General features: G+C 42.7%; 103 protein-coding genes and 1 pseudogene (1 of these 104 running past the window's edge). 26 read left to right on the top strand and 78 right to left on the bottom strand.

The genetic code is table 11. From position 1 onward, the window contains the following. The 17 genes from ACVBDU_RS18975 to ACVBDU_RS18895 all read right to left on the bottom strand — a co-directional run. On the bottom strand, positions 1-841 hold the 5' portion of the coding sequence (locus ACVBDU_RS18975; RefSeq protein WP_447181301.1) for an IPT/TIG domain-containing protein. The gene continues 791 nt to the left of window position 1, outside the view; only the first 841 of its 1,632 coding nucleotides appear in the window; the start codon lies at positions 839-841; its stop codon lies beyond the left edge, outside the window. Between the two features lie 89 nt (positions 842-930). Next, positions 931-2,469, bottom strand: coding sequence for a beta-helix domain-containing protein (locus ACVBDU_RS18970; protein WP_447181300.1), 1,539 nt, complete (start codon positions 2,467-2,469; stop codon positions 931-933). Between the two features lie 193 nt (positions 2,470-2,662). Beyond that, the gene (locus tag ACVBDU_RS18965) at positions 2,663-5,830 is read right to left on the bottom strand and encodes a TonB-dependent receptor (RefSeq protein WP_447181299.1); all 3,168 of its coding nucleotides are present in this window, start codon (positions 5,828-5,830) and stop codon (positions 2,663-2,665) included. A gap of 140 nt (positions 5,831-5,970) precedes the next feature. Further along, positions 5,971-6,849: a FecR family protein gene (locus tag ACVBDU_RS18960; protein WP_447181298.1), complete on the bottom strand. Its 879-nt coding sequence runs from the start codon at positions 6,847-6,849 to the stop codon at positions 5,971-5,973. A gap of 109 nt (positions 6,850-6,958) precedes the next feature. Continuing rightward, the gene (locus ACVBDU_RS18955; protein ID WP_447181297.1) at positions 6,959-7,489 is read right to left on the bottom strand and encodes an RNA polymerase sigma factor; all 531 of its coding nucleotides are present in this window, start codon (positions 7,487-7,489) and stop codon (positions 6,959-6,961) included. 406 nt (positions 7,490-7,895) lie between these two features. Next, positions 7,896-9,911 (bottom strand): polyphosphate kinase 1, encoded by a 2,016-nt coding sequence (ppk1, locus tag ACVBDU_RS18950; RefSeq protein WP_447181296.1) that lies wholly within the window; start codon positions 9,909-9,911, stop codon positions 7,896-7,898. 299 nt (positions 9,912-10,210) lie between these two features. Next, positions 10,211-11,083, bottom strand: a complete 873-nt coding sequence (locus ACVBDU_RS18945) for a glycoside hydrolase family 16 protein (protein ID WP_447181295.1) — start codon at positions 11,081-11,083, stop codon at positions 10,211-10,213. Positions 11,084-11,317: 234 nt separating this feature from the next. Beyond that, the gene (locus ACVBDU_RS18940; protein ID WP_447181294.1) at positions 11,318-14,209 is read right to left on the bottom strand and encodes a glycosyl hydrolase 115 family protein; all 2,892 of its coding nucleotides are present in this window, start codon (positions 14,207-14,209) and stop codon (positions 11,318-11,320) included. A gap of 11 nt (positions 14,210-14,220) precedes the next feature. After that, positions 14,221-15,609: a family 43 glycosylhydrolase gene (locus tag ACVBDU_RS18935; RefSeq protein ID WP_447181293.1), complete on the bottom strand. Its 1,389-nt coding sequence runs from the start codon at positions 15,607-15,609 to the stop codon at positions 14,221-14,223. Between the two features lie 189 nt (positions 15,610-15,798). After that, a complete protein-coding gene (locus ACVBDU_RS18930) occupies positions 15,799-18,165 on the bottom strand; it encodes a glycoside hydrolase family 2 TIM barrel-domain containing protein (protein ID WP_447181292.1) in 2,367 nt (788 codons plus the stop codon). Positions 18,166-18,338: 173 nt separating this feature from the next. Next, positions 18,339-19,874, bottom strand: a complete 1,536-nt coding sequence (locus tag ACVBDU_RS18925; RefSeq protein ID WP_447181291.1) for a family 43 glycosylhydrolase — start codon at positions 19,872-19,874, stop codon at positions 18,339-18,341. Between the two features lie 95 nt (positions 19,875-19,969). Next, entirely contained in the window at positions 19,970-21,679 is a 1,710-nt protein-coding gene (locus ACVBDU_RS18920; protein WP_447181290.1) for a RagB/SusD family nutrient uptake outer membrane protein, read from the bottom strand. A gap of 90 nt (positions 21,680-21,769) precedes the next feature. Then, entirely contained in the window at positions 21,770-25,066 is a 3,297-nt protein-coding gene (locus ACVBDU_RS18915; protein WP_447181289.1) for a SusC/RagA family TonB-linked outer membrane protein, read from the bottom strand. A 95-nt stretch (positions 25,067-25,161) separates the two neighbouring features. Further along, entirely contained in the window at positions 25,162-26,331 is a 1,170-nt protein-coding gene (locus ACVBDU_RS18910; RefSeq protein ID WP_447181288.1) for a FecR family protein, read from the bottom strand. Between the two features lie 116 nt (positions 26,332-26,447). Beyond that, on the bottom strand, positions 26,448-26,969 hold the full coding sequence (locus tag ACVBDU_RS18905) for an RNA polymerase sigma-70 factor (protein ID WP_447181287.1): 522 nt from the start codon (positions 26,967-26,969) through the stop codon (positions 26,448-26,450). 350 nt (positions 26,970-27,319) lie between these two features. Further along, positions 27,320-28,822 (bottom strand): aldehyde dehydrogenase family protein, encoded by a 1,503-nt coding sequence (locus tag ACVBDU_RS18900; protein WP_447181286.1) that lies wholly within the window; start codon positions 28,820-28,822, stop codon positions 27,320-27,322. 120 nt (positions 28,823-28,942) lie between these two features. Next, positions 28,943-29,779, bottom strand: coding sequence for a helix-turn-helix domain-containing protein (locus ACVBDU_RS18895; RefSeq protein WP_447181285.1), 837 nt, complete (start codon positions 29,777-29,779; stop codon positions 28,943-28,945). A 313-nt stretch (positions 29,780-30,092) separates the two neighbouring features. Between ACVBDU_RS18895 and ACVBDU_RS18890 the strand changes: the two genes are divergently transcribed. Then, positions 30,093-31,154: a transporter substrate-binding domain-containing protein gene (locus ACVBDU_RS18890; protein WP_447181284.1), complete on the top strand. Its 1,062-nt coding sequence runs from the start codon at positions 30,093-30,095 to the stop codon at positions 31,152-31,154. Between the two features lie 416 nt (positions 31,155-31,570). Here ACVBDU_RS18890 and tnpA read toward each other — a convergent pair. Beyond that, a pseudogene (tnpA, locus tag ACVBDU_RS18885) lies at positions 31,571-32,012 on the bottom strand (IS200/IS605 family transposase). Between the two features lie 303 nt (positions 32,013-32,315). On the opposite strand from tnpA, the gene ACVBDU_RS18880 reads away from it, so the two are divergent. After that, positions 32,316-32,684, top strand: a complete 369-nt coding sequence (locus tag ACVBDU_RS18880) for a hypothetical protein (protein ID WP_447181283.1) — start codon at positions 32,316-32,318, stop codon at positions 32,682-32,684. A 121-nt stretch (positions 32,685-32,805) separates the two neighbouring features. Here the strand turns inward: ACVBDU_RS18880 and ACVBDU_RS18875 are convergent, their stop codons facing one another. After that, positions 32,806-34,323, bottom strand: coding sequence for a choice-of-anchor I family protein (locus ACVBDU_RS18875; protein ID WP_447181282.1), 1,518 nt, complete (start codon positions 34,321-34,323; stop codon positions 32,806-32,808). 196 nt (positions 34,324-34,519) lie between these two features. On the opposite strand from ACVBDU_RS18875, the gene ACVBDU_RS18870 reads away from it, so the two are divergent. From ACVBDU_RS18870 to ACVBDU_RS18845, 6 genes are read left to right on the top strand one after another with little or no spacing between them, the layout of a single operon-like run. Next, on the top strand, positions 34,520-35,125 hold the full coding sequence (locus ACVBDU_RS18870) for an SRPBCC family protein (protein ID WP_447181281.1): 606 nt from the start codon (positions 34,520-34,522) through the stop codon (positions 35,123-35,125). A 14-nt stretch (positions 35,126-35,139) separates the two neighbouring features. Continuing rightward, positions 35,140-35,580: a DUF2062 domain-containing protein gene (locus ACVBDU_RS18865; protein ID WP_447181280.1), complete on the top strand. Its 441-nt coding sequence runs from the start codon at positions 35,140-35,142 to the stop codon at positions 35,578-35,580. Next, positions 35,580-36,371, top strand: coding sequence for an SDR family NAD(P)-dependent oxidoreductase (locus tag ACVBDU_RS18860; RefSeq protein ID WP_447181279.1), 792 nt, complete (start codon positions 35,580-35,582; stop codon positions 36,369-36,371). The genes ACVBDU_RS18865 and ACVBDU_RS18860 overlap by 1 nt, the downstream gene beginning before the upstream one ends. 4 nt (positions 36,372-36,375) lie before the next feature. Further along, positions 36,376-37,362 carry an NAD-dependent epimerase/dehydratase family protein gene (locus ACVBDU_RS18855; RefSeq protein ID WP_447181278.1) on the top strand — a complete coding sequence of 329 codons (987 nt, stop codon included), beginning with the start codon at positions 36,376-36,378 and terminating at the stop codon, positions 37,360-37,362. Positions 37,363-37,394: 32 nt separating this feature from the next. Continuing rightward, positions 37,395-38,444, top strand: a complete 1,050-nt coding sequence (locus ACVBDU_RS18850; RefSeq protein WP_447181277.1) for a sensor histidine kinase — start codon at positions 37,395-37,397, stop codon at positions 38,442-38,444. Further along, positions 38,425-39,174, top strand: a complete 750-nt coding sequence (locus tag ACVBDU_RS18845; protein ID WP_447181276.1) for a LytR/AlgR family response regulator transcription factor — start codon at positions 38,425-38,427, stop codon at positions 39,172-39,174. The genes ACVBDU_RS18850 and ACVBDU_RS18845 overlap by 20 nt, the downstream gene beginning before the upstream one ends. Positions 39,175-39,180: 6 nt before the next feature. Here ACVBDU_RS18845 and sigZ read toward each other — a convergent pair whose 3' ends face one another. Then, the gene (gene sigZ / locus ACVBDU_RS18840; protein ID WP_447181275.1) at positions 39,181-39,891 is read right to left on the bottom strand and encodes an RNA polymerase sigma factor SigZ; all 711 of its coding nucleotides are present in this window, start codon (positions 39,889-39,891) and stop codon (positions 39,181-39,183) included. 231 nt (positions 39,892-40,122) lie between these two features. Here sigZ and ACVBDU_RS18835 point away from each other — a divergent pair, with 231 nt between their 5' ends. From ACVBDU_RS18835 to ACVBDU_RS18825, 3 genes are all read left to right on the top strand, one after another. Beyond that, positions 40,123-40,686: an RNA polymerase sigma factor gene (locus ACVBDU_RS18835; RefSeq protein ID WP_447181274.1), complete on the top strand. Its 564-nt coding sequence runs from the start codon at positions 40,123-40,125 to the stop codon at positions 40,684-40,686. 92 nt (positions 40,687-40,778) lie between these two features. Next, positions 40,779-41,084: a hypothetical protein gene (locus ACVBDU_RS18830; RefSeq protein ID WP_447181273.1), complete on the top strand. Its 306-nt coding sequence runs from the start codon at positions 40,779-40,781 to the stop codon at positions 41,082-41,084. Then, the gene (locus ACVBDU_RS18825) at positions 41,074-41,307 is read left to right on the top strand and encodes a hypothetical protein (protein ID WP_447181272.1); all 234 of its coding nucleotides are present in this window, start codon (positions 41,074-41,076) and stop codon (positions 41,305-41,307) included. The genes ACVBDU_RS18830 and ACVBDU_RS18825 overlap by 11 nt, the downstream gene beginning before the upstream one ends. Before the next feature lie 89 nt (positions 41,308-41,396). On the opposite strand, the gene ACVBDU_RS18820 is transcribed toward ACVBDU_RS18825, so the two are convergent. Further along, complete coding sequence (locus ACVBDU_RS18820) at positions 41,397-42,287, bottom strand: bifunctional 5,10-methylenetetrahydrofolate dehydrogenase/5,10-methenyltetrahydrofolate cyclohydrolase (RefSeq protein ID WP_447181271.1); 891 nt, start codon at positions 42,285-42,287, stop codon at positions 41,397-41,399. A 112-nt stretch (positions 42,288-42,399) separates the two neighbouring features. After that, a complete protein-coding gene (gene ffh / locus ACVBDU_RS18815; RefSeq protein WP_447181270.1) occupies positions 42,400-43,737 on the bottom strand; it encodes a signal recognition particle protein in 1,338 nt (445 codons plus the stop codon). A 246-nt stretch (positions 43,738-43,983) separates the two neighbouring features. On the opposite strand from ffh, the gene ACVBDU_RS18810 reads away from it, so the two are divergent. Then, a complete protein-coding gene (locus ACVBDU_RS18810; protein ID WP_447181269.1) occupies positions 43,984-45,273 on the top strand; it encodes a beta/gamma crystallin family protein in 1,290 nt (429 codons plus the stop codon). A 487-nt stretch (positions 45,274-45,760) separates the two neighbouring features. Here the strand turns inward: ACVBDU_RS18810 and ACVBDU_RS18805 are convergent, their stop codons facing one another. Then, positions 45,761-46,498, bottom strand: coding sequence for a hypothetical protein (locus tag ACVBDU_RS18805; RefSeq protein ID WP_447181268.1), 738 nt, complete (start codon positions 46,496-46,498; stop codon positions 45,761-45,763). Between the two features lie 248 nt (positions 46,499-46,746). Between ACVBDU_RS18805 and ACVBDU_RS18800 the strand changes: the two genes are divergently transcribed. The 3 genes from ACVBDU_RS18800 (at position 46,747) to ACVBDU_RS18790 (ending at position 50,849) form a co-directional block, all read left to right on the top strand. Continuing rightward, positions 46,747-47,259 carry an RNA polymerase sigma factor gene (locus tag ACVBDU_RS18800; protein WP_447181267.1) on the top strand — a complete coding sequence of 171 codons (513 nt, stop codon included), beginning with the start codon at positions 46,747-46,749 and terminating at the stop codon, positions 47,257-47,259. Between the two features lie 151 nt (positions 47,260-47,410). Next, the gene (locus ACVBDU_RS18795) at positions 47,411-48,325 is read left to right on the top strand and encodes a FecR family protein (RefSeq protein WP_447181266.1); all 915 of its coding nucleotides are present in this window, start codon (positions 47,411-47,413) and stop codon (positions 48,323-48,325) included. Continuing rightward, the gene (locus ACVBDU_RS18790) at positions 48,282-50,849 is read left to right on the top strand and encodes a TonB-dependent receptor (RefSeq protein WP_447181265.1); all 2,568 of its coding nucleotides are present in this window, start codon (positions 48,282-48,284) and stop codon (positions 50,847-50,849) included. Before ACVBDU_RS18795 ends, ACVBDU_RS18790 begins: the two co-directional genes overlap by 44 nt. Positions 50,850-50,958: 109 nt before the next feature. Here the strand turns inward: ACVBDU_RS18790 and ACVBDU_RS18785 are convergent, their stop codons facing one another. Genes ACVBDU_RS18785 through ACVBDU_RS18775 form a run of 3 tightly spaced genes read right to left on the bottom strand, consistent with a single transcriptional unit; the run spans position 50,959 to position 54,817 of the window. Next, on the bottom strand, positions 50,959-52,173 hold the full coding sequence (locus ACVBDU_RS18785) for an HmuY family protein (protein ID WP_447181264.1): 1,215 nt from the start codon (positions 52,171-52,173) through the stop codon (positions 50,959-50,961). 7 nt (positions 52,174-52,180) lie between these two features. Beyond that, complete coding sequence (locus tag ACVBDU_RS18780; protein ID WP_447181263.1) at positions 52,181-54,337, bottom strand: TonB-dependent receptor plug domain-containing protein; 2,157 nt, start codon at positions 54,335-54,337, stop codon at positions 52,181-52,183. 33 nt (positions 54,338-54,370) lie between these two features. Continuing rightward, positions 54,371-54,817 (bottom strand): DoxX family membrane protein, encoded by a 447-nt coding sequence (locus ACVBDU_RS18775; protein WP_447181262.1) that lies wholly within the window; start codon positions 54,815-54,817, stop codon positions 54,371-54,373. 155 nt (positions 54,818-54,972) lie between these two features. On the opposite strand from ACVBDU_RS18775, the gene ACVBDU_RS18770 reads away from it, so the two are divergent. Further along, complete coding sequence (locus tag ACVBDU_RS18770) at positions 54,973-55,884, top strand: DUF6607 family protein (protein WP_447181326.1); 912 nt, start codon at positions 54,973-54,975, stop codon at positions 55,882-55,884. A 218-nt stretch (positions 55,885-56,102) separates the two neighbouring features. Here the strand turns inward: ACVBDU_RS18770 and argS are convergent, their stop codons facing one another. Further along, complete coding sequence (gene argS / locus ACVBDU_RS18765; RefSeq protein ID WP_447181261.1) at positions 56,103-57,884, bottom strand: arginine--tRNA ligase; 1,782 nt, start codon at positions 57,882-57,884, stop codon at positions 56,103-56,105. Positions 57,885-58,091: 207 nt separating this feature from the next. On the opposite strand from argS, the gene ACVBDU_RS18760 reads away from it, so the two are divergent. Beyond that, positions 58,092-58,520, top strand: a complete 429-nt coding sequence (locus ACVBDU_RS18760) for a hypothetical protein (protein ID WP_447181260.1) — start codon at positions 58,092-58,094, stop codon at positions 58,518-58,520. Positions 58,521-58,536: 16 nt separating this feature from the next. Here ACVBDU_RS18760 and ACVBDU_RS18755 read toward each other — a convergent pair whose 3' ends face one another. Continuing rightward, positions 58,537-59,646 carry a family 20 glycosylhydrolase gene (locus ACVBDU_RS18755; RefSeq protein ID WP_447181259.1) on the bottom strand — a complete coding sequence of 370 codons (1,110 nt, stop codon included), beginning with the start codon at positions 59,644-59,646 and terminating at the stop codon, positions 58,537-58,539. A gap of 135 nt (positions 59,647-59,781) precedes the next feature. Between ACVBDU_RS18755 and ACVBDU_RS18750 the strand changes: the two genes are divergently transcribed. The 7 genes from ACVBDU_RS18750 to ACVBDU_RS18720 all read left to right on the top strand — a co-directional run bounded on the left by ACVBDU_RS18750 (position 59,782) and on the right by ACVBDU_RS18720 (position 69,250). After that, complete coding sequence (locus ACVBDU_RS18750; RefSeq protein WP_447181258.1) at positions 59,782-60,351, top strand: RNA polymerase sigma-70 factor; 570 nt, start codon at positions 59,782-59,784, stop codon at positions 60,349-60,351. A gap of 162 nt (positions 60,352-60,513) precedes the next feature. Further along, positions 60,514-61,674 (top strand): FecR family protein, encoded by a 1,161-nt coding sequence (locus tag ACVBDU_RS18745; protein ID WP_447181257.1) that lies wholly within the window; start codon positions 60,514-60,516, stop codon positions 61,672-61,674. A 206-nt stretch (positions 61,675-61,880) separates the two neighbouring features. Then, complete coding sequence (locus ACVBDU_RS18740; protein ID WP_447181256.1) at positions 61,881-65,219, top strand: TonB-dependent receptor; 3,339 nt, start codon at positions 61,881-61,883, stop codon at positions 65,217-65,219. A gap of 35 nt (positions 65,220-65,254) precedes the next feature. Beyond that, a complete protein-coding gene (locus ACVBDU_RS18735) occupies positions 65,255-67,048 on the top strand; it encodes a RagB/SusD family nutrient uptake outer membrane protein (protein WP_447181255.1) in 1,794 nt (597 codons plus the stop codon). A 96-nt stretch (positions 67,049-67,144) separates the two neighbouring features. Continuing rightward, positions 67,145-67,813 (top strand): basic secretory protein-like protein, encoded by a 669-nt coding sequence (locus ACVBDU_RS18730; RefSeq protein ID WP_447181254.1) that lies wholly within the window; start codon positions 67,145-67,147, stop codon positions 67,811-67,813. A 3-nt stretch (positions 67,814-67,816) separates the two neighbouring features. Beyond that, the gene (locus ACVBDU_RS18725; RefSeq protein WP_447181253.1) at positions 67,817-68,239 is read left to right on the top strand and encodes a hypothetical protein; all 423 of its coding nucleotides are present in this window, start codon (positions 67,817-67,819) and stop codon (positions 68,237-68,239) included. Positions 68,240-68,296: 57 nt separating this feature from the next. After that, positions 68,297-69,250: a hypothetical protein gene (locus tag ACVBDU_RS18720; RefSeq protein ID WP_447181252.1), complete on the top strand. Its 954-nt coding sequence runs from the start codon at positions 68,297-68,299 to the stop codon at positions 69,248-69,250. 329 nt (positions 69,251-69,579) lie between these two features. Here the strand turns inward: ACVBDU_RS18720 and ACVBDU_RS18715 are convergent, their stop codons facing one another. The 41 genes from ACVBDU_RS18715 to rpsL form a co-directional block, all read right to left on the bottom strand. Continuing rightward, entirely contained in the window at positions 69,580-71,031 is a 1,452-nt protein-coding gene (locus ACVBDU_RS18715) for an IS1182 family transposase (protein WP_447181251.1), read from the bottom strand. Between the two features lie 156 nt (positions 71,032-71,187). Next, entirely contained in the window at positions 71,188-71,817 is a 630-nt protein-coding gene (locus tag ACVBDU_RS18710) for a phosphoadenosine phosphosulfate reductase domain-containing protein (RefSeq protein ID WP_447181250.1), read from the bottom strand. 2 nt (positions 71,818-71,819) lie between these two features. Beyond that, positions 71,820-72,059, bottom strand: coding sequence for a DUF2061 domain-containing protein (locus ACVBDU_RS18705; protein ID WP_447181249.1), 240 nt, complete (start codon positions 72,057-72,059; stop codon positions 71,820-71,822). Between the two features lie 66 nt (positions 72,060-72,125). Continuing rightward, positions 72,126-72,542 carry an RrF2 family transcriptional regulator gene (locus ACVBDU_RS18700; protein ID WP_447181248.1) on the bottom strand — a complete coding sequence of 139 codons (417 nt, stop codon included), beginning with the start codon at positions 72,540-72,542 and terminating at the stop codon, positions 72,126-72,128. A gap of 69 nt (positions 72,543-72,611) precedes the next feature. After that, positions 72,612-73,562 (bottom strand): citrulline utilization hydrolase CtlX, encoded by a 951-nt coding sequence (gene ctlX / locus ACVBDU_RS18695; protein ID WP_447181247.1) that lies wholly within the window; start codon positions 73,560-73,562, stop codon positions 72,612-72,614. A 2-nt stretch (positions 73,563-73,564) separates the two neighbouring features. After that, positions 73,565-74,479 carry a dimethylarginine dimethylaminohydrolase family protein gene (locus ACVBDU_RS18690; protein WP_447181246.1) on the bottom strand — a complete coding sequence of 305 codons (915 nt, stop codon included), beginning with the start codon at positions 74,477-74,479 and terminating at the stop codon, positions 73,565-73,567. A 113-nt stretch (positions 74,480-74,592) separates the two neighbouring features. Then, entirely contained in the window at positions 74,593-75,876 is a 1,284-nt protein-coding gene (locus ACVBDU_RS18685) for a citrate synthase (RefSeq protein ID WP_447181245.1), read from the bottom strand. A gap of 338 nt (positions 75,877-76,214) precedes the next feature. Further along, a complete protein-coding gene (eno, locus tag ACVBDU_RS18680; RefSeq protein WP_447181244.1) occupies positions 76,215-77,504 on the bottom strand; it encodes a phosphopyruvate hydratase in 1,290 nt (429 codons plus the stop codon). A 57-nt stretch (positions 77,505-77,561) separates the two neighbouring features. Next, complete coding sequence (carA, locus tag ACVBDU_RS18675) at positions 77,562-78,680, bottom strand: glutamine-hydrolyzing carbamoyl-phosphate synthase small subunit (protein ID WP_447181243.1); 1,119 nt, start codon at positions 78,678-78,680, stop codon at positions 77,562-77,564. Positions 78,681-78,887: 207 nt separating this feature from the next. Next, on the bottom strand, positions 78,888-79,463 hold the full coding sequence (gene rplQ, locus ACVBDU_RS18670; protein ID WP_447181242.1) for a 50S ribosomal protein L17: 576 nt from the start codon (positions 79,461-79,463) through the stop codon (positions 78,888-78,890). A gap of 71 nt (positions 79,464-79,534) precedes the next feature. Next, positions 79,535-80,527 carry a DNA-directed RNA polymerase subunit alpha gene (locus tag ACVBDU_RS18665; RefSeq protein ID WP_447181241.1) on the bottom strand — a complete coding sequence of 331 codons (993 nt, stop codon included), beginning with the start codon at positions 80,525-80,527 and terminating at the stop codon, positions 79,535-79,537. Between the two features lie 21 nt (positions 80,528-80,548). Further along, positions 80,549-81,154 carry a 30S ribosomal protein S4 gene (rpsD, locus tag ACVBDU_RS18660; RefSeq protein ID WP_447181240.1) on the bottom strand — a complete coding sequence of 202 codons (606 nt, stop codon included), beginning with the start codon at positions 81,152-81,154 and terminating at the stop codon, positions 80,549-80,551. A gap of 186 nt (positions 81,155-81,340) precedes the next feature. Beyond that, positions 81,341-81,733: a 30S ribosomal protein S11 gene (gene rpsK / locus ACVBDU_RS18655; protein WP_447181239.1), complete on the bottom strand. Its 393-nt coding sequence runs from the start codon at positions 81,731-81,733 to the stop codon at positions 81,341-81,343. A 13-nt stretch (positions 81,734-81,746) separates the two neighbouring features. Next, positions 81,747-82,121, bottom strand: coding sequence for a 30S ribosomal protein S13 (gene rpsM / locus ACVBDU_RS18650; RefSeq protein WP_447181238.1), 375 nt, complete (start codon positions 82,119-82,121; stop codon positions 81,747-81,749). 2 nt (positions 82,122-82,123) lie between these two features. After that, a complete protein-coding gene (gene ykgO / locus ACVBDU_RS18645; RefSeq protein WP_074978891.1) occupies positions 82,124-82,240 on the bottom strand; it encodes a type B 50S ribosomal protein L36 in 117 nt (38 codons plus the stop codon). Positions 82,241-82,295: 55 nt separating this feature from the next. After that, positions 82,296-82,511, bottom strand: a complete 216-nt coding sequence (gene infA, locus ACVBDU_RS18640) for a translation initiation factor IF-1 (RefSeq protein WP_123216423.1) — start codon at positions 82,509-82,511, stop codon at positions 82,296-82,298. A gap of 92 nt (positions 82,512-82,603) precedes the next feature. After that, positions 82,604-83,947, bottom strand: coding sequence for a preprotein translocase subunit SecY (secY, locus tag ACVBDU_RS18635; RefSeq protein ID WP_447181237.1), 1,344 nt, complete (start codon positions 83,945-83,947; stop codon positions 82,604-82,606). 13 nt (positions 83,948-83,960) lie between these two features. Beyond that, positions 83,961-84,413: a 50S ribosomal protein L15 gene (gene rplO, locus ACVBDU_RS18630; protein ID WP_447181236.1), complete on the bottom strand. Its 453-nt coding sequence runs from the start codon at positions 84,411-84,413 to the stop codon at positions 83,961-83,963. Between the two features lie 14 nt (positions 84,414-84,427). Then, the gene (gene rpmD, locus ACVBDU_RS18625) at positions 84,428-84,607 is read right to left on the bottom strand and encodes a 50S ribosomal protein L30 (protein WP_447181235.1); all 180 of its coding nucleotides are present in this window, start codon (positions 84,605-84,607) and stop codon (positions 84,428-84,430) included. 13 nt (positions 84,608-84,620) lie between these two features. Next, positions 84,621-85,145 (bottom strand): 30S ribosomal protein S5, encoded by a 525-nt coding sequence (rpsE, locus tag ACVBDU_RS18620; RefSeq protein WP_447174405.1) that lies wholly within the window; start codon positions 85,143-85,145, stop codon positions 84,621-84,623. A 6-nt stretch (positions 85,146-85,151) separates the two neighbouring features. Continuing rightward, positions 85,152-85,508, bottom strand: a complete 357-nt coding sequence (gene rplR, locus ACVBDU_RS18615; protein ID WP_447181234.1) for a 50S ribosomal protein L18 — start codon at positions 85,506-85,508, stop codon at positions 85,152-85,154. An 11-nt stretch (positions 85,509-85,519) separates the two neighbouring features. Continuing rightward, positions 85,520-86,062 carry a 50S ribosomal protein L6 gene (gene rplF / locus ACVBDU_RS18610; RefSeq protein ID WP_447181233.1) on the bottom strand — a complete coding sequence of 181 codons (543 nt, stop codon included), beginning with the start codon at positions 86,060-86,062 and terminating at the stop codon, positions 85,520-85,522. Positions 86,063-86,080: 18 nt separating this feature from the next. Next, complete coding sequence (gene rpsH, locus ACVBDU_RS18605) at positions 86,081-86,479, bottom strand: 30S ribosomal protein S8 (protein ID WP_447181232.1); 399 nt, start codon at positions 86,477-86,479, stop codon at positions 86,081-86,083. A gap of 59 nt (positions 86,480-86,538) precedes the next feature. Continuing rightward, positions 86,539-86,808 (bottom strand): 30S ribosomal protein S14, encoded by a 270-nt coding sequence (gene rpsN, locus ACVBDU_RS18600; RefSeq protein ID WP_447181231.1) that lies wholly within the window; start codon positions 86,806-86,808, stop codon positions 86,539-86,541. Positions 86,809-86,810: 2 nt separating this feature from the next. Beyond that, positions 86,811-87,362, bottom strand: a complete 552-nt coding sequence (rplE, locus tag ACVBDU_RS18595) for a 50S ribosomal protein L5 (RefSeq protein WP_447181230.1) — start codon at positions 87,360-87,362, stop codon at positions 86,811-86,813. A gap of 2 nt (positions 87,363-87,364) precedes the next feature. Then, positions 87,365-87,679, bottom strand: coding sequence for a 50S ribosomal protein L24 (gene rplX / locus ACVBDU_RS18590; protein ID WP_447181229.1), 315 nt, complete (start codon positions 87,677-87,679; stop codon positions 87,365-87,367). An 11-nt stretch (positions 87,680-87,690) separates the two neighbouring features. Then, complete coding sequence (gene rplN, locus ACVBDU_RS18585) at positions 87,691-88,059, bottom strand: 50S ribosomal protein L14 (protein WP_447174398.1); 369 nt, start codon at positions 88,057-88,059, stop codon at positions 87,691-87,693. 2 nt (positions 88,060-88,061) lie between these two features. Beyond that, positions 88,062-88,322, bottom strand: a complete 261-nt coding sequence (rpsQ, locus tag ACVBDU_RS18580) for a 30S ribosomal protein S17 (protein ID WP_072318077.1) — start codon at positions 88,320-88,322, stop codon at positions 88,062-88,064. 17 nt (positions 88,323-88,339) lie between these two features. Next, complete coding sequence (gene rpmC, locus ACVBDU_RS18575) at positions 88,340-88,531, bottom strand: 50S ribosomal protein L29 (RefSeq protein ID WP_447181228.1); 192 nt, start codon at positions 88,529-88,531, stop codon at positions 88,340-88,342. A 13-nt stretch (positions 88,532-88,544) separates the two neighbouring features. After that, complete coding sequence (gene rplP, locus ACVBDU_RS18570; protein WP_447174397.1) at positions 88,545-88,964, bottom strand: 50S ribosomal protein L16; 420 nt, start codon at positions 88,962-88,964, stop codon at positions 88,545-88,547. A 19-nt stretch (positions 88,965-88,983) separates the two neighbouring features. Continuing rightward, positions 88,984-89,694: a 30S ribosomal protein S3 gene (rpsC, locus tag ACVBDU_RS18565; protein ID WP_447181227.1), complete on the bottom strand. Its 711-nt coding sequence runs from the start codon at positions 89,692-89,694 to the stop codon at positions 88,984-88,986. Between the two features lie 7 nt (positions 89,695-89,701). Beyond that, entirely contained in the window at positions 89,702-90,109 is a 408-nt protein-coding gene (rplV, locus tag ACVBDU_RS18560; RefSeq protein ID WP_447181226.1) for a 50S ribosomal protein L22, read from the bottom strand. 9 nt (positions 90,110-90,118) lie between these two features. After that, a complete protein-coding gene (rpsS, locus tag ACVBDU_RS18555) occupies positions 90,119-90,397 on the bottom strand; it encodes a 30S ribosomal protein S19 (protein WP_008613595.1) in 279 nt (92 codons plus the stop codon). A 12-nt stretch (positions 90,398-90,409) separates the two neighbouring features. Continuing rightward, a complete protein-coding gene (gene rplB / locus ACVBDU_RS18550; protein WP_447181225.1) occupies positions 90,410-91,234 on the bottom strand; it encodes a 50S ribosomal protein L2 in 825 nt (274 codons plus the stop codon). 12 nt (positions 91,235-91,246) lie between these two features. Continuing rightward, positions 91,247-91,537 carry a 50S ribosomal protein L23 gene (gene rplW, locus ACVBDU_RS18545; RefSeq protein WP_447181224.1) on the bottom strand — a complete coding sequence of 97 codons (291 nt, stop codon included), beginning with the start codon at positions 91,535-91,537 and terminating at the stop codon, positions 91,247-91,249. Positions 91,538-91,544: 7 nt separating this feature from the next. Continuing rightward, positions 91,545-92,174 (bottom strand): 50S ribosomal protein L4, encoded by a 630-nt coding sequence (gene rplD, locus ACVBDU_RS18540; RefSeq protein ID WP_447181223.1) that lies wholly within the window; start codon positions 92,172-92,174, stop codon positions 91,545-91,547. Next, complete coding sequence (gene rplC, locus ACVBDU_RS18535; protein ID WP_447181222.1) at positions 92,174-92,791, bottom strand: 50S ribosomal protein L3; 618 nt, start codon at positions 92,789-92,791, stop codon at positions 92,174-92,176. Before rplC ends, rplD begins: the two co-directional genes overlap by 1 nt. A 285-nt stretch (positions 92,792-93,076) precedes the next feature. After that, the gene (gene rpsJ, locus ACVBDU_RS18530) at positions 93,077-93,382 is read right to left on the bottom strand and encodes a 30S ribosomal protein S10 (RefSeq protein WP_072318085.1); all 306 of its coding nucleotides are present in this window, start codon (positions 93,380-93,382) and stop codon (positions 93,077-93,079) included. 11 nt (positions 93,383-93,393) lie between these two features. Beyond that, entirely contained in the window at positions 93,394-95,520 is a 2,127-nt protein-coding gene (gene fusA / locus ACVBDU_RS18525; RefSeq protein ID WP_447181221.1) for an elongation factor G, read from the bottom strand. Between the two features lie 22 nt (positions 95,521-95,542). Continuing rightward, the gene (gene rpsG / locus ACVBDU_RS18520) at positions 95,543-96,019 is read right to left on the bottom strand and encodes a 30S ribosomal protein S7 (protein ID WP_447174389.1); all 477 of its coding nucleotides are present in this window, start codon (positions 96,017-96,019) and stop codon (positions 95,543-95,545) included. Between the two features lie 97 nt (positions 96,020-96,116). Further along, positions 96,117-96,497: a 30S ribosomal protein S12 gene (gene rpsL / locus ACVBDU_RS18515; protein ID WP_072318088.1), complete on the bottom strand. Its 381-nt coding sequence runs from the start codon at positions 96,495-96,497 to the stop codon at positions 96,117-96,119. Between the two features lie 580 nt (positions 96,498-97,077). Between rpsL and ACVBDU_RS18510 the strand changes: the two genes are divergently transcribed. After that, complete coding sequence (locus ACVBDU_RS18510; protein WP_447181220.1) at positions 97,078-100,353, top strand: SusC/RagA family TonB-linked outer membrane protein; 3,276 nt, start codon at positions 97,078-97,080, stop codon at positions 100,351-100,353. Positions 100,354-100,367: 14 nt separating this feature from the next. Beyond that, a complete protein-coding gene (locus ACVBDU_RS18505; protein ID WP_447181219.1) occupies positions 100,368-101,801 on the top strand; it encodes a SusD/RagB family nutrient-binding outer membrane lipoprotein in 1,434 nt (477 codons plus the stop codon). A 1,041-nt stretch (positions 101,802-102,842) separates the two neighbouring features. Here the strand turns inward: ACVBDU_RS18505 and ACVBDU_RS18500 are convergent. The 9 genes from ACVBDU_RS18500 to ACVBDU_RS18460 all read right to left on the bottom strand — a co-directional run bounded on the left by ACVBDU_RS18500 (position 102,843) and on the right by ACVBDU_RS18460 (position 114,432). Further along, positions 102,843-103,343 carry a PsbP-related protein gene (locus tag ACVBDU_RS18500; protein ID WP_447181218.1) on the bottom strand — a complete coding sequence of 167 codons (501 nt, stop codon included), beginning with the start codon at positions 103,341-103,343 and terminating at the stop codon, positions 102,843-102,845. Between the two features lie 392 nt (positions 103,344-103,735). Then, positions 103,736-104,302, bottom strand: coding sequence for a hypothetical protein (locus ACVBDU_RS18495; RefSeq protein WP_447181217.1), 567 nt, complete (start codon positions 104,300-104,302; stop codon positions 103,736-103,738). A gap of 69 nt (positions 104,303-104,371) precedes the next feature. Next, positions 104,372-104,875 carry a macro domain-containing protein gene (locus tag ACVBDU_RS18490; RefSeq protein WP_447181216.1) on the bottom strand — a complete coding sequence of 168 codons (504 nt, stop codon included), beginning with the start codon at positions 104,873-104,875 and terminating at the stop codon, positions 104,372-104,374. After that, positions 104,868-105,140: a hypothetical protein gene (locus tag ACVBDU_RS18485; RefSeq protein ID WP_447181215.1), complete on the bottom strand. Its 273-nt coding sequence runs from the start codon at positions 105,138-105,140 to the stop codon at positions 104,868-104,870. Before ACVBDU_RS18485 ends, ACVBDU_RS18490 begins: the two co-directional genes overlap by 8 nt. Next, positions 105,118-105,306: an HYD1 signature containing ADP-ribosyltransferase family protein gene (locus ACVBDU_RS18480; RefSeq protein WP_447181214.1), complete on the bottom strand. Its 189-nt coding sequence runs from the start codon at positions 105,304-105,306 to the stop codon at positions 105,118-105,120. The genes ACVBDU_RS18485 and ACVBDU_RS18480 overlap by 23 nt, the downstream gene beginning before the upstream one ends. 85 nt (positions 105,307-105,391) lie before the next feature. Beyond that, the gene (locus ACVBDU_RS18475) at positions 105,392-105,673 is read right to left on the bottom strand and encodes a hypothetical protein (protein ID WP_447181213.1); all 282 of its coding nucleotides are present in this window, start codon (positions 105,671-105,673) and stop codon (positions 105,392-105,394) included. A gap of 379 nt (positions 105,674-106,052) precedes the next feature. Beyond that, positions 106,053-106,679, bottom strand: a complete 627-nt coding sequence (locus tag ACVBDU_RS18470; RefSeq protein WP_447181212.1) for a hypothetical protein — start codon at positions 106,677-106,679, stop codon at positions 106,053-106,055. Beyond that, complete coding sequence (locus tag ACVBDU_RS18465; protein ID WP_447181211.1) at positions 106,663-111,042, bottom strand: DUF6443 domain-containing protein; 4,380 nt, start codon at positions 111,040-111,042, stop codon at positions 106,663-106,665. Before ACVBDU_RS18465 ends, ACVBDU_RS18470 begins: the two co-directional genes overlap by 17 nt. Before the next feature lie 21 nt (positions 111,043-111,063). Continuing rightward, positions 111,064-114,432: a hypothetical protein gene (locus ACVBDU_RS18460; RefSeq protein WP_447181210.1), complete on the bottom strand. Its 3,369-nt coding sequence runs from the start codon at positions 114,430-114,432 to the stop codon at positions 111,064-111,066. Between the last annotated feature and the right edge of the window lie 911 nt (positions 114,433-115,343).

The following is a 115,343-nucleotide window of genomic DNA, read 5'->3' as shown; positions in this document are numbered from 1 at the left end:
ATATCAGCTCGCGTTGTGCGTCTATGACCAAACCATTTACTGCCGCATTATTCTCATATAGCGTTTCTATTTGTACTCCATCTTCCTGTATGATCCCCCTTTTGATATTTCCATCACTATCCGTCCAGTAGGTTTCCTTGACTTCCACAGGAATGGCATTAATGGTAAAGGCCACCTGGTTAGAGGTAAATGCCCCCCGTTGAACAGTGATCATTACTTCCCCGGGCTCTAAGCCTTCAGGAACTGTGATCGTAATTTCATCAATTCCGAATTCATCATCTTCATCTTCAATACTGTCCGGTTCCACTTCTTTATTACCTATAAATACAGTAGGCAGAATATTACCTTCCACAAAGTATTTGCCGGTAATGACAATTTCATCATTCGCAATTCCGGAATTTGGTCTTACCTCCGATATGACCGGTGCCGGCATGGAATTATCTACCACAAAATCCTGTGACGAAACTGCTTCCTGCCCTCTTACCGTAACTTTTACGGGACCATTAATTTCCGGTGAGTCAGGTACAATTACGGTCAGTTGAGTTGCTGTTGCTTTTTTTACGAGTACATCCCCTGCCGAAGCGGCGCTATCAGTAGCGGTAAAGTCTACGTCATTTCTGGAAATATATTCCGTATCAAATCCGGTACCGGTGATCACCACTTCTCCTCCTACACGGGCCGTCAGCGGTTCAATTTCCGTAATTTTTAAGTCGGGCAAAGGAGAAAGGTCAATATCATCATCGTTACAGGAGAGTGCCAGAAACACGAATACGATCCAAATCAGGGTTGGCCTAAGTCCCGCTTTAGTACCTTTGGGAAGGTTAGTTGATTTATCCATCATAGTTGTACTTGTATATCTATCGTAAAAAAGCATTTATTAAAAAATCACCGGTCCGTAACCGGACCAGTGATCTTATTGTTTAAAAAGTTTTAAAAAGTCCAGTTGGTCCAGCCGTCCATCCAGCTATCGTTGGGGCCAAAAGCTCCTCGATAGGTAACTTGCTGGAAATACCCGGGAAGCCCGGTAAAGCTGGATGAGTTCAATAATCCTGATCCGGCTTCCGGTCGTAAATCAGGTTGATTTCCAATGCTCCAGGCACCATCACGAAGTCCGACCCTGTCTCCCATAGTGAATCCGGATGTAGTACAGCTAAATGCTGTCACAATGTTATTGTTTAATGCTGGGGTCAGGAAGGTATTATTAAAGTTTAATCCTGTAGCATCATCCAGTGTTCCCAAACGGGCTCCTTGACCAGGAGCAGGAATAACAATAGTTGTGTTCCTGACATCAATCAAATTATCCGCTAATGTGGTCGATGTATTGAAATTAGCTGCACCCGCATCATTGATCCGGATACCACTCTCAAAACCTAATATTACAGTATTGTAAATGTTCTGGTCGGAATCATCCCTGAAGTAAATCCCGGAACTATAATTAGGATTCACCGTACCGCTGCAATTGTTTTGATAGGGTCCTACAAAAGTAAAGTTGCTGAAATTAGCCTGGGTAAAATTATTTGGCCTGGGCAGGTAATCATCATCATCATCTCCATTGGTTTCACTACCGTTTAAAGGTGCGGATGAAAGCCAGTTTCCGTTTTGTTCCCTTATGGAAACACCAAACTGCAGATTACCGTTATAACCCTGGTCGGTATCGAAATCATCATCCCCGTTCCTGTTGGCTACCAGGTATTTTGCATTGACTGTACCTCCGAAAAACTCAAAACCGTCATCAAGCCCGTAGGACACTTGGATATACTCCAGGGTAGTTCCGGAACCTACTCCTCCCAAGGTAAGCCCGTTCAATTCATTAGCCTCCCCGATCTCATCACCGGCATACTCAATACGTACATAGCGTATGATACCGGAATCATCATTATTAACAGGCGGATTTTGACCATATAGCCCTGTATTATTAGGAGTTGGCAGCCCTTCAATGGCTCCAACACCATCCGATGTACCAGGAATACCGGGATTAGCAATGTTTACCGATGCCCTGCCTAAAACAACAACACCTCCCCAATCACCGGGTTCTGGGCTGGTCTGATTTGAGGTAAAGACAATAGGATCAGTAACCGTTCCGTCAGCTTCTATTTTTCCACCGCGTTCAATAACCAGGGTGCCGGGAGCTATAGAACACCCATTACCAGTTTGGTTTCCCCTGATAATAACTCCTGGCTCAATGGTAATAGTTACCCCGGACTGCACCCTGAAATAGTTGTTTAAAACATAGGTATTCCCCGAGGTCAGGGTGATGTCGTGATCGACGATGACATCCCCGTTCGGGTTTACGGTAAAGTCAAAGGGGGCCGGGCTGGTAGGGCATCCCAGTTCAATAGTTGCCAATGCCGTGGCATAGTGGGCATTGAGGTTAATTTCATCCTCCGCATTGTCACGCGCGCAGGAGGCAACCACCAATATGGCGGTTATAGCCAATAAAAAATTACATGATTTTATAAGATGTTTCATTTTTCGTTTTTTAAATAAAAATTTCTTTGGTGTTATTTTACATATCGCTGTTCTGAAGAACAGTAACCATCTTTTTCGAATGGGAACCTGTAAATTCCCGTTTTTGGTTAATCGGGGCTATATACTTTGTTCATTGGCAAACATGGGTTTTGGGGTTCAACTTCTTTTTAAGGGTTATTTGAATAGTGCACTATCATAATGTCAGGGATAAACCGAATGTGATATAACTCCCTTCTTTAAATTCCCGCTCCATATAGTCACCTCTCCATGTTGTACTACCATCACCATCTGATATGGCATTCTCATACCCGGGGTCATATTTCTCATTTCGATTACCATCACGATAAAACTGGTAAGGTGCGTTTAACAGGTTCTGTACACCTGCCTTAAGCAGGAGGTTTCTGGTAAGCTGCTGTGAAAAGGTAAGATCCACCAGGTGCCGCCTGCGTTCATAGAGCGCCCCGACATCGGAATTGTTGGCGCCTTCCGCAATACGCAACCGGTGGCCGATAACATTATACATTATCGAAACTTTTGTAGGGCTGTCCTGCTGTCCGTAGTAAAGCCCTGCATTTAACAAGTAAGGAGAGGTTCCCTGTAATGGCCTGTTTCTTCCGTTAAAATCTATCCTGCTTTCCACCAGTGTTCCATTAATAATGGTGGATATGTCCTTAAAGACAGGTCCTATAAACCCCAGGTTTTTACGGATCTCCAGCTCCACTCCATATACCTCTGCCAAATCCGTATTCAATGGACGCATTAATGGTAGTGACCAGCCGGCTGAGGAGGCATCATACATTTCAATCGCGTTTTTAAGGCGTTTATAAAAAGCCCCTACAGCCAGAAATTCGGAAGGGGAAGGGTAATGCTCCACCCGGATATCGTAATTGTCTATTTCGGAGTTTAACAATAGGGGGTTACTGGATACATTAAACCCGGCTTCAAAATCAAAAAACCGGAAATTGGACTGTTCCCGGTATTGCGGGCGGTCTATGGTACGCCCGTATGCCGCCCGGATGGCCGTCTTGTCCGAAAGGTTATAGGTAATGTTTATGGACGGTAATATAAAATCTTGTATCTTATTGGGTGTTTTTTCATAAGTAAGAGGAGTATTACTTACAATTATAGAATCTAAGGATTCCCCGTTTTCATCGTAGAGCAGGCGTTTGTTCCATTCAAACCGGGCTCCGGCATGTATCTTCAGTTTTTCATGGAATAAGGGTATGGTAACCGCCGCATATCCTGCCCGGACCTTATCATCAAAACTATACCTGCCCGGGTAGGCGCTGGCAACAGGAGGATCCAACGTCACACCTCCTGGACGGAATTGCGTGTATAGGGTATCAATTATATTGATCCACGGTGCGGAGCCACTTATACTACTTGCGTCCAACCCTTGGGTTGCTTCGATTACTACCATTGAAGAATTAAAACTCCTATCCCGTTGTTCCATATACCCGCCAACCTTAAGTTCAAGGCCATTTATAAAATCTTTAGTATAATCAAGTTGGTAAATTTTGGCTTCTTCATCGGTATCAAAAGAAATACGGGTATTATAATTATCGCCCCCGGCATTCAATTGCGGTGTCCAAAGGAGGTTATTTTGATCTAACAAAAACTTGTATCTCTGTAAATCAGGCATATTGTCGTAAGCTTTGTTATACCCGGCTGCCCAATGAATATGGTGTTTTCCTATCTGGTGGTCCCCGCTTAACTGTGCCTGGAACAGATCGCGTACATTATACCGGTAGGAAAATACCTTTGATCTAAAATCGGCTGCATCTATACCTTCCCTGTTATAAAGATCATCGGTAGCCCTTCGGGTAGCAAAAGAAGTCAGGTCTATTTTGTGATTGTCGTTGATAATCAGGCCGAGGTTTTGCATAGCGCTAAGCCTGATCCGCTCCGTATAAAGGGAATCAGTATATATACCATTATTTTGACTATTAATACTGCCGTCCTCCGGACGAACAAAAAACTTCCCCGCGTCAAAGGCCAGATCGGTCTTTACAAACTGTCTTTGCTGTTCGTAATTGACATAGGTAAGATTGTTAAGGCGTGCAGAGCCGATTTTCCAGGAGTCATTATAGTTTATATATGCCCTCATGTCCATACCGTGATATTTTCGCTGTGGTGTTCTTACGCCGGGCATCTGTGCACCTATATGGGCTATCTCATCCGAATAACCGGATCTTGGTATGGTATAAGTTGGGTCCCGGAGAATACCCGGCAGTTCCCGGTCTTCTACTCCACCTCCATACCAGTCTTTGTTGCTGCCCTCATAGGTATAATAGTGGGAAAGGCTGGAACCCATGGTCCTGTATTGCTGAAGGTAATTCACTTCGAGCCGCCTGGCCACCGCGGTATTTTTGGTTTGTATTTTTACTACGCCCCCTCCGAAGTTTCCGGGAAGTTCCGGGGAAGGGGATTTATGCACCATCATTTGATCGATGACAGAAGAAGGTAGCAGGTTATAGCTAAAAGCCCGGGTATCCATTTCGGTACTGGGCGTAACCATGCCATTTATCATCGTTAAATTATAACGCGGGCTCATACCGCGGAGCACCACAAAATTATCCAACAGGCTTACCCCGGGCACCCTGCGCACCACTTCGCCGGCATCGAGATCAAAGGAACGGGAAATCTGCTCGTTTGATATTCCTGTAACCACCACCGGGCTGGACCTGATGGCGCTTACCAGGCTTTCTTCGGTAGAGTTTCCAAGCGGGGCGTATCTGACATCGACCGGGGCATATATAACCACCTCATCCAGTTCGGCGGTATTTTCCTTTAACCCTATACTGATCTCGGTAATATTGTTGGGGGTCACTTCAATGGTAATACTGCGAGGCGTATACCCCAGGAAAGATACTTCCACTATATGCTGCCCCACCGGAACCTCATCCATCCGGAAAAAACCGTCGCCATCCGCGGCAATTCCAAGATTGAGCTCCCGGATGATCAACGAGGCCCCTGCCAATGGCTCCCGGACATCATCAGTATCATACACTCTGCCACGTATACTCCCAGTAGGTGGTTTACGATTTTTGGGATCATTGGTTTCATATACTACTATGGTATAGTCCATAATATTAAAGGCCAACGATGTTTTGCGTTCAAGAATACGCAATACACTCTCTATATCTTCATTGGAAACACGGATATTCCGGATTGTCATGCTTTTTATTGGTGCCCCATAAGCAAATTGGTATGGTGTCTGGGCCTCTATGGAGGCAAACAATTGCCCGAGTACTATCCTGTCAAAATCCAGGTTAATGTCATTAGTTGCGGTAGTGGTTGGATTGGCCTGTGCAAAACAGATACAGCACGTGGTCATTAAAATAAGATCGTATATTTTCATTGAATGCTTGCTTTTTTTTATTTTATTTGCATACAAAAGCCCTCTATCCTTCGCTATCTTATAGCGTGGATGTTGAGGAATTTTATTTAAGTTTTAATGAAGGAGCTCGGATATTTGGCGATAGAGAGCTCTTTCTTTTTTTATTTATACAGCGTTATTATACCACTCTTTTTGTCTTTCATTATTTTTAATTTATGGGTTAGCGAAATGATTTCAAGTATTTTTTCCAGGGAATCGTTTTTATTGATCTTTAAAGTGATCTTTTTATCTATTACACTACTGTCCCGGGATATAATCTGAGTTTGATATCTTTTTTCCAACACCTTAAAGACTTCTTCCAATGGCGTGTCATTAAAGTACAATGATGGTATACGCCATGCGGCTACCATAAATTCATCAAATTTTGCAATTTTGGGGTTTCTTCTTTCGCCATAAAGTTGAAACTCTTCTCCGGGGCGAATGGCCCAGGAATCCGGACTGTTTTCCAATGTTACATTTACGGAACCGGTGAAAAGAGAAATCCTGGTATGACCGAGAGAATCGGAAACCACATTAAAAGAGGTTCCCAGCACCGTAGTGGTTGTCTTTCCCGCTATAACGTGAAACGGCCTATTTTTATCTTGGGTAACTTTAAAAAAGGCTTCTCCTTTTAAAACAACCTTTCGGTAAGAATCCCCAAAATGCTCGGGATACTCCAGGGTACTACCCAGACCTACAATCACCGAAGTACTATCCTCAAGGACTACTTCCATAGGCTGACCGGTAGTATTCGTTAATAACATCGTTTGTGAACCTTTATCTGTTAAATAATGAATACCAAAAGCAAATAGTATTAATCCCGCGGCCACGGATGCAACCTTGGAGTACAACGGAATTGTCCCGGACTTTTTCTTTTCACCGAAAAGCGTATCCGAGAAAGTATTCCAGGAAGCATTAACCTGCTCGGTATTCACTTCAGTATCCGCATCTTCCCAGGATTTTTCAAAATAATTCTCCAGGTCCTGATCTTTTTGTTTCATTCGGGTTATTGGCGTTAAGTATCTATAACCATAACAACCGGGAAACTAAAAATGACTAATAAACAAGTTAAACAAATTGTAAACTAAACGGAAAGAAATCTTTACGGAATTAAGAGGATGGTTCTCCGCATTCTTTTTTAAGGTGAAGTGTTGCGAGCCTTAAATGATTGGCAATTGTATTTTGCGAGATTTTCAATATTTCGGATATTTCACTATAGGAGAGCCCGTTTAATTTGTGCATCTCAAATATTTCTCTCCTGCGTTTGGGCATCTCACTGAGTTTATTGTAGACAATTTTTAACCGTTCCTTGTTCTTGTCATCGGTATTATCCTCATCATGGAATACCGGTTCATCCACAATTACCATATCATCAAGCCTTAGGATCTTATTCTCTTTTTTCAAATGATTCAGAATAGTATTTTTGCCTATGGTGTACAACTGCTTTTCAAATGGAACATCTTCCTTTAACAAGGACCTTTGTTCCCATACCTTTAAAAAGGTCTGCTGCACTATATCATCTGGAGAAACATGGGTTAGCCTGAATTTTTTGGAAAAGCCATAAAGTTTGGAATAATGCTTTTTGTACAGGTACTCTAACGCAGTTTTATTCCCTTTTTTGAGATTTTTAATCGTGTCCACAAAGCCTTGATCTGGTTAGTTAGTTAATAACGAAAATAAGGTGATTTTATCACAAAACCCAAAATCCGATTTTAAATAATGGTAAATTCCAAAGGCAATTATTTTAATCGGGGGTATAAGAAATTCTATTTCCGTTATGGAACTAATGTAGAACCATTTCTTTAATATGTTTTAGGGTTTTCCATAATATCATATAATAATCGTATAAAACCAACTACCTCTCGGCATTCCGAATTATCGGGACACCGGACATGAATCGGAAATCTCCAAAAAAATATCGGGAAACGGTTTGAGTATTTTAAATCTCACGTAGTGAGTAAAAATCACACCCTCCAAGAAAGTGGCTTTCAAGGTTATTGCTAAAAATGAATTCTTTTAAAGGTATCAGAAAAGATTAATAATGAACTTATATCATTATTGAGATGGTTTCTTCCTGGGAATCTATAGTTCTCCCCTCACCCCTGACATATAAATTGCTTTGGTTATTATCTATCACCCTTGCCTTTACATTATCCGACAATTGCAAATCAATAAACCGCAACAGGTAATTTTTGATCTGCTTGTCCAGCACAGGAATAATAACTTCTATGCGATGATCCAGGTTCCGTGTCATCCAGTCCGCAGAACCGATATACATACTACTTTGTTCTCCTTTGCCAAAGAGATAAATCCTGGAATGTTCCAGAAATCTACCCACTATACTGATAATCCTTATATTTTCACTTTGCCCCCGGATACCAGGCACTAAACAACATATTCCCCTTACAATAAGTACGATCTCCACTCCACTGTTACTTGCCCTGTACAAGGCCTCAATCATATCAGGGTCCTGCAAACTGTTCATTTTTAAAAAAATATATCCTCTTTTGCTTTCCCGGACTTTTTCCATTTCTCTTTCTATCAGTTTCATGAATTTCAGGCGCGAATTGAAAGGGGAGACCAGGGTATGTTTTACCCGTGGTATAATCAGGTTCCTGGCTAGCACCTGAAAAACCTCGTCTATTTCATCCGTAATTGCGTCATTTGCCGTAATAATCCCCAGATCTCCGTAAATACCGGAATTCTTTTCATTGAAATTGCCTGTAGCTACATAACCGTATTTTTTTATACAGCCCGGCTTATTCTCCTTTCGGATCCATAAAATTTTGGAGTGTACTTTAATCCCTGGAAAACTATAGACCACCCTGGCTCCCATTTCTTCAAAGGCCCTTCCCCAGAGAATATTGAATTCTTCATCAAAACGAGCCTGCGCTTCTATAAAAAGAAATACATTTTTTTTGTGTTCACAGCACTTCATCAGGGCATGCAGAAGCCTGGATTCCTTACCTACACGGTAAAGGGAAATCTTGATGTCCGTCACTTTTTCATCCAAAGCAGCTTCTTCGATCAGCCGGACCAAGACATCAAATGAATGATACGGAAAATGCAGCAACCGATCTTTTTCTTCGATAGCTTCGAAAATATTTATCCCATCTCCCCATGTGGAGTTTTTCCGTTCCAAAGCATCAAATTCCAGCAACCTATCCGAAGGTCTCGGAAAACCGAAAAAGTCCTTGAAATTGTGATAAGTTCCTCCCATTACCAAGTCAATATCATGAATGCCAAGAGCTGCTTTCAGTTGAACCTTGAGATACTCAGGGATGGATTTATCGACAAGTAAGCGGGTAGTCTGCCCCGTTTTTCTTTTATCCAGTGCATTGTATATCGCATCAACCAATGTTCCCGAAAACTCATCTTCCAGATACAATTCCGCATCCCTGGTCAGTTTAATGGCATACATATTCCTGATCTGCTTATTTTTATATATTTCACCCAGATTGTCCCTGAGAATATCGTCTATAAAAGTGATGAAAAACTTTTCGTCATTCGAAGGCAGTACAACAAACCTGTCTACCTCTGAGGGAAACCGGACTAATGCCGGAGCAGTATCTTGTTTAAATTCGACAACCATAGCCATGGTTTCGCTTTCCAAAGCCATCTCATCCATTGACATCTCATCAAAATAATGGGTGTCCAGCCTGCTTGCAAACGTCTTAAAACAGGTCGAGGAAAATGCCTTTTGTTCCCTGTTGAATTCACCTGAGGTAATGATATGAATATCATTTTGTTTTAACTCCGGAATAATCTGGTCTCGGTAAATTGCTCCGAACCACTGTTGCTGCTGCTCTACCTGTTTTTTTATTTCCTTAATAAGTTTGTTGGGTCTGGAGATCAGCTTTCGCCTAAAATCTTTATCCAGTTCTTTCAATTGCCTTATTGCCGATACCCGGACCTTAAAGAACTCGTCCAAATTGGAAGAAAAAATAGCCAGGAATTTTATACGTTCGTACAACGGATTCCTGGTATCCGCAGCTTCCTGTAATACCCGGTGATTAAATTGCAACCAGCTGAGATCGCGATTGTAAAACTTAAATGCTCTCAATACATACGTGATTAAACCGGAGAAAGATAAATAACTGTTTTCTTACGTTCTTAAATTTAAAGTTAATTTTCTCCCCGAAATAACAAAACGCTTGTTGCAGATAATTCGGAGATATCCGGATACTGCCAGTCCTATCCTTTCACAGAACCGAAGAAACAAAAGAAACCGTCGAAAAATATTTTTCGACGGCCTCTTTCTTCTTTCCCTATAGTCTGATCATCCCCGCTACGTACCGGGACAAACGACAGATAAAGGATAGGTTATACCAGACAGCTGTGTTTTTTCAACAGTGCTGAATGCTATGGTACCTGGGCGGGAGTAGCGGCAACATAAATATTCCGGGCCCTGTATTCGGCATATTCCGGCCCCGGGTTGCCACTGGAACCCTCCATTTGCATGTTGATGATCAACCAGAACGGTTTCCCTACAAAGTCGGCAGTATGTGTCCCTGTCTGATTTCCGTCTATATAGAGTTTGATCTCTACATCCGTTTCGGAGGTTTTATTGATGATCACCTTGTAATTGTGCCAGTTTCCGGCATCGGATACCGTGGTTTTGGTCGTCTGCCAGGAAGTGTTTTGCCAGTCAGGGCCTGTCACCGTGTTTTGCCAGTTGGTATTATTCCCTTTAAACTCCATAATGTCGATCTCCGGTGGCCAGCTCCAGGCTCCGGTGATCCAGAAAGCCGGCCAGGAGCCCCTTGCAGTCGGCACCTGGAAATCCCCGCTTATTTCCCAGGAAGGCAGCGAATCACTCACAACAATGTGGTCTTTAAAATGAATGGCCCCGGAATGGTAACGTATTTTTAACCAGGGATCGGCAGAACTGTTCCCCTCGTCTTCATAAATGCGGTTGGCTTCTATTAACAATTCACCATTTCCATCCAGCGTTACCTGTTCTTCATACATCCGGGCCGAGCCATTATGGTCGGTCCCCCACGGATAAAACATCTCCCAGTGCTCCTCAAATTTCTGAGCATTATCAAAAGTAGTTGAATCCAGTAAAACCACCGGCTGCAGGGAGTTTGCACTTTGTAGTTCCTGCAGATGAGCCTTACTTTGCGGGGCTTCCCCGAGGTCGGTTTCTCCCGGTTCACTGTCCTGCGTACACGCTATCAGAGAGCAGGCACAGAACGACATCAATAAATACTTTGATCTTTTTAGATATTCCATAATAAATAGGTTTTAAAAATTCAATTGATAAGATTTTAAGGGGTCCTTCACCGGCAGTCATGGACTCTCATCCCTACTACCAGGCGATATTCCGGTATAACCCTACGGAGGCTTTTTTTGGGGCAGCATTCGCAGAGAAAACCTTTTTTTCTTTGTATAATTACAAATCTTCCCATACGGGATTCTATGATATCGAGGTACTACCATAACAAGGGAGCAGCATTCTTCTATCTGTTATTTTACAATTCTTGTCTCCGGCAATACACTATAAGGCAAAGTTTGTCCTTCGGTTTGCAGGTAATAAAAATCAAGCGTAACTCCCGGGTCGATCATGTAAATACTCAACCTGTGCTTTCCTTTCTTCTTTAGCGTAACGGGAACGTCCACGCCTGCCAGGTTTTTCAATACATTCTCTTTCCAGCGTTCACTCCTGCCATGGGTCTGAAAGTTTACAATCCTGATCGGTCCGTCATCCCATTGCACCCCAACCCGGACCTTGTGGTCACGGGTTAGCGGGTGCGTGGGCAGGGCAAAAAGGAATAGCTTTGCATCTTCAGTTACAGTTTCCGTAATGAAGTGATAGGTCAGTTTCGGATGATCTTTTAGGTTGATCGTATCTAAAGGCATGGCATCAATGGGAAAGGCCTGTATGGCGTTTCCGCTATGTCCTAAACCCTGGAGGCCTTTCCACATATACTTTTCATCACCGGTTACGGAAGAAAAATGACCGGCATAGGCTACGGCCATACCGTTCTTTTCAAGAAAACCATCACCGGGGTTTTCTCCCATATCTCTAACACGGATATCAACCGGGAAATCTTCACCATCTAACTTTAAAACAAATTTCGATTGTGACGGTCTGCCCGATCGTTCCCAGACCTTCCCGTCCACTTCAAAATATATCCTTTGCTGAAGTTCGCCCGTACCGGAACTCAATTTTCCATCAGGCTGTGATACTTTTATCCATTCCGGAAGGTCTCTTACAGACCAGGTAATATTTCCTTCCCTTTTAAGAAAAACATCTACAAAATAACGGTCGTTCTGCCCCGCATAGAAGAAAGGGAGTTCATCTCCGTTTTGTCCCCGGTCTTCAATGCGGTATCCGTATAAATCTCCACTTTCACCGGGAGAACTCATTATTTCGGGGACTTTAAATACCGGTAAATCCCGCGGTGCCATATTCATCATATGGTTCCATTTTCCGTCTGAGATCCCGGTATTGTACTGTTTTGTGATCCCGGCAATACTATCATGGCTGGCCAGAGATAGATCCTTATATTTTTCCGCGATCAACCGGCCTTCACGATTATACTTTAAGGCCAGGTCCCTGTAGAGATATTTCATATTCATAAACATGGCCCCTTTAACAGGATAATGGACCAGTTGAAAATACGTGTCCTTCCGTTCTTTTGGCAAGCTGTTATATATACTGTCAGAGGTATCTCCTAACTTTTTATAAGCATTGAGCCTTTTCCCGACCTCGTCTCCCCATGCGAAGGGATCGTATCCGGTTTCGTGGACTTCGGTTGTGGGTTCGGTCTGGCTCCATCCCATATATTCCGGTTTTCTCTCAAAGGAGAGGTCGTAATATTTTTTCCGCAGTTCACTTATTTTATCCCCTAACGGAGAACCGAAGATACTGGTGTAGAAGTTTTTCCTGTGTATATCCAGGCTTTCGGTATCCCGAAATGCTTCCGTATCATAGGCCATGTCCATAAAGAGCTGCATAGTGTATTCGGCGGGTTTTATATCGCCCACATTCAATATCCATAGCCGGTCAGCGCCTGTTTTATAGGCTTTCCACATTTCTTCCCGTATCAATGCGGGAGGGGTGGTACTGAGCCATAGATAATCATGTGGCCGCCCCCAGTACGAAGCGTGATAGTACACCCCGGCACCTCCGGGCCGTTTTCTTTCTCCGGCATTACCCAGGCGGCGGATATAGCCGTAATTGTCATCCGGCCAAACCATGGTAACATCTTCGGGAACTTCCAGGCCGGCATCATAAATATCCAGCACTTCTTTATAGGCCGTAAACGCCTGGGGGATCTCTTCCACATCCTGATCCAGGTATTTTTTTAACAGTCCTCTCTGATCTTTGATCACTCCTTCCAAAACACTTACCGCATCTTCCTTACTTTCCACACCCTCCATACCGCTGTCGTGGATTCCCCGCATCCCAAGGGTGTAATAGGCGTCCATCCCCTTACTTTCTTTTACTCTTTCCTCCCAATAGGCATATACCTGTTCTTTATTCGTCTGGTAATTGAAGGCTCCTCTTTCACTTTTATTCCACTCATCCACGTTATTCCTGAGCATGGGCTCTGCGTGAGAAGTCCCCACTGTAATCCCATATGCTTTTGCCGTTTCCGCATTTCCGGGATAATGAAAAAACGCCCTGGTACTGGGATGCATGGCGGGCCAGATGGTATTGGCCTTTAAGCGGAGCAGAAGTTCAAACACTTTTTTATAGGTTTCGGGGCCTATATCCCCGGTTCCGGGTTCAAATGTTTTAGCCGCCCAGGGTTGCAGGCCCCAGTCTTCATCATTGATAAAAATTCCGCGAAACTTTACTTTAGGGGCTTCTTCGACAAACAGTTCACCAGAAATTTCCAGCACTTCTTTTTTTTCGGGCTGAACGTCTGCCCACCAATACCAGGGTGAAACTCCTATCCTCCTGCTCAGTTCCATTAATCCGTGTGCCGTCCCCACGGGATCACTCCCCGCAATAAAAAGAATATTCTTTTTGCCCTTTGCATCGGTTACAGCCTTGATCACATAGCCTTCCAACTTTGTCCTTAATTTATCCGTGTCGATTCCCGCTTCCTTACATGCCTTATCAAAACCCTCGCTTACACCAAGGGTGCCGGCTTTTACCTGGTATTCGGAATTACCCCTGCTTCTTAACTCTGCCTTTTGACCGCTAATACGGTATACATCATCCGCAAATAATTGCGCCGCCGTGTGCACAGGCCGACCCTCATTTTTATCACAGATTATTTGTGCCGTGGTTTCGGCCGATGAAATAATAAAAGAACGCTTTTCCTGGGCTACTACATTTGAAGAAACCGGGAAAAACGTAAGCAAGACCACTACTAAAACCCTATTAAACACTTGATTTCCCATTACTGTTATTATTAATTTTTCACTATAAATACATCTTCAATCCACACATAATCATCGGTACTACCGAAAATATTTAACCGTTTATCACTCCACTTCGGATGTTCTCCCAAAACTTCAATGCTCATTGTATATTTATCCTTTTCAAGTAAAGGACTTAAGAACTTTTGTGATGAATATTCATATTTGCTGTAAAAATCCACTATAGCATTTATGACCTCCTGGCCTTTGCTGTTTTTTATAATGACTCTTCCATAGCCACTGGTATTGTCAGAGATGGCTTTTATACCTACACGACTACCTGTGAATGAACAGGATATCACAGCTCCCTTCTCTTTTGACCCCTGTATGTCGTTGTCTGTTTCCCAATGGCCCCGGATTACCCGGCACCTGTCTTTTACGGATTCTTTTTTCCAAGGCACAGAAGACCATTCGATAGTGGTAAGATCCACCTGCCAGTCTTCCTGAAATTCGGGTATGGACATTTTATCTCCTTCTACTGTTATCGGTTGCCAGACATAGGTAGCCGAAGAACCCTGCCGGGGAAAAGACCACCGGTCGCCCATATACATAAACAAGGTGTCTTTTGTATTCGTAACCGGTAATACGAATGAACATTGGGAATTCCATGTCAGCGTGCCCTCCGGTGCAAACAACCCGCGCATGGTCCAGGGGCCTTCCGGTGAAGGGGCGGTCATGTACATATTGTCGTTCCGCTCCCAACTGGTAAGGTTGGAACTCAGCCAGTAATATATACCGTCCTTTTTAAACATCGCCGGGGATTCTCCTCCTTCCTTTTGAGAAGTGACCAGACGTTTTACTGATTTGTAATCGGATGATAACTCATAAATCAATCCGTGATGAATAAGGAGGTATCCTTTACCGTCGGTGTCCCGAAAGGTCCCCATATCCCATTTCCGTATAGGTTTTCCTTCGTGTAAAAGTGCTCCCCGGAACTCATAATCTCCGTTTATGGTCTCGCACGTGGCATAACCGATATGAGGATCGTTGTATTTCCGGTCGTCCGTGTGCATGAACATGACGAATTCCCCGGTTTCGGGACATTTCATCACTTTTACGCGTTCTCCGATCCGGTCGGGGCCCAACAGTCCGTCAGGTTGCCTGGGCAGTACTATCTTTTCGAATTTCCAGTTCTTCAGGTCCGTAGATGAATAACAGCTAAAACCCGTAAAAACATTGGTATCCGATTTGTATTCCCCAAACAAATAATACCGGCCGTTTTCCTGTACAATACAGGCTCCGTGAGCATTGACTTCATCATTGAATTGGTCAAACCATGGTATACCGCTATGTATGGCTTCGTACTTCTCCTGGCCTGTTGCATTTTGAATTATCAGGCAACTTAAACCTATTTGCAGTACGATTAAAAATCTTATTTTCATCTGCTCTTTTTTATTTATTTTTCATAGGTCAGATGGAAATCGAAGATTCACGAACTCCATCTATTAAAATATTAAAACCGTGAGTAATGCCCCAATGATCATTTCGGTTGGTATCCGAGAAATTTGGCTATGGGCATTTCATATTCTCCGATAAATCAAAAATTATTAAATTAAATTTAATGAATCTGACTATTGCACATCAATGGTCAGCACCTGATCCGGCAATCCTTCCGCACTGACTTTGATCCCTGCTTTTCCTTTTGAGCGGCCTGACTGAATGGTAAGCAGGGCTTTTCCGAAATAGGTTGAAATAGAGTTCCCGGTAAAGGGATCTCTCAGATCTCCGTTGTCCAGACCTAATAGCTTTCCTTTTCCAGATACTTCAACCGTAATTGTCCGGTCCGCATCAGGAACTACCACGCCTTTCTCATCCACAATCCTGATCGCAATGTGAGACAGATCCTGACCATCAGCGGAAATTTGTGTACGATCTGCTGACAGTAGAATTTGTGCAGGTTTTCCGGCCGTTTTCAACTCATAAGAAGCTACTTCCCGGCCTGTCATGTATCCTTTGGCTACAATTTTGCCTTTTTCATAAGGAACATGCCACTCAATGGTATTGTTTGGAAAATTAACAGTTTTTCGGGTGCCTAAAGATTCATCATTCAGGATCAGCTCAACGCTATCACAATTGGTGGTAGTTTTTACCTTGATGATGTGCCCTTCGTATTGAGGAAAAGTCCAGTGATCTGCCAGAAAAGGCCAGCTCCAGTGGGGCTTTCCCGTGTCAATATCCAATGACTGATCGGCTACTGCGATTCTTACCATGGGTTCATCATTCCAGACGGACCGGTGAAATGCAGCGGCAGGTTTTTCAAACATGCAGACATCAAAAAGACCGTTCACCCGCCCGATGCTGGGCCATCCTTTGCTTTCACCCAAATAATCAATCCCCGGCCAAATGAACTGACCAAAGACAAAATCATTGTTTGCCACATCATACCATGGATTAACAGGGTCAAAAGCTTTGAACTTATCTTTTCTTCCGCGATAATAAGAAAAGGCTTCAGATACGTAGATAATTCGATCTGAAAATTGTCTTTTTTCATCCTTCAGCCATGGCTCCTGGTAATTGTAACCAACCACGTCCAGGCTTTGCGCAAAATCATTTACATTATGCCTTCTCTCCTGATCCGGCCGAAGTGCTGCCGTAACCAATCGGCTGGGATCCAGGTTATGGACATAATCCCTTAGCATAATAGCCCGCGCTGTACCTTCCCCGCTTGTATCGTACTGCTCGTCTGTTTCATTTCCGATACTCCAAAGAACAATAGAAGGGTGATTCCGATCCCGAAGGACCATAGCGTCCATATCGCGCTGCCACCAGTCCTCAAAGTATTTCTCATAGTACATGCTTTTCCATTTATCAAATGCTTCATCAATCACGACAAAGCCCAGACTGTCGCACATATCCAGAAACTCCGAAGTGGGAGGATTATGGGAGCAACGGATAGCATTGACTCCATATTCCTTGAGTATCTGAAGCCTGCGCAAGTATGACTTGTCGGGGACTGCAGTACCCAAAGATCCGGCATCCGGGTGAAGATTCATACCCTTCATTTTGATGTTTTTTCCATTGAGGAAAAAGCCTTTATCCGGATCGAACCTTATTTCCCTGACGCCAAACGGAGTGGTGTAACTATCCACCGTTTTACCGTTTACTTTTACGGTGGTTTCCATTGTATATATGTATGGCTCTTCTATTGACCAAAGCAGGGGGTCCCGGAGATTTAAAGATTGCTGTAGCGTTTCTTGCTTTGATTTACCGATCTCAAGTTCAGATTTTTCCTCTGCAACTTTCTTTCCCTGCTTGTCAACAATCCGGTTTTCCACCAAAACTTCTGCCGGGTTTTGAGTAGTATTATTAATGGTCGTAGCTATGTTGACTTTGGCTTCCTTCTCAGAAATCTCCGGAGTGGTGATGTAAGTCCCCCATGTAGCGACGTGTACCGGATTAGTTATTTTCAGCCAAACGTGCCTGTAGAGCCCCGACCCCGAATACCAGCGTGATGAAGGGCTGTCGCTATGATCTACCCTGATGGCAATGGTATTCTCTCCTCCGTAGTTTAAGTATGGAGATAAGTCGTATTCAAATGTAGTATAACCATAAGGGTGCAACCCTAAATGCTTTCCATTGATATACACATCGCTTTGGTGATATATGCCGTCAAATTGAATGACTACTTTTCTGTTTTTATAGGTCTCGGGGACCGTAAAGCTTTTGCGGTACCACCCAATACCTCCGGGGAAAAAGCCCATTGCACCTTCCATCCAACCTTTACCGGCATTTTCCTTTGACACCTGTTGCTTAATACTCCAGTCGTGCGGCAACTGAACTTCCTGCCAATTGCTGTCATCAAAATCAGTTTTTTTGGCTTCAGTGACATCTTTAGGCGAAAATTTCCAGTCAAAATCAAAATTCTTTGTTTCTCTTTTGTTTTGTGCCAGACCCAAGACAGATATTACAAGAAAAATAATGGTGTGTATAAGTTTCATCTGTTCTTTTATATTATTTTTTATAGGTCATCCCGATGGTTATCGGGAGGAATGCCTTAAGAACATATCGGTTGGTTGGCACGAGCTGTTAATGGGCATTTCATATCCATTTGTTTTCCGGACCGATGACAGATGACCGATAGCCGATATGTGCTTCTGTCCTCCATTTATAGTCATTCATAATTTTTATCAGGTCGAATTTCCAAATACATAAAATCCCTGAAAACAACCTCCCCTTGCCCCATGGAGACCAAACCGGTCCGTAAAGAAAGGAAACCGCCGAAGTTCGTATGGTTATAACCGTCAACTACAAACGAACGCTGAATCTTGTGCCATTCTTTGCCATCGGGACTATAATAGAAAGTAACCGTATTTTCCATATTCCGGATTTTCAGATAACCTGTCCGTCCCATTGTGTTCCGGCCCGAATTCAGGGGCTCACCTCTCCTGTATATGGTGAATTTTCCCTGATCTGCTACCAGCCCGGCGTACATGGATTCATCATAAAAAAGAACAAGTCCCCCCTGAACATCCCCGGTCAATTCATAATTAACCTGGATTTCATAGGATTCGTCGGATGGGACACACAACAACGGGGAACTGTTTCCGGGATTATCCCCTTTCGCCTTAAAATGAAGTTTTCCATTGCCGACTTGTATCCGTGACGGGGCGTATTCCTTAAAAAAAGTCCATTGCAACCCCAGTTGGTCTCCTTCAAAGCTGTCGGATAGTGAAAACTTCCGGGTTTCGTTTTCAAGAATCCTTTTTTTGATGGGTAAATCGGTTTGAATTCCCTCGGGAATTTTAAACCAGCCATCGGAAGTCCATTCTATCGGTTCCATTAGTGTTTGTCTCCCCAGGGTATAAAAGCTCTTTTCGTAAGCATGGTACACGATCCACCAGTTCCCATCCGGATCTTCAACAAGAGTACCATGTCCTTTGGCATGCCATTTCTCATTTTTCGAATAGGTGTGGACAACCGGGTTATGAGGAGAATTTTCCCAGGGGCCGAGAGGCGATTTTGACCTGGCGGACACCACCATATGGGCAGTAGCCGGTCCCACCGTACCTCCTTCGGCCACAGTGAGATAGAAATAACCGTCTTTATACGTTAGTTTCGGGCTTTCCAAACATTTGCAGGCTACATCCCAATCAGCGGGAATATCCCAGCTGTCATAGGAATGAAACATTTTACCTTTTACCGATAACCCGTCGTCTGTCAATTCGATAACATTTCCCCCGTTCAGGTGCAGGTAACGTTTACCGTCCAAACCTGTAACATACCCCGGATCAATTTGTTCGATATTCAGATCGACCGGATCGCTCCACGGCCCTTCCGGACTATCAGCAGTGATCACCCAGTTTGTACCGCCGGCCGGGAAATAAATGTAATATTTGTTTTTGTACCTGAAAAAGTCGGGGGCCCAGACCGAACCTACATTTTTGTGAAGAGCATGGCATACCGGTTCCCAATTCACCAGGTCTATGGAATGCCAGATCCGTAATCCCGGGTAATATTCAAATGACGAGTGGGTCATATAGTAATCGTCACCATCCCGGAATATTGACGGATCGGGATAATCACCTGCTAAAATCGGATTATTATAGCTACTGTTTGAGGTTTGCGCCGAGTGAGCCTGGTCTTTTTCCGATTGCGACAACAAAGCTATTGGCAGAAATAATAGTAACCAGAACATCGTTCTTCTCATGATGATTATTTTTATATTGTAATAAATACAATTATCCCGGGAATCACAAAAAAACATCCGGGAAAATGATCTTTCCCGGATGGTGATCAAACTGTTTAATTATATCCCGGATTCTGCGGAAAATCTCCCGTATCGCGATCTATTACCGATTGCGGGATGGGACGCAGCAAATGAAACTCTTGTAACCGGCTTTCTTTCCTTGCCAGGTTGTTGTACTCCAGTGTGCGTTCCATTAATTTCCCAGTTCGTTTCAGGTCCATCCAGCGTTTGTATTCACCGGTCAGTTCGCGTGCTCTTTCATCGAGGATAAAATCGAGGTTGACATCGCCGGCCCCGATCTCCATGGCGGCTTCATTCCCGGGAATTGCCGCTCGTCTACGAACTTCATTGATCCTGCCTGCCGCGGTGCCATTATCGCCTGATTGGTGATAGGCTTCCGCCGCTATTAAATAGGTTTCTGCCAGGCGGAACAGGAAAATATCGCGTGTGCCCGTATAACTGGTTGTATTACCGTGGAATACGGCATCGGGATCATAGAATTTCCAGACCATCGGAAATTTCCCTGCCCCTCGGATATTCCCGAAATCCTGTTTCCAGGTCGGGTAGCTATAAATACTGGCCACGGGATGTTCCGCCATAAAGTCGAGCGAATCCTGTTCGGTGAAGTCCTCATCCCACTTCGGGAAGTAAACTTTCAGATCACCTGCACTGATGCCCTGGGAATTATCATTGGTTGTAGCATAAAACGTACTCAAAAACGTAACGTCATAACGACTGTCCATACTTGTATTAAAAAGCGAATACAGGAATTGGGTAGGCATAAACTGCGATTTCTTCCAGTTATATGTGGGGTTTTCCCGTTCAAATCCGGGTTCCTTGGTCCACAACTCCCATCCCCAGTGCGCACTTTGCCCGTTTCCGTCCGGAAGACCCTGGTTATTGACCCCGAGGGAACCGGCATCGTATTGGATGGAAAAGATGATCTCATTGTTTTTTTCATTGCCCGGAGCAAAGACATCCTCAAACGTGCTGAGAAGGGAGTAATTGCCGCTATTTATAACTTCATCTGCCAGGGATGCCGCCATAGCGAAATCGTTGCCCCCGGCGTAGAGTTTATAGCCTCTTGTAAGGTAAACCAAAGCCAGCAGGTTGTTCACCGCTCCCTTGGTAGCACGTCCGAATTCTTCCGCAACCTCAGGGACCAGGCCTCCCGAAGCTTCCAGTTCACTGATAATAAACTCATACACCGATTCTTCAGAAGCCCTGTCGAAATGGGTGGCCACACCGGTGATTTCTTCTTCGACAACAGGGACATCACCAAATTGTTCTACCAGCAAATAGTAATAATATGCCCTGAGAAACCTGACTTCTGCCAAAAGTTGTTCTTTTCTTGAATCACTCATACCGTCAACACCATCGGCCCTGGAAATAGCCGTATTGCACACCTGTATTGCCCAGTAACAATTGGTATAAAAGCCAGAAACAAAGCTATTCTGAGGGTCCAGTTCTGCATATTCATTAAGCTGACTGCTGAATATATCGCGATTTCCATAAGACCCGCCAACGATCTCACTTTCGCCCCTTGTGTAAATATCAACCCCCAGGCAAAACAGCCATGGATCATCGCCCCATACACTGCGCAATGTGGAATAAGCAGCGCTAACTAATGATTCATATCCTTCCGCATCGGTAAAGTAACCTTCGGCAGTGATATTGCTCCTGTTTTCTTCTTCCAGGAAACTTTCACAGGAAAAGAGAGATAAAGTGAAAAAACTTATTATCAGGTATTTATTGATTGGTTTCATTTTGAATATATTTAAAGTTAGACGTCAGACAGATTCCCTGAATTCCGGAATCTGACATCTTAAATCCTATTGTCTTAAGCCCCATTGTTTTTAAAGTTCAAGATTAACACCCAGTAAATACGAGGAAAATCCGGTTGCCATACCCCAGGTATTCTGAGATGCCCATTCGGGATCAAAACCTTCAAAGGAGGTAAATACAAACGGGTTTGTCGCGGTAAAATAAACCCGGAGTTTATTGAGATTCAACTTGCTCAAAGCCTTTTCGGGAAGTGAATATCCGAGAGAAATATTTCCGACACGCACAAAAGAGATATCCTGGTACCGGAAACTATTCACAAATCTGCCCGCGTTACCCGGCTGGTGATATTTGTCGGAAGGATTGGACGGTGTCCAATAGTCCACGGCTGCATTGGTATAATTGCCCTCAAGGGTCATAAAAGTGGACCTGAACGTATTAAATAACTGTTGCCCCTGCCGGGTATAGACGTAAACCGAAAAGTCCCAGTTCTTATACTTCAGGGTATTGGTAATACTTCCGCTCCATTTTGGCGTCCGTTGCCCGATTATTTTCCGGTCTTCCGCATCGATCACTCCATCACCATTCAAATCCCTGACCCTGACCTGACCCGGAGTTTGTCCGTATCCGGCGGCAAGATCGGCTTCATCCTGCTGCCAGATACCGTCAAATTCATAATCGTAATTTACCTGTATCGGTTTTCCTATGAACCATGCATTTCCTATATCATCGTTTTTCTCTCCGTACAATTCCACAATTTCATTCCTGTTGCTGTCAAAAACAATATCGGTACTCCAGGAGAAATCTTCGGTCCGGATATTCAATGTGTTTAAACTGATCTCAAGCCCGGTATTCCTTACCCAGCCAACATTGTCCCAGATATTTTGCCAGCCACTTGTCTGGGGAAGTTGCCGTTCCATAATCAGGTCTTTGGAATCCCGCCTGTAAACGTCAATTGCACCATTGATCCGGTAATCCAAGAAACCGTAATCCAGACCTATATTGAATTCTGTGGTTTTCTCCCAGCCCAGGGCGTAGTTTGCCAACCTGTTTTTATAGTATGCCGGGGAAACCACACCATCAAAATCGTAATATCTCTGAGAAACATTGGACTGTGTTCCATAAATGGCAACAGCATCATTTCCCGAAACCCCATAACTCAGCCTTAATTTCAGGTTACTCAGTTTATCGGCAGATTTCAGGAAATCTTCGTCAGATATTTTCCATGCAAAAGCCCCCGAAGGGAAAAAGGCCCATTTGTTGTCAGGAGCCAGTCTCGATGAACCGTCGTAACGCCCCGTTAGTGTAAACAGGTATTTGTCGTTATACGTATATTGTAATCTTCCCAGAAAAGAAGCCAGGCTGCGTTGTTGATAGTTCGTTTCCGATCTTACGATATTTTCCCTTGGGACTGCATCCAGATTGTACCACTTACTGTTAAAAGGGAAGTTCCTCGCAGCCTGATTGGCGCTTTCCCATTGTTCGTATTGTATACTCTGGATAAACGTAGCGTTAAGGTTATGCCGGTCAATAGTTTTTTGATAACTCAACTGGTTATCCAGGACATACGAGAAATAATCTTCGGTATTATAGCTGGCATTGGTATTCTCGATCTTTCCGGCCCCGCCTTTCCACCATTGTCCTCCGTAATATCCATCTCTTTTGTAGATCATGTGGGGTGAAAACTGTGAGCGTAACGTCAACCCTTCAATAGGTTCGACCTGCAAAAACACGTTACCGAAAGCCCGGTAACGACGATTTTCCCTTATTTCCCCGTCGTCCTTGTATTCAAATAATGGATTGGTGACAAAATCATTGCGATAAGCAAAGAATTGAGGATCGCCGTTTTCATCGTAAGGATAGGCTACGGGTGGTAGCCGGTACGCCGACCGCAAAGTTTCATAACTTCCTTGGTTCTGGATGCTATGTGTAAAATAGAGGTTTCCCCCTGCCTGCCATTTTTCCCCGAATTGCCGGTTGAGATTCAGTCGCAGATTATACCTGTTGAAATCTTCGCCGGGTACGGTTCCCTCCTCTTTTAACTGTCCCAGACTCAAGGCAAATGTGCCTTTGTCATCGCCTCCGGATATGGTTACGGTATTACTGGTCTGCAACCCGTCGCGTAGTATGAGATCTCTCCAGTTCGTATAGTTACCACTATCAATCCTGCCCCATTCCTCCTGGGTAAAGAAATCCGGGTTGGACCGGTCGGTATTCTTTCCCTGGTTGGTAAACAGGTCTGTTCGCCATCGAACATACTCCTCACCATTCATCATCTCGGGCAAATTGCTCGGTGTCCGGATGCCCACATAGCCGTCGTACTGAATGGTAAATTTCCCTTTTCTTCCTTTTTTAGTCGTTACGATCACCACACCGTTGGCACCTCTGGAACCGTATATAGCAGTTGCGGACGCGTCTTTAAGGATGTCTATTTTTTCTATATCATTGGGGTTTAAGTCGGCCAGTCCGGATCCGGTGGGAATACCGTCTACCACATAAAGCGGGCTATTGGGGTTGCTGTTATTCGATGTAGGAATGGAACCCAACCCTCTTATGTTTATACTGAACCCACTTCCGGGTTTCCCTACATTTTTTTCAACATTTACACCGGCTACCCGTCCCTGCAATGCGCCGGCCGCATCCGGAATTGATGTGGCAGCTATTTCTTCGCCTCCTAAAGAACCTACGGCTCCCGTCAAATCCTCCTTTTTTACGGCCCCGTAACCGATAACGACCACTTCTTCCAGTTTAGATACATCTTCCCGGAGCACTACATCTACTTGTGCCTTTCCGTCAACTTCTATTTCCCTGGTGGTAAAGCCCATGTAGCTGAAGACGAGAATACCATCGCCATCCGGGACAGAAATCTCATAATTACCGTCAAAATCCGATATTGCTCCTGTCTCGGTATTTTTAAGAATGATGGTTACACCGGGGAGCGGGTCTCCTCTTTCATCGGTTACCGTTCCCTTCACCGAAAGCTGGGCAAAAGCGGAATCGTCCGGCTTTTTCCTGATGATCACCACATTGTTCCCGGTAAACGTAAAATCAAAATCGCGAACGGAAAGGCTTAGCTTCAGAAGTTCATTTGCTGTTACCGTGCCTTTTTTAAGGAGTATTTTGGAACTGTTCTTAAAAAGATCTTCATGGTAAATAAATTTATATTCCGTCTGTTGCCGGATCAGGTCAAATACCTCATCAATCGTTACTGTTTTATCCGTATCGACAACAATTCTGGCATTCTGGGAGAGCATATTCCCGGGAGAAAAGCCAAACAGGGCGGTAAAGAACAGGAATACAAATGTTTTCATAATATAGTGCAGGAATATTTTTCCGCAATGGAAAAACCCCGCGATTGGTTTAACTTTCATAATTTTGTGTTATTGGTTAATTTGATTGATCAATAATCTGCAAAGGGAATAAAGCGCTGCTGTGAGAGGTTTTGACTTTGTTCCCTTTCTTTTTATTATCTGATGGTGATTTTTTTGTTTTTTATTTCATAGGCACTGATAAAGTTTGTGTTCTGTATGTTTTTTAATATTTCTTCCAAATCCTGGTCTTTACCCAACACCCCGTTAAACCTTACTTCTTCGAGGGCAGTATCCGCAAATTCTATATCCACATCGTACCATCTCGACAGTATTTTTGCGATCTCCTTTAAAGGCATGCTCTTAAAGCTAAAGAGCCCTTTTTTCCAGGAAATTACATTGTAAACATCTACGTAAGAAATGGTTGTATTGTTATTTTCCAGGTCCAGGTCCAATTGTTGGCCGGGGGTCAAAGTTTGCTTTGCATCGGGAGTATTAACAGCCACCTTACCTTCTACCAGGGTAGTATACACATTGGATTCGTCCCGATATGCCCTGATATTGAATTCCGTCCCCAGCACCTCGACTTCCTGTATTTGTGTATGTACTTTAAACCGGGCTCCTTTGTGGTTTGTACTCGGAGACACCTCAAAACAGGCTTCACCGTAGAGAAGTTCCACCACCCGGGTTTCCCCGTCTGTAAATGCCACGGGATACTTTAAGCGGGATTCGGAATTCAGCCATACTTTTGTACCGTCGGATAACTGTACGAAAAACTGCCCTCCCCGGGGAATCGTAAGATAATTATACACGGTTTGGACAGCTTCCGAAGCGGTTGCCTGCTTATAAACTATTTGCTTCCCGTTACTTTGTGCATTTTTAGTCCGATACGAAGCCGCTGCCTCCAGCGGAACTTCCGAACCATCCTCTAAAGTCAGGGTGGCCTTATCCGTTCCGGTTTTTATGACCGTATCCGCATTTACGACAGCAGGAATATTATCTTGTTGCATGTCCCGGAGAACCATATAAGAAAATCCAAACAGCAGTACTATTAAAGCTGCCGCGACATAACGGAACCGATGCCTGCTAATCTTTAAGACGGGGGATTGTTTTTGCCGCTGTTCAAGTTTATCCAATACGGCTCCCCATGCGGTTTCCTTATCTACGGTCGCATGTTCCGGAATCTTTTCGGCCAATGTACTCCAATGGATTTTTTTAATAAATGCATAATCATCCCCAAACGCATCCAAACGTTGCTTTTCTGCTTTGGTGAGCATCCTGAGTTTTTTCTTTATAAGGAGTATAGCTATGTGGAAAATGTCATTCATTTACCCGGTGCATTTATATACAGAACAACATACTTATTAAAAAGTACTACCGTATTTTACACTTTTTTAAAAATTTTAAGGGATAACTTGCTAAAAACATGAAAAACAAGAAGTTGTCACGCCACCAGAAAGTAGATTATACGATCCAATTCTTTGAACCGGGCCCTCAGTAACTTGTAAGCAGACGATTTCAGGGTTTTTACGGTTTGTATCTGGATTCCGAGTGTCCGGGCAATCTCTTCGTTTTTCATCCCTTTGAGACTTAATTGGATAATCTCCTTCTTTCTGTCCGAAAGTGTCTCTATAGCCTGGTGCAATTGCCTGGTAATCTCTTCTTCGAGAATTTCCTGTAAGAATAAATTTTCATCTTCTTCCCATTTTATAAAGTTTGAAGCATACTTATCTTTTACCTTGAGGTGTTTGATATGGTTATAGCATTTGTTGCGGGTAGATTTGTATAGATAAACCCTTAATGAGGTCTCATCGGGAAAGGCCAGGTCCTTTTCCAGAAGATTGACAAAAATATCCTGTACCAGGTCTTCACATTCATTTCTTAAAGGCAAAAAGCGGTTTGCATACAGCACCAGGGTACTGTAATATTTATTGAATATCTTATGTAAATCGCTTTTGGTAAACACGTTTTATGGATATACTTTATGTATAACATACACTTACAAAACACAGTATAACAATTTCCCCCCGGGGTAGTATTCGTTATCGGTGTGAAGTTATAATGAATATGCCCTCACCGCAAATTTAACATAAAACGCAAATTATCATAGCTAATGTCAAAATATTGAAATTATTCCGACGGAAAATTTTATAAAATAATACACAAAAGCCGTTTGTATTTGACTACAAACGGCTTTTGAACTATGCAACAGATAAGGCTGGTACCACCCCGAAGGACCAGTCGCCTGTTTCTATGTATGTAAATCCTTTATCTTCCCCGGAAATTTCAGGGGTTTGATACACTGTTTTAAATAAGCTAGAATAAGCCTACCGGGGCCTTGTCATAAGAAATAAGCATATTTTTTACCACGCGGTAGTGATCCAGGGCCATTTTGTGGTTTTCACGGCCAAATCCTGATTCTTTCACACCGCCAAACGGGGCATGAGCAGGATAGGTATGATATTGGTTTACCCATACCCTACCAGCCTGTATAGCTCTTGGCACCTGGTATAATTCGTGCGCATCCCGGCTCCATACACCGGCACCCAAACCATACGAAGTATCGTTGGCAATAGCTATAGCTTCTTCAGTAGAGCTGAAAGTCGTCAGGGAAACAACCGGGCCAAAGATCTCTTCCTGGAAAACACGCATATTATTATCTCCTTTTAAAACTGTTGGCTGGATGTAGTATCCTTCGGAAAGCTCTCCTTCGTAATTTCCGGGTTCTCCACCGGCCAGGACAGTTGCTCCTTCTTCTTTACCGATATGGATATAACTCAGGATTTTATCAAACTGGGCTTTGGACACCTGAGAACCGATCATCGTTTCGGGGTCTAACGGATTGCCGGTTTTCACTTTTTTCAAACGCTCCTGCATTCTTTCGATAAAAATGTCGGCAATATCCTCGTGTACAAGGATACGTGAGGGAGACGTACATATCTCTCCCTGGTTGAGCGCAAACATCAATGCACCTTCAACAGCCTTTTCAAAAAACGCATCGTCCTTAGCGGCTACGGACGGGAAGAAAATGTTGGGAGATTTTCCTCCCAATTCCATCGTCACGGGAATCACACTTTCCGCAGCATTGTGTAAAACTTTACGCCCGGTTTCTGTAGAACCTGTGAACGACAGCTTCGCCACCCGCTGAGATGAAGCCAGGGCTTGTCCTGCTTCATTACCAAAACCTGTCACAATATTCAGTACGCCTTTAGGTAAAATATCCCCTATAAGCTCCATCAGGCACATAACACTGGTGGGGGTTTGTTCTGCCGGTTTCACTACTGCCGTACAACCTGCTGCCAGAGCCGGGGCTATTTTCCAGGCCAGCATCAACATGGGGAAGTTCCAGGGAATGATCTCCCCCACTACACCGATAGGTTCATGCAATACAATGCTTACAGTGTCCTTGTCGTGTTCCGAAATACTTCCTTCATCTGCACGAATAACCCCGGCAAAATACCGGAAGTGATCAATACAGTAAGGAATATCCGCTGCCCTTGCCTCACGGATTGGCTTACCGTTGTCTATAGTTTCCAGGGAAGCCAGGTATTCAAAATTGTCTTCCATGACCTGGGCTATTCGCAATAACATATTGCTACGTTCTGTTGCAGAAGTTGTACTCCACTTCGGGAAGGCCTGATGCGCGGCGTCCAAAGCAAGGTTGATATCTTCTTCCGTAGACCTGGCCGCTTTGGTAAAGACCTTACCGTCTACAGGGGATACATTATCAAAATATTCTCCCTTTACCGGAGCTACAAATTCACCGTTGATGAAATTCCCGTATTTTTCTTTAAAATCGGGTTTGGTTACATTCGCCATAATTATTTCTTTTTAATTAAACAATAAGACAAATGTATACCGGCTCTTTGGTTCCGGGCTTATCAAAAAGAGCCAGTTATTTATGAAAAAAGGTCAGTTTGAAAAATGAATTTTGCCAAACTAAGAAACATCCTTCGGACTATACCCAAACCTGTTTTTAAATGCGGTGCTGAAGTTAGACAGGTTGTTATATCCCATCTCCCAATAGATATCCGAAGCCTTCAGGTTGCCTTGTTCCAAAAGTACCTTTGCCTTCTGCAGGCGTTTCTCCTGCAACCATTTGCCGGGAGAAGACTTGTATTCATTTATAAAATGACGTTTAAAGGTAGATAAACTCATATTGCATAAAAAAGCAATTTCTTCCAGTTTCAGATTGGAATAAGTATTACGCTCCACGATTTCCCTGAAGGGAGATGTTTCCTCAACTATCAATGATCGTAAATAGGATTTGAAACTATTCCCGTATTTGCTGACTAGATAGAGCATTATTTCTTCAAATTTGACAGAAAGAAAATTATCGGAAAACAGTAATGGGCTGCCTTCAATGTTTGAAAGAGAATCTAAATAGGATATAATATAGTGATCGTTTTCGATAATGAAAAACGGAGCTTCTTTTGTATGTACGGATGGTTTGCCAATGTGTTTTTCCAGAAATTTTTTAAGCATCTTTTCCGAAAAGAAAAATAGCTTACAATAATAGATGTTTTCGGTATCCAATAATTCTGTCCAAAGACAATTTCCCTTTTTTATCAGTAAAGACTGATCTTTATTCACGGCAACCGAGGTCCCCCCAAAGTGAACCTGTTTCTTTCCGACCTGTAAAAAGCTGAACATGTTCATTCTCAGGTTCACTTTACTTTTTACAATATCCGTGGTCATTCTAAAATCGTGAACAAAGACATCGCGATCTTTTTTAGGGCCGTCAATAAATAGTTCCGGTATATTTTCTATTAGCATTGGATTATATGTTCTTGGTTAGGACGGGAGAACAAAATTATGTGAAAAAATTAAACTGCCTTCGAAAGAAAGGTGAGTTTTCCCTGGCCTCTTCTATAAAAACTGAAGTACTTTACGGATCTTATTTACCCGGCTTTAAAATTCTAATGGCTCCCTGAACAACAAGAACGAAAACATTGGATATTACAAACGTGTTTTTTTCATAGTACATCCGTCCGCATATCCTGATACACGCAGGTTAGCTGTTTTTTGTTTTATAGAGACATTTTAGTAACTTCATAGCTTTATAAAAATCTTTTCAACTCCTATGGTTATGTACAAAACCTTACTTTTTTTATCCATATTATTCTCAAGCCCTATACTTAAAGCACAGGATACCCTGAATGCGATGCCGGATAAAAAAGTGATCATCGGTATTACGGAAATGCCACCTTTTGTCGTAATGGAGAATGACGGGTATTCCGGCCTGAGCATGGTTTCCTGGGAAATGGTTAACGAACAACTGGCCCTGGATTACGAATACAGGAATTACCCGAACCTTATCACGTTGTTACAGGCGGTGGAAAAGGGGGAGGTTGATTTCAGCATCAACCCGGTTACGGTTACCGACCTGCGTATGGAACGGGTCGGCTTTTCGCAGCCCTATTTTATATCGCATACGGCTATTGCCAAGCAAAAAGAATATTTTGTATGGCGATTTCTTAAAAACCTTTGGAGCTGGAAATTTTTCTCAGCCCTGCTCTTGTTGCTCGGGGTTATATTTTTGTTCGGGCTCCTGGTGTGGCTTTTCGAACGCAAGCGTAACCCCGAAGAGTTCGGAGGCGGGGCAAAGGGACTGGCACAGGGATTCTGGTGGAGTGCCGTGACCATGACCACCGTAGGCTATGGCGACAAATCACCACGAACCACAGGGGGCCGGTTTGTAGGGTTTATCTGGATGTTCCTTGCCATTATTATCATTTCCGGTTTAACTGCCGGAATAGCTTCGGCACTGACGGTGCAGAGTATCCATGACAAGATCAACTCGGTGTCGGACCTGGAACGGTTTCATGTAATCACCGTGGGGAATTCGGGGCCCCAGGAATTCCTGGATCAGTACAATATCAAATATACGGCTACGGAAAACCGCCAGCAAGGATTTGAACTACTGCGCGAAGACCCGGAAGCTATCTTCGTCTACGACCAGCCCATCCTGCAATACGAGATCGAAAAACAGGATATGGAGAACGAAATAGAAGTTTTACAAAAAAACCTGAAAAAGGATTACTACAGCTATTCTTTTCCAAAAGGTTCCCCATGGCTCCCCCTCATTAATCCCGAACTCGTTAAAACATTAAAAACCATGAAGTGGCGGACATTGATACGGGATTATTAATGATAGTATTTTTTCTCTGGATTTGTTCGGATTCCGGGCGCAGGAACTCATTTATTGGGTTACCAGGTTATTCGGTTATTAAGTTATACACATAGATACTATTTGTGTTCATCTCATAAACAAATAGTTAAATATTCGTATACGTATAAAATAAATAGGTATTTCAAAAGAACCTGACTTTGTGGGCTTTGTGAAAAACTTTGAGCCCTTTGTGGTTTTCCCTGTCACGGGTCTTATTTTATCACAGAGACTCACAAAGCAGGCACAGACCTGCCTGCCGGCATAGGCAGGGTTGCACAAAGTATTGTAGAGAAATTAAATGTATAACTCAACCTATTAACTTAATAACTGGACAAAGTAAAAATCACACCTTCTTAGAAGGTGGCTTTTGGTTGCCCCCATAGGGGGCACTATAGTCAAAAATCAAACCGCTGTTGGTGTTCCTCTACACGACGTTCTTCCTTTTCTTGATATTTCACATATTTTCTTATCGTTTCCTCATCAACCCCAACCGTACTCACAAAAATAACCACGAGCCCAAAAATGGTTTCCCCAGTAAGGCTTTTTCTTCAATAAAGGATAACTCTTGAACAGCTTTATAGCTATTTTTCCTTTCAATATCCCCATCAATTTCGAAATCGAAATCTTAGGAGGAACAGATACCAAAAGATGAACGTGATCTTCTTGTACAGTCAGCTCCTGGACTTCGCAACCTTTCCATTCACAAAGCATTTGGATATCTTTGCTTACAAGTGATTTTATCTCCCCCTTAAGAACTCGAAAACGGTACTTAGGAACCCAAACTATATGGTAATCACATTTATATACTACATGGATCGATTTCTTATATTTGCTCATACCACAAAGATAGGCATAGCCCTAAGAACATTACCACCAGCTAAGCAGGTGGGTTTTCACGTTTAACTAAAGTAACCGTAATGAAATTACAGGGTTTTAACCTTCAATTTGATAATAAAAAACTCAGGAACTGTCTAAGAACCTCTTATGGTTATACCTGAATACACTTTTGTTCGATCAGAATTTGTGGTGGCAAAGCCACTTCCTTTGGGGTGGATAGTCCGATTCGAACCAATCCTTTACTTATAAAGTTGCATTCCCACAGGTCAAGTTGATACTCCGATAAGTAAAGTAAGCATCCTCATGCATAAAGCAGACATCCCCGGATGTAAAGTAAGCATCCTCATACATAAAGTAGACGTCCCCGGATGTAAAGTAAGCATACCCATGCATAAAGTAGACATCCCCCGATATAAAGTAAGCATCCCCATTCATAAAGTAGATGTCCCCGGATGTAAAGTAAGCATCCCCATGCATAAAGTAGACATCCCCGGATATAAAGTAAGCATACCCATGCATAAAGTAGACATCCCCGGATGTAAAGTAAGCATCCCCATGCATAAAGTAGACATCCCCGGATATAAAGTAAGCATCCCCATGCATAAAGTAGACGTCCCCGGATGTAAAGTAAGTATCCCCATGCATAAAGTAGACGTCCCGGATGTAAAGTAAGCATCCCCATGCATAAAGTAGACATCCCCGGGAGAAAAGTAAGTATCCCCATTTATACAGTAGACGTCCTTATAATTTGTAAAGATTCCATTCCCCTGGTCTTTATCTTTTAGACAGTCTCTTAATTCTGATAAATAGAAATCGTACCACTGCCTTCATTGGTAACGATCAACAGGTCTTTTTCCGTCGGGCTGTCTTCTGCCGGAATGGCCAGGACGCCTTCGGGCGCCATGTCCCCGGATCTTTCCAGTATCTGGATAAATTCGGGAGAAACGGGATTGCTGATGTCGTAAACCAGTACCTGGCTGTTTCGCTCCAGGCCTACAAAAAGAATGGTACGGTCTCCTATCTTCAGCTTTTCCACGGATTCGGGTTCGGCTCCCTTGTCATCGCTCCTTCCGTCCGCTTCACCTTCATCGGCATTAAAGCTTCCGGGAGTCAGTTCCAGTGTCCTGGAAGCGATCTCGTTACCACTGTCATAAACCAGTTCCCCGTTTGTTGACCAAACGGAGAAAGAACGGGCCCCGTAGGCGTAAAGTTCGTCAAAATCCCCGTCGCCATCCGTGTCTCCCAAAGTGGTGGTTATCTTCAAGCGCCCCAGGTTTTCATCGAGTTGCAGGGTTTCCGCATCGGGGAACGCCGTTTCATCCAGGGTAATTTTTTTTACCCGCGCTTCTTCTGAAAAACCATCATAATCCCTGGCATCCCCTTCGTTCGCCGTTATCAGGTAACCTGTTCCGCCCAGGTTTACATAGATCATGGCATCCGGATGATAAATACCGTATACCGGCCAGTTCTTTAATTCGGTGACATCGTCCCTGTCGCTGGCATCCAGTTCGTTTCCGGGAACAGAATGATCTTTGAATCCCAACGGATAAATGGCTTCTATTTGTTTAGTTTGAAGATTTACCCGGGCAATACCGTTATTTTCCTGCAGGGCGACCCAGGCCGTCCGGGAATCATCGGATATGGCCACATATTCCGGCTCCACATCCATGGACAAGGTTGCATTGGGACCGAATACCCGAAACCCCTGCGATTTCAGGGCCTCTTCCTGGCTGTTAAACGCATCGAAATCCAAAGTGGTCACCGTCCCGGTTTCCGTCTCTATTATACTTACCGTTCCTTTGGGATCGTCCAGGTAATCGTCACTTGGTTCTCCCTCGTCGGCAGTGACGATATATTTACCGTCGGGAGAGAAAATAACCATGTCGGGCAAAGCTCCTACCGTAAAAGCTTCTTCCTGTTCCCTGGTATCGGTATTGTAAACCAGCACACTTCCCTTATCCTGCTTGTTCGGCGCTTCCACGGCAACAGCCAGCCTTCCGCCATAAACGGAAACGCTGTTGGGTGTACCGATGCTCCCTACCTGTATGGACGTCTCCTTAACCGGGGAGGAAGGATCGGATATATCGTGTACCATTACCTCATCATTATCCGGATTTATCGTAAATATTTTATTTGTAACCGGGTCAAATGCCGTTATCTCTGTTGTGCCACCGGCATGGATTGTGGTAAGATGCTGAAAATTTACTTCTGTCGGAATTTCTCCCTGGTCATCTCCACGATCATCGTCACTATTACAGGATATGAAAAACATTGCGGACAAGAGGTACAAGGAAAGGCTCTTTAGTTTCATCTGGTTAAATTTTCTCCAAAGAAAATGTTAAACCGTTAACTGGAAGTTACTGCAAAAAGAAGTTAATGTTAACATCCTCTAAGCCCTACCGTTCAGTTTTCGTTTTATACGATCCAGCGCCTGATATTACTATCCGGCAGAATTCACATGGCTTCTGTATACCGGCCGCGTACATTTGTCCGTAAACAAAAATCTCATGAAACTATCGGCTGCTTCCACACTCTTTTGCACACTGGTTTTCGCCAAAATCGTCAGTCCGCAGGAACAGTCCTGGAAAATGGCAAGGAGCGAGAAGGACATCGCTATCAGTTACCGGTGGGTCCCGGCCCCGGAGGGAAGAAAAGCACGGGAGATGAAGGCTGTGTTTACCGTAGACTCGGACGTGCACTCTCTTATCTGCCATTTCAAAGACGCCGAAAAGTTCCGGCAATGGTCGGTGACTGCCAGTCGATGCGATATACAACTGAAAACCGAAGCACTGTGGGAAGCTCATATAGAGTTCCGTTTCCCCTGGCCTTTACGGTCCAGGGACCTGGTAACGAAAAACGAACTGGTAACTTCCGGAAACACCATCATACTTAAAATGAACAGTACCCCCATGGCCAGACCGCAACTCCGGGGTACAAAACGGATAGTATCTTACCAGGCGACCTGGCAATTCGTCAAACTTTCCGAAGAGCAGACTGCGGTCACTCACCGTGTCATAACCTTCGACCCCCCGGAATTTCCCAGGATACTGACAGACCCCCTAATACAGGACAAATTCATAGAATCCGTAGAACGATTACGACAACAAATTTGAAAAAGTACTTTTTTATGCGGGGAGTTTTAACTATCTTAAAGACGAAGATCTTTGCTCTGAAAGGCAGTCCGGAGCAAATTGCCGGGGGTTTTGCCCTCGGTTCTTTTATAGGCATGATGCCCATTCCAGGCCTGCAGCTTTTTGTATCCCTGGGCTTGGCATCCTGTATTGGTGTAAATAAGAAAGCCGCCTGCCTTGCTGTTTTCAATACCAACCTCTTCACCGGGGCTTTCCTGTTTGCATTTAACTACTGGCTGGGCAAGACCATTTTGAGATTATCTCCTGATTTTATCTTTCCGGATAAAATTGGCTTGGATTTTATATATGTAGTGATTACTTCCGGAAAAAATGTTTTTTCTTCCCTGCTCGCAGGAGGATGTGTCACCGGCATGTTTTCCGCATGGATAAGCTACCATCTGGTTTTGCTCTGGTTCCGAAAAAAAAGAGAAAGATAATGCGCTATCCGAATACATTCACAGTAATTACGGGGGCCAGTCAGGGGCTGGGAAAAGCCCTGGCCGAGGTATGTGCCCGACAGGGCCGGAACCTGATTCTCATCTCCCTGCCGGGGGAACGTATACACCACACGGCCAGGGAACTTATACAACAACACGCTATTGAGGTCATTTGTCACGAAACCGACCTGACCAAAGAAGACAACATATCGAAAACGGTGGCAAGCATCAGAAAACACAATATAAATATACTCATCAACAATGCGGGAATTGGCGGAACAAAGAAGTTCATGGATGCGGACCTTGCTTATATTGATAGCATCCTGTTGCTGAACATGAGGTCGCTGGTGCTCCTGACACACCAGTTACTCCCTGTCCTGAAAAAACAGAAGCAGTCCTACATACTCAATATTTCCAGCCTGGCTGCCTTTTCACCCATGCCTTATAAAACGGTCTACCCGGCCACCAAGGCCTTTGTTTACTCTTTTTCGCGGGGACTCCATGCGGAGTTGAAACAAAGCAACATCCACGTAGCCGTCGCCCACCCGGGAGGAATGGCCACTAATGGGGATACGACCAAACGAATAAACTCTCACGGAAGGTTTATCCGTTTTTCCATACTCTCGGCCGAGGTCACAGCAGCCATTTGCATGGAAAAACTGCTCCAGAGAGAAAGTATCATCATTCCGGGAAAAATGAACAGGTTTAGTTCTATCTTACAAAAAATTATGCCGGTAGACTTCCAGTTAAGGATTTTCAGCACTAAATTACAACGCGAATTACAACAGTAGTATAATGACAGACACCGTATTGGTAACAGGCGCCAATGGTTTCCTGGGAAACCATATCGTAAGGATACTTCTGCAACGAAAATTCCGGGTCATTGCCCTGGTCCGCCCCGGCAGTGATATCCGAAGTCTGAAAGGACTGGATTGTACCGTACGAAGAGGAGAACTACATAATCCTAAGGACATCGGTCCGCTGGTCAGGGAATCCGGTTATGTTATCCATTGTGCTTCCATGACCTCCCCGAACAATACTAACCTCAACCTTTATAAAAAAGCCAATCTCGCTTCTACCGAATTGCTGGTAAAAGCTTGTGGGGAACATAATATCCGGCGTTTTGTTTTGGTGAGTACGGCCAATTGTTTCACCAACGGCACCATCAAAGAACCTGGCAACGAAAATTCCGGGTTTATGCCCTGGCTCCGGCATTCCGGTTATGCTTACAGTAAATACCTGGCCCAGGAGCACGTGCTTCAGAAAAGCAGGGAAGAAAATTTCCCCGGAATAGTCGTAGCCCCCACCTTCCTGGTCGGTCCGTACGACACGAAACCCTCAAGCGGTGCATTGTTGTTATATGCCCTTAAAAATAAAATACTGTTCTGCCCCGGGGGCGGTAAAAGCTTTGTAGATGTGCGTGCTGTTGCCATTGCCACCACAAATGCCCTCACTATGGGCAGAACAGGAGAATGTTACCTGCTTTCCGGCGTAAACCTCGACTACAGGACCTATTTCAGGAAAACAGGAGAAATTACCGGGCAACACAAGCGAATGATTCCACTACCGAAACAACTGGAGAATATCTTTGGTACGGTCTCACGGATTTTTCCCCATCGGAAAATACGCCTGCTGAAAACACATATGCGCATGTTGTCGCTGGACAATTATTTCAGTAATGCCAAAGCAAAAGAAGAACTGCAAATGCCCGACACCGATATAGACGAAGTCCTGAAAAATTCCGTGAGCTGGTTTACGGAAGAGGGGTATTTAAAAAAATAAGCCTTACTTTAGAATCAGCATAATATATCTCTGTGAAAAGCAAGGCCATACATATATTTTTTGCACGTCTGTTCCTTATCTACGGATTGCACCTTATTATAAAATGGGGAGATGAGACTTTCCATCATTTTTTTGATTTTACCCGGAGGGGGATCTATTTCTCCGTTTTTGTCATAAGCCTGTGGATGTTGTGCCTGTATCTGTTGGATTATATAAAAAAGAAGAGGTTCACTCCCCGGAAACAGCCTTTTACCTACCTGCTTTTCTGTATTGCATACGGTTATGTTTTTGCACTCACAACAAATGTGGTCTACAGGTATGTGGATGTTCACTATTTCGGAACGGACTGGGGAGATATCGGGTACTTTAACCCTATACTTATCCTGGGTATCCTCATACTTTTTATTTGCGCCCTTAGTTTTTACGAGTATTTTCAGACCGAACTGGCTGTAAAGGAAAACCAGTTGCTCACGGAAAAGCTAAAAAAGGAAAATGCTATTGCTCATTATAAACTGTTAAAAGCGCAGATAGAGCCGCATTTTTTATTCAACAGCCTCAGCGTATTATCTTCTCTGGTACATAAAGATGCCGACCTGGCATCCGATTTCATCCTGAAATTATCCCGGATGCTTCGTTTTTCCATAGACCGGAATGATCGGATGTATGTTTTTCTCGACGAAGAGATCGATTTTATGAAAGACTATTTCTTTCTTATCCGGACCCGCTTCGGAAACTCGGTAAACCTGGTGGATGATCTTCACATACCGGGCAGAAAAGATATCATTCTCCCTCCCGGCACTTTGCAGGCACTTACCGAAAACGCCATTAAGCACAATGGCTACAGCCCGGAAAAGCCTCTGGATATCCGGCTTTATAACGATGAAGAATTTATGTATGTGAGCAATAATATCATCCCAAAAGAACATGTGTATGCGTCTACCGGGATAGGGCTTGCCAATTTATCCGAAAGGTTTCATTTGTTATGCCGGCAGGATATCGGTTTTGGTATGGCGGAAGAAAATTTTATAGTTCGTCTGCCAATCATATTCAAAAACACGGACCATGCGTATAGTGATCATTGAAGACGAAATACATACGGCCGACCGGCTCCGGGACCTCCTGCTTCAATGTGATAATACCATACACATCGCAGCCACCCTCGGATCAAATAAAGCAGCGGTAAACTGGTACCGCAGCAATGCCATGCCCGACCTGGTATTCCAGGACATAGAACTTACCGATGGCAATTGTTTCCGGATATTTGATCAGGTAGAGGTAACCGCACCTATAATTTTCACTACGGCATATAGTAACTACGCTTTGAAGTCCTTTGCCCTGAACAGCATAGATTATATTGTTAAACCCTATGGTATGGAAGATATTGCCGGGGCACTTCAGAAACTGGACCGGATGAAAAACATATTCCGTCCACCCGAAAAGGAAATACTCCGGGATGTTCTTGCCCCCCATATGTCCAGAAACCGGTTATTGGTAAAACTGGGCGATTATTACAAATCCGTCCGTACGGAAGATATTGCCTGTTTTAAATCGGAAGACGGACTTACCTCGGCGCATACTTTTTCAGGGGAAAGACATTTTGTAGATCCTCCTGTAAATAAGCTGGCGGAAGAGCTTGACCCCTCCGTATTCTTCCAGGTAAACCGAAAATTCATCCTGAATATCTCGGCCATAGCCTCTATACGGCAGTGGTTCGGAAATCGTCTGAAAATAGAGCTCCGTATACCGGAGGAAGAAGATATTATTGTAAGCAGGGACCGTGTCCGGTACTTTAAAGCCTGGCTGGATCAATAGCACGGGTTATTCCGAATTACAAACCTTACAATCCTCCTGGTGTTCTCCTACCAGGTATCCGTGTTCGTTCAACTTGTAATCACAACAATCCATATACCCGTATTGCAATAATTTTCGCCCTCTTTGTATACGTGATTTGGCACCGGATACGGATATTTTCAGTATTCCGGCAACTTCTGCCTGCTTTTTTCCCTGTATCTCACTGAGCAGTAAAGCTTTTCTGTACTTTTCCGGTAAATTGCCGATAAGAGGTAAAAGACAATCCTTTTCTGTCATTTCTTCCTCCTCTTCGGGCTCTGCAAATCCACTGTCTTCCGGAAAAAATACTTCAGCTTTATTTTTCCGGTAATGATCGGTGACTACATTGCGGGCTATCGTATATATCCACGATCTGAGTTTTCCTTCATCCTTCAGGTCGCCCAGGTGCAGGTGTACTTTTGCGAAAACCTCCTGTAACAGGTCTTTCACTGTTTCCGGGTTATCGATCCTGTTACGGATATAGCCTTTGATTTCTCCGGAAAAACGCTTCCAGATTTCTGCTGTTTCCATAATTACCAATATACGAATAAAGTAAACAATATGCCATAACATAACAACGGGGATCCGGGTATCTATACAATACCCGGCCCCGGTAACTCTCCTGCTTATAACAATCCCTCCGCCCCTATTAGCATTCGCAATGGGTACAAGAACAGTTTTCACAGGTACATCCTGCACAATTTCCTTCTTTACAGGATGTACACTGGCATTTACAATCAGCTGTTGTTTCCATAGTATATAATTTTAGATTACATTTATTAAGACGGAGAGTTCTTCAAAAAGACGCATTTTTCACCCGTTTTTTCGGTTGCGGTTTCCCCCGGAAAGAAAATATTTAAAAAAATCCGGGAAAGGATAAAATATTTCCCCGCCTATTCCGACTATATAAGTATAACGCATCTTCATTGCATGGATCAACAGGAAAAAAATAATGTCATACACCGGGTTACCATTTCCGAAGAAGGCAAGTTGATCCACTTTCTGAAACAATGGATACCGAACAGGGAAGATGCCAGAGATATAGTACAGGATGTCTTTTACAACCTGGTGCTCGGCTTTGAAGAGATCCGGGACCTCGATAAAATTTCTTCATGGTTATACAGCACAGCCAGGTTTAAAGCCATCGACTTTTTACGTAAAAAGAAATCGACACCGGAATCCGAACTGAAAAGGCCTTCGGACACGGACGAAAACGAAACGAACATTTTTGAATGGTTACAGGAGCATATCCCGGCGCAGCAGGAAACGGAAATGTGGGGGGAAGAAGTTTACCGGATACTGGAATACACCCTGGAAAGCCTCCCGGAAAAACAGCGGGACGCTTTTGTACTCCATGAACTGGAAGGGATTCCAATTGCCGAGATCGCCCGGAAACAGAAAGTTTCGGTAAACACCGTATTATCGAGGAAGCGATATGCCGTGATACGGCTTAAAAAAGAACTGCAACTTTTGTATAACGAATTAAATGATTGATCCATGAAACCGGCTTAAGGGAAATTTTGAACATCGAACCTGCCGGCAGGGGGGTTCCGTATGACGGATAAACAACAATAAAAAATAAACAGATGAAAGTATTAAAAATCATAGGACTCGTAGTCGTAAAACTGGCGTGCATTGCCTTCTACGTATTTGTGGTGATGCAACTGTGGAACTGGCTGATGCCATACGTATTCGGCATTACCACACTTACCTTCTGGCAAACCCTGGGTGTTTTGCTGTTGTGCAAACTGTTATTCCTTGGGAACGGCTGGAATTACAGACGGGGAAAGTACGGCCCTCCGCGTAACGCAAAACGCAGGTGGAAGTCCGGCTTCAGTGAGAAATGGAAAGAAAAAATATGCAACCGTCAAGAAAACGAAAATGAACAATAGAACTGCCCCCCTGGAAATACTGGTATTTGCCACCAGTATAGATTCCACCAAAGAAGCCAATGCCATACTGGAAACTTTGCTGCTTCACAAAGGCGTAAAACAGGCCAATTTTGACCTGGAAGATGTGGATAACATTCTCCGTATTGTCTCCTGTGGCATCACGGAAGAAGAGGTAGAAAATATCCTCACGTATCAAAACACCCGATGTAAGGCACTGGTGTAGCTTGTAAAAACAAAGATTCCGGAAATTCCTCAGAGAAAGAGATCACATATAAGGGAATTTCCGGAATCCGGTATGGAAAAATACAGCTATTAATCTTCTTTTCTTATCATATGTCGCTCCCTGGCCAGGAGGGTATTTTTCAGAAGCATTGCTATGGTCATCGGCCCAACACCTCCGGGAACCGGGGTAATGTAGCTGACTTTTTTACTTACATTTTCAAAATCGACATCGCCTACAATGCGATATCCTCTTGCTGCCGACTCATCCGGAACACGGGTTATACCCACGTCGATAATTACGGCATCGTCTTTTACCATTTCTGCTTTCAGGTAGTTCGGTTGCCCCAGGGCGGTAATAATAATATCCGCCTGCGAGGTGATCTGGGTGATATTCCTGGTATGGCTGTGTGTTAGGGTCACCGTAGAGTTTCCGGGAAATCCTCTTCTTCCCATAAGGATACTCATAGGCCTTCCGACGATATGGCTCCGTCCTATTACTACAGTGTGTTTCCCTTTGGTCTCTACATTATAACGCTCCAGGAGCTCGAGTATACCAAAAGGTGTAGCCGGGATAAAAGTAGTCATATCCAATGCCATTTTACCGAAGTTTACGGGGTGAAAACCATCTACATCCTTATCCGGGTCTACCGCCATCAGCACCTTTTGGGTATCTATTTGTTCGGGCAGCGGTAACTGAACGATAAAACCATCTATATCATCATCTTCATTGAGGTCTTTGATCTTTTTCAACAGTTCCACTTCGCTGATGGTACTGGGCAATTTCACCAGAGTAGACTCAAACCCGACCCTTTCGCAAGCTTTTACCTTACTCCCTACGTAAGTAAGGCTGGCCCCGTCATTTCCTACCAGTACGGCTGCAAGATGCGGCACCTTCTCTCCCTTTTTCTTCATTTCCGCTACTTCCGCAGCTATTTCATCCTTAATTTGATTGGAAATTTTCTTCCCGTCGAGTAATTCCATTCTATCGTTTGTAGTTTATTGGTTTTGAAGCAGAGGAGTATTCTCCTCCATCTTTGACATCTCCCCCCGAAGGGAACGTATAATCTTTTTAACGCATTATCCAATTATCTCATTACCGCATTCCTTTCATTCCACTCATCATCTGCATCATTTTACGGCCACTGCCTCCCTGCATCATCTTCATCATCTTGCTCATCTGGTTAAACTGTTTCAGCAACTGATTAACCTCCTGTACGGATGTTCCGGAACCTTTTGCGATCCTCTTTTTGCGGGAAGCGTTCAGCGTGGACGGAACAGAGCGTTCTTCCGGGGTCATGGAATGGATAATAGCTTCTATATGCTTAAACGCGTCATCGTCTATATCCACATCTTTGAGGGCCTTACCTGCACCGGGGATCATCCCCATGAGGTCTTTCATACTCCCCATCTTTTTGATCTGCTGTATCTGCGAAAGGAAATCGTCAAAACCAAACTGGTTCTTGGCTATCTTTTTCTGCAGTTTTCGCGCTTCTTCTTCATCGTATTGTTCCTGGGCCCGTTCCACAAGCGAAACCACATCTCCCATTCCCAGGATACGATCGGCCATACGCGAGGGGTGGAATACATCAATGGCATCCATTTTTTCTCCCGTACCTATAAACTTGATAGGCTTGTTTACTACGGATTTAATGGAAATCGCCGCCCCGCCACGGGTATCCCCGTCGAGTTTGGTGAGGATCACTCCGTCAAAATCCAGCCGGTCGTTAAAGGCCTTGGCCGTGTTTACCGCGTCCTGCCCGGTCATGGCATCTACCACAAACAGGGTTTCTTCGGGGGTAATGGCTTTGTGAATGTTGGATATTTCAACCATCATCTCTTCATCCACAGCCAGGCGTCCGGCCGTATCGACGATAACCACATTGTGTCCGTTGGCTTTGGCATGTTGTATACCCGCTTTGGCAATGGCCACGGGGTCGTTATTCCCCTTGTCGGAATAAACCTCTATCCCTATTTGCTCCCCAACTACGTGCAACTGGTCTATCGCCGCGGGACGATACACGTCGCAAGCCACGAGAAGAGGATTCTTTGTCTTTTTACTTTTAAGGTAATTGGCCAGTTTTCCGGAGAAAGTGGTTTTACCGGACCCTTGTAATCCTGACATAAGGATCACGGAAGGATTTCCGGAAAGATCAATTCCTTCGGCATCTCCGCCCATGAGTTCCGTAAGTTCGTCTTTGACGAGCTTTACCATAAGCTGTCCGGGCTGCAACGTAGTCAATACGTTCTGCCCAAGAGCCTTTTCCTTGACACTATTGGTAAAATCCTTGGCTATCTTGAAGTTAACGTCGGCATCGAGAAGTGCCCTTCTCACCTCCTTCAGGGTCTCCGCTACATTGATCTCCGTAATCTGCCCGTGCCCTTTGAGGACGTGAAGGGCTTTATCCAGCTTTTCACTTAAATTGTCAAACATAATTACCTGCTTCTTTTTTTACAAGACTACCACTTCGTTTTGCGGCAGGTGCAAATTTAAGAATTTGTACCGAAGACAACCAGGCTGAAGCCCTAATTTTAAACATTTTCCATTTACGGCACCACAAAACCGGAAAAGCTCGGGTCTCTTTAACAAAAACTTTTCTTTTTTATAAATCTGCGGACATGGTCCGAATGCCTTTAAAATGGTAAATTAACTTCCTTATAAACCACAAATCAAAAACTTATGAAAAAAAATGACCTGCTTTTGTTGACCGGAAAAATCCCGGTCTTATTAATGTTGTGCACCCTGTTTGCCTGCAGTAATCCCGAACCGGAAGATTTTGCCCTTCCCGAAGCGGAAGCCATGACCTATGCCTCCGGAAGCTCCGGACTTGCCAAACGATGGGCACCTGTCCACTACATGGACGTAGATGCCACGGGTACCTATTCCGAAGGCGGTAAATCCGATTACATTACCGCAATAGATTACGATGGCGACTGGAATGCGGAAAACAACTGGGAAAACCTGCCTGCATATGGCGACGCCCTTTATGCGCACTGCTATTATTCTGTCGTGGAAACCACTACCCATTGGTTTATCATCTACGCATTTTTTCACCCGAGAGACTGGACAGACATTTTTTTCCTTTATGAGCTCGACCAGCACGAAAACGACCTGGAAGGCGTAATGATGATCGTAAAAAAAGACGGTTCTGTTTATGGTTCTCTGCAAGGCGCTGTAACCGTAAGCCATTCGGACTTCTACTCTTATACTACGGCCAACAGTCCTTTATACAGCGGACTGGAAAGCGTGGACGGGGTATTACAGACGGTGGAATTCCAGGGAGAACAACACCCGGTAACCGCGCAGGAAGCCAAAGGTCACGGCCTTAAAGCCTGGCCCCAGTATAACATAAACGGCGATGGCATCATTTACTATCCTTCTATGACTGACATTGCCCAGGTACCTGCGGATAATTACGACACTTATGTAGAATACAAGCTGGTAGATATCTTTGAAGCCGGAGGTTTATGGGACCAGCGGTCAAATACCGAACTGTTCTTCGATGCCGGGGGTGGATTCAAGGGAAATAATTTCGGTACCGGGGGTGCAAATGCTCCATGGGCATGGAACGATAAGGATGACGGCCTGGTACAATCCGGCGAAATGGCAACAGACCCGGCAAAACTCACCGACAATTATTTCTACGGTTTGGGAGAATTTTCGCATGTATATGTCAACAACCAGTATAATAATACCTCCGGGGGAATAGCTGTTTTTTACCAGCATTGCAATTACGAAGGTTATGCCGTAGCGCTCCGTCCGGGAGATTACACCCTTGGAGAACTGCAGTCCTACGGTATCACCAACGATGATATTTCTTCTTTAAAACTGGAAAACGGATATGAAGCAATCCTTTACCGGGACAATAACTTTGCCGGAGAGTCCCTGAGAAAAACAACATCGGACGAATGCCTGGGAGACGATGGGTTTAATGATGAAGTAAGTTCTATAAGAATATCAGCTATGTAGAGGACCAGGAGGAAAAGTTGATAGGTTTTTTAGTTGGTAGTTGGGTCGTTCGGAGTTTTGGAGTAGAATTATTAAAAGAATAGATATCTGTAAACATGTTGTGTAATAACCGGGGCTTCGTTTGAGCACTCAGCTGCCTTTGCCCTGGCTGAAAGATGCAATTCGCCCTTAGCCGGGGGCGCGAATTAACTCCGAACTCCGGGACTAAGAACTAAAAGACTCCTGCTACCCGGACTATTATAAAAAGAGAAAGAGGCCAAATGGCCTCTTTTCTGGCTGCCAGGCACCCCTACCCGACAGCTCAATCCAAACAACCTAAATTTTACAGTTGATAATTTTATTGGTAAAAAATAATAGACAGATTGTTAAACCAAACTATCAACTGTATATCTGTATATTTTTAAGTTCATTACTTTAAATCCGGTAACCCATTTTATTTTTTCCAAATCCGACTTCATCCTCTGTAAACTCACTCCTGATCACTTTGTTATTTACCGTTGCATATATTTTTGCCTTCTTTAACTACGGAGATCAATTCGCGGTTTGTGCTTATTTCCGTCTCTTCCCCGGTAGAATATTCTACTACCAAAGGGTAATTTATACTGGTATGCAGATTACCTATCTGGTCTATGAACTTATAAAAGTCCCCGTCATTCTCTAAGGTAACGCTACCGTTGGACTGGTTATTGGCGTTATACGTCAGCATTTCCAGCGGATATTGAAAATTGATACAGGTAATGCGGTCTTCCGGAGTATCCTCGCACATTTCCTTCAGCATGGTAAACTCTTCACTGGAATTCACCTTTATCTCCGTATATCCCCTGGACAATATCGTTGCGGGAAATTGCAATGTAACCGGTATTTCCAATTCTTCCACTATCCGCTTGACAATACTCAGGTCTCCTTCATTGTTGATCATCCGTACCGCCCCGTTGAGGGACACTGCTACCGGAAGCTTTACCGTGCCACAGCTATACCCGTCCAGAAAATCATCGGATCTTCCGTTATTGGCCGTAGCTCTTTGAATCCACACCGCCATTTCGGAACCGGACGTAATAACCAGGTCAGGATCTTCCCCTATCATTTCACTCACTTCGCTCTGGCAGGAAAAAAATAAAAAGAACGTCATCCATACTACCCGAAGGTTTCCCGGGAAACCTCTCTCTATATTCCCGGCGTATTTCGTCATTAAAACAGTTGTAATCGCAAATACCCTACCCCTCATTTCATTTTTTTTTATTTTTTCCTGAAAAAAAGCCCGGAAAGGCATTGACAGGTTATAGATTTAATATTCGATATCACAGTATGTGACTGCAATGTACACAGACAGTTGGCAGTAAACAAGTCCCAAAAGAAGAATAAAATAAATATTACTTTTTCCGGATACCAAAATTTTTCTTCTGTTTAAAGCCAACCGGGCTTTCCTTCTATTTCCAAAATAAATATCTTTGTTGCTAGACAGATGTTAGATCTATGCTACGACAAGACAGCCCGGTATGCTCGGAAAAGACATATACCTCTCTTTACAATACCTATGCGGAAACGCTGAACAACTTTATTTATTACAAATGCGGGGACAGCAAGGAAGCGGAGGATATTGTACAGGAATCTTTTGTCCGACTCTGGAAGAACTGTAACCAGGTACCTTTTGAAAAGGCCAGGGCTTTTTTATTTACGGTTGCCAATAATTTGTTTCTGAATATAGTGGCCCACAAAAAAGTGGTGCTTCATTATGCTAAGGAAAAAAACGGTGATGTAGACCGGGAAAGCCCGCAGTTTGTCCTGGAAGAAAAAGAGTACATGAACAAGCTGCAAACGGCCATTGCCAATCTCAGCGAAGCACAACGAACGGCTTTCCTCATGAACAGGATAGACGGCATGAAGTATGTACAAATAGCAGAAACCCTGGGCATATCGGTAAAGGCAGTGGAAAAAAGGATACACAAAGCTTTGGTAAGCCTGAGAAATGAAATAGAAGGGATATAGGTTTTTGATTTACACATTTTGGATTACAGACCAGAAGAACCACTAAGATGTTACCCTGAAAACAACAGATTGTAAATCGTAAATCACAATTCGCAAATCCCGGGAGGTAGGGTTTTTGCCCTCAAAACTGTTAAATGACTAAATACCAGAAATGAAGAACGATATCCTGTTAGCAAAATGGCTTAGCGGTGAGATTTCAGAAGAGGAGCTCGAAACCCTGAAAAGATCCGGGGATTTACATGCTTACGAGAAGATCGCCACCTATGCCGGCAGGTTAAAGGCTCCGGCCTTTGACAAGGAAGCTGTTTTGCAAAAAATACAGCAGGCCAGGCAGCATTCTTCTTCCGGGGTCCGGCGAATTTATCCCTGGAAACGTTTTGCGCAGATAGCCGCCGTAATCAGCATTGTCCTGGTTTCTTATATTTTCCTTCGCAAAGAAGACACCGTCATTTCCACTGCCAATGCAGAAAAGACAATCCTTGTACTTCCGGATGAATCCCGGGTGATATTGAACGCCGGGTCGGTGCTGACATACAGCGACAAAAAATGGAATGAAAAAAGAGAGGTTCAACTGGAGGGAGAAGGCTTCTTTAAAGTGGCCAACGGTAGTTCTTTTGACGTTAAAACCTCTGCCGGAACAGTCTCTGTCCTGGGTACGGAATTCAATGTAAAAAACAGGAAAAACTATTTTGAGGTAAGCTGCTATAAGGGAGCGGTCATGGTAATCCACCGGAAAGACACTCTAAAGCTCATACCCGGCGGAACCTTCAGGGCACTGGACGGAGAGGAAGCGAAAACAGAAAATACCATAGAAATCGAACCCTCGTGGCTGCGCGAGGAAAGCTCTTTTAAAAGTGTCCCTTACACCTTGGTTTTGAAGGAATTCGAAAGACAATATAACGTTCGTATTAATTTCCGGGCAGAAGCAAACCACGATTTTACCGGAAGTTTTAGCAATAAGGACATAGAAACCGCCTTAAAAAGTATTACCTTGCCATTCCGTCTAAAGTATAAGTTTACGGATGGCAAAAAGGACGAGATCACCATATATACCGATAAAAATTAGATTGGTCGGGGCCTTGTTACCCCTCTTTTACCTCTGCTTTTCTCCAGGCCTTGTTGCCCAGGACAAGGAATCTCTTGCCCGTATATTACCGGCGCTGGAAAACCACTTCCATATCAAGTTTTCTTATGCTGACGAAGATATTGCTTCACACAGAATTTTTCCTCCCGATCTTGAAAAACAGCTTCCGGAGATCCTCACGGAAATAGAGACCCAAACTTCACTGATCTTCAGAAAACTGGACGGCCGGTACTACGCCATTACCCGGAAAACAACAGAACTTTGTATCACGTTAAAAGATGCTTTGAGCGGCGACCCGGTGGTAGGTGCCACCGTGGAGATAGCGAAGGATAACCGCTTTGCCGTGACCGATACCCTGGGTAATTTCCATTTTTCGGACATTTCCGGCAATACGGAGCTCCTTATCCGGTCCATGGGATACAGGACTACGAATATCTATGCAGCCGAATGGACAGACACTCCCTGTAAGACCCTGCTGCTCCAGCCCGAATACCAGGAGCTTGAAGAAGTTGTGGTTAAACAATACCTCACTACGGGACTTCAAAAGAAAATGGACGGGAGTGTAGGAATCAGCACCGAAAGCTTCGGGATCCTTCCCGGGTTGGCAGAACCGGACATCCTCCACACCATACAGGCCCTGCCGGGGGTAAAAAGCGTCAATGAAACCGTATCCAACATCAACATACGCGGTGGCTCCCACGATCAGAACCTCATCCTCTGGGACGGTATAAAAATGTACCAGTCCGGCCACTTCTTCGGGTTGATTTCCGCTTTTAACCCTTATCTCACCCGGAACGTATCGGTAATAAAGAACGGGGCAAGCGCCCTGTATGGCGACGGGGTAAGCGGTACCATAGACATGTATTCCGCCAATGAGATCGATAATGCCTTTACCGGGGGTGGCGGGTTTAACCTCATCGGAGCAGATGCTTTTGCACGTATACCACTGGACAAAAAGCTGGCCGTACATATCTCCGCCAGGCGTTCCGTTACCGATTTGGTTTCCACGCCTACATATAACTCTTATTTTGAGCGGGTTTTCCAGGATTCTAAAATAACCGATATAGATAACCAGGAAGTCTCCGAAGATATTCAGCGAAATGAAAATTTCTTCTTTTATGATACCAGCCTGAAAGTCCTGTACGACCCACACGAAAAACACAAAATACGGGCAAATGCCATTCTGTTCAAAAACAGTCTTTTATACGATGAAAGCACGGTTTCCACATCCGAATCCAAACAGAGCACGCTGGACCAGCAAAATCTCGCTTTCGGTGCCAGTGTGGAAAGCGAATGGTCTGCCAGGTTTACGTCTTCCGTTAATGCCTATTACACCAAATACAATCTCGATGCGGTAAACTACACTCTTTTTACCGACCAACGGCTCATACTGAACAACGAGGTGCTGGAAAGCGGTGTAAGGATGCACACCAATTACAAGATAACCAACACTATAAACCTTCTGAACGGGTACCAGTTTTACGAAGTGGGCATTACCAATACAGACGACATAAACACCCCGAGGTTTCGTGTAAAAGAAAAGGATGTGATAAAAAACCATGCCTTTTTCTCGGAAGTCAGCTACCAGTCCCCACAGAAAAAGACTTATATAAGGGCCGGGCTCCGGGTAAACTACATCGGGAAATTTGAAAAACACATCTACGAACCCCGGCTGAACATACATCAAAAACTCAATCGCCGGCTCGCCCTGGAACTACAGGGAGAAATGAGAAGCCAGGTTACGAACCAGGTCATTGACCTGCAAAGAGATTTTCTCGGGGTGGAAAAAAGGCGGTGGATATTGTCCAATAATGACGATCTGCCCGTAACCAGGAGCAAACAGGCTTCCATCGGGATCAATTACAACCGGAGCAGTTTCTATACGGGCCTGGAAGCTTTTTTTAAAACGGTGGACGGTATTACCACATCCGGACAGGAATTTCAGAACGAAGGACAATACCTGAGAACCGCCGGAAGCTATACGACTAAAGGCCTGGAATTCCTCATCAATAAAAAAACCGGGAGGTACAGTACCTGGCTGAGCTATACCTATTCCATGAACGACTACGAGTTTGAAGCGCTTGACCCGGCTTCTTTTCCGAATAACCTCGACATTCGCCATTCTGTTTCCTTTGCCGGGACCTACATCATAAACAACCTGAAACTCGCTCTAGGACTTAACTGGAATTCCGGGCGGCCGTATACCACACCACAGGCGGGCAATGAAGTCATGGAAAGGCAAACGGGTAATACCATCAACTACAACAGTTCCAATAGCGACAGGCTCCCCCGTTTCCTGCGTGCCGACCTGTCCTCTACCTATAACTTTGCCATGAGTGAAAAAGTGAATGCTACCGTAGGTATAGCCATATTGAATGTATTCAACAAGAAGAACACCCTCGATATCTATTACCGGCTCGAAGACGACCGGAGTACGGATATACAACGGGTGGAAAACCTTTCACTCGGTATAACCCCCAACATGACCTTCCGTGTTTTCTTTTAAGGAATTACCCGAATACAAAACCCCGGTAACGCACAATTACCGGGGTTTCTGCAACTAAAAATAAAAAACTTAAAAACTAACTAACTTCAAAATAATTGATATGAAAACATCATTCTAATAATTCGTATTTAAATTGTGGGTATCCACGTTGTCCGGAAGCATTCATAAAGGCGGTAAACTGTAATTTGTAATAGTTCCCGGCAGCGTCTTTTACAACAAAGTACCTATCATTCCTTACCTGTGCCGTACCTCCGAAACTTGCAGTTTGTCTCCAGTCACTGCCAATAACAGCCCTGTCGTTAAATTCAAATTCGGACTCTTTTACATCCGCCCTGGTAAATTCTTCAAAAGAGGGTTCTCCGGTCTCAACCGTTTCTCCATCTGTTGTTTCTGCTGTAAACACCGTATATAACCCTACATTGCCCAAAGTGTTGTGCAAAGCATAATCCGAGTAAGCCGCACCTGCTACCAATCCCCTCATACTCCTCCCATAATAGGAAAATACACTGGTAAAATTGATATCCCACTCTTCTTTGGCAGGTTCTACAGCTACCTCAGTTCCGTTTACTATACTAAACGCTTTTATATTATAACTATCCTCTTTGGTAATAACTACTTCTTCATGGGTGGTAGCATCCAGTTCGGCATATTGCAGGGTATAACTATTTCCGTCGGTCAGTATGCGGATCTTATAGAAACCCCGATGATCTCCTGTAGTCAATATCTCTCCGGGGTCTGGTGTTTCCGTCGGGATCTCACTCCCTGCAGAAATGATATATACCTTATTGTTTGACTCCGTTGAAGAAACTTCTGCAATTGTGGTCCCGCTCAACGTTCCTTCTTTACTATCCGTGAAAGAAATTTCGTTTTCCAGGTCCCCGTACATACCATAACCCAGGGGAAGCCCTGTTTTGAGTTCCTCTACGTTATGTATGCTTACATCCAGGGTTTGTCCCGTGTTTGGATTTAATGATTTTAACTGTAAAGACGTCTCAAAAACCGTATTGCTGTTCACCGCATCTATATCTGTAAATTCCGGAAGTTCTGCAGCCGTAACGAGGATAGCGGCATTGAGGAACACCCTGTTTTGCGAACCGGAATAAAAGCCCAGTTCCCAGGTATCTCTTTTTACTACCGTGGTTTCGGAAGTACTCAGGTCTATGTATACCTGGTTGGGCTGGTTAGGTCCTCCCGACTCCACATCAACAGTTGCGGATTCTACCACAGGTACTTCGGGTGCTGTTCCCGGACTGTCATCATCGCTGCTGCATCCGGCGATCAGTAAACCCGTAACAAGGATTTGTGAAATAAAAAATCGTTTCATATTTAGGTCAGAATTTAAAATTATACAAAAGTTTGAGGTAAAAAGACCTTCCGTACCCCAGCAGAATATTGCCGGGAGGCGCACCGTGTGCAGATCCTGCTATGGCGGTGGTATTTACGCTAACCACATCGAGCAGGTTTCTCGCTCCCGTGGTGATTTCCAGTTGTTTGTTGAAAAAAGTCCGGTGAACACTGGCATCCAGCCAGGTGAAGGCATCCTGCCTTCCTTTGACATATACGGCGTCACCGGAGTCGTCTGTTTGCTGTACGTACTGCTGCTCTTTACCATTATATTTCAACTGGGCAAAAAATGTGGTCTGTATGGACGGGACGGTATAACTCAATGATGTATTTGCCGTAAACGTAAACAGGTAGTCATCTTTCGGATCACTTTCGTCACCGAGTTCCTGTGATACTCCGATGTAACTCAATCCCAGCCCTGCACGCATATTTTTATAATACAGTGTATTTTCCAGCGAAGCTCCCAAAACCCGGTGTTTGTCCAGGTTCATATAGCGAAAACTGCCCGCGGAATTGTCGCCGCTGACCAAAGCCAGGTTTATCTTGTCTTTTATATCGAAATAAAATCCTTTAAAGGCATTGACAAGCTTAACTTTCTTCAGGTCTGACTTTTTCTCCGCGGAAAGCAATACCGATATACCGTCTTCCGGTTTCAGATCAGGGTTTCCGTGGACATCGTGGTTCGCGTCCACGAAATAATAGAACAGCTGGGTAAATGAAGGTGTTTTGTAAGCGGAGCCGAAAACTCCTTTCAATTCTATGTCATCCGCAGGTTTGAAAGCTGCGGTAAGTCCCCATATCCAATGATTGTCGTACATGGAATTGTTATTGAGGCGCAGCCCGGGATACAGGGAAAACCGGTCTGTGAAATTAAGATCCGCCGAAGCAAAAACATCGTAGTTCTCCAGCCTGTTTTCTACGATATCCGCAGAATATCCGCTTGCGGTTGCGTCATACCCTTTTTGATTGGTAAACTCATACCCCACGGCCAGATCAAAAAAGTCCGATCCGGAAAAAATACGGCTCAGTGTTCCTTTGGAAAACAGCAAGTCACTGGATTGATCGGTTATATCCAGGGTTACTTCCTCTTTCCTTTTTTCCCCTACATTATAGATATACCTCATGTTATCGCGTTCCTGTTTCTGGAAGGAAAGAGAAAGCGTATAGTTCATGGATCTCAGTTTTCCGTCCGCGTAAAACTGGTGTAAGAAACGCGAAGAACTGTACCTGGTGTCATTGGCTGTAATCCTGTAGTTGTTGTTTTCTATCCTGGCATTGACCGCATGGTTGTATATATCCAGGGTCTCATCCAGATATCCGAATTTGTAGTAGAAACTAAAATCAGGGGCCGTGTAATTAAGGCTTCCCGTAAGATTTATTTGATCTTTAGGATTCCATTCATGTCCCCTTAACCCGTCGTTGACGACACTGTTTCCCTGCACTTTAAAGTAGTCTTTACCGCGATAGTCGTTAAAAAATCCCTGAAAATCGTTCCGGTTGAATCCTGCGGTAATATACAATCTGTCGGTTAGATTATGACCGATATTCAGGGTCTGTATGTGTCTTCCCTTCCGCGACCAGTCATATTCCCCTCCCACCGTTTCTTCCTGAACCGCGGCTTGTATCCTCCAGCTACCTTCTATTCCTCTTTTGGTAATAATATTAATAACACCCGCTACGGCATTATCTCCGTACAGGACCCCCATGGCTCCTTCTACGATTTCTATGCGTTCCACATCATCCAGGTTGATCTGGGTTATATCTATGTTATTGCCGTAACCATTATCGCTCACCAACGGAATATTGTCTACCAATATCTTTACATAATCCCCGCTAAGACCGAACATCCGCACGGTAGACCTTCCGGATTGCGCATCGGGAACCACATTGATATTCAAATAATAGTGAAGCACATCCGCCAGGTTATTTCCGGCAACCCGGTCTATACTCTGACGGTCTATCTGGCTTACTGGAAACAGTTTTCCCGGGATATTTCTTCTTTTAAATTGATCTGTAACAATCACCTCCTGAAGTTCATTCAGCTCAACAGAAGTAGTATCCGCCTGCGATTGTGCCAGGGCCGAAAACGGTATCAGTACTCCTGAAAAAAGTAGTATAATATATTGGTGTAAATGTGTAATCATTGCTCTCTTGCAGTAAATCTTGTTATTCCCCGGTCACCATATTTTATCCATTACTATTTGTTTCCACCTCGGATAGGCCGCTATGATCAGCCAGATGTTTATAGCCAGCAACCCTGCGGTTTGTAATAACTCACGTATATCATCAGGCTCCAGGAAAAGATGAAAAAAGAATATATTAAGGGTAACGGGCAAGGCTATTATGGCTCCCAGGATACCCAATACCTGACTGAGCAGCAATATCCCGGCGAGAAATTCCACCACCCCGAGAAAAGGCCAGAAATACCCTGTTTGTTTCATCCCAAAAATGTAATTCCGGATCTTCAGCACCTTAATATCCGATGTGAGGTCTTCGCCGTTTTGGACCTGTTCTATCATTTGGGTCGGCTCCGGAATGGGCTTGGAGAATTTTGCTATGCCACCATATGCCAGCATTCCCCCCAGTAATAACCGAAGCACGATATGGATAATCTTTATAGCCATGTGTTTTATTTAGAATGATTATTAATAATTTGAAGCAAATATATAATTAATTTTTATTCAATCTAAATAAAATTACTAAATTTGTCCACAGATCACCGGATGATTTCCGGAATAACAAGTCATCTGTAATATTTTAAACTAAACCACAAATTATGATGAAAAACTCCGTTTTGCTTCAGGCACTATTAGCATTCGGGTTCATTGCCTCAGGCTATGCACAGACCGCAAAGGAAAAAGATATCCGGTCTATTAAAGACATGTGCGGGTGCTATGAAATAACCTTTAATTTCGCCGAGACTTTTGCCCCGGACAAGGACTACGAATTTCACGATCGCTATAAAGCAGGGGCCCTGGAATGGGTAACCCCGGTAAAAGAAGACAACAATAAGATTGTTCTGCAGCATCTTCTTATTGTAAATGACACTATGATTATCAAACACTGGCGGCAGGACTGGCTTTATGAAAATACCGACCTGTATACCTTCTATAAAGACAACCAGTGGAATTATACAAAACTGGACCCTGACGACGTAAAAGGGCAATGGACACAGAAAGTATACCAGGTAGATGACAGCCCCCGTTACGAAGGTTCGGCAACCTGGGTGCATGTAGATGGTAAGAATTACTGGGAAAATACCACGGATGCTCCTCTTCCCCGAAGAGAACACACCAAAAGAAACGATTACAATGTTACCAGGCGAACCAATCGCCAGGAAATTACCGACTACGGCTGGTTACACGAGCAGGACAATGATAAGGTGATAAGAGATGATAAGGGTGAAGATACGGTCCTCGCACAGGAAAAAGGCATGAACTACTACAGGAAAGTAGAAGATTCCAAGTGTGACCCCGCCAAAAAATGGTGGAAAGAAAACCAGGATTACTGGGCCAGAGTCCGTGCGGAATGGGATGAGATCTTCGAAAGGAAAACCACTTTAAAACTGCTCCCAAAAGCAAATGACAAAAGATTGTACGAAGTATTATTTGGTATGGACACCAATGCTTCTGCCCAAGATATTAAAGATGCAATAGTGCCCTTTATTGCTCCCGATAATTATCGGGATTAGTTTTCATCTATGGTTAACTATGAACCGTCTTGTCCCAAGCAAGGCGGTTTTTTTAGTTTTGGAGTCGGGGAGTTTTGGAGTTGATGAGGGGGTTATATAACTCCGGAACTCCACAACCAAAAAACTCATTCCTCTTCACCTCCGACTTACAACCAGGTACTCCTCAAACTTCACGCTTCATGCTCCGTACTCCATGCTTCCAACTTCTCACCCCATCATCACATTCTTTCCGGCACATCAATACCCAACATGCACAAGCCGGACGCTATGACTTCTCCCACCTTTTTAGCAAGCTGAACCCGGAACCCCTTACGGGTTTCTTCTTCCGCTCCTAATATGGAAACATTCTGGTAGAATGAGTTAAACTCCTTTACGAGATCATACGTATAATTGGCAATCACTGCCGGGCTGTAATTCTCGGCCGCATTACCAATGATCTCCGGGAAGGCTTCGAGTTGTTTCAGCAATTCCTTTTCCTTCTCATGCAATTCAATTTCTCCTGCCCCCAGGCTGAAATCTGCCCCTTCCGCTTTTCTTAATATGGATTGAATCCTAGCATACGTATATTGTATAAATGGCCCTGTATTCCCTGCAAAATCTACAGACTCTTCCGGGTTGAACAATATCCGCTTTTTCGGGTCTACCTTAAGGATATAGTACTTTAAGGCCCCGAGACCGATAATCCGGTATAATTCCTTTTTTTCTTCTTCCGAATAACCATCCAGTTTCCCCAGTTCCCTGGAAATATCTTCGGCAGTATCTGTCATTTCCACAATAAGGTCATCGGCATCCACGACCGTTCCTTCCCGGCTCTTCATTTTTCCACTGGGCAGATCCACCATGCCATAACTCAGATGATACAGGCTCTGCGCCCAGTCATAACCGAGTTTTTGCAATATGAGGAAAAGTACCTTAAAGTGATAATCCTGTTCATTCCCCACGGTATATACCATGCCCCCGATATCCGGGTGGTCTTTTACCCGTTGAATCGCCGTACCGATATCCTGGGTCATGTAAACCGCGGTGCCGTCTGCCCGCAAAACGATCTTCTCGTCCAGGCCTTCATCTGTAAGGTCTATCCATACGCTTCCGTCCTCTTTTCTATAAAATACTCCTCTGCCCAGGCCGTCTTCCACCACGTCTTTACCCAAAAGGTAGGTATTGCTTTCGTAATAATAAGAATCGAAGTCCACCCCCAGGTTCCTGTAGGTAATCTCAAATCCGTCATACACCCATTGGTTCATGGTTTTCCAAAGGCTAACAACCTCTTCGTCTCCCGCTTCCCACTTCCGCAGCATTTCCTGGGCTTCCAGCAAAAGTGGCGCTTTTTTGGCCGCCTCTTCCCTGGTCATGCCTTCCGTAACAAGGGTTTCTATTTCCTTTTTATATTCCTTATCAAAAAATACATAGTAATTCCCTACCAATTTGTCTCCTTTGAGACCCGTAGATCCGGGAGTTTCACCATTCCCGAATTTTTGCCAGGCCAGCATGGACTTACATATGTGTATCCCCCTGTCATTAATGATCTGGGTTTTATATACTTTCTTCCCGGCCGCTTTGAGTATCTCCGCTACCGAATATCCGAGAAGGTTGTTCCGTATATGTCCCAGGTGCAAAGGTTTGTTGGTGTTGGGGGAAGAATATTCCACCAAAACAGCTTTTCCTTCCGGGTCGGGAGTGACGTATCCGTAATTCTCCCGGTCTTTTATCTCATGAAAGAAATCCAAATAATACCTGTCGCTTATCACCAGGTTCAAAAACCCTTTAACCACGTTAAAGCGTGCCACTTCTTCTATGTTTTCCTCCAGGTGTTTTCCGATCTGCTCCCCGATAACCTGTGGGTTACCTTTGATCTGGCGAAGCATGGGAAAAACAACTACGGTAACATCTCCCTCGAAATCCTTTCGGGTTGGCTGTAGTTCTACCGTTTCGAGTTCGGCATCAAATATCTTTTTTACGGCTTCTTTTACGTTGGTAATAATAAGGTCTTGTATGTCCATCTACATATTTTTTGTCCTGTACAGGCGTGCAAAGATAAAAAGACTTTGGATTTTAAATGTCAGATTTCAGATTTGCTTTCGGAATTAAAGGATCACAGTATAAAAACAATTATCTCTATTCCCAAAGACGCGATCCGATCCCCTATCTCACGTCTCATATCTAATATCTTGTATCTAAAAAAAGAGTATCTTTATAAAAAATTTCCCATGCTTCTCTATGCTTCCTGTAATGAGACCAAAAACAAGAAAAAAATTGAAAAGGCAGTAGGCAAACCCTGTACTATTGCGGACAGAGTAAAGATCGGAGGGGTACACTCCCCGAAAATGGATATAGTATCGTCTTCCGTACAGCTACACAACCTGCTTATCTTGAACAAGGCCATCAGCACCTCGTGTACCATAGAATTAAGGCCCGGGGGAATTATTCTGCGGTTTTATGCCATCCTGGACAAATATATCCTCGTTATTCCTTATCACAAACTTTCCATCCACAAGATAAACACCGATATTTATGCGATCCACAAAGATGATTATCACGTAAAAATAGATGTCAAAAATGAAGAGGGGCGTGATTTTATCAAGAAAATACTCAAGTCCAAATCAGACAGCTACCCTACTTTTGTAGACGACCTATAAAAACGGAAGATCTGAATTACCTACCCCTATCGTTTTGCACTTCTTTTATAGCTTCAAACAAGGCTTTGAAACAACCTGCCTGGTCTCCCTGCTCATCTTTATTCTCTACTTTTTCATAATATAAATCCAGGAAATTATCGGCCCCGGTCCATACGGTATGTACCATCCCACGGAACCTTTCTTTCATTTCCGGTGTGGAGTTTGCCCGGTAATCCAGTATTTGATTCAATTGCATTCTCGCCACTTCCTCCTTACGCCAGGGACATGTCACTACATCGAAACCTTTCATGGCAAAGTATACCGCGGTAGGATCGGCACGCTCGTAATGCCAGTCACATATCACCACATCTTTGGGGATCAGGTCTATGGCCCGGTGCGTATTGTTCATACTGGCTTCCCACATACCTATCCCGGTTGTTTTACCATCGATAAGCCGGTCTCCCCATATCCAGAGTTTTTTCCCTTTTTCCGCCAGGTGATTCCGGATTTCAGTAACCTCCCCGGCATAAAGTTCCGCCTTATCCCTTCCGCCACATCTCGGACACTTTTCTTCACCTATATAAAAAACCTCATCCATACCGGCATGAAAGGCATCGGCTTCGAATACTTCTGTTATTTCATCTACCAGTGCAAAGACCACTTCGTGAACTTCCGGGTGTAACGGGCAGTAGCTTTTGCAATACAATCCGTCTTTATTTGGCCACTCGTAGTTTTTCGGTATTTTTACATGGGGCGTTTCGTCAAATTCGGGATATACCTGAAGAAGCTTACCCAGGGAACCCGCCCAGGACTGGTGCCCCAAAAGATTGATCTGGGGAATAATACGGATATCGTGCTTTTTACAAACGTCTACTATACGCTTCACATCTTTCCGGGAAAGGGCTTTATCATCAACCAACTCCGGATGGGAGGTATACCGGTAGTTGTAATCCACTCTCAGAATAAGCGTATTCACCTCATGGTGTGCAAGTTCCTCATCTATAAAACGTAAAAAACGATCCAGTCCGTCCGGATCCGGTGCAGCTATGGCAAGTCCCCTTACCGGTAAAACACGGTCTGCACTTTGTTGAGAAAAGACAGAAAAGCTGACAAAAAGCGAACAAAGCAGGAATAATATTTTTTTCATAGTAACAGTGTTTTGACTGTGATATTTACACAATTTCCCTTAAAAAAAGAAATCTTTTTCATCATAGGTGGATATACACCCATATTTGCAACGTAACTAAAATAACTATATTTGTCATCATGCCAACTTTAACCGATGAAAAAATCGCCAAAGGATATCCTATACGACCTGAAGCATGAAAGTAATGAGCAATCATTCGAGATCTTCTTTTCCTATTATTACAGTCCTATCCTCCTGTGGGCAAACAGCATCGTTAAAGACCCGGATACCGCCAAGGATATCGTACAGGATTTTTTCCTGGACTTCTGGCAAAAAAAACGCTATCTCTCCATTACTTCCGATCTTTCGGCTTATGTGTTCCGGGCAGTGAGAAATTCTGCATTAAAACACGTAAACCAAAAGAAAAAAGTCGTTTCGGAACCGGCTTTAGAAAACAATATCCCGGAAGAACTGCCGTATCGTGAACTGGACCGCAAGGAAATTATATATAAGGCAATAAACAGTCTTCCTGAAAAATGCAGGGAAGTATTCACCCATTGTTGCATATACGGAAAAACCTATGGAGAAACGGCAGAAGACCTTGGGGTATCCATCAATACGGTCAGAACTCATATGACCAGGGCCTTCAAATTACTCCGGGAACAATTGCATCCGTCCCTCTTTTTCCTTTTGCTGACAAAAAGAAATGATTTTGTACTGACGTAACCATCATTATCTCCAAATGTCCGAGACTCCGGATATTACCGGGTTTTTCAGCACGTACACATACCCCGTATCGGGAGCGGGTTTTTAAATTTCGAAAAAAAATCAAAAATACGTTCACATCATTTCTTCTTTTTTAACTCTATTAACAAAAGACACACCGGAATGACCTCCGAAATTGAAAAAATATACATTAAAGTAATTCTCAATCACCCTCTTAATTTCAGGGAAGAACAGGTATTGGCCAAAAGCATTGAAGAAGATCCGGCCCTGAAGCCATTTCTCAGACACCTTCGGGATATCCGCAACGTCGCTTCCTCTTTTGAAGAAGTCGATCTGGATGAAAAAAAAGCGCTTCACGCCTTAAAAAAGCGGATGAATTTTCCCCGGAAACGGGTTATTTTCCTCCGCTCATGGATGAAGTACGCTGCTGTTTTCCTGGGAATAATAGCCACCGGTTATGGCATATATACCTCCCGGAACAACCGGAATACGGATACGGGATCTCCGAAGATCACGCTGCAACTGGGAGATGGTACTGTTCGTGAACTGAATGAAAAAGATGTAGATATCATTACCGGAAAGGATGGCCGACAGGTGGTCGTCCAGGAAAAAAATGCGCTCCGGTACGAACGGAAACTATATCCGGAAACGGATTCCGTTACAGATAATTTATTGACTGTTCCACATGCTAAAACGTTTCAGTTAACACTTTCGGACGGTACACATATCTACTTGAATTCCGGAACCAGGATAAAATATCCCGAGACCTTCCAGGGCAGGAAAAACCGGGTGGTACAAATAATTGACGGGGAAGCCTACTTTTCGGTCACCCGTGATACCGCACACCCTTTTATCGTACAAACCGGCGATATGGATATTAAAGTACTGGGGACCGAGTTTAATATTTCAGCATACCGGGATGACAGGCATGCACGCGCAGTACTGGTGAAAGGTTCTGTACATGTGGCTTCCGTCACCGGAGAAAAAACACTCGTGCCAAGGGAAATGGCTTCGTTTGACAAAAAAGGGAAAACACTTTCCGTAAATCCTGTGATGGTGGAAAGTCATATCGCATGGATCAACGGCAAAATGCTTTTTATCAACGAACCTTTTCAAAGCATTGTAAAAAAGATAGAAAGGAGCTACGGTGTAAAGGTAATCAATCAAAACAGGAGATTACAGGATGCTCATTTTTACGGAGATTTTGATATAAACGAGGAAACGGTAGAAGACGTATTAAAAATATTTTCCACAGGAAAACCTTTTTCTTACGAAATAGAGAGTGACATTATCCGGATAAAACCGGACTCAGATAAAAACTAAAAATAACAAACACCATATGCCTATGATGTAAAAAACAACGCCAATTGTTTTCAGCCATAATCCGGATTGATATGCCTGAAAAAAGGGAAATGCGCCAACATTTCCCCTCAGAAAACTTATTAACAATTATAGTGACTAACCATTGAATAAGTTCTATCAAAATTATGAAAATTAATCGCCTAAGAATGAAAATCTCGGTGTTTTTAATGTTTTTTTTCGTGCTTCAGATCACGGCCTCTTCCGGTCTTGCACAAAAAAAACTGGTATTTGACCTTCAAAATGTTACGCTGAACGACGTACTGGAAGAGATCAAAAAACAAACCGATTACAAGTTCTTTTTTGAAAGGGAAGTTATAAACCTTTCTCAGAAGACCTCTTTAAGAGCAGAAAGCGAAACTGTGGATGTTATCCTGAAAAGGTTGTTCCAAAACAGCCGGGTTACCTTTACCATCATCGAAAACCAGATCGTTCTCACCCGTCAGATAACGCCCGACATTAAGCCTGTCCATCATGCCGAAACTCCGGTACAAGAGGTAATTTCCGGAGTCATCACAGATCAGAACGGGATACCGCTTATGGGTGTTACCATCCTTGTAGAAGGCACACAAACCGGGACCACAACCGATGAAAACGGGAAATATGCCATTGCCGCGGCAGAAGGAGATACGCTTTTATTCACCTATATCGGGTTTGCCCGTCAATCTGTACCGGTAAGCGGAAACAATACCAATATAAACATCACCTTACAGGAAGAAGTACATTCCCTTGAAGAGGTAGAGGTATCTGTGGCTTTCGGTAAACAAAAGCGCATTAGTATTGTAGGCGCCCAGACTTCCGTAAATGTAGATGAGTTGAAGCAACCGGTATCCAACATCAGTACTGTCCTGGCCGGTAGGGTAGCAGGGTTAACAGGAGTACAACGTTCCGGATTACCCGGATATGACGGGGCAGATATCTGGATCCGGGGTATTTCCACATTTACCTCGGCAGGAAACGGACCGTTAATATTGGTGGATGGCGTGGAACGGTCTATGGATAATATAGACCCAAGAGATATTGCCTCGTTCACTATTTTAAAAGATGCATCGGCAACTGCAGTTTATGGGGTCAGAGGTGCCAATGGTGTAGTTCTCATAGAAACCAAAAGAGGAAATACAGGAAAACCAAGAGTGCAGGTAGATTATAACGAAGGGATTACTTATTTCACCCAGGTGCCGAAACTGGCGGACGGAATTACTTATATGAATTTAGCTAACGAAGCAAATATCACACGTGGAGGAACAGCAGTATATTCTCAGGAAACCATAGACAGAACCGCATCAAACTATGATCCTTTCCTATACCCAAATGTGAATTGGTTTGACCAGGTATTTAAAGATTTAGGCAGAAACAGACAGGCAAATGTAAATGTTAATGGAGGAGCCGAACAGGCAAAATACTACGTATCTCTGAGTTATTATGATGAAACGGGATTGTTTAAAACTGCAGATGATCTGGAGAGTTATGATTCGGACACAGGATTTAAACGTTATAATATCACTACCAATTTAACTTTGGATATTACAAAGACAACGCATGTTAACCTGGGTATTCAGGGCTATTTATCCGAAGGAAATTATCCGGCTATCGATGTTGAAGATATTTTTAATTCTACTTTGGAAGTCCCCCCGATAGAATACCCGGTTATGTATCCCGGGGGGTATGTACCCGGTAAAAGTGCCAATGGCGATTTGCGTAACCCGTATGCCGATTTAACCAAACGGGGATATAAAAATGAAATAAGAAATCAGCTGTATTCAAATTTAAACATTACTCAGGATTTGGATTTGATTACTAAAGGGCTTACATGGTCCGGATTATTTTCATTTGATGCTTATAACGCACATACCATTACCAGATCTAAAAGAGAGAGTACTTATTTTGTAGATCAGACAAACCCCTACAATGAAGATGGTACACTGAATTTACAGATGACTTATGAAGGAAATAACTATCTAAGTTACAGCAGAGGTAATGGAGGGAATCGCAGGTTTTATTTACAAACTTCGTTTGACTATGACCGTACTTTCGGAGATCATACTTTCGGGGGCCTGATCTTATTTAACCGTACGGATTACGTCAATGCTTTTGCCGATGATCTTACAGGTTCTATCCCATACAGAAATCAAGGGTTTGCTGCCAGGGTTACGTATTCGTATGCTAACAGGTACTTTTTAGAGTTAAACGGAGGGTATAACGGTTCGGAAAATTTTGCACCGGACAGGCGTTACGGTTTTTTTCCTTCCGTAGCGGCAGGTTGGGTGGTCTCTAACGAGAAATTTTTCGAACCGTGGAGCGAAACTATTAATTTCCTGAAATTGCGCTATTCCGATGGTAAAGTGGGAGGAGCTTCCGGAGCAGGACGTTTTGCCTACCAAAGCAGAGTAGAAGAACACAGCGATTACGGATTTGATTTTGGTGAAAACATCCGCTATACCAATGGTATACGGGAAACATATCAGGGTGTGGATGTTACCTGGGCAGAGTCCAGAAAACAGGATATAGGATTAGAACTGAATGCTTTTGACAGTAAATTCAAATTAACCGTAGATTTCTTTAAAGAGCACACTACAGGGGCATTCTTACAACGTCAGGATATTCCTAATTATATAGGATTAGTGTCAGATCCTTATGGCAATATAGGAGAAACAGAGAATAAAGGAGTTGACGGCACGGTAGAATATTATACTGCTATCCATGATTTCAACCTGTCTTTCAGAGGTACATTCTCTTACAACGAAAACAGAATTATAGAGAACGGACAACCGGAACAGCCTCATACATGGTTAAACCGCCAGGGAAATCCTATTTTAGGAGTTTACGGATTGGTTACCGAACGGTTATTTACCTTGGATGACGATAAAGACGGGGACGGTTATATTACGGCAAATGATGGTTTCCCCGCGCAATACGGACAAATACAACCGGGAGATATTAAATACAAGGACCTTAATGGTGATGGGCAGATAGATGCTTACGACAGACAGCTAATCGGCGACGGAGATGTTCCCCGGTTAACCATAGGTTTTGGTCTCGGTGGTGAATATAAAGGTTTTGATGCCAGTATATTTTTTCAAGGGCAATTTCATGCTTCCCGCTTAATCTCGGGCAATAGTATTATGCCTTTTAACGGAGATGCCGGAAGAGGAAACTTATATTCGGTTGCCATAAACCGCTGGACACCTGAAAATGATGATCCTTATGCCATGTATCCCAGATTGTCCTACGGGGCGTCGGGAATAGCGCAAAACAATAACACCCAATCCAGTACCTGGTGGATGCGCGACGTCGATTTCCTTCGATTAAAATCCGCAGAAATAGGCTATACGTTGTCCAAAAACATTACAGACAAATGGCATATCGGTACTACACGATTTTATTTAAGAGGTACTAATTTACTGACCTTTACCAAATTTAAGTTGTGGGATCCGGAATTAAACACTTCCAACGGTAGCGCATACCCTAATATCTCTGTATGTTCTCTGGGAGTCAATCTACAATTCTAACAGTTATAAAGATAAAACACTTAAAATGTAATAATATGAAAAAATTGGTCATACTAATGATTACCGCATTTTTCATTTTTTCATGTAATGATGATTTTCTGGATCAGGTGCCCGATGATCGGCTTACTTTTGAAGAAACTTTTTCTGCCCGGAATACCGTAGAAGAATATCTTGCAGGCATCTACAGAAGGTTACCTAATGAATATGCACAACGTTATACGACAACACAAAACTCCGGCCCGTGGACAGGAGCTTCCGACGAAGGGGAATATGTTTGGTCATTCCCCTTATCCAATTATATAAATATAGGGGACTGGAATCCGACTACCGGGAATATAAGTACATTATGGAGTAATTTTTACCGGGCCATACGAGAGTGTTCTACTTTTATTCAAAACGTTGAGAACTGTCAGGACTGTAGCGCAGCGTATATCAGGCAATACACGGCAGAAGCTCATGTTTTAAGGGGGTTTTATTACTACGCCTTATTGCGTTCCTGGGGACCTGTAATTTTACTCGGGGATGAATCGACAAATGCAGATTCTGATGTATCTCAGTTCAAGAGAAACACTGTGAATGAGGTGGTAAGTTATATTGTCAGCGAGCTGGAAACCGGAGCAGAGGCTTTAGATGGAATTAATTTTAAGGGAAGTAACGCCGGCAGAATGAGCCGCCCGTTTGCCCTGGCTATTAAAGAAAAAGCACTTTTATTTGCGGCCAGCCCGATATTTAACGGCAATACGGATTATGCAGGCTTAAGCGACGACGAAGGAAATAATTTAATTCCGCAGTCCGTGGATGTGAACAAATGGAAAATGGCTGCAGATGCGGCAAAAGCGTTTATAGATGAATTTGTTCCGGGAACTTTCTCTTTGTATAAAGAATATAATGAAGATGGCTCTATTAATGCCTACCTGTCCTGCAGAAATGTAATGCTAAACGATTGGAATGAAGAGATGATCTATGAACGTCCCAGGGGAACTTTTTATCTCAATTATGATTGCACACCATATCATGCAGGTGAAGACAGCAGGGTTAAAGGAGCAGGCGGACTGGGAGTTACTCAGGAATTAGTGGATGCTTTTTTTACGGCGAACGGGCGATCTATCGATGACCCCGAATCCGGGTACCAGTCTGCGGGTTTTGTAGATTTTCAAACGCCTTATGACGACCAAAGCCGGACCATTTTCGCACAATGGGCCCATAGAGAACCCCGGTTCTATGTCGGTGTTACCTTCAATAATTCCTTATGGTTAAACAGAGATCATGGCGATGTTATTACGACTACCTGGTATTCGGGAAATTCCGGAAAAGGTTCCGGAGGAGGTAACGACTATACGCCGACAGGTTATATAGCAAGAAAAAACATCGCTCCTGACGGTTCTACCAGCCGGGCCATCCCTATGATCAGATTGGCCGAGATCTACCTGGATTATGCGGAGGCATTAAACGAATATGACCCGGGTAATCCGGACATATTAGAATATCTTAATTTAATCAGGGAAAGAGCGGGAATTCCCGAATATGGCTCATCAGGTTTGCCGGAACCGACAGGCCAGGACGCCGTACGCCAAGCCATACACAAAGAACGCAGAGTTGAACTGGCATTGGAAAGCGTAAGGTATTTTGATCTGATCCGCTGGAAAGAAGCTGAATATGCTTTGAACGGCCCTGCTCACAGTATGGATATTAATGCGACGAACGAAGAAGATTTTTACAGGGTAATAACCTTTGAAACACGGGTATTTCAAAAGAAACACTATTTGTTCCCTGTTCCACAGGGGGAAATCGATGCCAACCCGAAACTGGTACAAAATACCGGGTGGTAATACCGGATATGAACCCAATTCTTTTTATATACCGGAGCCCAAAGAAGAATCGTATTTCTTTGGGTTCCATTTTCGAATTTATTTAAAAACATGCCCATGAAAAAAGTATTCATTTTAAGTGTATTATCATTATTTGCATTGCAACTAACAGCTCAGCAAACCGAAACATTCCGAAAAAAAGGAAAAACCTTGGTATTCATAAATGAAGATTCCGGACTTGTCCCTGAAGTAAAAGAAGGCCTGGTAAGCACTTTTTTTAAAGTGTACCCGAAACTGGTAAAAAGATTCAATCCCAAATCCCCGAAGCGTGTAGAAGTTAAGATCGATACGGCTTACACCGGGGTTGCCTATGCACATGACGGTAAAATAACCATCAGCGCTGCCTGGCTTCGGAAAAAACCAAAAGATACGGATGTCATAACCCATGAGGTCATGCATCTCGTACAATCCTACCCTTCCGGAAGCGGCCCGGGGTGGATTACCGAAGGTATTGCCGACTATGTACGTTATAAATACGGTGTAGACAATGAAGGCTCCGGCTGGTCTCTTCCGGATTACACGGAAGGGCAGCACTATACCAATAGCTACAGAATTACAGCCAGGTTTCTCTTATGGCTGTCCGAAACGTATACGGAAAACCTGATCGTTCAGCTGGACAGACAGATGCGAACCGCTACGTATTCCGGGAATTTCTGGAAAAAACATACCGGCCATTCGCTGGATATGCTTTGGAAAATTTACATCAGAAATCCAAAACTGTCTTAACCTATGAAAAAATTTCTCTTTATAACTATTGTGTTTCCTCTCCTCCCCTTAAAGAACCATGGGCAATGTGACGAAAAAACGACTTTACGCTCCCGTATGGTCCAGGAGATCAAAGATAGCGGGACCCTGGAGATTCCCATAGACGCTACAGTAATTATGGATGGTGAAAAAATCACCGTCACTGTCATCGATCCGCGCAGCGGTGAAAAAGAAGTCCTGGAAAGCCATATCATCCAAACCTTGAAATGCGCATGGAAAAAATTCCCCGAAAATGGTATTTCCAGGTTTAAAGCCATGACAAGAAAGGAAAACGAGAAAGCCACAGTTTCCGAAATTATTATGGAAGGAAAATCGGGCAGTACTACTCTGACTTACACCCCTGAAAATGATAGCAGCACCAAAATCCGATTTGTTATTTATCCATGATGATCCGTCACCTAAAAAATCGTAACCTATCAATTAACCTTTAAATATTTCCGAATCATGAAAACTATGTATTTTTCAAAATTCGCATTAGCTCTGGTTTTTGCTGTACCCGGCTTATGTCAGACATCATGCTCTTCATCAGAAAGCAAGGAAAACGTTGCGTTGAGTAGTGAGGAATTGGCTATGGCAGTTGATTATCCCGATCCGCCGTTAACCTGGCAGGAACACTGGTTTGAACACAACCAGCTGGTAAAAAGGGTTTTCTTTGATGACCACCTGGCCCTGTATTTTGACGATGATGTAGACCGGTCCGTTACCTGGCCCAATGTGCTGCTTTCGGATGTATGGGTATATGTAAAAAACACTTACGGAAGTTTTGGTGACGACCCCAGATTATTTACCGTATTACATACCGGGAGATATTCCGGGGGACATCCTTCTACCTATTTTGATGCAAGTCACGACTACCGGAATGTCATTGATTGCGGCCCTTTCACCTGGACAGAAGAAACCCCGGCGGGAGGGATAAGCATGCTCGTTCATGAGGTGGGCCATATTGTAGAGGGTGCGGCCAAAGGAATTAAGGAGTCTCCGGCATGGGATATCTGGAAAGACAGTAAATGGGCGGAGATTTTTATTTATGATGTCTACAAAAATCTCGGAAAAGATGATTTTGCACAACAGGTTTATGACGATATGATGGGCCAGTACGACAATTTTCCAAGGGAAAACACCCAGTGGTTTAAGGATTGGTTTTACCCTATTTATTCCCAATACGGGGAAGAAATCGTACTCAACGGCTTCTTCGATCTCCTGGCAGCACATTTCCCGAAAACAGCAGACGGAAAATCTTATTCCAGGAGGATGAACTGGGGGGAATTCATTCACTTCTGGAGCGGCGCCGCCGGAACAGATCTGAAGCCTCTTGCCCAAAATGCTTTCGGGTGGTCTGACGAATGGGAAAACCAGCTCACGGAAGCCAAAAGCACTTTTCACCGGATCACCTACTAAAGGTAAAGTTTTTCTTCCCACAAAATTGTCCGGTAGAAAATATCCGGTACATTATGCCGGATATCCCTCGGAATGATCGTGTATGAATTCAAGGTATGAGGAGAAACAAAAAGCCCGGGAGTATGGTACGAGGGCACTGAAAAAGTCCATCATTTGTGAGCTGGCTTAACAAACGATCAAGTAGAACATAGTTTTACTTGATCGTTTTTTTATTGCCCAATTTCAATATTTCGGGACATCGCCTGATTTTGGGATCGGTATGTGCCCTCGGATTCCAATCTTTTGGCAAATAGGTTGTAAGCAGATGGATTTTAGCCCGGATTTCGGGTTTATTTAATCAATTTCAGGATTCTTTTCAAGTTTACTGTAAAGATTACCAGCGCCCCTTGCATTTCCATGTTCCCAATACCATAGGAGTTTGCCCGTCCGTATCCATGTACATTCTTTAGCTCACTGTTTTTTGCCTCTATCTTGTATCGTTCCTTGGTTTTCTGTTTGTAATATTCTGTTTCCTGAAAGTCCATCTGTTCTTTGTGGAGGTCAGATTTTATGGTTACCGAATAGGTTTTGCTCTTAGCCCCGGGCTTGTAACAGTTTTCCCTTTGGGGACAGACCTTGCATTTTTCCACGTCAAAGTAATAAGTGTCCGCTTGATTTTTTCCCCTATCTTTCTTTCCCTGACGGGCCTTTCTTATGGCCAGATGGCCTGCCGGACAAACAAACATCCCGGCATCCTTGTTGTAATCGAACATCTTTTCATCCTTTCTGGAGCCTTGGGCAATGGAAGGGGTAAGCCCGGCAACTATCCTGATACCCTGGTCGCCGCCCAATTTCAGATTTTCTTTACCTGAATAAGCTGCATCGCCGATAACCGTATCTATTTCCACTCCATTCTGCTGGCTGATCTCTAAAAGCTTGGGTAGTTCCGGACCATCCCCTTTTTCTCCCGAGGTAACCACGGCAGCTGTAATGATACGTTCCTCGGTCATGGCAAGATGGGTCTTGTAACCAAAGAATTTGCTGTCTGCTGACTTATGGCCAATCTTGGCATCTATGTCCTTGGAAAGCGTATAGTGTTCCCGGGTGTCCTCAACCGTTTCTTTTAATAGGTTCAACTTCTCTTTGACCGCAGGAATTTCGCTCAAGGTCCTGTCCGACCCGATCCGTTCCTGTAACTCCTTGCAATAGGTAATCTCTTTCTCAAGGTCACTCGACTCATTCTTTTCGGGCATTTGACCCTTCATATCCCCGTCTATGGTATAAACCGCTTTGCGAAGCAGTTTTGATCGCTCTCTAAGGACATCAAGTGCAGAATGCGGGTTCGATCTGGACAGCGAATGGGTAGCATCCACGATGATCGACTTGGATTTGATGATGTCCTTTTCAATCGCAATACAGACTGTTTTGTTAATCAAGAGGTTTAATAGGTCCGTATCCTTTAGTCTAAGTTTGCGGAACTTGGTCAGCGAGCTGGGATTGATTACATCATCTTCCGGTGCCATCTCCAGAAAATATTTGAAGGACATATCGTAGCGAGAGCGCTCAACGACATCTACGTCTGAAACACAATATATTGTCTTTAGCAACAGGTACTTGAACATACGGATAGGACTCTCGGCTGTACGTCCGTTGTTGTGGCAGTACTTCTCAAGCAGCTCATCGTATATAAAACCGAAGTCTATCAGGTCATTGATCTTCCGGAGAAGGTTATCTTTGGGAACGATCAGATCATACAACCCCGAGTAGGTGCTGAACTGGATCTTTTGTTGGCAAGCAAGCATCGGGTACCTTTTAAAACCTGATTTAAGGTACAAAAAAAGAGCAGATAACCGTAGTTTTTCTGCTCTTTTTTTAGCCTTAACTAATAAGGACTTTTTCAGTGCCCTCGTATGGTACCCCCGGGCTTTTATATATCTGGATTAAATTATGGCATCCTCTTATACGGCCTGCTTTTGTGCAGGTATATGCAATCCGCACTCTCTGTTTTCCAGAACTTTGGTCGGGTCATAGTATTTGAATTCGTTTTCCAGGCCGTTTTCTTCCAGGTATTCATCCAGTTGTTCATCTGACCAGTAGAAGAACGGGGAAACCTTTATAACCCCGTCATTCCCCAGGGTAACAATGTCCAGCGAATCCCGGAATGCCGTTTGTCCTTTTCTCAGGTTGGTAAACCATACATCCGGCTGGTGCTCTTCCATTGCTCTCCGGAAAGGCTCCAGTTTCACCTGTTCCGTAAATTCTTTGTGCAAAGGAGAATCTATATCCGGTATCCCCATAACCGCATCGCGATGCGCAGCAGTTTGCTTAGGGACAAATAAATGAATCCGGAGGTCCAGGCTTTCTATAAGTCTCTCCGCATGTTTATAAGTCTGCGGAGTATTGTATCCTGTATCGCACCAAATCACGGGAATATCGTTTTTCACTGCGGTAGCAGCATGTAGAATAGCCGCTTCATACGGTCTGAAATTAGTGGTCACCACAGGGCGGTTTGCTGTTTCCAAAGCCCATTCCACAATCTCTTCGGGAGATTTGTCTTTCAGGAATTCGTTTATCTTTTTTAAATCCATGATCATTTATTTTTTGTGATTCGCAACCAGGCTCTTTCATGCAAATAATAGAGTATCATCTTGGAAACAACTTCTATACTCCCGATCCCCAAAGCGATTTTAATATCACCGGTAAGGATATAGGAGATAATCATAGTATCTATCGTTCCGACCAATCGCCATGAAACAGCCTTTAAAACAGACACCCTGTGACTGTCCGATGTTGGCTTTAGCTTCTGTGTTTTCAGCAAATCGAGTATCATAGTAATAGTAATAGGATACAAATATACTATTAATCTATCGATTTACTAGACTTTAAAAAGATTTTTTTAATTTTCTGCGGAGAGGTCCGCCAGAGTCTTTTTTTCCAGTACGCTGAGCATACTGTCTCTGAGCTCTACCATGACCCGGTTCAGGGAGCATTCTTCTTCTGTTTTGCAATCGCTGCACTTTTCGTAGAAATGCAGGCTTACACAGGGTAACGGGGCAATAGGCCCCTCCAATATACGCATCAGGGCCGCAATAGTTATCTGTTTGGGATCTTTCAGCAGGTAGTATCCTCCGCCCTTCCCTTTCTTGGAACCCAGAAAACCGGAGTTTTTCAATTGCAGCAATATAATTTCCAGGAATTTTTTGGAAATATTCTCACTTTCCGCAATTTCCGATATCAATACCGGTTTGCTTTCTTCCTTCCTGGCCATGTAAACCAGGGCTTTCAGCCCGTATTTGGTCTTTTTTGATAACATATCTTAAAAACTGCCCTTAACTGTACTCCGAAACCAGATTCCGGAGTAAGTTCTGCTCTAATATAACAATTATTTTTCGGTCTTGTTTTTTTCCAGGAATACCTCGGCCATCATACACCTTGCACTCCCGCCTCCACAGGCTTCTATAACATCAAGGGGAGATGACAATATCGGGCAATACTTTTCTATGGCAGCCTTTTGTTCCGGTGTCAGGCTATGGTGCGCAGCAGTACTCATAACAAGGTATTTTGTACCGTTCTTTCCTGCCACCTGCAACATATTACCGGCAAAATTGTTTACCTGGTCTTCCGTGATACCGATAATTTCTTTTCCGTCTTCCTTAAGGTGCCTAATGACTTCTTTCCGTTCCTTTTTATCGTCCAGGGAATCCAGGCAGATCACAGCGAAATCTTCGGCGACACACATCATCACGTTGGTGTGATATATTACCTTTCGTTTTCCTTTTACGGTCTGATAGGCAGTGAAGATTACCGGTGTGTATTCGAAGTTTTCGCAAAACTCGATAAAAAGTTCCTCGTCCGCACGGGGAGACAATGCGCAATAGGCTTTACGGTTTACCCGGTCCAGCACCATACTCCCGGTTCCCTCCAGGAAAATTTCATCTTCTTCCGCCTCGGTATAATCTATAATGGTTTCTATTTGAAATCCTTGTTCCTCTACCATATCAAGGACTTCCCCCCTGCGCTCCAGTCGCCTGTTTTCAGCAAACATGGGATACAGGGCTACAGTAGCATTAGCATGAAAGGATATCCAGTTATTGGGAAAAACGGAGTCTGGTGTATCCGGTTCTTTAGTATCGTCCACAACAATAACAGAGACGCCTGCTGCCGTTAGTTTGTCTACAAAATTATCGAATTCCTGCAAGGCCTTTGCCTGAACCGTTTCCGGCAACAGGTTATCCAGCACTTTCTGGTAGTAATTGTTTACCGCTGTCTGTTCGTTCATCCGGAAACTCACCGGACGGATCATCAAGATGGTATTGGTTATTTGTTTTTCCATAATTATTCCCTGATTAATGGCATTGTTGAGCAACGGAACAATCCTTCCTGTTTGGCTATTTCCGCATAAGCCACTTCTTCCACGACGAATCCGTTTTCCCTGAGCCAATTATTCAACCGTGTGAAATTACGTTCGGAGACCACAACATCGGTGTCTATGGAAAATACGTTGGAGAACATATAGTACATTTCGTCCCGGGTAATGTGAAACAGATTGTCTTTTCCGAAAAGGTTTACCAGATAGTCATAATCTTTTTCCAAGCGGAAACCGCCTTTATAAATGATCCCTTTGTTTTTGCCTACGGGTTGAAAACAGCAATCCAGGTGCAGGGCATTGTCCCTGGCTTCGATTTTTGACTTTACCAGGTCGAACTCTTTCACTTTTTTATTCGGAAAGAGGTCAGAGATAAACCGGACACCGTGCATATTTGTCCTGGCTGTTATCTGGTCCGGGTAATCCTGGCCTTTATACGTCCCCACAAAAATATGATCCCCCCACAGCATCACATCTCCGCCTTCTATGTGAACTTCTTCGGGTGGTGTAATGATTTTATCCGGAAGTATTCCATCCATAACATATTGAATGGCCTTCAGTTCTTTCTCCCTATCGGGTAATATATTGGATTTTATAAACAGGTCGTCTATCACAAAAGCTATATCTCTTGCAAATATCTGGTTACAGTCCGCTATAACATTCGGGCGGAATACCTGTACATCATATTTGTTCAATACCACGGCGAAAGCCTCCATTTCCGTTACCATATCCTCTTCTTCAGGATAGGTTCCGGCCAAAATATGTTCCAGTGATTTAGGGTCATATGTTTCTTCGGGTGCAGGTACGGGACCGTTACTTTTTGCCGTTCCGAGTACCAACGCCCTTAACCTGGAGGTTTCGTCTTTTACATTCAACTTCAACATAAAGGTAATGATTTGTTACAAATATAAAAAAAGCAGAGACGCACAGCTGTGCGTCCCTACCTGTTTTTCCTAAAAAAGACCGGAAAAATACCCGGTCTTTTATCCTGCTTATTTTATCTTTTATCTATATCTGCGAACGGACGTTGGTTTTCCCCGATATACACTTGTCTCGGTCTTCCGATAGGTTCGTTACGCAGGCGCATTTCTCTCCATTGTGCTATCCACCCGGGCAGTCGTCCCATGGCAAACATTACAGTAAACATTTCCGTAGGAATGCCAAGTGCCCTGTAGATAATTCCGGAGTAAAAGTCTACATTCGGATAGAGTTTTCTATCCACGAAATACGGATCTTCCAAAGCCTCTTTTTCCAGACCTTTTGCAATATCCAGTATCGGGTCCACAACTCCCAGATCTCCGAGAACTTCATCTGCGGCTTTTTTAATGATCTTTGCACGCGGATCAAAATTCTTGTATACCCTGTGGCCAAATCCCATCAGTCGGAAAGGATCTTCTTTGTCCTTCGCTTTAGCCATATATTTTTTAGTATCTCCTCCGTCGGCCTTGATGCCTTCGAGCATTTCTATCACGGCTTGGTTAGCCCCTCCGTGAAGCGGCCCCCAAAGTGCAGAAATACCCGCAGAGATAGATGCAAACAGACCTGCATGAGAGGATCCTACGATCCGCACCGTAGACGTGGAGCAGTTTTGTTCGTGATCTGCATGAAGTATTAACAGCTTGTCCAGAGCATTGATTGCAATCTCATTCTTTTTATATTCCTTGTGTGGCCTTTTGAACATCATCTTGGCGATGTTTTCTACATATCCGAGGCTATCGTCTCCGTAGTCCAGCGGAAGTCCCTCTTTCTTGCGCAATGTCCACGCCACGAGGACCGGAAATTTAGCCATCAGTTTCACTATGGCCTTATACATGTCCTCCTCAGAAGATACATTAACCGAAGAAGGGTTAAATGCAATAAGAGCACTGGTAAGGGATGCCAGGACTCCCATGGGGTGAGCAGACTTGGGAAAACTGTCGAGTATCTTCTTCATTTCCTCATCTACTACGGACTGGTCCTTTATATCATCGTGGAATTTCTCCAGTTGACTTTTTGTAGGCAACTCGCCAAAGATCAAAAGGTATGCAACCTCAAGGAAATCGGCTTTCTCAGCCAGCTCTTCGATAGTATAACCGCGGTAACGGAGAACTCCTTTTTCACCGTCCAGGTAGGTAATAGCGCTCTCACAAGACCCGGTATTCTTATACCCCGGATCAAGAGTTATGATCCCGCTTTTTGCCCGGAGAGTCTTGATATCTATCGCTATTTCATCTTCCGTTCCTATGGTTACCGGAAACTCATATTTCTCACCGTTATACTCTAAGGTAGCAGTTTTTGACATAATAATTCTATAGATTTTAGATTTACTTATTTCCTCATCTCAACAATCGGGCAGACGCCTGAATAAGAGATGCGGACGAGAGTTGCGAAAATACAAAATAATGTGTTAATATAAGGTTAATTACGACTATTTTTGCTTGTTTCACGACACAAAAAACGCATTTTTTGTACTGGCAATGTATTGGTGTTCCCCTGGAATCATTATGTATTCTTCATATTCTTCCGGAGTGGCCCATCCCGTGCTTCAAAAAGATGGCAAAAAATGATTCTTAAAAAGAAAAACCCCGAAGGCACGGGGCTTCCGGGGTTTTGACTTCTTTATAATCAAAAGTAAATCGCTTATTTTATTTTAAAAGCTTTTTCTTTCGGATAATATGCTACATCTCCTAATTCTTCTTCTATGCGCAGCAACTGGTTATATTTAGCCATACGGTCACTTCTTGATGCGGATCCGGTTTTAATCTGACCTGTATTCAGTGCCACGGCAAGATCGGCAATGGTATTGTCTTCTGTCTCTCCGGAGCGGTGAGACATAACGGAAGTATACCCTGCATTATGTGCCATATTTACTGCTGCTATCGTTTCGGTAAGGGTTCCGATCTGGTTTACTTTGATAAGGATGGAATTGGCAATACCATTCTCTATACCACGAGAAAGTCTTTCTACATTGGTAACAAACAGGTCATCGCCAACCAACTGGACTTTGTCTCCGATCTTCCCGGTAAGATATTTCCAGCCTTCCCAATCGTTTTCATCCATACCATCCTCGATAGAGATTATAGGATATTTGCCCGCCAGTTCAGCCAGGTAATCTGCCTGTTCCTGCGATGTTCTCACTTTTCCTTTATCTCCTTCGAATTTAGTATAGTCATACTTGCCATCCACATAGAATTCGGCAGAAGCACAATCCAGGGCGATCTTTACTTCATCACCGGCTTTATAACCTGCTTTTTCGATAGCTTTAATTATAGTCTCCAATGCATCTTCGGTACCATCCAGAGTAGGAGCAAAACCTCCTTCGTCTCCTACGGCAGTACTGAGGCCTCTGTCGTGCAGTACTTTTTTGAGATTGTGGAATATCTCTGTACCCATTTGCATGGCGTGTGTAAAGCTTTCTGCTTTTACAGGCATAATCATAAATTCCTGGAAAGCAATAGGGGCATCGGAGTGAGATCCGCCATTAATAATGTTCATCATAGGCACGGGAAGCGTATTTGCACTAACTCCTCCGACATAACGATACAAAGGCATCCCGAGTTCGTTTGCTGCAGCTTTTGCTACGGCCAGGGAAACCCCGAGTATGGCATTAGCACCCAGTTTGGATTTGTTTGGCGTACCATCCAGTTCTATCATCTTGTTATCGATAGCGTTTTGTTCAAAAACGGATGTTCCGACAAGTTCTTCCGCAAGTATGTTATTTACATTGTCAACCGCTTTAGAAACTCCTTTCCCCATATAAGAAGAACCCCCGTCTCTAAGTTCTACAGCTTCATGCTCTCCCGTAGATGCTCCCGAAGGCACTGCTGCCCTTCCAAGGATACCACTTTCTGTAACTACATCTACTTCTACGGTAGGGTTACCTCTCGAATCTAAAATCTGCCTTGCGTGAACACTAATAATTATACTCATAATATTACTTTGTTATATTCTTTTTCTTTTTCGTTTATTATACCTGAATGTATTGTATTAACTGTTTACTGCCGGTTTTTGAGCGATCATCTCTATAAACTGGTCAAAAAGGTAAGACGCATCGTGAGGTCCGGGACTTGCTTCCGGGTGATATTGCACCGAAAAACAGTTCTTCCCTTTAATGCGGATACCAGCTACGGTATCGTCGTTCAGATGAAGATGTGTAATTTCCACATCGGGGTGGCTCTCTACTTCTTCCCGGTTTACCGCAAATCCATGATTCTGCGAAGTGATCTCACCTTTACCGGATACCAGGTTTTTTACCGGATGGTTAATTCCCCTGTGCCCGTTGTGCATTTTATATGTAGATATACCCTGAGACAAGGCTATAACCTGGTGTCCGAGACAAATACCGAAAAGAGGCAGGTTTTCGTCAATTATTCTTTTGGCTACGGCTATGGCACTATCCAGCGGTTCGGGATCACCGGGACCGTTTGACAGGAAATAGCCGTCAGGATTCCAGGCCTGTAATTCTTCAAAACCGGCATCGTAAGGAAAAACTTTAACGTAGGCCCCTCTTGCCGCAAGATTTCTCAGGATATTCTTTTTAATCCCCAGATCCAGTGCCGCGACTTTGTAAGTAGCGTCCGGGTTACCAAAGTAATACGGTTCTTTTGCTGATACTTTTGAAGATAATTCGAGCCCTTTCATATCCGGTACCTCTGCGAGCCGTGCTTTCAATTCGTCTATCCTATCTACTTCCGTAGAAATTACGGCATTCATGGCCCCGTTATCCCTTATGTAGCTTACCAGTGCCCTGGTATCTACATCCGAAATAGCAAACAGATCGTTCTCGTCCAGAAAATCCTTCAGGGAACCTTTGGCATTTACCCGCGAATAATCATAGCTGAAATTCTTGCAGACCAGTCCCGCTATTTTAACGGAATCCGACTCCACTTCTTCCTCGTTCACACCATAATTTCCGATGTGAGCATTGGTCGTAACCATAATCTGACCGAAATAGGACGGATCCGTAAAGATCTCCTGATAACCGGTCATCCCGGTATTAAAACACACTTCACCGAAGGCAGTTCCTTCTTTACCTACTGCTTTTCCATAAAAAATGGTCCCATCCGCAAGGATAATGACCGCTTTCTTTCTTGATTGATACTTCATGTACGGATAAGTATTTTTAAAAAAAATTCTTCCGATGCCTTTAGATTTAAGGCTTTACCTGATGTTACAGAAATATTCAGACCATCTGTTGTACCTCTCCATTCCAGACATTCCGAAGAACTTTAAAAAGTTTTACAAAATAACATAAAAAAAAGGATAAACTAAAATGTTTATCCTTTTGATATGTAATGATTTCGTTATCATTTGTTATTCCTCCGATGAAGGTTTTTTATCTTCTCCTTCTCCGGCTTTATCGGCTTTTTCAGCCTTCGGTTCTTTTTTAGGAGCCTCTGTCTTTTTCTCTTCCGCAGCTTTTTCTTCCTTTACGGCAGTTTCGGCTGTGGTCGTTTCTTCCTCCTGAGATTTTTTGCTACGTCCCCTTCTGGTAGACTTCTTCTTGGCTCCTTTACCTGTATCGTAAGTTTCGTTATAATCTACAAGCTCAATAAGGGCCATATCCGCGTTATCACCAAGACGGTTACCCAGTTTAATAATCCTGGTGTATCCTCCCGGACGATCTGCAACTTTAACCGCTACATCTCTGAAAAGCTCGGTTACGGCATATTTATTTCTCAGCTTGGTGAAAACTACTCTTCGGTTATGGGTAGTATCTTCTTTGCATTTGGTTACCAAAGGCTCGATAAATTGCTTCAGGGCTTTAGCCTTTGCCACTGTTGTATTAATACGCTTGTGTTCTATTAAAGAGCACGCCATATTTGCCAACATAGCCTTTCGGTGCGCTGATTTCCTCCCTAAGTGGTTTATTTTCTTTCCGTGTCTCATCTTAATTCCCTAATTGTTCTTTTCCCGAAATGTACTCCCCAGAAGGGGAATACATTCGAAAAAGGAAAAGATTAATCTTTATCTAATTTATATTTTGACAAATCCATCCCGAAGCTCAGTCCTTTCACGCTTACCAGTTCTTCCAGTTCTGTCAGGGACTTTTTACCAAAGTTTCGGAATTTCATTAAATCGTTCTTGTTAAAGGACACCAGGTCTCCCAATGTATCCACTTCAGCAGCTTTCAGACAGTTCAATGCACGTACGGACAAGTCCATGTCCACCAGTTTGGTTTTGAGTAATTGCCTCATGTGCAGAGACTCCTCGTCATAAGTTTCTGTCTGTGCGATCTCATCCGCTTCGAGGGTTATTCTCTCATCGGAGAACAACATAAAGTGGTGGATCAGTATTTTAGCCGCTTCGGTAAGGGCATCTTTAGGATGAATGGAACCGTCGGTGATAATTTCAAAAACCAGCTTTTCGTAGTCTGTCTTCTGTTCCACACGATAGTTCTCTATACTATACTTTACGTTCTTTATAGGAGTAAAGATCGAATCCGTAAAAATAGTTCCTATAGGAACATTGGGCTTTTTGTTTTCTTCAGCAGGAACATAGCCCCTCCCTTTTTCTACGGTAAGTTCCAGGTTAATATTAACACCGGACTCCATATTACAGATTACCAGATCCGGATTCAGTACCTGAAAACCGGAAATGAATTTCTGAAAGTCTCCTGCTGTCAATTGCTCCTTACCGGTAACAGAAACGGAAACCGTTTCGTTATCCACATCTTCTATCTGTCGTTTAAAACAGATCTGCTTCAGATTGAGGATAATTTCTGTAACGTCTTCTACTACACCGGATATAGTGGAGAATTCATGCTCCACGCCTTCTATCTTTACCGATGTAATAGCAAAACCGTCTAAAGAAGCCAGCAAGACTCTTCGCAATGCGTTACCAACGGTCAATCCGTATCCGGGTTCCAAAGGACGAAATTCAAATTTCCCTTCGAAATCGGAAGAATCGATCATTATAACTTTATCGGGCTTTTGAAAATTAAATATTGCCATAATACGACAGCTGTCTGATTATTATTTAGAGTATAACTCGACGATTAATTGTTCTTTGATGTTTTCCGGAATCTGCATTCTTTCCGGAACGGCTACGAAAGAACCTTCTTTTTTCTCGGTATTCCACGTAATCCATTCATACACGCTGGAATTGTTTGCCAAAGAATCCTCTATTACTTCAAGAGATTTGGACTTTTCGCGAACTCCAACAACATCGCCGGGTTTTAAAGCATAAGAAGGAATGTTTACGATTTCCCCGTTTACGGTAATATGACGGTGCGACACTAATTGCCTTGCACCTCTTCTGGAAGGTGAAACCCCCATTCTGTACACAACATTGTCCAGACGGGATTCACATAATTGCAGTAATACCTCACCGGTAACTCCCTTGCTTCGGTTAGCTTTTTCAAACAGGTTCCTGAATTGTTTCTCCAGAATCCCGTAAGTATATTTTGCTTTTTGCTTTTCCATTAACTGGATAGCATATTCCGATTTCTTTCCTCTCCTTCGGTTGTTACCATGTTGTCCGGGAGGGTAGTTTTTCTTTTCAAAAGATTTGTCGTCTCCAAAGATCGGCTCTCCGAATTTCCTTGCGATCTTGGTTTTTGGACCTGTATATCTTGCCATGTTTTTTAAATATTTTTGAGGATGATTATGAATTAAGGCTTATCCTTCGATAATCGTTAACTATCCTCGTTTATTGAATTACAATTTATGAGTTCGCGTAATGATTTTATAAGTTACGAATTACGATTTGGCTATTACCGGATTTACCGTGTACATCAAAAATCGTAATTCGCAAATCAAAAATAATCAGACTCTTCTTCTTTTCGGTGGACGACATCCGTTGTGTGGCAACGGAGTAACGTCGATAATCTCTGTTACTTCAATCCCGGCGTTGTGAATGGTACGGATAGCTGATTCCCTTCCGTTACCTGGTCCTTTTACATAGACTTTCACCTTTTTCAGACCGGCTTCCTGCGCTATTTTAGAAGCATCTTCCGCAGCTACCTGGGCAGCATAAGGAGTATTTTTCTTAGACCCCCTAAAGCCCATTTTCCCGGCAGATGACCAGGATACCACATCTCCTTTTTTGTTGGTAAGAGATATGATGATATTGTTGAATGATGCAGAAATATGCGCCTCACCTACAGATTCTACAACGACCTTGCGTTTCTTAGAACTTTTTGTATTTGACTTTGCCATATTACCCTACCTATTATTTAGTTGCTTTCTTCTTGTTAGCAACAGTTTTTCGTTTACCTTTTCTAGTCCTGGAATTATTCTTGGTCCTTTGTCCTCTCAGCGGTAAACCAATCCTGTGGCGGATACCTCTGTAACATCCGATATCCATCAATCGCTTGATGTGAATCTGTACTTCAGAACGCAATTCTCCTTCAATTTTGAAAGCACCTACGGCTTCACGAATACGGTTAATTTCGTCATCGGTCCATTCAGACACTTTGGTATCTTCATTAACTTCCGCTTGTGCCAAAATTTCTTTGGCCCTGCTTTTTCCAATACCAAAAATATAAGTCAACGAGATAACCCCTCTTTTATGTTTTGGTATATCTACTCCTGCGATTCTTGCCATAACTACCCTTGTCTTTGTTTAAATCTAGGATTCTTTTTATTAATTACGTACAATCTCCCCTTACGACGCACAATTTTGCACTCGGGACTCCTCTTTTTTAATGATGCTCTTACTTTCATGATAATTCAATATTCAAGGTTCAAGGTTCAAGTTTAACTTTGAATTCCAAACCATTTAGTATCTATAAGTGATTCTCGCTTTTGAAAGGTCATACGGACTCATTTCCAGTTTTACCTTATCGCCGGGCAACAGTTTTATATAATGCATACGCATTTTACCGGATATATGAGCAGTAACCACATGACCGTTTTCCAATTCTACCCGAAACATCGCATTGGATAATGCTTCGATTATCGTTCCGTCTTGCTCTATTGCTGCTTGTTTAGCCATTTATAACTTCTCCATTTTTTAACCTGCCTGTACGGGCAGATAGGTTTACGATTTATGATGTCGATATTCCAACTCCATAATCCACTACCATCTTATGCCACTACTTTCCTGTTTTTACCGGTTTTCATCAGACCGTCATAGTGCCTGTTAAGCAGATACGAGTTCACTTGTTGCATCGTATCTATAGCCACACCGACCATAATGAGCAATGATGTACCGCCGTAAAACAAGGCCCATCCCTGCTGCATCCCGACAATTTTCACTACGAAAGCGGGCAAAATAGCTATAAGGGCAAGGAATATAGAACCGGGAAAAGTGATCAAAGACATAATTTTGTCCAGATAATCTCCGGTTTCCTTTCCGGGTTTTATACCGGGTATAAATCCTCCGCTTCTTTTAAGATCGTCCGCCATTTTATTGGTAGGGACGGTAATTGCGGTGTAAAAATACGTAAAAACTATGATCAGCAATGCAAAGAGCATATTATACCAGAAACCGAAAATGTCCATAAAAGCTGTTTTCACCGATTGGGCGGCTTCAGAATTGGACAATCCCGCAAGTGCTCCCGGAACGAACATAATGGCCTGTGCAAAAATAATAGGCATTACTCCCGATGCATTGAGCTTTAAAGGAATGTACTGCCTGGATCCGAATACATTTTTCTCGTAACCTCCGGTAGTTGTCCTTCTTGCATATTGTACCGGAATCTGTCTTGTTGCCATAACCAGCATAATACATGCCAGAATAACTACAAACCAGATAACAAGTTCAATAAGGACCAGCATCAACCCTCCGTTGTTTTCGGACACCCTGGATGCAAATTCCTGGATGAAAGACTGCGGTAACCGGGCTATGATCCCCACCATGATAAGCAGTGAAATACCATTACCAATACCTTTATCCGTAATCTTTTCACCGAGCCACATCGCAAATATTGTACCGGTTACCAGAATAATAACCGACGGAATGATAAAATCGAGCCCTTTCCCGAGAAGGAAAGCACTGTCCGGTACACCTAAAGCTCCAAGTCCGTACAGATATGCCGGGGCCTGAACCACACATATGGCAATGGTAAGCCAGCGTGTGATCTGGTTAATGGTTTTTCTGCCGCTTTCTCCCTCTTTTTGCAGTTTTTGCAGATAAGGGATGGCAATCCCCATCAACTGCACTACAATGGAAGCCGATATATAAGGCATAATACCCAAAGCGAAAACGGAAGCGTTGGCAAAAGCCCCTCCCGTAAAAGCATTAAGAATTCCTAATAAACCGGTGTCCGTTTTGCTGGACAGTTCCGCCAGTTGTACCGAATCAACACCCGGAAGTACGATTTGCGTACCGAAACGGTACACAAGCAGTAACCCTAGGGTAACCACTATTCTGCTTTTCAGCTCTTCTATCTTCCAAATGTTGCTAAGTGTCTCTAAAAATTTCTTCATGGTCGGTTTTTTCTTATAAAGTTACCGCTTCTCCTCCTGCCTCTTCGATGGCAGTTTTAGCACTGGCAGTAAATTTATGTACAGATATTTTCAGCTTTGCCTTCAGTTCACCTCCACCCAGTATTTTTACAAGGTCAGATTTTTTAACTACCCGGTTGTTCACTAATATATCCAAATCCACAGTATCGGTGACAACACCTTTATCTACCATGTCCTGCAATTTACCAAGGTTTATACCAACGTACTCTTTACGGTTTATGTTTTTAAACCCAAATTTGGGAACACGTCTTTGAAGCGGCATCTGCCCACCTTCAAAACCGATTTTTTTAGAGTATCCGGAACGAGATTTAGCCCCTTTGTGACCTCTTGTAGCGGTACCGCCTTTTCCGGATCCTTCTCCACGGCCAACTCTCTTCCCGTCCTTATGTACTGAACCTTCTGCAGGTTTTAAGTTACTTAAGTTCATAACTATATTGTTAATTAAGCCTCTTCTACAGAAACTAAGTGTTTAACTTTATTTACCATACCAAGGATATTAGGTGTAGCATCGTGCTCTACAACCTGTCCTATCTTTCTCAGGCCAAGAGCTTCTAAGGTTCTCTTCTGATCCTGAGGACGCTTAATGTTGCTCTTTACTTGTGTAACTCTGATCTTTCCCATTTTTAATCCTTGTTTATCCTTTAAAAACTTTCTCCAGAGAAATACCTCGCTGAGCAGCTATGGTACCAGCATCTCTCAACTGCAACAAAGCGTCGAAAGTGGCTTTTACCACATTGTGCGGGTTAGACGATCCCTGAGACTTCGACAATACATCATGTACTCCTACTGCCTCCAGTACGGAACGAACCGCACCACCGGCTATAACACCGGTACCGTGAGAAGCAGGCTGAAGATATACTCTTGCACCGCCATATTTCCCTTTTTGTTCGTGAGGCAGTGTTCCCTTGTTCAAAGGAATACGAACCATGTTTTTCTTAGCATCTTCCACAGCTTTGGAAATAGCGTCGGCAACTTCTTTGGATTTACCCAATCCGTGACCAACAACACCGTTCTCATCTCCAACTACCACAATAGCAGAAAAACCGAATGCTCTACCTCCTTTAGTAACCTTAGTAACTCTCTGTACGCCAACCAAACGGTCTTTCAATTCCAGCCCGCCGGGTTTTACCAATTCTGCGTTTTTGTATTTCTGATACATAATTTCTTAGAATTTTAGTCCTGCTTCCCTAGCTCCTTCTGCTAATGATTTTACTCTTCCGTGATACAGATAACCACCTCTGTCAAAAGAAACGGTTTCTATACCGGCTTTCAATGCTTTCTCAGCGATAGCTTTTCCAACCAAAACAGATACCTCTATTTTAGTACCTTTAGAGTCAGCAATGTCCTTATCTCTGGAAGATGCCGATGCCAAAGTAACTCCCTGTACATCATCTACCAGCTGTGCATAAATCTCTTTATTGCTTCTGAAAACAGCCAGTCGCGGTTTTTCAGCGGTTCCGCTGATAACCTTTCTGATCCTGTTTTTTATACGTATTCTTCTTTCCGTCTTTGATAATGCCATAATGCTAATTATTAAGCTGATTTACCTGCTTTTCTTCTTAATTGCTCACCGACAAACTTAATACCTTTCCCTTTATAAGGTTCCGGCTTACGGAACGAACGGATCTTAGCCGCTACCTGGCCGACCAATTGTTTGTCGTACGATGTCAGTTTAATAACAGGGTTCTTCCCTTTTTCAGAAATGGTTTCCACCTTTACTTCCGGTGCCAGTTCCAAAACTATATTGTGAGAAAAACCAAGAGCAAGATCAAGTTTCTGACCCTGGTTGCTGGCTCTGTATCCCACACCTACCAGTTCTAATTGCTTGGTAAACCCTTCAGAAACTCCTAAAATCATGTTGTTGATCAAAGTACGGTAAAGTCCGTGCTTTGCCCTTTGGTCTTTACTTTCATCCGTAGTTTCCAATATAATCTGTCCATCCTCTTGCTTTACAGCAATGTCTTTAACTTCCTGAGTTAATTCGCCTAATTTACCCTTTACAGTTATGGTATTACCGTCTATGGTAACGGTAACTCCATCAGGTACATTAACTGGACTTTTTCCTATTCTTGACATTTCCTTTGTCTTTATTTGTTAGTAAACGTAACACAACACTTCACCACCCACATTATCCTGCTTGGCCTGCTTGCTGGTCATCACTCCATGAGAAGTAGAGACAATAGCTACTCCCAAACCGTTCAAAACTCTGGGCAGATCGGCAGAACCAACATACTTACGCAACCCGGGTTTACTCACACGTTGTATCTTTTTGATAATGGGCTCCTTGGTAGCTTTGTCATATTTCAAAGCTATCTTTATGATTCCCTGCACAGAGTTATCCTCAAATTTATAACTGAGGATATATCCCTGATCAAACAAGATCTTGGTTATTTCTTTTTTCAAATTAGAAGCAGGAATTTCCACTACACGGTGTCCGGCACTGTTAGCATTCCTGATTCTTGTCAAATAATCTGCTATAGGATCTGTATACATTTGTATTTATTTGCGGTTGCAGTTTTCAGGTCAACCTGAACTTACCACCAGTTAAAAATTTACCAACTAGCCTTTTTAACACCAGGAATCAATCCCTGGTTAGCCATTTCGCGGAAGGTAACACGAGATAAACCGAAAACTCTCATATACCCTTTAGGCCTACCTGTAAGTTTACAACGGTTGTGCAACCTTACCGGCGAAGCGTTTTTGGGCAGTTTTTGCAAAGCTTCATAATCTCCGGCTTCTTTAAGAGCCTTACGTTTATCGGCATATTTTGCAACGAGCTTTTCTCTCTTCACCTCGCGGGCTTTCATGGATTCTTTAGCCATACTTAATTCTTTTTAAAAGGTAATCCTAATTCGCTTAACAATGATTTTGCCTCTTTATCAGTATCGGCAGAGGTAACAAAGGTGATATCCATTCCGGAAATTTTGTTCACTTTGTCAATGTCTATCTCCGGGAATATAATCTGCTCGGTTATACCCAGGTTGTAATTTCCTCTTCCGTCAAAACCTGTAGCTTTAATACCGTTAAAGTCTCTAACCCTTGGCAGAGCACTTGTTACCAATCTGTCCAGGAATTCATACATTCTCTCTCCTCTAAGGGTAACTTTAGCCCCAATAGGCATCCCTTTACGGAGTTTAAAAGAGGCAACGTCCTTTTTAGATATGGTAGACACGGCTTTTTGCCCGGTTATCCTGCCTAACTCCTCTACGGCATGGTCTATAAGTTTCTTATCAGCAACAGCAGCTCCAACACCACGGCTAACTACGATCTTCTCCAGTTTAGGCACTTGCATTACGTTCTGGTACCCGAACTCATCTGTAAGAGCAGCAACTATCCTGTCCTTATACTCTTGTTTCAATCTCGGAATGTAAGCCATAACTAAATTACTTCATTAGATTTCTTGGATACTCTCACTTTCTTACCATCCTTTACTTCATAACCTACCCTGGTAACTTCTTTAGACTTTGGATCTATAAGAGACAGGTTAGATAAATGAATAGGAGCTTCTTTTTCAACGATTCCTCCCTGAGGGTTGTTAGCACTCGGCTTTTGATGTTTGTGAACCGTGTTCACACCCTCAACAATCGCCTTATTCTTCTCACGATCTACTTTAAGGACTTTGCCTTCCGAACCTTTGTGATCTCCGGCAATAACCCTTACAATATCTCCCGATTTTATTTTTAGCTTTGTCATTTTGCAATGTATTACAGCACCTCAGGTGCTAATGATACTATCTTCATAAATTGCTTGTCGCGAAGTTCTCTGGCAACCGGACCGAAAACACGTGTTCCACGCATTTCACCGGCAGCATTCAACAGCACACAGGCATTATCATCGAAACGAATGTAAGAGCCGTCAGGTCTTCTTACTTCTTTTTTGGTACGAACTACCACTGCAGTGGATACTTGTCCTTTTTTAACGCTTCCGTTAGGAGTCGCCTCCTTTACAGTAACTACAATTTTATCACCTACAGAAGCATATCTTCTTTTTGTACCGCCGAGAACACGAATTGTCAGAACTTCTTTAGCTCCGGTATTATCGGCCACTTTTAATCTTGATTCTTGCTGTACCATAATTACTTCGCTCTTTCAATGATTTCAACTAACCTCCAACACTTGGTTCTACTCAACGGACGAGTCTCCATTATCTTTACGGTATCCCCAATATTGCAATCGTTCTTTTCGTCGTGTGCGACATATTTTTTAGTCTTCAACACGAACTTTCCGTACATAGGGTGTTTTACCCGTTTCACTTCAGAAACAACAATGGATTTCTCCATTTTATTACTGGTAACAACACCTATTCTTTCTTTTCTTAATTTTCTTTTTTCTTCCATCTTAAAGCAGCATAGAATTATTGTAATTCTCTTTTAGTAAGCTCAGAGGCTAACCTTGCAACCGTTCTTCTTGCTTTTCTAAGCTGAAGCGGATTTTCCAGCGGGGTAATAGCGTGAGCCATTTTTAAGTCTGCATAATTCTTTTTGAATTCACCAAGCTTTTCTTGTAGCTCGGCAACAGATAATTCTTTAATTTCTGACTGTTTCATAATTCTTCAAGTATTAAGCTGAATAATCCCTTGCCACAATGAATTTGGTCTTTACCGGAAGTTTTTGAGCTGCAAGACGCAATGCTTCTTTAGCTACGTCTAACGGCACACCTCCGACTTCGAACATAATTCTGCCTGGTTTAACAATTGCAGCCCAATATTCTACTGCACCTTTACCTTTACCCATACGTACTTCAAGAGGTTTCTTGGTTATAGGCTTATCCGGAAATATCTTGATCCACAACTGCCCTTCCCTTTTCATATAACGGGTAGCCGCAATACGCGCAGCTTCTATTTGACGTGCAGTTATAAATGAAGAATCCATAGATTTTATACCAAACATTCCGTTAGAAAGTTCATGCCCTCTCTGGGAAATCCCTTTCATACGCCCCTTCTGCTGTTTGCGATATTTGGTTCTTTTTGGCTGTAACATTTTTCCTTACTTTAAAAAATTACTTTCTGCGACGAGCTTTTTTCGGACCGCTTTTTCCTCCCTGCTGTTTTTTGGACATGCCAACCAGCGGAGACAGTTCTCTCTTACCGTAAACCTCGCCTTTCATGATCCACACTTTTACTCCGAGCCTACCATAAGTGGTATGTGCCTCTACAAGTGCATAATCGATATCAGCTCTGAAGGTAGACAAAGGTATCCTTCCTTCTTTGTACGATTCAGAACGCGCCATTTCTGCACCGTTCAAACGGCCGGAAATTTGCACTTTAACACCTTCTGCATTCATTCTTATTGCAGCCGCAATAGCCATTTTAATAGCACGCCTGTAGCTGATCCTGCCCTCTATCTGACGTGCAATACTTGCAGCGACGAGATTAGCGTCCAATTCCGGTCTTTTAATCTCGAAGATGTTAATCTGAACCTCTTTATCGGTAATTTTCTTAAGCTCTTCTTTCAGCTTGTCTACCTCCTGACCGCCTTTCCCGATGATTATTCCGGGACGCGCTGTGGTGATAGTAACGGTTACAAGCTTCAAGGTACGCTCAATAATTACCCTGGAAACACTAGCTTTTGACAAACGAGCATGAACATATTTTCTGATCTTATCGTCTTCGGCGATCTTATCACCGTAGTCTTTACCGCCATACCAGTTAGATTCCCATCCTCTGATAATACCAAGGCGATTTCCGATTGGATTTGTCTTTTGTCCCATTTATCTCCTAGCTTTGTGTGTTATTATTAGCTCCAAGCACCAATGTTACATGGTTGGAACGTTTCCTTATTCTGTGAGCGCGACCCTGAGGTGCCGGACGAAGTCTTTTCAGCATACTTCCGCCATCCACACGGATCTCTTTCACAAACAGGTCTGCTTCTTCTATGCTTGCATCCTCGTTTTTAGCCTGCCAGTTAGCTATTGCAGACAACAACAGTTTTTCTAAACGACGGGATGCTTCCTTTTGATTAAATTTCAAAATAGCAAGCGCTTTTTCTACTTTTTCTCCCCTTACCAGATCCGCAACAAGACGCATCTTTCTGGGGGAAGTAGGGCAGTTATTCAACTTTGCAAACGCTAATTCCTTCTTAGCTGCTTTTATTTGCTCTGCTCTTTCTCTTTTGCGAACTCCCATAGCTTCCTATTATTTTTTTCCTTTATTTTTCGCACCGGCATGCCCTCGGAAGGATCTTGTCGGTGAAAACTCTCCTAACTTATGTCCCACCATGTTTTCTGTAACATACACAGGAACAAACTGACGACCATTATGTACAGCTATAGTCTGTCCAACAAAATCCGGTGTTATCATGGAAGCCCTGGACCAGGTTTTAATAACCGTCTTTTTCCCTGACTCTACATTTTGTTGTACTTTTTTCTCTAGACTATAGTGAACGTAAGGTCCTTTCTTTAACGAACGTGCCATCTGTAATTTCTTTTATTTCTTTCTACGTTCTACAATATACCTATTACTTGCCTTGGTGCGTGTACGGGTTTTAAATCCTTTAGCAGGAACTCCGTTTCTAGACCTAGGATGTCCTCCTGAAGCCCTTCCTTCACCACCACCCATCGGGTGATCTACCGGGTTCATAGCCACAGGTCTTGTTCTCGGTCTTCTGCCAAGCCACCTGCTTCTACCCGCTTTACCGGACACTATCAACTGATGATCGGAGTTAGACACTACCCCTACGGTAGCAAAACAAGTAGCCAGCACCAACCTGGTTTCTCCGGAAGGAAGCTTTACCGTAGCATACTTCCCTTCCCTTGCCATTAACTGAGCAAAGGCACCGGCACTACGAGCCATAACAGCTCCCTGTCCCGGACGCAGTTCTATACAAGAAATCACTGTACCCAATGGAAGATCAGATAAAGGCATTGCATTACCGATCTCAGGCGCACTACCAGGACCGGAAATTACAGTCTGACCAACTTTTAAACCGTTCTGAGCTATAACATATCGCTTTTCGTCATCACTGTATTTCAGCAAAGCGATAAACGCTGTTCTGTTCGGATCGTACTGAATAGACTCCACTGTAGCTTCAACACCAACCTTCTCTCTCTTGAAGTCTATAACACGATACTTTCTTTTGTGACCACCACCTCTCTGGCGCATGGTCATCTTTCCTTGACTGTTTCTCCCCCCGGACTTTTTTAACGGAGCGAGCAAACTCTTCTCCGGCTTATCAGTAGTAATCGCGTCAAATCCGTTTACTACTCTAAAACGCTGCCCCGGGGTTATCGGTTTTAATTTTCTAACTGACATTTTTGTCTTTTCTTATATATTACTATAAAAATCAATAGTATCTCCTTCCGCTACCTGAACAATAGCTTTTTTATAAGCATTGGTCTTACCGTATTGTATCCCGGCTTTGGTATAGCGCACACTTCTTTTCGGACCGTAATTCATTGTTCGAACTTTCTGCACGGAAACTCCGTAAGCGGACTCAATGGCATCCTTGATCTCCAGCTTATTGGCATTACCGTTAACAATGAAACCATAGCGATTGTTTATCTCGCTGTCAGCGGCCACTTTTTCCGTAATTATAGGCTTAATTAACACACTCATGGTTCATTTATTTACTTAAATTCGACTCAATTCCTTCCAAGGCACCTTCCAGAAGAACAATATTATTAGCATTAAGAACCTTGTAAGTACTTAATTCTGAGACATTTATAACCTCTGAAGCCTTTAAATTGCGTGACGACAAATATACATTTTTATTTGGCTCACCCAATACAAACAATGATTTTTTATTCTCTAACCCTAAGGCTTTCAGGACAGAAGTAAAATCTTTCGTCTTCGGGCCATCCAGTTTGAAGTCTTCCAAAACTACAATAGCTTCTTCTTTTGCTTTAATACTCAAAGCGGATTTCCTGGCAAGACGCTTCAACCCTTTGTTGAGTTTTTGCGTATAATCTTTAGGCCTTGGGCCGAAAATTCGTCCACCACCTACAAAAATGGGAGATTTTATACTACCTGCACGTGCAGTACCGGTACCTTTTTGTTTTTTAATCTTCCTTGTACTACCGGCAATCTCCCCTCTCTCCTTGGCCTTATGAGTTCCCTGACGCTGATTTGCCAGGTAACGCTTTACATCGAGATAAACAGCATGATTGTTTGGCTCTATTGCATAAACAGCATCAGAAAGGCTAACCTTTCTACCTGTTTCTTTTCCGTTTATATCTAATACTGCTACTTCCATTACTTCTGAACTATTACGTAAGCGTTCTTATGCCCGGGAACACAACCTTTAATAACTATAAGGTTTTTTTCCGGAACCACTTTCAACACTTTCAGGTTTTCAACTGTTACTCTATCAGCACCCATTCTACCGGCCATACGCATTCCTTTGAATACCCTGGCAGGATAAGATGCCGCACCTATAGATCCGGGTGCCCTGAGACGGTTATGCTGACCGTGCGTAGCTTGACCTACACCTCCAAAGCCATGTCTTTTTACAACTCCCTGGAACCCTTTTCCTTTGGATGTACCTGTTACATCGACGAATTCTCCCTCACGGAAGTGTTCGACCGTAATGGTATCTCCCAATTTAAAATCTCCTTCAAAGCCCTGGAACTCGATGACCTTTTTCTTAGGCGAAACCCCTGCTTTCTTAAAATGACCAACTTCGGCCTTAGTAGCACGTTTTTCTGCCTTGTCATCGAAACCGAGCTGAAGAGCCTCATACCCGTCAACCTCTTCGGTTCTGACTTGGGTAACTACGCAAGGACCTGCTTCAATAACGGTACAGGGAACATTCTTCCCGTTCTCGTCAAAAATGCTGGTCATGCCAATCTTTTTACCAATTAACCCAGACATACTGATTTTTAGATTTTAGATTTCAGATTTTAGATTTCAGCATTTAAACTGACCAAATAAAACCCAAACCCTCGTTATTAATTAAATTATTATTCCAAAAAATTCAGGGTCAAAAAACATATTTCAACCCTGAATATATTTTTATCTCCGTTTTTCCTTTGCGAAACGCTCCGGACATGTCTTGCATGATTTACGACCGACGATTCCGGAATTACGACTTACCCAAAACACTCTTTAACCAGTGTCCGAAAATCTAAAACCGAAGCTTGTCCATCGCAACTCTCATCACACTTTGATCTCTACTTCAACTCCACTCGGCAATTCGAGTTTCATCAGAGCATCAATAGTCTTCGATGAAGAACTGTAAATATCGAGCAATCTTTTGTAAGAGCTCAACTGAAACTGTTCTCTGGACTTTTTATTGACGTGAGGTGAACGCAAGACCGTAAAAAGCTTTTTATGCGTAGGTAACGGAATCGGACCTGTTACTACAGCTCCGGTAGTTTTTACCGTTTTAACGATCTTTTCCGCAGATTTATCTACCAGGTTATGATCGTATGATTTTAATTTTATTCTTATTTTCTGACTCATTTTCGTAAAATTTAAGCTTCAACCCCTTTTGCTTTCTTAATCACTTCTTCAGCTATATTCGCAGGAGTTTCCGCATAGTGAGAAAATTCCATAGTAGAAGTCGCCCTACCGGAAGACAACGTTCGCAGCGAAGTCACATAACCGAACATTTCGGAAAGCGGAACTACCGCCTTGATAACCTTGGCACCGGCCCTGTCGTCCATGTTATTTACCTGACCGCGACGACGGTTAAGATCTCCCACGATATCTCCCATGTTTTCTTCGGGAGTAAGAACTTCCAGCTTCATTATAGGCTCCATCAGGACAGCTTTTGCCGCTCTTGCAGCAACCTTATAACCCATCCTGGCAGCAAGTTCGAAAGAAAGAGAATCCGAATCCACAGGGTGGAAAGATCCGTCTTTAAGAACGATCTTCATAGCATCCATTTCAAACCCGGCCAAAGGACCGTTTTTCATAGCCTCCCTGAAGCCCTTCTCTACAGAAGGTACGTATTCCTTAGGAATGTTACCACCTTTAATGATGTTAACAAACTCAAGACCGGCTTTTCCTTCTTCAGCAGGTTCCATCGTAAACACAATATCCGCGAATTTACCACGTCCACCGGTTTGCTTCTTATAAACCTCCCTGTGGTCCGCAGAAGCAGTAATAGCTTCTTTGTACTCCACCTGGGGCTGACCTTGATTAACCTCTACTTTAAATTCACGTCTCAAACGATCCACGATAATATCCAGGTGAAGCTCACCCATTCCGGATATAATAGTCTGACCAGAAGCCTCATCGGTTTTAACCTGGAATGTAGGATCTTCTTCAGCCAGCTTGGAAAGCGCCATTCCCAGTTTATCCACATCTGCCTTTGTTTTAGGCTCCACGGCAATACCGATAACGGGATCAGGAAAGTCCATACTCTCCAGCACTATAGGATGTTTCTCATCGCACAGCGTATCCCCGGTTTTAATTTCCTTAAAACCAACAGCAGCTCCGATATCTCCGGCAGAAATAGACTCTATAGCATTTTGCTTGTTAGAGTGCATCTGATAAATACGGGAGATACGTTCCTTCTTACCGGAACGCGTATTCAAAACATAAGACCCGGCATCCAGTTTCCCGGAATACGCTCTAAAGAATGCCAAACGACCCACAAAAGGATCTGTTGCAATTTTAAATGCCAGGGCAGCAAAAGGCGCAGTTACTTCCGGCTTACGGGAAACTTCCTCATCAGTATCCGGATTTATTCCCACGATAGCATCTTTATCTATAGGAGAAGGCAAATATCTGCAAACAGCATCCAGCAAGAACTGAACACCTTTATTCTTAAAAGAAGAACCACACACCATAGGTATGATACTCATATCCATAACCGCAGCACGAAGTGCAGCATGAATTTCATCTTCGGTAATAGAATCTTCATCCTCAAAGAACTTCTCCATTAAAGTCTCATCGTACTCAGCAACGGCTTCGATCAACATCGCCCTGTACTCACTCACTTCCTCTTTCATATCTTCCGGGATAGCCACCACATCAAAGGTAGAACCGAAATTATCCTCATGCCATACAACAGCTCTGTTCTTAATAAGGTCTACAATACCCCTAAAATCAGCCTCCTCACCAATAGGAAGCACAATCGGCACCGCATTAGATCCTAACATCTCCTTCACCTGCTTACACACATTAAGGAAGTTAGAACCCTGGCGGTCCATTTTATTCACAAATCCCATTCTCGGGACTTTATAGTTGTCGGCAAGCCTCCAGTTAGTTTCAGACTGCGGCTCCACGCCGTCTACTGCACTAAACAAGAAAACCAATCCATCAAGAACCCTTAACGATCGGTTTACCTCCACTGTAAAGTCAACGTGACCGGGAGTATCTATAATATTAAAGTGATACGGTTTCGTATCCGGCGTAGGCTGCGCATTTTCCATCGGAAAATTCCAGGTACAGGTTGTAGCTGCCGAAGTAATGGTAATACCACGCTCCTGCTCCTGCTCCATCCAGTCCATGGTAGCTGCCCCGTCGTGCACTTCTCCTACTTTATGACTAACACCGGTATAAAACAAGATACGCTCTGTAGTCGTTGTCTTCCCCGCATCAATATGCGCGGCAATACCGATATTTCTCGTATATTTTAAATCTCTTCCCATTTCTTATCTATGTTCTTAGCAATTAAAACCTAAAGTGCGAGAATGCCTTGTTAGCTTCAGCCATTTTATGCGTATCCACTCTTTTCTTAACCGCCGCTCCTTCTTCTTTAGCAGCAGCAAGAACCTCTCCTGCTAGTTTTTGCGCCATAGACTTCTCATTCCTCTTACGGGAAAACCCGATAAGCCACTTCATAGCCATAGACACTTTTCTATCCGGTCTTATCTGCATAGGAATCTGAAAAGTCGCCCCACCTACACGACGGCTTCTAACCTCTACGTGCGGCATAACATTGGACAACGCATCCTTCCAAAGCTCCAAACCTGTTTTATCTTCGTTTTGCTTTTTCTCCTCAACGATATCAATAGCATCATAAAAAATCTTAAACGCTACCGACTTCTTACCGTCCCACATCAAATTATTCACAAAGCGGGTCACCAACTGATCGTTAAATCTTGGATCCGGTAAAAGAGGCCTTTTTTTCGCCTTTCTTTTTCTCATTTCTTTTCTTTAATTGTATTTGACCATTTTTTAATCAAAGACGGAACGCGTCTTCTACACAGCAAGGCGCTCAACACACCTCAAAACACAAAAACGACTATTTCTTATCCTTAGGTCGTTTTGCACCGTATTTGGACCTTCGTTGCGTCCTTCCTTGCACACCGGCAGTATCAAGCGCACCACGAACAATGTGATACCTTACACCCGGCAGGTCTTTTACCCTTCCACCTCTTACCAATACTATCGAGTGCTCCTGGAGGTTATGTCCTTCACCAGGGATGTATGCGTTCACCTCATTACCGTTAGTCAACCGAACACGAGCAACTTTACGCATCGCTGAGTTTGGTTTCTTAGGTGTAGTAGTGTAAACACGCGTACAAACCCCTCTTCTCTGAGGACACGAATCCAAAGCAACCGATTTACTCTTCTTGGTAATTCTGGCTCTTCCTTTTCGTACTAATTGTGAAATCGTTGGCATAATTTACTTTACGATAAATGTTTTAAATTAAATAAAGCCCCTTTTTAAGAGGGTGGCAAAGGTAGAAATATTTTCCAATAATTCAAATCATAAACAATTAATTTTCTTTAAAGTAGCTTCATTTTACATTTTTTTTTAAAAGCCAACACAGAAGGCAACAAGGGCAAACTATCACAATACCCTGTTTATTAACAACACCAATCACACCCCGGTAAAACTCCAAAAAAAACGACTATAACATCCGTTAAAAAAAACCGCCCCAACTCCTCAAAAGCTATAAACTTTCACAGTCACCTTCTTTTTTACAAAAAATTCACAATAACCGTTTACTTTTCCTATTAAATAAACAGAAATTAACACATTAACTAAAATAAGTTATTTTTACAATATCTGCTATTATACTGGTATTTTAATGAAAAACCATCAACACCAACAAGGTGATAACACTAAAAATTATGTAATTTATGTTAAAATATTAACGTTAAACTCGAGACACATGACATCTGCATCTGTTAATAAATTGTTACCGTTAGGTTTTTTCCACATATTTGGGGCACTAATTCAAAATAACTTTCAAAACATGAGAACAAAATTAAGCGGAATCTTGACGCTGTTTTTAGCGTTAATGGTGCAAATTGGTCTTGCACAGGAACAAGCGGTTTCCGGTACGGTTACGGATACGGGGGGTATGCCGTTGCCTGGAGCGAATGTTATTATAAAAGGAACAAGCACCGGAACCCAGACTGACTTTGATGGTAACTTCACCATCAATGTAAGTGAAGGGGAGACTTTGCAGGTTTCTTATATAGGAATGAAAACTGCTGAGGTTACTGTTGGTTCTTCCTCTACTATTAGTATACAATTGGAGGAGGACGCTCAGGCCCTGGAAGAAGTTGTGGTTACGGCCCTTGGTATTAAAAGGGAAAAGAAATCTCTGGGATATGCTTCACAAGAAGTAAGCGGAGAAAAACTCGCTCAAGTTCCAGTTGCAAACATGAGTGACGCCTTAACTGGTACTGTTGCCGGACTGAGCATAACACAATCCGGAACTATGGGAGGTTCTACTAACATAGTACTGAGAGGTGTGAGTTCACTAGTAGGTAATAATCAGGCTCTGATTGTTATTGACGGAACACCCATCAATAACGAAACTTTTAACCAAAATGGAATCGGCGCTGGGCGTGGAGGTTATGACTATGGCAATGGTCTTTCCGATGTCAACCCAAATGATATTGAAGATGTCAACGTGTTAAAAGGTGCTGCTGCGACTGCCTTATATGGTTCAAGAGGTATGAATGGGGTTATCATGATTACCACGAAAAAAGGTAGGGCTAATGAAAAAATTGGGGTTCAGTTTAATAGTGCCATTACTGTAGGGTCAGTTAATAAAAAAACTCTGCCTAAATATCAAAATCAATACGGTGGTGGTTATGGGGGATCTTCTTTCTACGAAGTAACAGATAATGGACCAGATATTAACGGCGACGGTATCATTGACGATAACATTGTTTACACATATGATGACGCCTCTTTCGGCTCCAGATTTGACCCCAACAAACTGGTATACAACTGGGACTCCCAGTATCCGCAATTACCCGGTTATCTTCAGCCAACTCCTTTTGTCGCCGGGGCCTCAACACCAAACGATATTTGGGGGACTGCTACTACTTATATGAATTCCGTTTCTTTTAGCGGAGGTGACGATAAGGGCACGTTCAGAATGGCATATACTAATTTCCTGCAAGAAGGTGCGCTTCGAAATAGTGATATCACAAGGAATACCATTGACTTCTCAGCAACTTATAATCTTACAGAGAAGTTAAGTGCATTCGGAAATATAACTTATACAAATACTAAGGGACAAGGACGTGTTTATACCGGATATGAGGGCAGGAATCCTATGCAGGGATTCAGACAGTGGTGGAATACTTCTGTAGATATGGCTAAGCAAAAAGAAGCTTATTTAGCTACTGGACAAAACATGACATGGAACCTTACGGATTGGGAGTCCCGAAACGTTGGGTACGCCGACAACTATTATTTTGGTCGTGATAATAATTACCAATCGGATAGAAAGAATCGTTTCTTCGGTAATTTTGGATTGAATTACGAGATCAATGACTGGATGAGTTTAATGGGAAGATTTACTTTCGATACATTTAACGAGTTGAGGGAAGAAAGAGTGGCAGCAGGTTCGTCTTCCGGGATTGGTAGAACTAGCCACGCAGGTGCTGGAGAATATTATTTCATGAACCATACCGTAAGCGAATACAATTATGATATGATTCTTAATATAAATAAAGATCTCAGCGAGGATTTTAATCTGAATGCTAATGTCGGCTGGAACTTAAGAGTGAACAAGAGATACGGAAATAGTGCCCAAACCAATGGGGGACTTAAAGTTCCTGGCTTGTACTCCATTACGAATACTGCCAATCCTTTAACAGAAGAGGATATGTTGGATCTCAACATAAACAAAAAAGTAGATGGCTTTTTTGGACAATTCAATTTAGGATGGCGTAATATGCTTTATTTAGGTGGATCTCTCAGAACTGACAGGTCGTCTGCACTTCCGGTTAAAAATAACAGATATTGGTATCCTTCCGGGTCGGTGAGTTTTGTGTTCTCTGAACTTTTAGATTCCAGAGAAACCATCAATTTTGGTAAATTTAGATTTAACTATGCACGTGTAGGTAATGATACAGATCCTTACCAACTTATGAACACATTTGCCTTTGATCCAAGTTTTAACGGAGCCTATAGCGCATCTGCTCCCGCTACTTCAAATAACCCTAATTTGAAATCAGAGACTATGGAAGAGTTCGAGGCTGGACTCGAAATGAACTTCTTTGCTAGCAGATTAAGCTTTGATCTTTCCGTGTATCAGCGCAAAACTTTTGATCTTATTACTAATACTGCAGTTTCAGGTTCCAGCGGGTTCACAGGTGTTTGGGTGAACTCGGGAGACATCGAGAACAAAGGTATTGAAGCCAGAGTTACAGTAGTTCCGATACAGTCTCAAGATTTCAGATGGGAAATGACAGCTAACTGGGCTAAAAATGAGAATAAAGTGACAAGAATATTCGGTGATAACGAATTCCTTCTGTTAGGTTCGATGTGGAATACAACTGTTGGGGCTCAAGTTGGAGAATCTACCGGAACCATCCGAGGTTATGATTTCGTTTACGACGAAGCTACCGGGCAAAAAGTTGTTGGAGCGGATGGAAAGTACCTAGTGGATACTTCTAATTCGCAAGCAGTAATTGGAGATGCTAATCCGGACTGGATTGCAGGTTTAAATAACTCCTTTACTTACAAAAATTTGAATCTAAGCTTTTTGATTGATATTAAGCATGGCGGAGATGTCTATTCACAAGATATGGCGTTTGGTTTAGCTACAGGTTTATATCCGGAAACGGCCGGTCTTAACGAATTGGGTAATCCAAAAAGAGACCCTGTTTCCGCAGATGGTGGAGTTCTTCTCCCCGGCGTTAAAGGAGATGGAACCCCAAATGATATAAGAGCGGATTATTCTACTTATTATAATCCTGATGGCTATTACGGAGGTTCAGGCGGTATAGGCGCTCCGGAAAAAATGCATGTATATGATGCTTCTTACGTTAAGTTAAGGAATATATCTTTGTCTTACAATATGCCCAAAGATATCTTTGGAGAGAAGTCACCAATTGACAATATGACTCTCTCCCTTATAGGGAGAAACCTATGGATTATTCATAAGAATTTACCGTATGCTGATCCTGAGTCCGGAATGTCTGCTGGAAACATAATGGGATTCCAGAATGGGTCACATCCGAGCTTTAAAGAAATAGGAGCTAGTCTGAAAATTGAATTCTAAAAACGAGAAAGACAATGAAAAAAATAATATTCATATTAACGTCAGCTTTGGTGATATCCGCTTGTTCGGATGATGATTATGCCAGGCTGAATGAAGATCCAAAAAATCCGATATCTGTTCCTGGTAGCTTTCTTTTCACCAGTGGTGTCAAGTCGCTGTTTGATCAAATGGGATCTACAAGTGTAAATAATAATATCTTTAGGCTGGTCGCTCAACAGTGGACGGAAACCCAGTATGTGACAGAGACTAATTATGATATTAAGAACAGATCTATACCTTCTGCTCATTGGAATAATATTTATGCTGCATTATATGATTTGCAGCAGGCCAAAATATCTGTCCAGGAAGATCCCGATCTGTTAGATGGTGTAAAAGCAAATCAATCTTCTATAATTACTATAGTTGAGGTTTACGCCTGGCAACAAATGGTAGATACTTTTGGAGATATACCTTACACAGAAGCTCTTCAAGGTACAGAAAACACTGTTGCCGCCTATGATGATGCAGCTACTATTTACGAGGATTTATTGACACGCATCACCGAGGCATATAATAATTTCGACATCGGGTCTGAAGGTTTAGATAACGATTTTATCTATGATGGAGATATCAATCAATGGCAAAAACTGGCAGCGTCGGTTAAATTTAAACTCGCTATGCGGCTTGCAGATGCAAATCCATCGCTATCCCAGCAACATGCAAACCAAGCTATAGGTTGGGGACTAATAGCATCAAACAGTGATAATTTTACACTCCCTTACGAGCCTAATAATACTAATGCTCATCCCCTATATGCTGATTTGGTACTAAGTGGTAGACAAGATTTTGTTCCTGCAGATACTTTTGTTGATTACTTAAACAATTTGGAAGATCCGCGTAGATCTGTATTTTTAGATGACAACCTAGGGGAAAACACTTATGTTGGAGGTGTGTATGGAGCTCTTAATAATTATGCCAATTTCACACATATTGGGGAAGTATTTTATGAGCCTGATTTATCTGGAAATTTATTAGATTTTGCTGAAATTTCTTTCTTACTTGCTGAAGCTGCGGAAAGAGGTGGTTATAGCGTTGCGGAAAGCGCAGAAGAATATTATACTCAGGGCGTTACGGCAAGTATGGAATATTGGGGCTTGAGTTCGGCCGAAATTGATGCCTATCTTGCTAGACCGGAAGTTGACTATGCTACTGCATCAGGTACATGGCAAGAAAAAATTGGTATGCAATTCTGGATAGCCATGTACAACAGAGGTTTTGAAGCCTGGAATGTTTGGAGAAAATTTAGTTCTCCGGAGTTGAGGTTACCGGCGGCTACTGGCAACCCTATTCCTTTAAGGTTTACTTATCCCAATAGGGAGTATACGCTTAATGAAGCCAACGTTTCTGCCGCTGCTTCTGCCATCGGAGGAGATGAACAACAAACTCCTATTTTCTGGGATGTAAATTAATTATATTATTAAATAGCACTAAACGCTCTTTTGGATATCCAAAAGAGCGTTTTTTTATTACCAAAATGAATTAAGGGAAGAACAATCATTTATTTTTATTAAATTTATATGGGGCTTATTTTATTTACTGAAAAACAAAAATGTCCCAAAAAAATCGACACAAGCCCTGAGTGTCATTAAATGTTCAGGATAAATATTAAGTAAAATCTTTAGTCATGTTAAAAAAGATCTTAACCCTAAACGGCGTAAAAAAATTAAGCCAGAAAGAACAGGAATTAATTAAAGGTGGCTATGCCTGCAAACTAGAATCCGATGGTACATATTCCTGTCCAAACGGCACATATTGTGATTGGGACAGTATGCGTTGCCTGCAATCTTAGAATAATCTTCACATCTGAAGCAAAAGATTATTTATTTCATTTTTCCATTACCCACGATAGTCTCCGGAATAAAAGAGGATCATATCATACATCCGTAACCGGATAAAATTATCTGTTCGCTATGGTGGGTTTTATTACCATTGTAAAAAGCAAGGTTAAAATTTAAAATCCTTCTCAACTATATAAAACGAGAGCAACATCTCCCGGTCAGAGAACATTATTAGCCATACAAAACCGTAAGCTGTCCTAATATACAGTCTTTATAAACTTTACTTGTTAAATCCACCACAGTTGGTGTAACAAAATGTGATTTAGAAGCGTCACGTATGTTATAGCCTTCGGCAGCTTTTACAGATAATTTACAAAAATGTGGGGCAGCAATTATGAAACACCATTTTGGAAACTCCTCAGAGAGGAGCACAACGTATTGGCCTGTCATGGATGTGCAGTGGGCTGCGAAGTCAGAGACATTCAGAGCGTTGCAAACTCCTTCGCAGAGCCTGTAACACTTTGTAGAGCGGGGCATTATAGTAACATTCATTTGATTTCTGTACCATAATTTACAATATTGATGCCTTACTTCGTGATGCCAAAACCCGATTGGCTTATAAATAAAAAACCACCTCGTGAAAGGTGGTTTTTTACTATTCTGAGAGAGGAATTATTTTAAAGTGAAGCTTGATAAAACCACACCAAACATATTTGAGTATTTCTCATACTTACTACTTTCACTAGATAATGTAAGAACATACACCTTTCCATTTTTGATATAATAGTGCTGTACAAAAGTTAAAGGAATATTATTTTGGGTTAATTTAAACTTCAATTTTAAGCAGTCCGAACCATCAACGTTTGATTTTTTCTTTTCTATCAATTTACCCACATTACTAATTTCAGATGTGGTTTTAATAACAAAATCATCAAAACTATTAGTTGGCGCAGGCTGAGTTGCCAGATTGATATTCTCAATAAAGGTGTCATTAGCATTTTCTGCTTTGGTTTTCAAAATAAAAACCGTGTTATTTTGCCCACTTTCGTCGAGCACTAAATTTTCAGGATATTTTACCTTGAATTCTTTCCTGTCTAATTCTTCGATAGATACCTGTGACTCGCAACTAAAGCAAGAAAAAAACAATAAAATTTTTAAAAATATAACTCTCATAAACTATCTTAATTTTTAATAATTGTGACACATTGAAATACAAAGATAAGTGCATAAATAACATACGTCATCCAAAACCCGTACCATTTATACAGTAGTGTATCAGGTTGATTATTATTGATAAAATCATTAAATAAAATTGCAATCTTAGGCATAACGTAAAACACAATAAGCACTGCACTAAAACCAAATAAGATAAAGAACAGTTTATTTGGTATGGATAGCCCAAAAGGGTTAATAAAATGAACTATTAACAAGCTTAGAATATAGAAGCCCAACAGCACTTTCAATGTGTTATTTAACTTGAGTTTTTGTGTCAAAAATGAAAACAAAAGCAAGTTAACCGACGCAAAAAATAATATATAAAACAACTTCATTTTATTTATTTTAATCTATTTACGTTTTTTTCTAGAACCATAAATTCTCTGTTTAGTATTAGTTATTTCAAACCCTATTTTTAATCCAGCACCTAATCCAATATGAGCTTTTCCAGTTGCCTCAAATTCATTAGTGTTAGAATCAAAAGTAGCTGCGCCTCTACCTCCTATATGAGCACTACCTGCTGAGCCACCAATTGTGATACCAATTTGAACGCCAAAAATGGAAACACTAGGTGTAACCTCACCCTTTAAAGCATAAGCACCTGCATTTGCCCCTAATTCAGCTCCATACTTTCCTTCGCCACCTGTATAGAGTCCTGCGTCTCCGCTGACTTCAGCAGAAAAAGCACTACCTTCAGCTCCTACAGCTATATTGTTGTCTTCTGTTCCTAATCTAGCACCCGCATCAGCAGACACACCATATACACTAGCACTTCCGTGAGCACCACCAGCTTCAGTATAACCATCATATCCTGCGCTAAAACCAGATATACTACCGTTAATCTTACCACTTGATACAGAGACCTTAAAAGGAGTAGAAGATATTTCTAAATTGTCTGATGATAATAAAAAGCACATCTATATTCTGTTAGATGCGCTTATTAGAGATTTTAAAACTAAAGAAGCTTACGCATAAAAAAGCACAACTTAAAGCTGTGGTTTCTTAATCATGGTTTTTATTTTTTCTTGTGTTAAATATATGTCCTTGTAATTTTCAACCACATAAATGTTAACATCTTCAAAACTCGATGCTATTTTCTGGATAATCAACTTAACTTTATTCCAATCTGCCCCTCCCAAGCCTGCGCCTATCCGTGGTAATGCAACATGATAAATCTTTTTTCTCACACATAATTCTAGCATATTGTTAAGAGATTTTTCTATAGCTTTATAGTCTGCTTTTGTTCTCCAAGTTTTTTGAGTGCCTAAATTAAAAACAACACCATCTTCATAATCATAAGCAAATACATCTCCTAGATTAAAGTCATTTTGCCCGCATAAAGCTTTATAAGCATCATACATTTTAGGGAACTTGCTTTTAAATTGAAGCGCAATACCTTTTCCCATTGCTCCAGCACAATTGCATCCGTGGGCATAATTTGATACTCCTTCTAATTTAAAAATATTACCAAAATCTATAAACCTAATCATTATGTAATTTCCAAACTTTATTAAATTCTTCTTCTGCAATATAATCAAGCTTATCAATTTCTAAATCGGAAAGCTTTTGGTCATAAAGAATACTATTTCCCTTAATTGGTTTATCATCTGAGAGAAATGTATATTCTCCCAGATGATTTATTTCAATTTGCCTAACAGCATAATCATTTAAAAAATGTAAGTAATAAAGAATGTTTTCTTCTTCCCACTTTTTCTTTATATAAGTTTCTTTGTTAAAATCCTGATTTACCTCCACTTATAATCCTCTTTGAAATATTTAAACTTGATGTGTTATTTATTAAATAAATATGGTTGTTAGTTTGTATAACTTTTAATCCTTTTGTTTCAATTTGTATAAAATGTTGAAGTTTTCTACCGTTCCATGGGACTCCAAAGAGCCTTCTAGAAACCAGGCTCTCCAAAAATCGAAAAAATATATCTACGACTTTATCGATATGTGTCTACAGGATTTTAAAACACAGGTAGCCTCTAAATAACAAAACCACCTCAATGGGCGGTTTTGTTTTTATCTATACTGATATTGGTCAAGTTTGCATCGTCAATGTGATATTCTATATGCCTAAACTCCTCTCTAATATCCCAAATAATTTCTTCAATTCCCTCCTTACAACTCTCGTTCAGTAGCTTAGGAACATACTTACTATAAATTTTATCTACTGATTCTTTTATATCCGCAAGTGCATGGACAAAGGAATTTAAACTGTCTTCTTTAAAAACCTTATCATTTTTCAACTTCGGATACAGTTCGTCATTAAATATGTTTTCCATCTTAAAAGTCTATTTTATGCTTTCTCATAAAGATTTCTATTTCTTTAACCTGCTTTTCAAAGGTCTTTATTTCCCGCTCTGCGAAGTTTGCAATTTCGCTGCTCAAACCTTCACTGAAAAGAAAAAAACGAAAAACGCCTCTCTGAGGTGTATCCCAGTTTCTCACAAGTCTTACTTCATTTATTTCCGCAATGACCTGGTCAATCAAAAGGCTTTAAACAAGTTATAAAAATGTCGTTCAACATCATTTTGGAAGCTCCTCAGAGAGGAGCGCAACGTATTGCCCTGTCATTGATGTGCAGCAGGCTGCGAAGTCGAAGACATTCGCAGAGCATACAAACACTTCGAAGAGCGGGTTGGTTTTAATGTTTAATATAATTTACTCATCGTTCTCTAACTTTAAAAGATGTTCCTTAAGGTATCGTATCGAACTTTTTTTAGGAAAATCATCTTTTGAAAAGCTATCAACTAATTCTGTGTTTTTTATTAATCTTAAACTCATTCTTTCTCCTAATATGCTTTCAAGAACAATATCCGTAGCCATATATTTATCATTAGAATTCAGTTTACTAATACCATTAGCCCTAATAACTATATCATATGTCCCATCTGAAAATTTAATTAAAACATATTCCCATGTACTTGCGTCAATAATCCTCTTTATATTATCTTGATCTTCAATCGAAAATTTAAAATCCCAGTTTTTAGCCGGTTTATGAGACAAGAATTCCCAACCCACTAAACTTGGTGATTGTTTTATTATTTTTTCTGATTCTTCAAGCAATTCAATATCCCCACCAGGAGAAATTATCAGCATATTTTCTTTTGCTTCTCCTTCCCTTATTTCCCATTCAAAGTCTCCAAGAGATAATATTTTTTCGTTTAAAGAATTAATTAAATTATTGTTTATATTTTCGGGAATAAGATTATTTTGATTTTCTATAAACCAATCCCAAAATCTTTTAATCTTATCAAAGTTTAATCCCATTTTAGCTTCCGTTTCCATATTTTTTTTCCAACTCTTTCATTTTTTCAGGAGTTCTTTCATTTCTTTTATTATCCAAATTCTCTATACCTTTATGCTGATCTATTGCCTTTTGTTCTTTATATGCTCCCTCACCAGGTTTTGTTGGATCATAAGTATCAATTACTTTGCCTTTAGTTCTATCTCTTCCATCTTTAGCCCCTCTTTGTCTAGCACTTAGACTTTTTTGTTTAGTACGCCCAATGTACGGTTTTCCTGACTTGGTTGCATTTCCAGGAACTTTATATATTTTCCCTGTCTGTTTTCCTCCAGTTGCTGCAGCACCACCTATTGTAACTCCCAATTCAACAGTTGCTGCTCCCTTTTCTTTTGCGCTTCCATGCACCAAATCTTTTGTTGCATCAACAATTACCTCAACTGTCCCTGTTGCCGCATCGACTACTGTCCCAATAGGATCCTCAATCAAGCTTCTTAAAGCAGAATCAACATTTTCTACCGTTTCGGTAAGTTTCTCCGTTCTCTCTTCCATAACTTCTTGTGGAGTAAACATGGAAAGAGAAGCGTCGGTTTTAAAAACAGTTTCAGCAGCCCCAAAAATAAAGTCATTTATTTGATACCAAATGTCCGGCTCTTCATTTATTACATCAGGATTATTAATGGGCTTTCCTTCTAACCCTTCAAGTTCAATCTTCCACACAGGATTGTTATGTGCAAATTGATAAGTAGATATGGACATATAGTCCTCGCTGACTGGATCAACCCCAAAGAACCTCCCAATCTCCGGCATATAGTTTCTATGCCTAAAACTCAGCCAGTTTAACCCGAGTTCTTTATTGATTTCTTGACCGAGGTACGTTTGGTAGTTATTTTCCGGGCCATTGATGTGATTATTGTACCCTTTATGTTCCAGCCCAAAAGGATATGTATTTCGTTCTTGTAAAATCTCCGTACTTGGATTTATAGAACCATTTCCATCAAGGTCCGAATATGAGAGCCTTATCGAACCGAGATGGTCTTTATATTGATATACATACCGATAAGCACTACCTTCGGACTCTACATAACCTTCGGGTGTACTGAATTGGCGCAGTTGCCCATTCTCATAGATGTACTTCCCCGCATACTCCGTATTTATCACAGAACTTCCCTGGGTAACCGTTTTCTTTAACTTGACTCCCAAAGCATCGTAAATATAAGCAATTTTATTGCTCCCGAAACTGACCTGGCTAGGAAGGTTTAAGTGATTGTAAGTAATACCTGTAACCCCCTTGTTCTTATCCCTTGTCATATTACCGTTGGCATCCCGGGCATAATCATTGTCCGTATTACTGCCATCTTTAAAGCCATAGGTTTTATTGCCTGTATCAGTCACCTTGACCAAAAAATTACCTCCGTTGTGGTAAGTGTAGGTCAGCTTGTCTATTTCTCCAAAATGGTCCGCATTGCTTTGATCAGGGTTGGCTACAAGATGACCGTTACGGGTCAGCTTGGTAATATTCCCGTTCTGGTCATAGGCAATATCCTTTACCGTATAACGGTCCGTTTGCCCGCTACCGTTAAACTTCCCGGAGGTGATACGGTTCAGCGCATCATAGGTATACGCATAACGTCGCATGGTATTGTCATTGCTTGTCCTCCAGTACGTCTCCGCTATATTACCGTTAAACAATGGGGTTACTGTTCCGCTTCGGCTCTTGTTATAATTGATCTGGAAGTTAAACAACTTACCGGCAGGATTGTCCACATCATTAATCCCCGTAAGCCAGCCTCGTACATTATAGGCATAGTTGACTTCCTGTAAAGGTTTACTTGGAGTATTGCCTACCTTCTTCGCCTTTAACTGCCCCAGGTCATCATATACATTTTCTGCTATGAGTTCTTCCGCCTGGTTTCCGATCTTCTGCGTATGGGTGAGCAACCGTCCTGCATGATCGTATGTAAACTTGTCCACTGTAACTATGGCAGCATTGCTACCTTTAGTATGGGTGGTTTTGCTTTCCAGTACCTTACCAACAAAATCCAGCCTGTTTTCCACAATGTCCGTAGTATTCAGGTACGGGTTCTTTGTAGCCGTGTAAATAAGCAACCCCCGGGAGTTATACGCATGTATCGTGGTGATCCAATGGCTTGTACCTAAAACCCGCACCTTACTTCCTGTGGCCAGGGTCTTGGTCCTGCTATCCACGGTTTGTCCCAATACCTCGGTAGGTACCGTTAATCCGGCCAGGTCAAATGTATAGTCGTCGTAATAGTTGATGGTAAATACCTGGTATATCCCCGTAGGCGGGCTCACATTGGTATAGTAAACATCCGTGCCTTTTATATTCGTAGGAGAGGCAGGGGATTGGATACGGGTCTCATACTTCTTTGCAGCCCTGTTGAAAATTGCCTGAAGTTCACCCCTGCTTTGGCTATGGCTTGTCTGACCAGTATATATTACTCTGCCAAAAGCATCATATTTGGTAAAAAGCCATTTTTTCTGAGCCTTTAATATCGAATCCTGCGTCATTACCGGTTGGTCCAGGGTGTTATACACGATATATTCCCACCACTTACCCGGGACCTTCTTTTCTATCAAACGGTTCCTGCCGTCATATTTGTACTGGTAGCACAACTCGTTGAGCTCTGCGGTCGATATCCCGTCAGAAATATTGACTTTAGGAGGGATCACATACGTCAGGTTCCCATAATCATCATAAACATAGAAGGTATTATGCTGGCTGCCATTATTGTACGTCCTTTTGAGCACCACCCGGCCCTGTTTGTCCTTGAATTCTTCGGTGGTATGGTCTTTCGTTGTCCCGCTGTGGTTCTCATCCCGGGTAATGGTCTTGTACAGTTGCCCGGCGCCGTAGTGCTTGTTTGCAACTGCTTCCAGTTTGGGAGCTTCCGGATCGCCATTCACAAAGGAAACCTTAAACAACCGTACTTCGGTGGCCGTATTGGTATCATAACCAAACTCGATCTCATGACCATTCCCTAACTTCCAATCCTTACCGGGGGCGGCCTGCTTTTCTACCCGGTTCAATGGCGATGCTTCAAACTGCTTCCGGGAATAGGCATTGGCCTGGGAGGTATTCATTCCTGTAAAATCTGAGCCATACCGATCCAGGTAGTACGTCGCGGTACCGCCGGCCATATCTCCTGTACGGAACGTACCGTAACCACTCTGGGCGGGATCGGGTACAAAGGGCAAATAATCTTTGTCCTGCCGGCCAACGGCATCATAGCCGATATGACGAATTACATCGTGCATACCCGGAGACTGGCGAATGGAAACTTCCTGTTTGGGACGCCCCAAACCGTCGTAATACACTACGGATTCCAAAACATCCGCGTTTTTCTCAATCCCACCAGAAGCGGTCATTTCCTTTTGATAGGTACGGGTATAGATATAGTTCTCGTTGCTCAGGGTAACGGCCTTATAGTTTTCATCCGGGCAGCCATTGGTATCGCCGTAAACATCCGGGCAGTTATCCCCGGCCCGCTCTACATAACCAGCCGGTTTGGTACAGGACACTTTCGTATCCGAAGGATCCCCGAAACCATCTCCATCAGAATCCGCATACCAGGTTTTCTCCTGGGTTACCGTATAGTTTATCGTACGCGCGGTACTCCAGCAACCCGAGCTGTTGTGACGAGCCCTGAGATAATACACGGTGCCACTGGTCCGGGTGATGCTCGCAGACGAATTAGAGGTACTGGTGCCCCCGGCACTGCTCTGCCAGTACCAGGTGATCCCGCCGGGAGGGGTGCCACGGGTTAAAACCGTATTGCCACAATTATTCTTTATCGATGGTAATGGCGGTACATTTAAAAGATCGTTCGGAATGGTTACATGTACGGCACCTGATCCTTCACTCCATATACCATCGCTGTTTCTTGCCTTGATATAATAAACGCCACTGCCCTGCTGCGCTGTATAGGTACTGCCGGAACCCAGGTTGGTACTGGTACCATTGCCATTCTTGCCCTGCCAGTACCAGGTGACGCCACTGGGAGGGGTGCCGTTACGGGAAAGTGTCGCTTTAGCACAATCCGTATTCGTAATCGTTGGATTTGCAGGTATTCTTGGCGGCACATCGGTTATATTAACTGCCAAAGTAAGTGTTCCCGTAGAGGACGAATTGAAAGATACCCTCCCGTTACTGATATCTCCGTCCCACCGGATGGTAGCACTGGTTTTATCCGAGCTTTGTATGGTCCCTCCCTGTACACCCCATTGGGCATCCGAAGGTCCGCTTGCCCCCATGAGCAGGTACGTAGAAGTACTTTTATAAGAAACCAGCGCCGGGCCCTTCACATAAGAGCGTTGTCCGAATACCGGGAAAACACAGAAAAAAGCGATACTAAAGAAATATAGTAAAATCGTATTGTTTTTCATCACACGCATGGATTAGGCTGGTTAATTTTTATAACGGTATTTGTATTCTTTTAAAATATGCCCGTTCACATCCACAACTTTTTCCAACCTGTTGGACGGGTCATATTTGTATATTTCCCGGATACCACCGGGAGGTGTAATACTGGTTACCCCGATCAACGGATCGTAAGTATAGGTGGTAATCTGAAAACCGGACAAGGCGCTGTTTGTTCTGAAATTATCCAAAGCGGTAATAAGATCCTGTTCAGACACCGTCGTCCCGTTAGTAGCATCGGCATTGGATTTACTGACAATACCGGAGATATACGGGGAAACCTGGCTATAAGTAGCTCCTTCTATTTTTGCTATGGGATGACTTTGATTATATCCCCATACGATAGCCGTAGGTTTCAAACCTTTTTCACTGTATTGCAGGAGTTTCCCTTTGGAATCATACTTGTCATAGGTTATCTCCAGGTATGTATCCGCACTATGGTTATCATATGACAACACGGAATACGGTAAAGGAAGCCCTGCCGTTTTACTGTTTGCCTCCGATGTACTTACCGGGTATTGTGTTTCCACTTTGGATATAGTTTTCGCTACACCGTCAACGGTCTTTTTAACCTCGGTTACTACCGGAACACCCACCATGTTCTTATCTTTCAGGTATTGGTTACCCTGTTCCTGGGCATACTTGTAATTTGTGGTGGTTTTCCCCCCATCGGATAATTCCGTAACCTGCGAGGTCAGTTGTTTGTGGTGTGGGCTGTTATAATTATAATCTATTGTTGTTTTTACAGTTTTATCGTTGAGGACCTCATTTGTCGTTGTTTTTGCCAGGTTGTAATCGTGAGAGATAAATTTGTACTGAAGTAACTCTACGAACATCCCTAGTTTTTCCGGGGGCAGGTATGTAATATAGTATCCCGTCGACTGGCCGTAGCATGGGTTATACCCCGTACCTTGTTTGGTGATATCTTCCTCGGTACAGTTATAGGTGAGTTTAGTCATCCTCTGGTAGCTTCCATTCGCAATTCCAATAATATTATTTATTTCTTCTTTATTGCTTTCAATATACTTATATTCATTGATCGTTTCTTTGATTACACTAAGGGTATTCCCTGTTTTTTTCAGGACTTCTTCTTTTTTTACAAATCCTTTATTCCAACCCTGATTTGTAAAGTTTCCGCCACGGTAATTACCATTGCCGAACAGGCTGGAAGCAATAGGGTCAATATCTACAATATATTCCGTAAACTTCCCGCCATTTTCAAAATCCGTCCCCCCTGTACTTTTTGTAACATATTGGTAGCTCACGTTCTGGGTTTCATTTCCAAATAACGGGATCAGGCTGTTGGAATGTACACTGATATACCGGTACGGCGTATATTTGAAGAATGTAGGATTTGCCTCGGGGGGAGGACAATAATGCACCCCTTCGGAATAATTCCACAGCACCGGCTCATCATAATACGAGACCCCGGAGGATCGGGAAAGTTCATCTTTATGTGCATAATGCCATTTGGTAATTACAGGGGCGGAAGAACCACCGGCATAATCCTCTACTTTTTCAACCCTATTGCCTCCAATCGGAATATTGGCATAGTAAACATCATCCGGCGTATCTATATATGTAAAACTCATTCCGCCTCCGTGGCACATTCGCAATACCTCTAGAGACACTTCGTATTCCGTCGCTGCTTCTACATCTACATAAAATATATTTTCTCCCCCGGGGTAAAAAAAAGTATTTGTTGCGTTGCCATAGCCCAGTGAATTTAATACCTTCAGATCTTCATATTGCCCCGTAGAGAGGTTTTTAACTTTCAGATATACCCGGACCTGGTGAGTATTGCTTGTACAATCCTCCTCGTTAAAACTTGCACCTCCGATAAATTTTATCTGTTGATTCTTGCCAGAGTAAAATGTTGTACTCTCGGTTTTAGTCCATGTGGACTGGTCTGTAAATACGGAGAGAGATTTGCTTTTTGAAGGTGCGACATCTGTTTTTTCTCCCCATTTGGTATGAGGTTCGTAGTGTATTTTCGTATAGCCTTTTGTCGGGTAGACTATTTTAGACAATAATCCCGTTTGAGATAATTCTTCGTCGAGTTCCCTGTTGGCGAATGAAAAATTGATATTATCCAGAATAAGATTTTCCACCTTGCTGATTAAATGGTTATTTTGGGTAGCGCCATTGTAATAACCCCAGAAATCCTGGGCATTGGAAAGTCTTTTGGGCAAAAGTTCGGGATTAATATATTCGAATGCATGTGTTTTCTGAGAAGTCGTAGAAGAAACCTTTTCCAGGAAAACCCTGTTATTCGGTGTTACCAGGTAATCCAGTTTATAAGAATCTACTTTAGTATTTCCATACAAGGCCACCTCATCCAAAAAATTCCCTCTGTTTTCGATATCACTGAATTTAGTTGCATAATTAAACTCAATGCGTTTCTGGTTTATATTGTTACGGATACTTTTAATTCTGTAGGTATCATACCTGACAAGATTTGATCTTGCGTGGAATCCGGCTATCCCACCTAAGGGCAGTTCTCCCGCATCTGCATTACAGTTGAAATTATAACTTTGTAAGAAAAAATTATACACATCCGATTTGTGGGAAGTGTATGAGGACCCTGCCGGTTCATAGTCGAAATACACTGTGTTATTTTTGGTGTCCACTATACGCGTTAGGAAAAATGCCGAGGAAAGTGAGATATCCGGCATATTCCGTCCACCACCATGTACCCGGTTGGTGCTTGTTTCTATAAGTTCAAAATAATACTTAATCCCATCCGGGGCCGTGATCAAAAAACCGGTCTGGAGATCCGGGGTGGTGATTGTATGTATTTTAAAATCCGTTTTTTTCTCCTGTAACCATCCCGTACCACCTATTTTTTTTACAAAGGAATTGGAAAAACCTCCCGGTATATTGACCCGGAATAAATCTTTCTCGGTATCCCACATATCCCGTAAACCAGCATTTTCATAGAAATTTAACCGTAAAGCAGGATACCCCCCGTTATTGGGATCCGGAGTATTGTCATTCTGCCATTTAATATCACCGCCGGACAATCCATCTTCCTTATCCCTTACAATTTTTGATATTATACCATGGGCACTCAGGCTCCATCCCAGCCCTACAACCGGATTATATTCATCCACTTTGATGCCGTTACTAGAATATTGTAAGGAAACAGGAAATTTGATATCTCCTATGGTATATTCATATAAAGGAATACTGTGAGACATGGTCCCGGTATATTCGCCGATATTTATATTACCATAGGTTCCCAGGTTATAGGTATCTGGTGAAGAGGGGTATACTTTGGGCATATAGTCCCCCGATTCCTGGGCACCGGAGAGCATATAAAACATCAAATGAAACAAGAGTAAATGTTTTTTCACAATTCGTTTGTTTAACAGGTTAATGAATAATTAGCACACATAAAGATGTAGATAGACTACTACATCTTTACAATGTATTCTATAGTCTAAACGGGTTTTTATATCCGTACACACTATACAAAAATAAAAACCATGCCTGTCCAGGTAAAGGTTTATTTTTTATTATTAAGGGGGGGCCTGATAATCTTCAGGCTTTATTTTAGGGGGGGGGGTAAATAACAAGTAATTTTATTTCACCGGCCTTTGAATTTCGTTTATAATTTGTTCTGATATATAAGACATATCCCGTTTTCTTATTTGCGTAACATTCGGGAGGGTAATATTAGACATTTTAGGAATAAAAAACAAAAGTTTGTTCCGTTCATTTATAAATGAACGGTTATTAAAACGTAAATTTTAACAGTACGGATAACCGGATTTGGACTACTGTGTTTTGTGGTTTTCTAATAGGAAAAATCAAAACCCATTTTTGACATAAACCCTGATTTTTAAATATTTATATTCATTTATTACTGCGAATATCCGGTAAATAAAAGGTTTGAAGAAAGTTATAAAAATGTGGTTCAACATTATGAAACATCGTTTTGGAGGCCCCTAGGAGAGGAACGCAACGTATTGCCCCGTCATTGATGTCCAGTAGGCTGCGAAATCGCAGACATTCGTAAAGCGTACGCTTCGTACAGCTGAGCCCATCCTTTACGCTTCGTGCTCCGTGCTTCCCGCTTCATGCTCCCCTCCTCCACAACCAGCAGGAGACCGGCGCTGTAAAGCCCGGGACATTCACAACTCCGGATATTTCCTCATTACAAGCTCAAAAAACCGGTCATTAAAGCAATCCCTTTGACACCGGAAGTAGTTGGTTTAGCAGCTAACCCATTCCCTTTAGCCGCTAAACAGGTTGCTTTTGATGT

The sequence above is a fragment of the Sinomicrobium endophyticum genome (genome assembly GCF_052983315.1).
This window is presented reverse-complemented; position numbering and strand designations above follow the sequence as displayed.

What these genes read in the sequence shown, in the direction of transcription:
- rplN (WP_447174398.1), bottom strand. Translation starts at nt 88,059, where the DNA reads ATGGTACAGCAAGAATCAAGATTAAAAGTGGCCGATAATACCGGAGCT.
- rpsD (WP_447181240.1), bottom strand. Translation starts at nt 81,154, where the DNA reads ATGGCAAGATATACAGGTCCAAAAACCAAGATCGCAAGGAAATTCGGA.
- rplE (WP_447181230.1), bottom strand. Translation starts at nt 87,362, where the DNA reads ATGGCTTACATTCCGAGATTGAAACAAGAGTATAAGGACAGGATAGTT.
- ACVBDU_RS18685 (WP_447181245.1), bottom strand. Translation starts at nt 75,876, where the DNA reads ATGTCAAAAACTGCTACCTTAGAGTATAACGGTGAGAAATATGAGTTT.
- ACVBDU_RS18915 (WP_447181289.1), bottom strand. Translation starts at nt 25,066, where the DNA reads ATGAAAGTTAAACCAATCGCGGGGTTTTTCCATTGCGGAAAAATATTC.
- rplD (WP_447181223.1), bottom strand. Translation starts at nt 92,174, where the DNA reads ATGGAAGTAGCAGTATTAGATATAAACGGAAAAGAAACAGGTAGAAAG.
- ffh (WP_447181270.1), bottom strand. Translation starts at nt 43,737, where the DNA reads ATGTTTGACAATTTAAGTGAAAAGCTGGATAAAGCCCTTCACGTCCTC.
- ACVBDU_RS18790 (WP_447181265.1), top strand. Translation starts at nt 48,282, where the DNA reads ATGGCAAAAAGGACGAGATCACCATATATACCGATAAAAATTAGATTG.
- ACVBDU_RS18860 (WP_447181279.1), top strand. Translation starts at nt 35,580, where the DNA reads ATGCGCTATCCGAATACATTCACAGTAATTACGGGGGCCAGTCAGGGG.
- ACVBDU_RS18960 (WP_447181298.1), bottom strand. Translation starts at nt 6,849, where the DNA reads ATGAAACAAAAAGATCAGGACCTGGAGAATTATTTTGAAAAATCCTGG.
- ACVBDU_RS18865 (WP_447181280.1), top strand. Translation starts at nt 35,140, where the DNA reads ATGCGGGGAGTTTTAACTATCTTAAAGACGAAGATCTTTGCTCTGAAA.
- rpsC (WP_447181227.1), bottom strand. Translation starts at nt 89,694, where the DNA reads ATGGGACAAAAGACAAATCCAATCGGAAATCGCCTTGGTATTATCAGA.
- ACVBDU_RS18470 (WP_447181212.1), bottom strand. Translation starts at nt 106,679, where the DNA reads ATGGAAACGGAAGCTAAAATGGGATTAAACTTTGATAAGATTAAAAGA.
- ACVBDU_RS18925 (WP_447181291.1), bottom strand. Translation starts at nt 19,874, where the DNA reads ATGAGAAGAACGATGTTCTGGTTACTATTATTTCTGCCAATAGCTTTG.
- ACVBDU_RS18870 (WP_447181281.1), top strand. Translation starts at nt 34,520, where the DNA reads ATGAAACTATCGGCTGCTTCCACACTCTTTTGCACACTGGTTTTCGCC.
- rpsL (WP_072318088.1), bottom strand. Translation starts at nt 96,497, where the DNA reads ATGCCAACGATTTCACAATTAGTACGAAAAGGAAGAGCCAGAATTACC.
- ACVBDU_RS18755 (WP_447181259.1), bottom strand. Translation starts at nt 59,646, where the DNA reads ATGAAAAAAATATTATTCCTGCTTTGTTCGCTTTTTGTCAGCTTTTCT.
- rplF (WP_447181233.1), bottom strand. Translation starts at nt 86,062, where the DNA reads ATGTCAAGAATAGGAAAAAGTCCAGTTAATGTACCTGATGGAGTTACC.
- ACVBDU_RS18835 (WP_447181274.1), top strand. Translation starts at nt 40,123, where the DNA reads ATGGATCAACAGGAAAAAAATAATGTCATACACCGGGTTACCATTTCC.
- ACVBDU_RS18720 (WP_447181252.1), top strand. Translation starts at nt 68,297, where the DNA reads ATGAAAACTATGTATTTTTCAAAATTCGCATTAGCTCTGGTTTTTGCT.
- ACVBDU_RS18490 (WP_447181216.1), bottom strand. Translation starts at nt 104,875, where the DNA reads ATGATTAGGTTTATAGATTTTGGTAATATTTTTAAATTAGAAGGAGTA.
- ACVBDU_RS18965 (WP_447181299.1), bottom strand. Translation starts at nt 5,830, where the DNA reads ATGAAAATATACGATCTTATTTTAATGACCACGTGCTGTATCTGTTTT.
- ACVBDU_RS18890 (WP_447181284.1), top strand. Translation starts at nt 30,093, where the DNA reads ATGTACAAAACCTTACTTTTTTTATCCATATTATTCTCAAGCCCTATA.
- ACVBDU_RS18945 (WP_447181295.1), bottom strand. Translation starts at nt 11,083, where the DNA reads ATGGAATATCTAAAAAGATCAAAGTATTTATTGATGTCGTTCTGTGCC.
- rpsQ (WP_072318077.1), bottom strand. Translation starts at nt 88,322, where the DNA reads ATGGAAGAAAAAAGAAAATTAAGAAAAGAAAGAATAGGTGTTGTTACC.
- rplC (WP_447181222.1), bottom strand. Translation starts at nt 92,791, where the DNA reads ATGTCTGGGTTAATTGGTAAAAAGATTGGCATGACCAGCATTTTTGAC.
- rplX (WP_447181229.1), bottom strand. Translation starts at nt 87,679, where the DNA reads ATGACAAAGCTAAAAATAAAATCGGGAGATATTGTAAGGGTTATTGCC.
- rpsJ (WP_072318085.1), bottom strand. Translation starts at nt 93,382, where the DNA reads ATGAGTCAGAAAATAAGAATAAAATTAAAATCATACGATCATAACCTG.
- ACVBDU_RS18910 (WP_447181288.1), bottom strand. Translation starts at nt 26,331, where the DNA reads ATGAATGACATTTTCCACATAGCTATACTCCTTATAAAGAAAAAACTC.
- ACVBDU_RS18710 (WP_447181250.1), bottom strand. Translation starts at nt 71,817, where the DNA reads ATGGATTTAAAAAAGATAAACGAATTCCTGAAAGACAAATCTCCCGAA.
- ACVBDU_RS18880 (WP_447181283.1), top strand. Translation starts at nt 32,316, where the DNA reads ATGCATAAAGCAGACATCCCCGGATGTAAAGTAAGCATCCTCATACAT.
- ACVBDU_RS18785 (WP_447181264.1), bottom strand. Translation starts at nt 52,173, where the DNA reads ATGAAACGATTTTTTATTTCACAAATCCTTGTTACGGGTTTACTGATC.
- rplB (WP_447181225.1), bottom strand. Translation starts at nt 91,234, where the DNA reads ATGTCAGTTAGAAAATTAAAACCGATAACCCCGGGGCAGCGTTTTAGA.
- ACVBDU_RS18935 (WP_447181293.1), bottom strand. Translation starts at nt 15,609, where the DNA reads ATGAAAATAAGATTTTTAATCGTACTGCAAATAGGTTTAAGTTGCCTG.
- rplP (WP_447174397.1), bottom strand. Translation starts at nt 88,964, where the DNA reads ATGTTACAGCCAAAAAGAACCAAATATCGCAAACAGCAGAAGGGGCGT.
- ACVBDU_RS18875 (WP_447181282.1), bottom strand. Translation starts at nt 34,323, where the DNA reads ATGAAACTAAAGAGCCTTTCCTTGTACCTCTTGTCCGCAATGTTTTTC.
- rpmC (WP_447181228.1), bottom strand. Translation starts at nt 88,531, where the DNA reads ATGAAACAGTCAGAAATTAAAGAATTATCTGTTGCCGAGCTACAAGAA.
- ACVBDU_RS18830 (WP_447181273.1), top strand. Translation starts at nt 40,779, where the DNA reads ATGAAAGTATTAAAAATCATAGGACTCGTAGTCGTAAAACTGGCGTGC.
- ACVBDU_RS18505 (WP_447181219.1), top strand. Translation starts at nt 100,368, where the DNA reads ATGAAAAAAATAATATTCATATTAACGTCAGCTTTGGTGATATCCGCT.
- ACVBDU_RS18725 (WP_447181253.1), top strand. Translation starts at nt 67,817, where the DNA reads ATGAAAAAATTTCTCTTTATAACTATTGTGTTTCCTCTCCTCCCCTTA.
- ACVBDU_RS18900 (WP_447181286.1), bottom strand. Translation starts at nt 28,822, where the DNA reads ATGGCGAATGTAACCAAACCCGATTTTAAAGAAAAATACGGGAATTTC.
- ACVBDU_RS18735 (WP_447181255.1), top strand. Translation starts at nt 65,255, where the DNA reads ATGAAAAAATTGGTCATACTAATGATTACCGCATTTTTCATTTTTTCA.
- ACVBDU_RS18930 (WP_447181292.1), bottom strand. Translation starts at nt 18,165, where the DNA reads ATGAAACTTATACACACCATTATTTTTCTTGTAATATCTGTCTTGGGT.
- ACVBDU_RS18825 (WP_447181272.1), top strand. Translation starts at nt 41,074, where the DNA reads ATGAACAATAGAACTGCCCCCCTGGAAATACTGGTATTTGCCACCAGT.
- rpsG (WP_447174389.1), bottom strand. Translation starts at nt 96,019, where the DNA reads ATGAGAAAAAGAAAGGCGAAAAAAAGGCCTCTTTTACCGGATCCAAGA.
- rplV (WP_447181226.1), bottom strand. Translation starts at nt 90,109, where the DNA reads ATGGGAGTTCGCAAAAGAGAAAGAGCAGAGCAAATAAAAGCAGCTAAG.
- rpsK (WP_447181239.1), bottom strand. Translation starts at nt 81,733, where the DNA reads ATGGCAAAGTCAAATACAAAAAGTTCTAAGAAACGCAAGGTCGTTGTA.
- ACVBDU_RS18740 (WP_447181256.1), top strand. Translation starts at nt 61,881, where the DNA reads ATGTTTTTTTTCGTGCTTCAGATCACGGCCTCTTCCGGTCTTGCACAA.
- ACVBDU_RS18780 (WP_447181263.1), bottom strand. Translation starts at nt 54,337, where the DNA reads ATGATTACACATTTACACCAATATATTATACTACTTTTTTCAGGAGTA.
- argS (WP_447181261.1), bottom strand. Translation starts at nt 57,884, where the DNA reads ATGGACATACAAGACCTTATTATTACCAACGTAAAAGAAGCCGTAAAA.
- ACVBDU_RS18810 (WP_447181269.1), top strand. Translation starts at nt 43,984, where the DNA reads ATGAAAAAAAATGACCTGCTTTTGTTGACCGGAAAAATCCCGGTCTTA.
- ACVBDU_RS18745 (WP_447181257.1), top strand. Translation starts at nt 60,514, where the DNA reads ATGACCTCCGAAATTGAAAAAATATACATTAAAGTAATTCTCAATCAC.
- ACVBDU_RS18805 (WP_447181268.1), bottom strand. Translation starts at nt 46,498, where the DNA reads ATGAGGGGTAGGGTATTTGCGATTACAACTGTTTTAATGACGAAATAC.
- ACVBDU_RS18800 (WP_447181267.1), top strand. Translation starts at nt 46,747, where the DNA reads ATGCTACGACAAGACAGCCCGGTATGCTCGGAAAAGACATATACCTCT.
- ACVBDU_RS18795 (WP_447181266.1), top strand. Translation starts at nt 47,411, where the DNA reads ATGAAGAACGATATCCTGTTAGCAAAATGGCTTAGCGGTGAGATTTCA.
- infA (WP_123216423.1), bottom strand. Translation starts at nt 82,511, where the DNA reads ATGGCTAAACAAGCAGCAATAGAGCAAGACGGAACGATAATCGAAGCA.
- ACVBDU_RS18705 (WP_447181249.1), bottom strand. Translation starts at nt 72,059, where the DNA reads ATGATACTCGATTTGCTGAAAACACAGAAGCTAAAGCCAACATCGGAC.
- secY (WP_447181237.1), bottom strand. Translation starts at nt 83,947, where the DNA reads ATGAAGAAATTTTTAGAGACACTTAGCAACATTTGGAAGATAGAAGAG.
- rplR (WP_447181234.1), bottom strand. Translation starts at nt 85,508, where the DNA reads ATGGCATTATCAAAGACGGAAAGAAGAATACGTATAAAAAACAGGATC.
- ACVBDU_RS18940 (WP_447181294.1), bottom strand. Translation starts at nt 14,209, where the DNA reads ATGGGAAATCAAGTGTTTAATAGGGTTTTAGTAGTGGTCTTGCTTACG.
- ACVBDU_RS18750 (WP_447181258.1), top strand. Translation starts at nt 59,782, where the DNA reads ATGAAAAAATCGCCAAAGGATATCCTATACGACCTGAAGCATGAAAGT.
- ykgO (WP_074978891.1), bottom strand. Translation starts at nt 82,240, where the DNA reads ATGAAAGTAAGAGCATCATTAAAAAAGAGGAGTCCCGAGTGCAAAATT.
- ACVBDU_RS18970 (WP_447181300.1), bottom strand. Translation starts at nt 2,469, where the DNA reads ATGAAACATCTTATAAAATCATGTAATTTTTTATTGGCTATAACCGCC.
- ACVBDU_RS18510 (WP_447181220.1), top strand. Translation starts at nt 97,078, where the DNA reads ATGAGAACAAAATTAAGCGGAATCTTGACGCTGTTTTTAGCGTTAATG.
- ACVBDU_RS18690 (WP_447181246.1), bottom strand. Translation starts at nt 74,479, where the DNA reads ATGTTGAAGTTGAATGTAAAAGACGAAACCTCCAGGTTAAGGGCGTTG.
- eno (WP_447181244.1), bottom strand. Translation starts at nt 77,504, where the DNA reads ATGAGTATAATTATTAGTGTTCACGCAAGGCAGATTTTAGATTCGAGA.
- rpsN (WP_447181231.1), bottom strand. Translation starts at nt 86,808, where the DNA reads ATGGCTAAAGAATCCATGAAAGCCCGCGAGGTGAAGAGAGAAAAGCTC.
- ctlX (WP_447181247.1), bottom strand. Translation starts at nt 73,562, where the DNA reads ATGGAAAAACAAATAACCAATACCATCTTGATGATCCGTCCGGTGAGT.
- ACVBDU_RS18665 (WP_447181241.1), bottom strand. Translation starts at nt 80,527, where the DNA reads ATGGCAATATTTAATTTTCAAAAGCCCGATAAAGTTATAATGATCGAT.
- ACVBDU_RS18770 (WP_447181326.1), top strand. Translation starts at nt 54,973, where the DNA reads ATGAAAAACTCCGTTTTGCTTCAGGCACTATTAGCATTCGGGTTCATT.
- ACVBDU_RS18465 (WP_447181211.1), bottom strand. Translation starts at nt 111,042, where the DNA reads ATGAAAAACAATACGATTTTACTATATTTCTTTAGTATCGCTTTTTTC.
- ACVBDU_RS18920 (WP_447181290.1), bottom strand. Translation starts at nt 21,679, where the DNA reads ATGAAACCAATCAATAAATACCTGATAATAAGTTTTTTCACTTTATCT.
- rplQ (WP_447181242.1), bottom strand. Translation starts at nt 79,463, where the DNA reads ATGAGACACGGAAAGAAAATAAACCACTTAGGGAGGAAATCAGCGCAC.
- rpmD (WP_447181235.1), bottom strand. Translation starts at nt 84,607, where the DNA reads ATGGGAAAGATCAGAGTTACACAAGTAAAGAGCAACATTAAGCGTCCT.
- rplW (WP_447181224.1), bottom strand. Translation starts at nt 91,537, where the DNA reads ATGAGTGTGTTAATTAAGCCTATAATTACGGAAAAAGTGGCCGCTGAC.
- rpsH (WP_447181232.1), bottom strand. Translation starts at nt 86,479, where the DNA reads ATGTATACAGATCCTATAGCAGATTATTTGACAAGAATCAGGAATGCT.
- rpsS (WP_008613595.1), bottom strand. Translation starts at nt 90,397, where the DNA reads ATGGCACGTTCGTTAAAGAAAGGACCTTACGTTCACTATAGTCTAGAG.
- ACVBDU_RS18855 (WP_447181278.1), top strand. Translation starts at nt 36,376, where the DNA reads ATGACAGACACCGTATTGGTAACAGGCGCCAATGGTTTCCTGGGAAAC.
- ACVBDU_RS18475 (WP_447181213.1), bottom strand. Translation starts at nt 105,673, where the DNA reads ATGGAAAACATATTTAATGACGAACTGTATCCGAAGTTGAAAAATGAT.
- ACVBDU_RS18895 (WP_447181285.1), bottom strand. Translation starts at nt 29,779, where the DNA reads ATGCTAATAGAAAATATACCGGAACTATTTATTGACGGCCCTAAAAAA.
- rpsM (WP_447181238.1), bottom strand. Translation starts at nt 82,121, where the DNA reads ATGGCAAGAATCGCAGGAGTAGATATACCAAAACATAAAAGAGGGGTT.
- ACVBDU_RS18730 (WP_447181254.1), top strand. Translation starts at nt 67,145, where the DNA reads ATGAAAAAAGTATTCATTTTAAGTGTATTATCATTATTTGCATTGCAA.
- ACVBDU_RS18845 (WP_447181276.1), top strand. Translation starts at nt 38,425, where the DNA reads ATGCGTATAGTGATCATTGAAGACGAAATACATACGGCCGACCGGCTC.
- fusA (WP_447181221.1), bottom strand. Translation starts at nt 95,520, where the DNA reads ATGGGAAGAGATTTAAAATATACGAGAAATATCGGTATTGCCGCGCAT.
- ACVBDU_RS18700 (WP_447181248.1), bottom strand. Translation starts at nt 72,542, where the DNA reads ATGTTATCAAAAAAGACCAAATACGGGCTGAAAGCCCTGGTTTACATG.
- ACVBDU_RS18715 (WP_447181251.1), bottom strand. Translation starts at nt 71,031, where the DNA reads ATGCTTGCTTGCCAACAAAAGATCCAGTTCAGCACCTACTCGGGGTTG.
- ACVBDU_RS18760 (WP_447181260.1), top strand. Translation starts at nt 58,092, where the DNA reads ATGCTTCTCTATGCTTCCTGTAATGAGACCAAAAACAAGAAAAAAATT.
- ACVBDU_RS18495 (WP_447181217.1), bottom strand. Translation starts at nt 104,302, where the DNA reads ATGTGCTTTTTATTATCATCAGACAATTTAGAAATATCTTCTACTCCT.
- carA (WP_447181243.1), bottom strand. Translation starts at nt 78,680, where the DNA reads ATGAAGTATCAATCAAGAAAGAAAGCGGTCATTATCCTTGCGGATGGG.
- ACVBDU_RS18775 (WP_447181262.1), bottom strand. Translation starts at nt 54,817, where the DNA reads ATGGCTATAAAGATTATCCATATCGTGCTTCGGTTATTACTGGGGGGA.
- rpsE (WP_447174405.1), bottom strand. Translation starts at nt 85,145, where the DNA reads ATGTATCAGAAATACAAAAACGCAGAATTGGTAAAACCCGGCGGGCTG.
- rplO (WP_447181236.1), bottom strand. Translation starts at nt 84,413, where the DNA reads ATGAACTTAAGTAACTTAAAACCTGCAGAAGGTTCAGTACATAAGGAC.
- ACVBDU_RS18820 (WP_447181271.1), bottom strand. Translation starts at nt 42,287, where the DNA reads ATGGAATTACTCGACGGGAAGAAAATTTCCAATCAAATTAAGGATGAA.
- ACVBDU_RS18500 (WP_447181218.1), bottom strand. Translation starts at nt 103,343, where the DNA reads ATGAGAGTTATATTTTTAAAAATTTTATTGTTTTTTTCTTGCTTTAGT.